Annotated in this window: 92 protein-coding genes and 1 tRNA gene (1 of these 93 running past the window's edge); 55 read left to right on the top strand and 38 right to left on the bottom strand. The window is 70.6% G+C overall.

The genetic code is table 11. The annotated features are described in order from the left end of the window. Nucleotides 1-183 precede the first annotated feature (183 nt). From ABEA24_RS37670 to ABEA24_RS37645, 6 genes are all read left to right on the top strand, one after another. The gene (locus ABEA24_RS37670; protein WP_345437458.1) at nucleotides 184-7,884 is read left to right on the top strand and encodes a hypothetical protein; all 7,701 of its coding nucleotides are present in this window, start codon (nucleotides 184-186) and stop codon (nucleotides 7,882-7,884) included. Nucleotides 7,885-8,155: 271 nt separating this feature from the next. Further along, nucleotides 8,156-9,139 carry a phosphotriesterase family protein gene (locus ABEA24_RS37665; protein ID WP_345437456.1) on the top strand — a complete coding sequence of 328 codons (984 nt, stop codon included), beginning with the start codon at nucleotides 8,156-8,158 and terminating at the stop codon, nucleotides 9,137-9,139. After that, nucleotides 9,139-10,629 carry a class I adenylate-forming enzyme family protein gene (locus ABEA24_RS37660; RefSeq protein ID WP_345437454.1) on the top strand — a complete coding sequence of 497 codons (1,491 nt, stop codon included), beginning with the start codon at nucleotides 9,139-9,141 and terminating at the stop codon, nucleotides 10,627-10,629. Before ABEA24_RS37665 ends, ABEA24_RS37660 begins: the two co-directional genes overlap by 1 nt. Before the next feature lie 169 nt (nucleotides 10,630-10,798). Further along, nucleotides 10,799-13,672 (top strand): ATP-binding protein, encoded by a 2,874-nt coding sequence (locus ABEA24_RS37655; RefSeq protein ID WP_345437452.1) that lies wholly within the window; start codon nucleotides 10,799-10,801, stop codon nucleotides 13,670-13,672. A 145-nt stretch (nucleotides 13,673-13,817) separates the two neighbouring features. Continuing rightward, the gene (locus ABEA24_RS37650) at nucleotides 13,818-15,578 is read left to right on the top strand and encodes a hypothetical protein (RefSeq protein ID WP_345437451.1); all 1,761 of its coding nucleotides are present in this window, start codon (nucleotides 13,818-13,820) and stop codon (nucleotides 15,576-15,578) included. A gap of 11 nt (nucleotides 15,579-15,589) precedes the next feature. After that, on the top strand, nucleotides 15,590-15,934 hold the full coding sequence (locus ABEA24_RS37645; RefSeq protein ID WP_345437450.1) for a DUF5955 family protein: 345 nt from the start codon (nucleotides 15,590-15,592) through the stop codon (nucleotides 15,932-15,934). 7 nt (nucleotides 15,935-15,941) lie between these two features. Here the strand turns inward: ABEA24_RS37645 and ABEA24_RS37640 are convergent, their stop codons facing one another. Further along, nucleotides 15,942-16,943 carry a hypothetical protein gene (locus tag ABEA24_RS37640; RefSeq protein ID WP_345437449.1) on the bottom strand — a complete coding sequence of 334 codons (1,002 nt, stop codon included), beginning with the start codon at nucleotides 16,941-16,943 and terminating at the stop codon, nucleotides 15,942-15,944. A gap of 16 nt (nucleotides 16,944-16,959) precedes the next feature. Next, nucleotides 16,960-17,166: a hypothetical protein gene (locus ABEA24_RS37635; protein ID WP_345437447.1), complete on the bottom strand. Its 207-nt coding sequence runs from the start codon at nucleotides 17,164-17,166 to the stop codon at nucleotides 16,960-16,962. Nucleotides 17,167-17,322: 156 nt separating this feature from the next. Here ABEA24_RS37635 and ABEA24_RS37630 point away from each other — a divergent pair, with 156 nt between their 5' ends. The 3 genes from ABEA24_RS37630 to ABEA24_RS37620 all read left to right on the top strand — a co-directional run bounded on the left by ABEA24_RS37630 (nucleotide 17,323) and on the right by ABEA24_RS37620 (nucleotide 19,966). Then, a complete protein-coding gene (locus tag ABEA24_RS37630) occupies nucleotides 17,323-17,868 on the top strand; it encodes a thermonuclease family protein (protein WP_345437445.1) in 546 nt (181 codons plus the stop codon). Between the two features lie 76 nt (nucleotides 17,869-17,944). After that, on the top strand, nucleotides 17,945-18,349 hold the full coding sequence (locus tag ABEA24_RS37625) for a VOC family protein (protein WP_345437443.1): 405 nt from the start codon (nucleotides 17,945-17,947) through the stop codon (nucleotides 18,347-18,349). A 192-nt stretch (nucleotides 18,350-18,541) separates the two neighbouring features. Beyond that, the gene (locus ABEA24_RS37620; RefSeq protein WP_345437442.1) at nucleotides 18,542-19,966 is read left to right on the top strand and encodes a purple acid phosphatase family protein; all 1,425 of its coding nucleotides are present in this window, start codon (nucleotides 18,542-18,544) and stop codon (nucleotides 19,964-19,966) included. Between the two features lie 10 nt (nucleotides 19,967-19,976). Here the strand turns inward: ABEA24_RS37620 and ABEA24_RS37615 are convergent, their stop codons facing one another. From ABEA24_RS37615 to ABEA24_RS37605, 3 genes are all read right to left on the bottom strand, one after another. Then, complete coding sequence (locus ABEA24_RS37615) at nucleotides 19,977-20,339, bottom strand: DsrE family protein (RefSeq protein WP_345437441.1); 363 nt, start codon at nucleotides 20,337-20,339, stop codon at nucleotides 19,977-19,979. 10 nt (nucleotides 20,340-20,349) lie between these two features. Next, nucleotides 20,350-21,000, bottom strand: coding sequence for a GIDE domain-containing protein (locus ABEA24_RS37610; RefSeq protein WP_345437440.1), 651 nt, complete (start codon nucleotides 20,998-21,000; stop codon nucleotides 20,350-20,352). A 125-nt stretch (nucleotides 21,001-21,125) separates the two neighbouring features. Beyond that, entirely contained in the window at nucleotides 21,126-21,926 is an 801-nt protein-coding gene (locus tag ABEA24_RS37605; protein ID WP_345437438.1) for a GIDE domain-containing protein, read from the bottom strand. A 90-nt stretch (nucleotides 21,927-22,016) separates the two neighbouring features. Here ABEA24_RS37605 and ABEA24_RS37600 point away from each other — a divergent pair, with 90 nt between their 5' ends. From ABEA24_RS37600 to ABEA24_RS37585, 4 genes are all read left to right on the top strand, one after another. Then, nucleotides 22,017-22,502, top strand: coding sequence for a heme-binding beta-barrel domain-containing protein (locus ABEA24_RS37600; RefSeq protein WP_345437437.1), 486 nt, complete (start codon nucleotides 22,017-22,019; stop codon nucleotides 22,500-22,502). Nucleotides 22,503-22,872: 370 nt separating this feature from the next. Further along, entirely contained in the window at nucleotides 22,873-23,289 is a 417-nt protein-coding gene (locus tag ABEA24_RS37595; RefSeq protein ID WP_345437435.1) for a Fur family transcriptional regulator, read from the top strand. A gap of 10 nt (nucleotides 23,290-23,299) precedes the next feature. Beyond that, nucleotides 23,300-24,262, top strand: a complete 963-nt coding sequence (gene ygfZ, locus ABEA24_RS37590) for a CAF17-like 4Fe-4S cluster assembly/insertion protein YgfZ (protein ID WP_345437433.1) — start codon at nucleotides 23,300-23,302, stop codon at nucleotides 24,260-24,262. An 89-nt stretch (nucleotides 24,263-24,351) separates the two neighbouring features. Beyond that, complete coding sequence (locus tag ABEA24_RS37585; protein WP_345437431.1) at nucleotides 24,352-24,804, top strand: hypothetical protein; 453 nt, start codon at nucleotides 24,352-24,354, stop codon at nucleotides 24,802-24,804. Here the strand turns inward: ABEA24_RS37585 and dtd are convergent. Then, the gene (gene dtd, locus ABEA24_RS37580) at nucleotides 24,801-25,244 is read right to left on the bottom strand and encodes a D-aminoacyl-tRNA deacylase (RefSeq protein WP_345437429.1); all 444 of its coding nucleotides are present in this window, start codon (nucleotides 25,242-25,244) and stop codon (nucleotides 24,801-24,803) included. The two genes, ABEA24_RS37585 and dtd, sit on opposite strands and share 4 nt — an antisense overlap. A 100-nt stretch (nucleotides 25,245-25,344) precedes the next feature. Here dtd and ABEA24_RS37575 point away from each other — a divergent pair, with 100 nt between their 5' ends. Then, entirely contained in the window at nucleotides 25,345-26,169 is an 825-nt protein-coding gene (locus ABEA24_RS37575; RefSeq protein ID WP_345437427.1) for a beta-keto acid cleavage family enzyme, read from the top strand. Between the two features lie 13 nt (nucleotides 26,170-26,182). Here ABEA24_RS37575 and ABEA24_RS37570 read toward each other — a convergent pair whose 3' ends face one another. The 3 genes from ABEA24_RS37570 to ABEA24_RS37560 are packed head-to-tail and all read right to left on the bottom strand — an operon-like array spanning nucleotide 26,183 to nucleotide 27,999. Then, nucleotides 26,183-26,725 carry a LysM peptidoglycan-binding domain-containing protein gene (locus tag ABEA24_RS37570; RefSeq protein ID WP_345437425.1) on the bottom strand — a complete coding sequence of 181 codons (543 nt, stop codon included), beginning with the start codon at nucleotides 26,723-26,725 and terminating at the stop codon, nucleotides 26,183-26,185. 25 nt (nucleotides 26,726-26,750) lie between these two features. Then, the gene (locus ABEA24_RS37565; RefSeq protein WP_345437422.1) at nucleotides 26,751-27,653 is read right to left on the bottom strand and encodes a WXG100-like domain-containing protein; all 903 of its coding nucleotides are present in this window, start codon (nucleotides 27,651-27,653) and stop codon (nucleotides 26,751-26,753) included. Nucleotides 27,654-27,672: 19 nt separating this feature from the next. Next, the gene (locus tag ABEA24_RS37560) at nucleotides 27,673-27,999 is read right to left on the bottom strand and encodes a YbaB/EbfC family nucleoid-associated protein (protein ID WP_345437420.1); all 327 of its coding nucleotides are present in this window, start codon (nucleotides 27,997-27,999) and stop codon (nucleotides 27,673-27,675) included. 199 nt (nucleotides 28,000-28,198) lie between these two features. On the opposite strand from ABEA24_RS37560, the gene ABEA24_RS37555 reads away from it, so the two are divergent. Beyond that, a complete protein-coding gene (locus ABEA24_RS37555) occupies nucleotides 28,199-29,128 on the top strand; it encodes an asparaginase (protein WP_345437418.1) in 930 nt (309 codons plus the stop codon). Nucleotides 29,129-29,143: 15 nt separating this feature from the next. Here ABEA24_RS37555 and ABEA24_RS37550 read toward each other — a convergent pair whose 3' ends face one another. Continuing rightward, nucleotides 29,144-30,316 carry a WD40 repeat domain-containing protein gene (locus tag ABEA24_RS37550; protein ID WP_345437416.1) on the bottom strand — a complete coding sequence of 391 codons (1,173 nt, stop codon included), beginning with the start codon at nucleotides 30,314-30,316 and terminating at the stop codon, nucleotides 29,144-29,146. A gap of 94 nt (nucleotides 30,317-30,410) precedes the next feature. After that, entirely contained in the window at nucleotides 30,411-32,069 is a 1,659-nt protein-coding gene (locus ABEA24_RS37545) for a DUF2207 domain-containing protein (RefSeq protein WP_345437414.1), read from the bottom strand. Nucleotides 32,070-32,251: 182 nt separating this feature from the next. Between ABEA24_RS37545 and ABEA24_RS37540 the strand changes: the two genes are divergently transcribed. The 9 genes from ABEA24_RS37540 to ABEA24_RS37500 all read left to right on the top strand — a co-directional run bounded on the left by ABEA24_RS37540 (nucleotide 32,252) and on the right by ABEA24_RS37500 (nucleotide 39,473). Then, nucleotides 32,252-33,238: a neutral zinc metallopeptidase gene (locus tag ABEA24_RS37540; protein WP_345437412.1), complete on the top strand. Its 987-nt coding sequence runs from the start codon at nucleotides 32,252-32,254 to the stop codon at nucleotides 33,236-33,238. A 293-nt stretch (nucleotides 33,239-33,531) separates the two neighbouring features. Beyond that, nucleotides 33,532-34,377 (top strand): neutral zinc metallopeptidase, encoded by an 846-nt coding sequence (locus tag ABEA24_RS37535; protein ID WP_345437410.1) that lies wholly within the window; start codon nucleotides 33,532-33,534, stop codon nucleotides 34,375-34,377. Between the two features lie 127 nt (nucleotides 34,378-34,504). Continuing rightward, nucleotides 34,505-35,017: a hypothetical protein gene (locus ABEA24_RS37530; protein WP_345437408.1), complete on the top strand. Its 513-nt coding sequence runs from the start codon at nucleotides 34,505-34,507 to the stop codon at nucleotides 35,015-35,017. Next, nucleotides 35,004-36,176 carry an efflux RND transporter periplasmic adaptor subunit gene (locus ABEA24_RS37525; protein ID WP_345437406.1) on the top strand — a complete coding sequence of 391 codons (1,173 nt, stop codon included), beginning with the start codon at nucleotides 35,004-35,006 and terminating at the stop codon, nucleotides 36,174-36,176. Before ABEA24_RS37530 ends, ABEA24_RS37525 begins: the two co-directional genes overlap by 14 nt. Beyond that, on the top strand, nucleotides 36,173-36,877 hold the full coding sequence (locus tag ABEA24_RS37520) for an ABC transporter ATP-binding protein (protein WP_345437404.1): 705 nt from the start codon (nucleotides 36,173-36,175) through the stop codon (nucleotides 36,875-36,877). The genes ABEA24_RS37525 and ABEA24_RS37520 overlap by 4 nt, the downstream gene beginning before the upstream one ends. Beyond that, a complete protein-coding gene (locus ABEA24_RS37515) occupies nucleotides 36,874-38,076 on the top strand; it encodes an ABC transporter permease (protein ID WP_345437402.1) in 1,203 nt (400 codons plus the stop codon). The genes ABEA24_RS37520 and ABEA24_RS37515 overlap by 4 nt, the downstream gene beginning before the upstream one ends. A 103-nt stretch (nucleotides 38,077-38,179) precedes the next feature. Continuing rightward, entirely contained in the window at nucleotides 38,180-38,566 is a 387-nt protein-coding gene (locus ABEA24_RS37510) for a helix-turn-helix domain-containing protein (protein ID WP_345437400.1), read from the top strand. 4 nt (nucleotides 38,567-38,570) lie between these two features. Next, nucleotides 38,571-38,954 (top strand): hypothetical protein, encoded by a 384-nt coding sequence (locus ABEA24_RS37505; protein ID WP_345437398.1) that lies wholly within the window; start codon nucleotides 38,571-38,573, stop codon nucleotides 38,952-38,954. 207 nt (nucleotides 38,955-39,161) lie between these two features. Further along, nucleotides 39,162-39,473: a DUF2516 family protein gene (locus ABEA24_RS37500; protein WP_345437396.1), complete on the top strand. Its 312-nt coding sequence runs from the start codon at nucleotides 39,162-39,164 to the stop codon at nucleotides 39,471-39,473. A 12-nt stretch (nucleotides 39,474-39,485) separates the two neighbouring features. Here ABEA24_RS37500 and ABEA24_RS37495 read toward each other — a convergent pair whose 3' ends face one another. Continuing rightward, complete coding sequence (locus tag ABEA24_RS37495) at nucleotides 39,486-40,211, bottom strand: SGNH/GDSL hydrolase family protein (protein WP_345437394.1); 726 nt, start codon at nucleotides 40,209-40,211, stop codon at nucleotides 39,486-39,488. Nucleotides 40,212-40,236: 25 nt separating this feature from the next. Here ABEA24_RS37495 and ABEA24_RS37490 point away from each other — a divergent pair, with 25 nt between their 5' ends. Beyond that, on the top strand, nucleotides 40,237-40,962 hold the full coding sequence (locus tag ABEA24_RS37490) for an alanyl-tRNA editing protein (RefSeq protein WP_345437392.1): 726 nt from the start codon (nucleotides 40,237-40,239) through the stop codon (nucleotides 40,960-40,962). Nucleotides 40,963-41,141: 179 nt separating this feature from the next. On the opposite strand, the gene ABEA24_RS37485 is transcribed toward ABEA24_RS37490, so the two are convergent. The 5 genes from ABEA24_RS37485 to ABEA24_RS37465 all read right to left on the bottom strand — a co-directional run bounded on the left by ABEA24_RS37485 (nucleotide 41,142) and on the right by ABEA24_RS37465 (nucleotide 46,436). Beyond that, entirely contained in the window at nucleotides 41,142-42,479 is a 1,338-nt protein-coding gene (locus ABEA24_RS37485) for a LamG-like jellyroll fold domain-containing protein (RefSeq protein ID WP_345437390.1), read from the bottom strand. 227 nt (nucleotides 42,480-42,706) lie between these two features. Continuing rightward, a complete protein-coding gene (locus tag ABEA24_RS37480) occupies nucleotides 42,707-43,354 on the bottom strand; it encodes an NlpC/P60 family protein (RefSeq protein ID WP_345437388.1) in 648 nt (215 codons plus the stop codon). A gap of 305 nt (nucleotides 43,355-43,659) precedes the next feature. After that, complete coding sequence (locus tag ABEA24_RS37475) at nucleotides 43,660-44,625, bottom strand: ArsR/SmtB family transcription factor (protein ID WP_345437386.1); 966 nt, start codon at nucleotides 44,623-44,625, stop codon at nucleotides 43,660-43,662. A gap of 286 nt (nucleotides 44,626-44,911) precedes the next feature. After that, nucleotides 44,912-45,631 (bottom strand): hypothetical protein, encoded by a 720-nt coding sequence (locus tag ABEA24_RS37470; RefSeq protein WP_345437384.1) that lies wholly within the window; start codon nucleotides 45,629-45,631, stop codon nucleotides 44,912-44,914. A gap of 184 nt (nucleotides 45,632-45,815) precedes the next feature. Next, complete coding sequence (locus ABEA24_RS37465) at nucleotides 45,816-46,436, bottom strand: TetR family transcriptional regulator (RefSeq protein ID WP_345437382.1); 621 nt, start codon at nucleotides 46,434-46,436, stop codon at nucleotides 45,816-45,818. Nucleotides 46,437-46,509: 73 nt separating this feature from the next. Here ABEA24_RS37465 and ABEA24_RS37460 point away from each other — a divergent pair, with 73 nt between their 5' ends. Further along, nucleotides 46,510-48,768, top strand: a complete 2,259-nt coding sequence (locus ABEA24_RS37460; protein ID WP_345437380.1) for an MMPL family transporter — start codon at nucleotides 46,510-46,512, stop codon at nucleotides 48,766-48,768. Between the two features lie 10 nt (nucleotides 48,769-48,778). Here ABEA24_RS37460 and ABEA24_RS37455 read toward each other — a convergent pair whose 3' ends face one another. The 4 genes from ABEA24_RS37455 to ABEA24_RS37440 form a co-directional block, all read right to left on the bottom strand. Next, nucleotides 48,779-50,002: a cytochrome P450 gene (locus ABEA24_RS37455; RefSeq protein ID WP_345437378.1), complete on the bottom strand. Its 1,224-nt coding sequence runs from the start codon at nucleotides 50,000-50,002 to the stop codon at nucleotides 48,779-48,781. Nucleotides 50,003-50,209: 207 nt separating this feature from the next. Beyond that, on the bottom strand, nucleotides 50,210-51,304 hold the full coding sequence (locus ABEA24_RS37450) for a PrsW family intramembrane metalloprotease (protein WP_345437376.1): 1,095 nt from the start codon (nucleotides 51,302-51,304) through the stop codon (nucleotides 50,210-50,212). Further along, the gene (locus ABEA24_RS37445) at nucleotides 51,304-51,885 is read right to left on the bottom strand and encodes a hypothetical protein (RefSeq protein ID WP_345437374.1); all 582 of its coding nucleotides are present in this window, start codon (nucleotides 51,883-51,885) and stop codon (nucleotides 51,304-51,306) included. The genes ABEA24_RS37450 and ABEA24_RS37445 overlap by 1 nt, the downstream gene beginning before the upstream one ends. A 116-nt stretch (nucleotides 51,886-52,001) precedes the next feature. Next, nucleotides 52,002-52,874 (bottom strand): polysaccharide deacetylase family protein, encoded by an 873-nt coding sequence (locus tag ABEA24_RS37440; RefSeq protein WP_345437372.1) that lies wholly within the window; start codon nucleotides 52,872-52,874, stop codon nucleotides 52,002-52,004. A gap of 95 nt (nucleotides 52,875-52,969) precedes the next feature. Here ABEA24_RS37440 and ABEA24_RS37435 point away from each other — a divergent pair, with 95 nt between their 5' ends. Together ABEA24_RS37435 and ABEA24_RS37430 are read left to right on the top strand one after the other, a co-directional pair. Next, nucleotides 52,970-53,854 carry a LysR family transcriptional regulator gene (locus ABEA24_RS37435; protein WP_345437479.1) on the top strand — a complete coding sequence of 295 codons (885 nt, stop codon included), beginning with the start codon at nucleotides 52,970-52,972 and terminating at the stop codon, nucleotides 53,852-53,854. Nucleotides 53,855-54,011: 157 nt separating this feature from the next. Continuing rightward, nucleotides 54,012-54,641, top strand: coding sequence for a hypothetical protein (locus tag ABEA24_RS37430; RefSeq protein WP_345437370.1), 630 nt, complete (start codon nucleotides 54,012-54,014; stop codon nucleotides 54,639-54,641). A gap of 731 nt (nucleotides 54,642-55,372) precedes the next feature. Here ABEA24_RS37430 and ABEA24_RS37425 read toward each other — a convergent pair. Beyond that, nucleotides 55,373-55,873, bottom strand: a complete 501-nt coding sequence (locus tag ABEA24_RS37425; RefSeq protein ID WP_345437368.1) for an ArsI/CadI family heavy metal resistance metalloenzyme — start codon at nucleotides 55,871-55,873, stop codon at nucleotides 55,373-55,375. A gap of 84 nt (nucleotides 55,874-55,957) precedes the next feature. Here ABEA24_RS37425 and ABEA24_RS37420 point away from each other — a divergent pair, with 84 nt between their 5' ends. From ABEA24_RS37420 to ABEA24_RS37390, 7 genes are all read left to right on the top strand, one after another. Further along, nucleotides 55,958-56,344 (top strand): ArsR/SmtB family transcription factor, encoded by a 387-nt coding sequence (locus ABEA24_RS37420; protein WP_345437366.1) that lies wholly within the window; start codon nucleotides 55,958-55,960, stop codon nucleotides 56,342-56,344. Continuing rightward, nucleotides 56,341-57,096, top strand: a complete 756-nt coding sequence (locus ABEA24_RS37415; protein ID WP_345437364.1) for an aquaporin — start codon at nucleotides 56,341-56,343, stop codon at nucleotides 57,094-57,096. Before ABEA24_RS37420 ends, ABEA24_RS37415 begins: the two co-directional genes overlap by 4 nt. A gap of 2 nt (nucleotides 57,097-57,098) precedes the next feature. After that, the gene (locus ABEA24_RS37410) at nucleotides 57,099-57,518 is read left to right on the top strand and encodes an arsenate reductase ArsC (protein ID WP_345437362.1); all 420 of its coding nucleotides are present in this window, start codon (nucleotides 57,099-57,101) and stop codon (nucleotides 57,516-57,518) included. Next, nucleotides 57,515-58,018, top strand: coding sequence for a GNAT family N-acetyltransferase (locus ABEA24_RS37405; RefSeq protein WP_345437360.1), 504 nt, complete (start codon nucleotides 57,515-57,517; stop codon nucleotides 58,016-58,018). Before ABEA24_RS37410 ends, ABEA24_RS37405 begins: the two co-directional genes overlap by 4 nt. 384 nt (nucleotides 58,019-58,402) lie before the next feature. Further along, nucleotides 58,403-59,212: a helix-turn-helix domain-containing protein gene (locus ABEA24_RS37400; protein WP_345437358.1), complete on the top strand. Its 810-nt coding sequence runs from the start codon at nucleotides 58,403-58,405 to the stop codon at nucleotides 59,210-59,212. A 180-nt stretch (nucleotides 59,213-59,392) separates the two neighbouring features. Next, a complete protein-coding gene (locus ABEA24_RS37395; protein ID WP_345437356.1) occupies nucleotides 59,393-60,208 on the top strand; it encodes a sulfotransferase domain-containing protein in 816 nt (271 codons plus the stop codon). 10 nt (nucleotides 60,209-60,218) lie between these two features. Beyond that, entirely contained in the window at nucleotides 60,219-60,686 is a 468-nt protein-coding gene (locus ABEA24_RS37390; protein ID WP_345437354.1) for a MerR family transcriptional regulator, read from the top strand. Between the two features lie 16 nt (nucleotides 60,687-60,702). On the opposite strand, the gene ABEA24_RS37385 is transcribed toward ABEA24_RS37390, so the two are convergent. The 5 genes from ABEA24_RS37385 to ABEA24_RS37365 all read right to left on the bottom strand — a co-directional run bounded on the left by ABEA24_RS37385 (nucleotide 60,703) and on the right by ABEA24_RS37365 (nucleotide 65,678). After that, nucleotides 60,703-63,606: a type 2 lanthipeptide synthetase LanM family protein gene (locus tag ABEA24_RS37385; protein WP_345437352.1), complete on the bottom strand. Its 2,904-nt coding sequence runs from the start codon at nucleotides 63,604-63,606 to the stop codon at nucleotides 60,703-60,705. Between the two features lie 33 nt (nucleotides 63,607-63,639). Then, the gene (locus tag ABEA24_RS37380; protein WP_345437350.1) at nucleotides 63,640-63,831 is read right to left on the bottom strand and encodes a DUF6229 family protein; all 192 of its coding nucleotides are present in this window, start codon (nucleotides 63,829-63,831) and stop codon (nucleotides 63,640-63,642) included. A 131-nt stretch (nucleotides 63,832-63,962) separates the two neighbouring features. Continuing rightward, the gene (locus ABEA24_RS37375; RefSeq protein WP_345437348.1) at nucleotides 63,963-64,154 is read right to left on the bottom strand and encodes a DUF6229 family protein; all 192 of its coding nucleotides are present in this window, start codon (nucleotides 64,152-64,154) and stop codon (nucleotides 63,963-63,965) included. A gap of 241 nt (nucleotides 64,155-64,395) precedes the next feature. Next, nucleotides 64,396-65,313 carry a M56 family metallopeptidase gene (locus tag ABEA24_RS37370; RefSeq protein WP_345437346.1) on the bottom strand — a complete coding sequence of 306 codons (918 nt, stop codon included), beginning with the start codon at nucleotides 65,311-65,313 and terminating at the stop codon, nucleotides 64,396-64,398. Nucleotides 65,314-65,318: 5 nt separating this feature from the next. Further along, nucleotides 65,319-65,678, bottom strand: a complete 360-nt coding sequence (locus ABEA24_RS37365) for a BlaI/MecI/CopY family transcriptional regulator (RefSeq protein WP_345437344.1) — start codon at nucleotides 65,676-65,678, stop codon at nucleotides 65,319-65,321. A gap of 55 nt (nucleotides 65,679-65,733) precedes the next feature. Here ABEA24_RS37365 and ABEA24_RS37360 point away from each other — a divergent pair, with 55 nt between their 5' ends. The 4 genes from ABEA24_RS37360 (at nucleotide 65,734) to alaS (ending at nucleotide 71,171) form a co-directional block, all read left to right on the top strand. Continuing rightward, nucleotides 65,734-67,185, top strand: coding sequence for a cytochrome ubiquinol oxidase subunit I (locus ABEA24_RS37360; protein WP_345437342.1), 1,452 nt, complete (start codon nucleotides 65,734-65,736; stop codon nucleotides 67,183-67,185). Then, on the top strand, nucleotides 67,182-68,069 hold the full coding sequence (locus ABEA24_RS37355) for a cytochrome d ubiquinol oxidase subunit II (RefSeq protein ID WP_345437340.1): 888 nt from the start codon (nucleotides 67,182-67,184) through the stop codon (nucleotides 68,067-68,069). Before ABEA24_RS37360 ends, ABEA24_RS37355 begins: the two co-directional genes overlap by 4 nt. 17 nt (nucleotides 68,070-68,086) lie before the next feature. Next, a complete protein-coding gene (locus ABEA24_RS37350) occupies nucleotides 68,087-68,449 on the top strand; it encodes a nuclear transport factor 2 family protein (protein WP_345437338.1) in 363 nt (120 codons plus the stop codon). 181 nt (nucleotides 68,450-68,630) lie between these two features. Further along, nucleotides 68,631-71,171, top strand: a complete 2,541-nt coding sequence (gene alaS, locus ABEA24_RS37345) for an alanine--tRNA ligase (RefSeq protein WP_345437336.1) — start codon at nucleotides 68,631-68,633, stop codon at nucleotides 71,169-71,171. A gap of 272 nt (nucleotides 71,172-71,443) precedes the next feature. Here alaS and ABEA24_RS37340 read toward each other — a convergent pair whose 3' ends face one another. The 3 genes from ABEA24_RS37340 to ABEA24_RS37330 form a co-directional block, all read right to left on the bottom strand. Further along, entirely contained in the window at nucleotides 71,444-72,151 is a 708-nt protein-coding gene (locus tag ABEA24_RS37340; RefSeq protein WP_345437334.1) for a hypothetical protein, read from the bottom strand. 109 nt (nucleotides 72,152-72,260) lie between these two features. Next, a complete protein-coding gene (locus tag ABEA24_RS37335; protein ID WP_345437332.1) occupies nucleotides 72,261-73,190 on the bottom strand; it encodes a class I SAM-dependent methyltransferase in 930 nt (309 codons plus the stop codon). 110 nt (nucleotides 73,191-73,300) lie between these two features. Further along, a complete protein-coding gene (locus ABEA24_RS37330; RefSeq protein WP_345437330.1) occupies nucleotides 73,301-74,065 on the bottom strand; it encodes an SDR family NAD(P)-dependent oxidoreductase in 765 nt (254 codons plus the stop codon). A gap of 92 nt (nucleotides 74,066-74,157) precedes the next feature. On the opposite strand from ABEA24_RS37330, the gene mshA reads away from it, so the two are divergent. From mshA to ABEA24_RS37310, 4 genes are all read left to right on the top strand, one after another. Continuing rightward, entirely contained in the window at nucleotides 74,158-75,414 is a 1,257-nt protein-coding gene (gene mshA / locus ABEA24_RS37325) for a D-inositol-3-phosphate glycosyltransferase (RefSeq protein WP_345437328.1), read from the top strand. Nucleotides 75,415-75,425: 11 nt separating this feature from the next. Beyond that, a complete protein-coding gene (locus ABEA24_RS37320) occupies nucleotides 75,426-75,971 on the top strand; it encodes a type III secretion system chaperone family protein (protein ID WP_345437326.1) in 546 nt (181 codons plus the stop codon). Nucleotides 75,972-76,072: 101 nt separating this feature from the next. Further along, nucleotides 76,073-76,888, top strand: coding sequence for an SAM-dependent methyltransferase (locus ABEA24_RS37315; protein WP_345437324.1), 816 nt, complete (start codon nucleotides 76,073-76,075; stop codon nucleotides 76,886-76,888). A gap of 19 nt (nucleotides 76,889-76,907) precedes the next feature. After that, complete coding sequence (locus tag ABEA24_RS37310; protein WP_345437322.1) at nucleotides 76,908-77,654, top strand: phosphoglyceromutase; 747 nt, start codon at nucleotides 76,908-76,910, stop codon at nucleotides 77,652-77,654. A 67-nt stretch (nucleotides 77,655-77,721) separates the two neighbouring features. Here the strand turns inward: ABEA24_RS37310 and phoU are convergent, their stop codons facing one another. After that, nucleotides 77,722-78,378 carry a phosphate signaling complex protein PhoU gene (gene phoU / locus ABEA24_RS37305; RefSeq protein WP_345437320.1) on the bottom strand — a complete coding sequence of 219 codons (657 nt, stop codon included), beginning with the start codon at nucleotides 78,376-78,378 and terminating at the stop codon, nucleotides 77,722-77,724. Between the two features lie 153 nt (nucleotides 78,379-78,531). Between phoU and ABEA24_RS37300 the strand changes: the two genes are divergently transcribed. Further along, nucleotides 78,532-79,710, top strand: coding sequence for a sensor histidine kinase (locus ABEA24_RS37300; RefSeq protein WP_345437318.1), 1,179 nt, complete (start codon nucleotides 78,532-78,534; stop codon nucleotides 79,708-79,710). 8 nt (nucleotides 79,711-79,718) lie between these two features. Then, nucleotides 79,719-80,396: a response regulator gene (locus ABEA24_RS37295; protein ID WP_486246809.1), complete on the top strand. Its 678-nt coding sequence runs from the start codon at nucleotides 79,719-79,721 to the stop codon at nucleotides 80,394-80,396. Between the two features lie 217 nt (nucleotides 80,397-80,613). Here the strand turns inward: ABEA24_RS37295 and ABEA24_RS37290 are convergent, their stop codons facing one another. Together ABEA24_RS37290 and ABEA24_RS37285 are read right to left on the bottom strand one after the other, a co-directional pair. Then, nucleotides 80,614-81,516, bottom strand: coding sequence for a copper chaperone PCu(A)C (locus tag ABEA24_RS37290; RefSeq protein ID WP_345437316.1), 903 nt, complete (start codon nucleotides 81,514-81,516; stop codon nucleotides 80,614-80,616). A 180-nt stretch (nucleotides 81,517-81,696) separates the two neighbouring features. Continuing rightward, nucleotides 81,697-82,416: a hypothetical protein gene (locus ABEA24_RS37285; protein WP_345437314.1), complete on the bottom strand. Its 720-nt coding sequence runs from the start codon at nucleotides 82,414-82,416 to the stop codon at nucleotides 81,697-81,699. A 286-nt stretch (nucleotides 82,417-82,702) separates the two neighbouring features. Here ABEA24_RS37285 and ABEA24_RS37280 point away from each other — a divergent pair, with 286 nt between their 5' ends. Further along, entirely contained in the window at nucleotides 82,703-83,185 is a 483-nt protein-coding gene (locus ABEA24_RS37280; RefSeq protein ID WP_345437312.1) for a CarD family transcriptional regulator, read from the top strand. Between the two features lie 21 nt (nucleotides 83,186-83,206). Continuing rightward, nucleotides 83,207-83,668 (top strand): 2-C-methyl-D-erythritol 2,4-cyclodiphosphate synthase, encoded by a 462-nt coding sequence (gene ispF / locus ABEA24_RS37275; protein ID WP_345437310.1) that lies wholly within the window; start codon nucleotides 83,207-83,209, stop codon nucleotides 83,666-83,668. 180 nt (nucleotides 83,669-83,848) lie between these two features. Here ispF and fahA read toward each other — a convergent pair whose 3' ends face one another. Continuing rightward, complete coding sequence (gene fahA, locus ABEA24_RS37270) at nucleotides 83,849-85,054, bottom strand: fumarylacetoacetase (protein WP_425551284.1); 1,206 nt, start codon at nucleotides 85,052-85,054, stop codon at nucleotides 83,849-83,851. A 57-nt stretch (nucleotides 85,055-85,111) separates the two neighbouring features. Continuing rightward, the gene (locus tag ABEA24_RS37265; protein WP_345437308.1) at nucleotides 85,112-86,500 is read right to left on the bottom strand and encodes a DUF2637 domain-containing protein; all 1,389 of its coding nucleotides are present in this window, start codon (nucleotides 86,498-86,500) and stop codon (nucleotides 85,112-85,114) included. Between the two features lie 175 nt (nucleotides 86,501-86,675). On the opposite strand from ABEA24_RS37265, the gene cysS reads away from it, so the two are divergent. The 3 genes from cysS (at nucleotide 86,676) to rlmB (ending at nucleotide 89,812) form a co-directional block, all read left to right on the top strand. Continuing rightward, the gene (gene cysS, locus ABEA24_RS37260; RefSeq protein ID WP_345437306.1) at nucleotides 86,676-88,067 is read left to right on the top strand and encodes a cysteine--tRNA ligase; all 1,392 of its coding nucleotides are present in this window, start codon (nucleotides 86,676-86,678) and stop codon (nucleotides 88,065-88,067) included. A 169-nt stretch (nucleotides 88,068-88,236) separates the two neighbouring features. Beyond that, nucleotides 88,237-88,848: a Clp protease N-terminal domain-containing protein gene (locus ABEA24_RS37255; protein ID WP_345437304.1), complete on the top strand. Its 612-nt coding sequence runs from the start codon at nucleotides 88,237-88,239 to the stop codon at nucleotides 88,846-88,848. 49 nt (nucleotides 88,849-88,897) lie between these two features. Further along, nucleotides 88,898-89,812, top strand: coding sequence for a 23S rRNA (guanosine(2251)-2'-O)-methyltransferase RlmB (rlmB, locus tag ABEA24_RS37250; RefSeq protein ID WP_345437302.1), 915 nt, complete (start codon nucleotides 88,898-88,900; stop codon nucleotides 89,810-89,812). Here the strand turns inward: rlmB and ABEA24_RS37245 are convergent. Next, nucleotides 89,803-90,717: an SDR family oxidoreductase gene (locus ABEA24_RS37245; RefSeq protein ID WP_345437300.1), complete on the bottom strand. Its 915-nt coding sequence runs from the start codon at nucleotides 90,715-90,717 to the stop codon at nucleotides 89,803-89,805. The genes rlmB and ABEA24_RS37245 overlap by 10 nt on opposite strands. Continuing rightward, nucleotides 90,714-91,328 carry a TetR/AcrR family transcriptional regulator gene (locus ABEA24_RS37240; protein WP_345437298.1) on the bottom strand — a complete coding sequence of 205 codons (615 nt, stop codon included), beginning with the start codon at nucleotides 91,326-91,328 and terminating at the stop codon, nucleotides 90,714-90,716. The genes ABEA24_RS37245 and ABEA24_RS37240 overlap by 4 nt, the downstream gene beginning before the upstream one ends. A gap of 135 nt (nucleotides 91,329-91,463) precedes the next feature. Between ABEA24_RS37240 and ABEA24_RS37235 the strand changes: the two genes are divergently transcribed. From ABEA24_RS37235 to ABEA24_RS37220, 4 genes are all read left to right on the top strand, one after another. Next, a tRNA-Thr gene (locus tag ABEA24_RS37235) sits at nucleotides 91,464-91,536 on the top strand. Between the two features lie 316 nt (nucleotides 91,537-91,852). After that, the gene (locus ABEA24_RS37230) at nucleotides 91,853-93,040 is read left to right on the top strand and encodes an alpha/beta hydrolase family protein (RefSeq protein WP_345437296.1); all 1,188 of its coding nucleotides are present in this window, start codon (nucleotides 91,853-91,855) and stop codon (nucleotides 93,038-93,040) included. Nucleotides 93,041-93,381: 341 nt separating this feature from the next. Continuing rightward, nucleotides 93,382-93,756, top strand: coding sequence for a type II toxin-antitoxin system RelE/ParE family toxin (locus ABEA24_RS37225; protein WP_345437294.1), 375 nt, complete (start codon nucleotides 93,382-93,384; stop codon nucleotides 93,754-93,756). Further along, nucleotides 93,753-94,082: a helix-turn-helix domain-containing protein gene (locus tag ABEA24_RS37220; RefSeq protein WP_345437292.1), complete on the top strand. Its 330-nt coding sequence runs from the start codon at nucleotides 93,753-93,755 to the stop codon at nucleotides 94,080-94,082. The genes ABEA24_RS37225 and ABEA24_RS37220 overlap by 4 nt, the downstream gene beginning before the upstream one ends. A 279-nt stretch (nucleotides 94,083-94,361) precedes the next feature. Here the strand turns inward: ABEA24_RS37220 and ABEA24_RS37215 are convergent, their stop codons facing one another. Next, nucleotides 94,362-94,769 carry a hypothetical protein gene (locus tag ABEA24_RS37215; protein ID WP_345437290.1) on the bottom strand — a complete coding sequence of 136 codons (408 nt, stop codon included), beginning with the start codon at nucleotides 94,767-94,769 and terminating at the stop codon, nucleotides 94,362-94,364. A gap of 640 nt (nucleotides 94,770-95,409) precedes the next feature. Here ABEA24_RS37215 and ABEA24_RS37210 point away from each other — a divergent pair. Next, nucleotides 95,410-96,432: the 5' portion of a cytochrome P450 family protein gene (locus tag ABEA24_RS37210; RefSeq protein WP_345437288.1), read on the top strand. The gene runs 303 nt beyond the window's last position; 1,023 of the gene's 1,326 nt are visible here — the first part of the coding sequence; its start codon is at nucleotides 95,410-95,412; the stop codon falls past the right edge of the window.

Here is a 96,432-nt window from a genome sequence, read left to right as displayed (position 1 = left end):
ATGGATGCGGCGGGGCAGTACGCGCGGATTCATGAGGGCGTGCAGAAGGGCTGGAACTGGGGCGAGTTCGGTAAGTCGGTGGGGATGGGTGCGGTCGCCGGTGGGGTGATGGGGGGGTTTGGGCGGGCGGTGCCTGCGTTGGCCGGGCGGGGTAATCCGTTGGCGACGAAGTTGGCTGATTGGATGGCCGCGCCGGGGATGAAGGGCGTCGGTGCGCGGTTCGGGTTCGCCGGGACGACGGGCACGTTGGGGAATCTGGGGGGTCAGGCGATCTTCGACCCGGACCACATGAACTTCGGGCAGGCCGCGGCGTTCGGGTTCGGCATGGCCGGGCTGGGGGGCGCCAAAGAGCTCGGTCAGCATGTGGCGGGCCGGTTCGGCGGTGGCGATGGCGGGTCACCACCGTCCGGTGGCGGGTCGTCGCCGGACCCGCAGAATCCCCAGGGTGGGGGCATCAAACACGACGACGACAATCCGCCTCCTCCTGGCGGCGGTGGTGCGGTGGCGGGTGGGGCCGGTAACTCCGAGGCCGGCGGTGGGGGTGGCGGTCACGCCCCGCCGACCGGTGGCACGACCGGTAGCAGCGGCACGACCGGCACCGGCGGCACCGGTAGCGGCGGCCCGCATGGCACCGCGCTCGCCGGCAGCCATGAAACCCCCACCACCGGCGATGGTACGGGCCAGGTGCCCGACACGCCACTCACGGGCGGGCAGGACAGGCCGATCCCTGGCGGCAACACCGGACACACCGGCGGTGACCTCAGCGGCACCAGTGGCTCCGACCGCGGGCAGGCGACACAAGGCCAACCCGGCCCGGCCGTGATCCCGCCACGACCCGGCGAGACCGCACCAGGCGGCACCGCCCGCCCCAGCGGTTCGACACGCCCCAGCATCGCCGAGGCGCTGAACGGCCGGACCGAGCCCCGGCCCGGCAGCACCTCCGGCCGCCCCGAGGACCCGGCGGGTAACGGCCCCCGCCCCGGTGACACCCGGCCCGGGTCCGGGCAAGGCACCCGGCCGGGCGAAAACGGCAACAGCACCAGACCCGGCGAAGGACCCACCGCCACCAAGCCGGGCGAAAACACCGGCGGCACCAGACCAGGCGAGGGATCTGCCGGCACCCGGCCGGGCGAGAGCGGTAGCGGCACGAAACCCGGTGAGGGACCTGTCGGGATCCTGCCGGGCGAGAGCGGCGGCGGTACGAAACCCGGCGAGGGGCCCACCGGCGGCCAGCCCCGGTCCAGCGACTCGCGCGCCAGCACGCCGGACGCCACTGGAGGCTCCACTGCACCAGGGCGCCCGGCGAAGCCCACCACGCTCGCTGAAGAGGTCGGCCCGGCGCCGGTCGGTGAGCACGGCTCTGAGATCGACAGGTTGCTGAATCCCTCACCTCAGCGGCCGGCAGGCGAATCGGGTGATTCGTCCCGGTCGTCTAGTGGGACGCCGGATGGCGCGAGTGGGCACGGGAGGCCGGATGAGGGCCGGCCCGCGGAGCGGGGCCCGCTGCTGAGTCCGGAATCCTATGGAGAGGCGGCGCGGACGATCGCCCAGCGGGTCGAACGGCTCCGGGCCGATTCATCGCGGCCGGAGTCGTCGGGCTCCCCGGACTCTCGCAGGTCGCAATCCTCGCGTCCGTCCGAAAGGCCGGACGCGGAGGGAGCGCATGTCCCTGCCGAGGAAGCGGTCACACCACATGCGGAGGTGGTCGCACAGGCGCGGGACCTTGCCGATTCGCTGCGGCGGGACGCGGAGGCCCTCGAGAAAAGCGTGGCCGTCCACGAGGCGGAGGCGCGAGAGGCGGGAGACAGGGCCGAAGCCGCCCTGCAGAAGTCGCTGCAGGAACTGGCGGAGGGCGGTCAGGGGGCCCGGGCACGCAGCGACAACGCCCTCGCCGAGAGCAAGGTGGCGCTGCACGACCAGGCACGTCACATGGACATCGCCGCGTCCTACCGGAAGGCGCTGGAGAAGGCCCGTGAGGCGCAGATCGGCTACGACGCGCTGCGGAATTCCGTCGAACACCTCGCCGCGAATGAGCACCCCTCGGAGTTCGAGGCGCAGGTGTCCGCCGACGCGGCCAAAATGCTCGCCGAGGACGCGCAGCAGCGACTTACGGCCTACAACAACGCGCGGTCCGAGACGCCGGCGCCACATCCGTCTCAGAACACCGACCATGGCGCGCATGGAGACGGGACGGCGCTGGAGGGCACCCGCCTGCCGAGCGAGCCCGCGGAGGCCGGCCGAAACGAGCCGTCCGGTACGTCGCCGACCTCGCACGCCGATCCGTCCAAGCCGGTCGAGGAACCGCGAAGCGAGTCGACCGGCGAGCCGGAGACCGGGCCGACCGCGAAGCCGCAGACCGGACCGACCGCGAAGCCGCAGAGCGAGTCGACCGCGAAGTCGGAGGCCGGGCTGACCGCCAAGCCGCCGACCGAGTCGGCTGCGAAGCCGGAGAGTGAGCCGGTCGCGAAGTCGGAGGCCGGGCCGACTGCCAAGCCGCCGACCGAGTCGGCTGCGAAGCCGGAGAGTGAGCCGGTCGCGAAGTCGGAGGCCGGGCCGACTGCCAAGCCGCCGACCGAGTCGGCTGCGAAGCCGGAGAGCGAGCCGGCCGCGAAGCCGCCGACCGAGCCGGCTGCGAAGCCGGAGACCGAGCCGCGTACGGAGGCGGAAGGGCAATCGCCGGTCCCGCACGGCGAGTCTGAGGAGCCGACCGGGCAGTCCCCCGCCACGCACTCCGAAACGTCCGAACCGGCCGGGGAGCCCTCGGAGCACGCGGAGCCGTCCGAGACCACCGCGCCGCGGACCGACGCGGGTGGCGAGGAGCCTTCTGCGGAGCCGCGGCCCGAGATCCACCCGCCTCGGTACACCGACTACGGCGCACTCGGAGACGGGACGGGGGTGGACGGCGCCCGCCTGCCGACCGATCCGAGGGAGGCTGCGCGGCAGTGGGCCGCGGACCTCCCCGACTATCTCCCTGCGAAGGTCCGGGCCGACATCGAGGCACAGGTCCACGATCTGCTGTGCGACCCCAACCCCGACCGCTGGACCGACGTTCTGCAGGACGGCATCGCGTTCGAATCGCACGGACACGTGGTGTGGGTCAAGCCGAGGCTCGACACGTACACGCATGTGGAGACGCCTGAAGGCCCGCGTCGCTACACCGTGTCCTTCGGCGGCTCGGGCGCCGGAGCGAAGGAGGGCGGGCGCGTCCATCGTGACGAGTCCGGTGGCGTCGTCGAGATGCTGGACAACTCCGACGGGCTGGAGAGGGTCAGCTTTCCGGGGCCGACCGTGAGCAAGGTCTCGGGTCACGCGCACGGCTCTTCGACTGAGGTCATGGCCGGTCACAAGCCGGTGGCGTTCAAGCACGACTTCTTCGACTGGACGGTTCACATCGAGGCCCACGTCAATGGGGCCGAGGTGGGGTACGGCGGCGTCGCTCCCGATCTGCGCCTGACCGTTCCCTTCCCGGAGCAGTTCCACCGCGAGGGGCCGTCCGTCAGCGCCGATGACCGGCCTCCGACGCCGCGTCACATGGTGACGTCGGACCGGGCACCTTTGGTGCGCAATCACGACGTGATCGTCACCGCCGTCAAAACCGACGGGCTGGTGACGGAGTTCCAGCGCCAGGCGTTGCAGGCGGGCGTGTCGCCCAAGCGGATCGCGGAGATCGTCAACCGGGATCTCAACGGTCACCTCGGTCAGCAGGTTCTGCTGAACCGGAGCCGGGACCTGTTGAACGGCGAGTTGCCGACCCCGGACGGCACCGTCAGATCGCGCGTCCTGCGTCTCGAGCGGCTGCCCGACAGCGACACGCCGATCCGCCAGGCGGTGCTGCGCGACGACCAGGGTCTGCTGACCACGACCAACGACTCCCACCAGTTCGGGCACAAGTGGGGCGTCAACTTCGGGCTGAAGCTCGGCATGGACAACCCGGCGGCGAAGTTCTTCGCCCGGATCGGCGGCAACTACCAGGGTGGCAAGAACCACGTCGTCTCGTACTCGCACACGAGCCTCCCGAAGATCACGTTGGTGCAGAAGACCGAGGTCGCCCGGTACCACGCGATCGTCCGGATGGAGGTCGAGACCCGGTTCGGCAGCTTCCCGGTCGACGTGCCGATGGAACTGGCCGTGCGCGAGGGCGACGCCCCCCGGTTCGAGACGGACCTTCTCGGCGGCGTCAAGACGGAAGGCCTCCTTCCCCCGGGCTCCGGTGAGCACGCCACCGACCCGTCATCCTCGCCGGGGGAGACGCCCCGTACGGCCGACCCGGCGACGGAAGGCCAGGGCCACCAGGCACCGCCGGGCCACGCCGTGCCCACCCGCCTGGGCGGCGAGGCCGGCAAGGGGACTTCCCCGGTTCCCCACGGGGGCGAGAGCGGCAAGCAGACCCCTTCGGCCCACGGCGGCGAAGGCAGCAAGGGGACATCTCCGGCTCCCCACGGGGGCGAGAGCGGCAAGGAGACATCTCCGGCTTCCCATGAGGGCGAAGGCGGCAAGGAGACCTCCGCAGCCCACGGGCGCTCGGCCGGCGAGCACGAGGCGCCCGTTCACACGGAGGGCGAGGGCCGGACCGCGCCGGCCAACCCGGACGGCGACGGTCCCGGCGCCCCGGGCGAGGCGCCGGGCCACGGGCTCCCCGTGCACGCCGATCCGGAGAAGTCGCTGCCCGTCGCGCCGCACGAGCCGCACCCCGCGGAGCCGGCGCATCTCGCGGCGGGTCGTGGGGCCGGGATGGGCACGCTGACCGGTCTCCGGGGTTCCGAGCGTGTCGTCACGGAACTGCGCAACGCGATCGACGAGGCACTGCCCGACCTCCCGAAGCGTGTACAGCGCCAGCTCGCGCTGGATCTGGAGGCGCGGTTCGGCCGCTCGGCCCTGGAGGGTCGTACGCTCGCCGACCTGCTGCACGGCGACACCCACACGATCAAGATCGGCAAGCACACGATCGAGATCGCCCACCGGGCCCAGCTGGGCGAACGCCGGAACGTCGAAGAGTTCGACATGACGGTGAACGACCGGAAGGTGGCCGGCTCGGGGACGGCCGTCGGGCAGAACAGGCATTCCGGCGGCGGTGCGGAGGTCGCCGGGAACATCCGGGTCCAGGTGGGGGAGGTCGGGATCGACGCTCCCAAGCTCGCCCTGCACGCAGGCGGGAGCAAGTCGAAGTCGGTGACGTTCCTGGGCGGCAGCACGGAGTACCGCCGGACCGAGACCGACGGGCCCGTCACCGAGATCACCAAGGAGATGCGGCACCACGTCAAGCTGAGGGTGCAGGACGGGCGGAAGCAGCTCACCGACCAGTCGTGGGTGGTGAGCGGCGACGACGTCTCCGCCCGCGTCGTGGTCCCGCAGGAGCACACCCCGGCGGCCACGGTCACGCCGGATGAGGTCGCGAAGGTCGGCCAGGTCGACCGGGTGGACACGCTCCCCGACGACCACATCGACTTCGGCGGCCAGACCACCGGCGTCTTCCCGAGCATGGCGGCCTCGCACGACCTGCCGTTCGAGGTGGCGCGGGTCGAGGCGGAGGCGAACGGCCGCCCGGCCCCGACCGATTTCCTGGACGTTCCGCCGGAGATCCTGCAGGCCACCCGGCCATCGGAACTGGAGGCGCATCTTGCCGAGCTGACCTCCCGGGACGGCTGGCGGATCCAGGTGACCCAGCCGGACGGCAGCACGCGCGGCATTACGCTGCGGGCGACCTTCGGCACGCCGGAGCACGCCACCGCACGGACGGGCATCGAGATCGAGCACTACCGGGCCGCCAACTCCCGGTTGAGGGACGCGACGAGCACGGACCTCCGGGCCGAAGGCGAGCTGAAGGTCGGGGGCCGCGGCAAGGTCACCGTGGGCGGCGTCGAGATCAAGGGCATCGGCGAGGTCGGCGGGGTGGGCGAGGTCGACCGCCGGACCGGCAGCAGCGAGTACACCGGCGCGAGCGACGTGATCCGGGGCACCTACAGCAGCAACGGGCTGACGCATTCTTTCAGCGGCTCGGACCTGTACCTGTCGGTCACCCCGGACGCGCCCACCGGGCACCACGCGCCGACCGGACAGCACGCGCCCACCGGACAGCACGCGCTGCCCGGGCAGCACCCGCAGACCGTTCACCTGCGCGTACACGACGGCGCGGACTTCATGATGCCGGACCGGATCGCCCAGGATCACCACCTGGCGACCCCGACGGAGGTCCACGGTCAGGAGGGCGACCCCGTCGTGCCCCAGCCGGTGAGCGAGCCGCGGACGTACCGGCCCGACGTCGCCATCACCTCCGCGCACGTCGAGCGCTTCGACGGCCGGGAGGTGCTGCCGAAGATCGAGAGCATGCTCGAATCCCGCGGGGTCCTGCCCGAGGGCAGCCCGGCGAGGGAACTGCTGCGCAACGCGTTCGGTGATCCGTCTCTGGCCGCGAACATGCCGAACCTGCGCAGGGGCGTCGTCCAGTGGCTCCCGGTCGAGTCGGGCTTCGGCTTCACCCGGCACGTGGGTATCCGCGTCCGGGCGGAGCTGGAAGGCGGAGCGCACACGGCCGAACGCCCGGACATCAGCCACATGGCACGTGTCCAGGGACTCAGCGGATCCGAGACCTCCCAGGGGCACGGCTTCGGCGCGGGCGGGAAGGCCCTTGCACGGGGCATGGTCGAGGGCGCGGGCGGAGGCCACGGTGGGGGCAGGAGCCCCAGCGGCGGAGGCCAGATCGGCGGCGGGCGGATCCACCGGTCCGAGACCGAGCACAGCGACGGCGTCGGCGTGAAGGACATCGACCGGCGTCAGACGCGTGAGGGCTCGCAGGAGTTCACGCACGGACTCCGGTTCGAGATCGAGATCGTCGAGACGAAGGACCCGCCGCACGGCCTCGAACACGGCATCAACGCGATCCGGCGCGGCGCGGACGCGGTCGCCCGGCTGACCGGCAACGACGCCGCCGCGCGGTACTTCGACCGCGCCCGCTCGGCCGGGACCGAGACCGCCACGGTGGGGGGCAGCGCCCGGTTGGTCGTCCCCCACCACCTCACGACGGTCGCCGGCGAGGGCGAACACGTGTCGGGGTGGGCGCCGGTCAGCGGCGAGTTCCCGCGATGGCAGACGCGCACGGAGCCGACGACGGTCAACGGCACCCTCGGCGACATGGTCGGCCGTATCTCCTTCCCCGGGGCGGAGGTCGTGCACGAGTACGCACCGCTGGCGGCGCTGCCACCGGAACGTCGCGGCCCGACGCCCGCGGAGACCGACCGGCCCAGCGGATTCGAGCTGAGCCGGCCGCAGGGCATGAAGCTGTGGAAGCAGACCGAACCGGCGACGCTGATGTCGCAGGTCAAGTCACTGCTCGACCACTCGTACACGGTGGAGGGCCTGCGGCCGGGCGAGAAGATCACCGTCGGCATGAACGTCACCGCGCTGAAGGAGGACGCCCAGGCGCTGCTCAAGCGGCGGGAGTACTCCCAGACCGCCACCAACCAGCGGGACGGCGGTGCGCACGGGACGGACTCCAGTTGGCGCGGCGGGGGGTCGGGCGGCACCTCCGGCGGCCACGGCCTCATGCTCTCCCACGGTCAGGGGAAGGGCTCGTCCGTCGCGCACGAGGCGGACGGCGTCCACATCCGCGAACGCAACATCGAGGTCACCGACCAGAACATCATGTACGGCGCCGACGTCGTCCTGGTGTTCCACCGGGAGGGGGCCCCGGACCTGCTCGTCGACGTCTCGGACGCGCTGCACATCAGGCTCACCGCGGACGACGCCGCCGAGTTGGAGCGCCGCCACCCCGGCCTGATCCACCGGCCCGCGAGCATCGAGAACCCACCGCCCGTCGTACCGGGCATGCCGACGGCGCCCACGCGGGAACCGGAGCCGGTGGAACGCCCCCAGGAGGGCGAGGGGTGAGCACGCCCAAGTGATCGCGGTGGCCGACTATGGCCGCGACGCCGTCGCGCCCGGCGTCTGGAGTCGCCGATCCGTGGCGTCTACAGTTCTCGATCACCGGCCCCACTGAAGCCGGATGTCAGTGGGGCCGGTGACCTCCCACGCATGCCCGGTCCGTCCGACCGCCGGCGCTTCGGTGAACACTCCTCGTGGTTCATTGACGGCGTTCCGGTGGCAGACTTACCTTGATCGATACCGACTGGTCGGTATGTACGCCATGGGAGGCCCCTCCATGCCCTCTGTCGAGACCGTTCGCGGCGCCGTCGACGTCTCCGCGCTCGGCCGGACGCTGATGCACGAGCACGTCTTCGTCCTCGCCACCGAGCACGTGCAGAACTACGGCGCGGGGGCCTGGTGGGACGAGGAGGAGCGCGTCCAGGACGCGGTCGCCAAGCTGCGAGCGGCGGCGGCGAAGGGGATCACCACGATCGTCGACCCGACGGTGTGGGGCCTCGGGCGGTACATCCCGCGCATCCAGCGGATCGCCGAGCAGGTGCCGGAGCTCAACATCATCGTCGCCACCGGCCTGTACTGCTACGACGACGTCCCGTTCCAGTACGAGCACCGGGGACCGGGCCTCCTGGTCGACATGCCGGAGCCGATGGTCGAGGACTTCACACGCGACATCGTCGAGGGCATCGCGGGCACCGGCGTCAAGGCGGCCTTTCTCAAGTGCGTGGTCGAGGCGAAGGGCCTCACCCCCGGCGTCGAGCGCATCGCCCGCGCCGTCGCCCGTACGCACCGCGAGACGGGCGCGCCGATCACCGTGCACACGTCCAGCGCGACGCAGGCCGGGCGGCTCGCCGTGGACCTGTTCGGCAAGGAGGGCGTCGACCTGTCCAAGGTGGTCATCGGGCACGCCGGCGACAGCAACGACCTCGACTACCTGATGGCGCTGGCCGACACCGGCGCGATCCTCGGCATGGACCGGTTCGGGCTCGACATCTACAACCCCACGCCGGACCGCGTCCGGACGATCGCGGCCCTGTGCGAGCGCGGCTACGCCGACCGGATCGTGCTCAGCCACGACGCGAGCTGCTTCATCGACTACTGGGCCGGCGCCCACGACCAGGTGCGGTCCACGATGCCGAACTGGCAGTTCGAGCACATCAGCGACGACGTCCTGCCCGCGCTGCGCGAGCTCGGCGTCTCGGACGCGCAGCTCGACCAGATGCTCGTCATCAACCCGCGGCGCTACTTCACCCGGGGGATCTGATGTTCGACGCCTCGGGAGTGGTCCGCGGCCCCGACGGGATCGCCCGCTACACCGGCCTGCCGGACAGCGTCGTCCACATGCTGCGGGCGACCGCCGAGGCGAACCCCGACCGGGAGGCCGTCGTCGAGACCGGCGGTGGGCCGCGGCTGACGTACCGGGAGCTGTGGGACCGCGCGGCGCGGGTGGCCGGCGGCCTGCGGGCGGCCGGGGTCGGGCGCGGCGACCGTGTCGCGATCCGGTACGGCAACGGCGTCGACTGGGTGCTGGCCTTCTTCGGCACGCAGCTGGCCGGTGCGATCGCCGTCCCGGTCAACACGCGGTTCGCCGAGGAGGAGGCGCGCTACGTCATCGACGACAGCGGCGCCGCGTACGTCGCCGAGGGCCCGCTCCCGGACGGCGCCCCGTACGCGATCGAGGACCTGCGGCCGGACGACCCGGCGGCGATCTTCTACACCAGCGGTACGACGGGCTTTCCGAAGGGCGCGGTCACCACACACGCGAACTTCCTGTCCAACTGCGAGAGCTGCCGCCGCGCGATCGGGATCCCGGTCGGCGACCCGACCCGCAACCTCGTGTCCGTGCCGCTGTTCCACGTGACCGGATGCAACAGCCAGCTGCTCCTCACCTGCCACCAGGGCGGGACGACGGTGATCATGCCGAAGTTCGAGGTGCGCCCGTTCCTGGCGGCGATCGAGGAGGAACGCATCGACGTCCTCACGAGCGTCCCGGCGATCTACTGGCTGGCCGTCAACGACGCGGCGTTCGCCACGACCGACGTCTCGACGGTGCGCTACCTGTCGTACGGCGGGGCGCCGATCGCCCCGGACCTGGTCGGCCGGATCAAGGACGCCTTCCCCGCCGCGCGGGTCGGCAACGGCTTCGGGCTCAGCGAGACCTCCAGCCTGACGACGTACCTGCCGCACGAGTACGCGGCGGCGCACGCGGACTCGGTCGGCTTCGCCGTGCCAGTGTGCGACCTGCGGCTCGACATGCTCGACGGCGAGCAGGAGACCGGCGAACTCCTCGTACGCGGCCCGAACGTCGTCGCCGGGTACTGGAACAAGCCGGAGGCCACCGCGGCGACGTTCGTCGACGGCTGGCTGCACACCGGCGACATCGCCCGCATCGACGCCGAAGGCCTCGTCCACATCGTCGACCGGGCGAAGGACATGATCAACCGGGGCGGCGAGAACGTCTACAGCGTCGAGGTGGAGAACGCCCTGGCCGGGGCGCCCGGCGTGTTCGACGCGGCGGTCGTCGGCGTGCCCGACGAGGTGATGGGCGAGAAGGTCGGCGCGGTCATCGTCCCGATGCCGGGCACCGACCTCGACGTCGACGCGGTCCTGGCCCACCTGCGCGAGCACCTCGCCGACTTCAAAGTGCCGCAGTACATCGCCGTACGGTCCGAGCCGCTCCCGCGCAACCCCGGCGGCAAGCTGCTCAAGCGACGCGTCCGCGACGAGACCGACTGGGGAGGCCCCCTGCGCTGACCGGCGCCCGAGCGGGGAACCCCGCCCGCGCTGACCAGCGCGACGGGTGCGGCCCCGCCCTCACTGAGCGGCGGGATCGGGCGGGGGAGCCCGCCTGGGCCGAGTGGGGTGACCCGACGTCGCGTCGGATCCTCTGGCATGGCGGGCGCGGCCCTGAAATCCTGCTCGGGTGGCAGGTGTGATCGGGGGACTCCAAGGGCCGTGGTACCGCATTCAGGCGATCCTCTCGCCCGCGCACGCGGCGTCGGCGGAGTGGGACTTCGTCACGGTGCTGCCGGCCGTGCTGTCGGCCGCGCAGAGCCGGCGGCCGTTCGTCGTGGGGTGGATGTCGCGGGGCGGCGGTGCGCCGCTCCAGCTCATCACCAACGCCGGGCCGCTGCACCGTACGCACGACCGGCAGCAGGGGCTGCTGTTCCCGCACGGCGCGCGCGGCGTGCCGATCGGTGACGAGTGGCTGGACGACGCGGCCGCGATGACGTGGACGCGCTGCCCGGCGCGGCTGGCGCCGCCGCTGGCCTCCTCGCGGGACGGCAACGGGCCGGGCCTGTTCGAGTCGACGCTGGTGACGCTCATGGAGCGACCGTTCGGCTGGCTTGTCATCGCCGACCAGTGCGGCGAGCAGGTGCTCCGTGACCAGGTCACCGACCTGCAGTACGAGCTGCAGATGCGGCGGCGGGGCGACGACGAGCTCGCCGTCGAGCGCCTGGAGCGCCGGCTGGCCGAGCTCGACGCGTTCCAGGAGGCGGGGCTGTGGAACGTCCGCGTCCTGGCCGGCGCGGAGTCGGTCCAGGCCCTGGAGCAGCTCGCGCCGGTGCTCGTCGGGTCGGTGGAGATGAGCCATCACCCGTACCGGCTGCGCTCCGGCGGGCGCGCCGTGCGCTTCCACGAGGCCCAGCACGTCGACACGCAGGACCAGGATCTGAGGTCGCCGTTCGTCGCGACGGCGGGCGCCCTCTCCGCGCTGGCCGGCCTGCCGCGCCGCGAGGTGCCGGGGCTGCGGGTGCTCGACGCGGGCTACTTCGACGTCACCTCCGAGGTCGGCGGGGAGGAGGACGAGGCCGGGGTGGCGCTCGGCGGGATCCTCGACGGCCAGGACCGCAGGGTCGGGACGTTCACGGTGCCACTGCAGACCGTCAACCGCCATGTCTTCGTCACCGGGTCGACCGGGTCGGGCAAGTCGCAGACCGTTCGCCACCTGCTCGAGCAGCTCACCCGCAGCGGCATCCCCTGGCTGGCCATCGAGCCGGCCAAGTCCGAGTACGCCGCGATGTCCGGCCGGATCGGCGCGCCGGTCACCGTCATCAACCCGTCCGACCCGGCGGCCGTACCCCTCTCGGTCAACCCGCTCGCGCCCGAGCCCGGCTACCCGGTGCAGGCGCACATCGACATGGTGCGGGCGCTGTTCCAGGCGGCCTTCGACGCCGAGGAGCCCTTCCCGCAGATCATGTCGCAGGCGCTCCAGCGGGTGTACGAGGCGAACGGCTGGGACGTCGTCACCGGCCGGGGCCGCCCCGGATCCCCGATCGAGCCCGCCATCCCCACCCTCGAACAGCTGCAGCACGCCGCCCTCGACGTGATCGGCGACGTCGGCTACGGCAAGGAGCTGATGGCCGACGTGAAGGGTTTCGTCGACGTACGACTCCGGTCGCTGCGCATCGGCTCGGCGGGCCGGTTCTTCCAGGGCGGCCACCCCGCCGACATCGAGGGGCTGCTGAGCCGCAACATCGTCCTCGCCGTCGAGGACGTCGCCAACGACGAGGACAAGGCCTTCCTCATGGGAACGCTGATCATCCGGATCGTCGAGCACCTGCGGCTGCGCGCCCGCAGCGGACGGACCCCGCGCGGTCTCGGGCACGTCATCGTCATCGAGGAGGCGCACCGGCTGCTGCGCAACCGCGGCGAGAACAGCGCGGGCGCGCACGCGGTGGAGCTGTTCGCCGGGATGCTCGCCGAGATCCGCGCGTACGGCGAGGGCATCGTCGTGGCCGAGCAGATCCCCACCAAGCTCGTCCCCGACGTCGTCAAGAACACCGCGCTGAAGGTCGTGCACCGGCTGCCCGCGTACGACGACCGGAGCCTCGTCGGGGCCGCCATGAACCTCGACGACCGGCAGTCCCGCGAGGTCGTCTCCCTGCCTCCGGGCGTGGCCGCGGTCTTCGCGGACGGCATGGACCGCCCGGTGCGGGTCCGCGTCCCGCTCGGCCAGGACCGCGAGCGTACGCTGCCCGGCCCCGTCCCGCCGATCGCCGGCCGCCGGTCGGCCGCGTGCGGCTGCGTGTGCCGCGACGGCCGGGCGTGTTCGCTGTACGAGCTGCGCGAGGCCGACCTGCTCGCCTCGGCGGCCGCGTGGGCGTGGCTACGGGTCTGGGCCGACGCGCTGGTCCTCGCGTACGTCGTCGACCGCCCGACACCGGCCGCGCCGGCCGACCTCCGCCGGGAATGGGCGGCGCAGCCCGCGCGCCTGCGCGAGTGCATGCTCGCGACCGTCCTGGACCGCGCGGTCGGCCGCCGCTCGGAGGCGTTGCGCACCGCGTACGCCCCGGAGAGGCTCACCGCGACCGTGGCCGGCGCGGCGGATCGCCTGCTGGGCGGCGAGCCCGGCCTGGCGGGCGTCCGGCCGGGCGCCGAATGGGTGATCCCGCAGCTGCGCTGGCTGCACGAGATGGACCGGCTGTTCCCGCCCGGCCAGGGCGTGCCGGACAAGTACGCGCCCGCCCCGCCGCTGGACTACGAGCTGCCGGGGCTGCGGGAGCCCGCCGAGCCCCTGTTCGGCCACCGCGTCCGCGCCCTGCGCCGCTACCCCCTGTCGATCGCGCTGGAGGCGAACCGGCCCATCGCCCGTACGGCGATCCTGGGCGCCGACGACCACGCCGAGTTCGACCGCGACCTCGCGGTGGTGGCGGTCGGCGTCGACGCCGACGAACGGCTCCGGCACGTCGCCGAGACGATCCGGGCGGCGTGGCTGCCGCACGTGCTCTCCTGGCCCGAGCACCTCATCGACGGCCTCGCCGACCCGGACGGCCCGCCGCCTTTCGCGGGCTGACTCCCGATGTCACGATCGGAGATCAACTCCGGGCTTCGGTCCCTACCGGGAGTCGTCGGACGTTTACCATCCCCGCATGGTTGCGGAGTCGGTGCGGACCGAGAGCCATTTCCAGCATGCGCGACGGGGCGCGATACCCGGGGTGATGAGCAACGCGACCCGGTATCTCTGCGCCGCCGCCTACCTCGACGAGGGCTTCTGCCGGAAGGTCATCGGCGAGTTGGTCGACCCCGAACACCGCGCCGTCGTCCCGTCGTACGGCTTCGACGTCGGAGCGGTCATCACGCACTCCGTCCGCGCCCGCCGACTGCAGCTCATCCGTGATCTGGTGATCTGGGCGGTCCTGATCGGATGCCTGTTCGTCAGCCCGTTCGCGGTGTCGACCTACTTCTCGATGGCGCTGCCGTTCGTCATGGCCCGGCTCGTCCCCTGGCGACGGTTCGGCTGGCGCCGGCGCTTCAAGATCGCCTGGGCCCTCGTGCTGATCTATTTCCTGCTCTGGTTGCTCAGCGGACTGGTGGTCCTGGTCTGGGCCTACGCGGTCACGCGACTGACCTCGGAGTACTCGTCGACGACGGGCGGACCGTCGCCCCTGCCCACGGACCTCTGGGGCAACCCGTCGCTGTATCTCTCGTGCATCGTCCTGCTGGGGATCGCGATGGTGATCATCCCCTTCGGCTGGCAGGTGCTGGTCTTCCGGATGATGCGGAGGGACCTCGCCCCCGGTACCCGGACCCCGTCGCTGGACGTCCTCACCCACCGCGCACGGCGCCGTGCGGAGCGGCTGGTCGACGCGCAGGTCGGCAACGTCACGCTGTACTCCGGGGGCAACCCCTTCATCGGGTCGGGGGCGCCCGACTCGCCCTGGGCCAGAGCGTGGTCGATCGTCGTGGAACTCGACCGGCCCGCCACGCCGGACACGCCGGCGAAGACCGTCGACCCGGTCGCGCTGCACGAGCACGTACGCCGTCGGCTCATGGCCATGAGTGAGGAATGGCCGACCGCCGACAGCGATCAACCGGACCGGTCCGACCCGCGCCGGCGTCTCCCTCCGAACGAACGGATCGCCGGGCTCAACATCGACTACCACGTCGTGGCGCGCGGCGCCTGCACGCAGTACCCGCGCGCGTCCGAGCCCGGCTTCAGCGTGCCGGACTACGCCGGGCACCCCCTGATCGACGGATCGGCGGGCATGCCGTACTCCAAGGCCACGGACGCATGCCGGGAATCGATCATCCGGCACCCGCAGGGCGGCGTCCGCTGCTATCAGCGCGTCACCATCGGAGCGGAGGGCCAGGCGGTCCGGGACACCGCCGACCAGATCATCGCGCCCGCCGAGGACCAGGACATCGTCGTGTCGGTGTTCATCTACCTCGCGGTGGAAGGGCACATGCTCTACGCGCAGTTCGTGGCCGACGTGCTGCCGCCCATTCGTCGTGAGTACCACCTGATCGACCACCTGGCCTCGTGCACCGACGCCTCGCTCATCGCGATGGCGATACGGCGCCGCTGGCTCTCCGCACTGAGCGACGGTGTCATCGGGCCGTTCCGGGCGATCCGCACGCTCGGCCAGATGGCGGCCGTCCGGCTCCAGGACGACCAGCACCCCGAGCGTCTCACCGCGTACGACTACGGCGCCCGGCTGAGCGTGCGGGAGCTGGCCGCCGAGGACACGCTCCCGACGTACCTTCAGGTCCTCGACGCGCACAAGTACTCCCGGCTCGTCGAGCGGCGCCTGAACGAGGCCGTGCTCGACCATCTGCAGAGCCAGGACATCGACGTGTCGGCCTACCGCATGCAGGCCAACCAGATCATCGAGCAGAGCGTGATGATCAGCGGCGGGAACTACGGGCCGATCAACACCGGGTCCGGTTCGCAGGACAACCGCGGCATGACGATCAGCTAGAAGAGGACGGAATGGGCGACTTCTCCATCAGCGGCGGCAACTACGGGCCGATCAACACCGGCTCGGGATCGCAGGACAACCGCGGCATGACCATCGGCGCGGCGGAGTCAGCCGCGTCCGCCGACGCCCTGGCGCGCCTGGAGCGGCTGCTCGACGAGCACGCGCCCCGGCTCGAGGAGGGCGAGGAGGCCCGCGAAGACCTCGCCGACGTACGCACGCAGGCCGACAAGGAGAAGCCGGACAAGCGCCGGCTGACCGACACCCTCAAGCGGCTGTCCGAACGCGTTGCGGCGGTCGGCGCGCTGGCCGCCGCGGTGAAAGAGGTCGCCGACAAGCTCGGCGTGCACCTGCCCTGACGACGTCCTACAACTCGCCCCACGCGTAGACGGGCAGTCCCTGGCTCTGCGCGATCGGGCTCCACAGGGCGACCACCCGGCGTTTGGCGGGACCCGCCTTGTCGTTGGCGGCCATGGCGGCGTCGTGGTTCGCGGACTGCGGGGGACCGCCCCCGTCGCACCCCGCGGACTGCGCCTCCTGGGCCCAGGCGAGATACGCCTTGTCCGCGTCCAGGGAACTCCCGTAGGCGTCGATCATCGCCTGCTTCAGGTCGGCGCCATGGGGCAGCTGGTCCGCCTGGAGCTGCCGGGCCTGTGCCAGTTCGCTCTGCCGCTCCTGGACGACCTGCTGGAACGCCGGGGCCGCCGAGACGAGGTCGTCGCAGGTCGCCATGCTGACGGACAGCTTGTCGTGGGCGTCCTTGCCCGCCTGCAGGATCGCGTTGACCGCGGCGGCCTGGGCCGCGGGACCCGACGGTGAGTCACCGGCCTGCGGCGTGTCGGGCTGCGTCCCGCTCGGCTGGGGCGTGCCGGGCTCGGGGCCGGTACGGTGCTCCGGCGCCGGATGAGAGCCGTTGCCCAGACCGACGGCGAGCGCCAGGCCGACCGCCGTCACGGTGACGAGGCCGGCGGTCACGATGGGGATCACCCAGCGCTTCCGTGCGCTCTTTTCGGGGGCCTTGCGGTGCCCGTGCCGCTCCCACTGCGCGGCCGCGTCGTGGGCGGTCGGGGGAGCCCCCCAGTGCCGGAGACCATCGGCGTCGAAGTAGGCCGTGTCCGAAGTCGGGCCCGGCTCGCCTTCCGTGCGTTCCCCCGGCGACGCGGCGGTGCGCTCCTCGGCGAAGGGGGTTGTTCCGATGGGGGCGGTCGCGGGGTCGGGGGGCGTCTCGACCGGCCCGTATCCGAAGGTCTCGCCGACCCGTGGCTGAAAGGGCCCTCGCTCCGATGGCGGCGTCTCATACGTCGGAGGCGGAACATCGTGTCCTGGCGGTGGGGTCTCCACCCCTGAGAGTGGGTTCTCCAGCCGCATCGGCCGGATCTCCTGCTCAGATGGCGGGCTCACCGGACCCGGCGGTGAGGTCTCCTGCCCAGACGGCGAGCTCGCCGGTCCCGGTGGTGAGGCCTCCGGTTCGGGCGGCGAGGTCTCCTGCTCGGGCGGTGAGGCCTCCGGTTCGGGCGGTGGTGGGATCGCCGGGAGCGACGCCCCGCAGCGGGTACAGGTCGGACGCCCCGAAGGCGTATGGCTGTCGCATGCCGGACACTTCATGCCCTGCCCCCTTCCTCAGGAGATTCTGCCGACTATTGATCACATGTGGGTCGTCATAGGACACGCCTCCGTCACGAAGCGGGGCTCCTCGTCCGGGATCGGCCGGACGTAACCGTCGGTGCCGAATCGGATACTCGTGGCCATGCGGAGATGGACACTGGTCGGGGCGGGGATCCTGACGGCTCTCTGCGGCGCCCACGCGACCGGAGCGGACCGCGTTCTCGGAACGCCCTGGCCGCTCGACCGACCCGAGACCTCGCATGCGAGCGGCCGAATGCCGGGCGACGACGGCGCGACCGCGACGGTCGTGCGCGTGGTCGACGGCGACACTCTGATCCTGCGGATCGGCGGCCGAGCCCGGCGCGTCAGGCTCATCGGCGCGGACGCCCCGGAGATCTGGACGCGCCGGGACTGCTTCGGCGCCGAGGCGTTCCGTGGGCTGCGCCGGCTGGCCCCGATCGGCTCCGAGGTGCGCGTCGCGGGCGATCACGAGCCCTCCGACCGCTTCGGCCGTCGCCTGCTGTACGTGTGGACGAGAGACGGCCGCCTCGTCGCCGCCGAGTTGATCCGGGCGGGACTCGCCCGCCTGCTGGTCATCCCGCCGGACACCCGATACGCCCCGCTTCTGGGCGCAGCCGAGGCCGATGCCCGCCGCACACGCGCCGGTCTCTGGCGTGCGTGCCGCTGATTCGCCGAACGGGGGAACTTTCTCCGTACGCAGTACGTCGTATGCTGTACGGAGTTGTTCGAACGAAGGGATTTCCATGCAGGTCACCTCTTCGGCGGTCTCGCTGACCGTCGACGACGTCGCGGCGTCCGCCGCCTTCCTGGCCACCCACTTCGGCTACAAGGAGGTGATGGCCGCCGAGGGGTTCGCTTCGCTCCAACGCGACGACGCCGCCATGGATGTGATCTTCCTGAGGCGGGGGATCGAGGTCCTCCCCGAGGGATTCCGGGACCGGCATGCGGCCGGCGTCATCATCGCGCTGGTGGTCACCACCGGCCTGGCGGCCGAAGAGGCCCGCCTGCGCGCCGAGGGCGTCGCCATCACGATGCCCCTGCGAGAAGAGCCCTGGGGAGAGCGGTTGTTCCAGGTCACCGACCCGAACGGCGTGATCGTTCAGTTGGTCGAGTGGGTCACTCCGAGCGGACAGGGCGAACCTCACTAGGACACGGCCGTCCGCGACCGGACGTTCGTCCACAGGCTGTGGAAAAACCTGGGGGCATCGCGCGCAGGATGCCGTATGGCGCCCGCGTGCGGAGCCCTTTTCCGGAAAGACGATGGCCGGGTGTGGCCTGACTCTGGTGTTGTGGCTGTGGCGCTATGGACGTGATTGTCGTGGCGGCTTACCGTCCGGCCCATGTTCTGCTGTCGGCCCGGCCGTCGTGATCTGCTGCGCCTGAGCGCCGTCCTCTCCGGTTTCTCCCTCATGTCGATGGTCGGCGAAAGGCGGGCGTCCGCGTCCGACGTCCGGCCGGTCAACCTCGAGCTCGTCACCCTCACCGAGACCAGCGCGATCTTCACCTGGTACACCGGCGTGGCCGACACCGACGACGGGCTCGGGCGGATGCGGCCCGCCCCGGCGGACGGGGAGATCCTCCTGGGCACGCGCCGGGACCGGCTGACCCGCACGGTGGGCGGCGCGGCGCACACGCCGTACCACTACGTCGAGGTCACCGGCCTGGAGCCCGGCCGGACGTACTACTACCAGGCGCGGTCGCGGGGGCGGACGGCGTCGCAGACCTCCGTGGCGGGAGCCGCCGGGACGCCTCTCACCGGCGGCACCTTCTCCTTCACGACACCGCAGCCGCCGCCCGGCCGCTTCCTGTTCTCCATCGCGCTCTGCAACGACCTGCACCTGGGCGAGACCGTCGCGGGGCTGATCGGCGGGCTGCCGATCAAGGGCATCTCCCAGGTTCCCGGCCGGCCGCCGTACCCGGAGATCATGGCGAAGGCGCTCGTGAAGGACGCGCGGCATCGCGGCGCGACCTACCTCTTCGCGGCCGGCGACGTGTCGTCGGAGGCGGTGCCGGGCGACCTCGGCACGGCCAAGGGCATCCTCGACGGCTTCGGCGCCTACCGCCGCGACTACTTCGTCGCACGCGGCAACCACGACCGCGCGCACGACGGGCCCGCGTACGCCTCCTGCCGGGTCGGCCAGTGGCAGGGGCACGACTGCTTCCGCGACGCGTTCTCCGACGGGCCGACGTACTTCACCCACGACCTCGGCGGCCTGAGGATCATCGGGCTGGACACCTACGACAAGCCGGGCAACGGGGGAGACGCGGGCGGCCTGTCGCGTGAGCAGTTCGCCTGGTTCGAGACCGAGCTGAAAGAGCACAAGGACCAGCCGACGATCGTCTTCGGCCACCATCCGCTGATGTCCCTCGACGATCCCCTGGCGGTGAGCGGCGGCACCTCGCTGGAGGTCGGCCAGACCGTGTCGGTCATGGCGGCGTACGAGCGGACGCCGGGGGTGTTCCTGCACCACGCGGGCCACACCCACCGGAACAAGCGCACGGTGCTGCCCGGCAGCCGGCACGTGACGCAGCAGGAGGTTGGCGCGGTCAAGGAGTATCCCGGCGGGTTCAACCTGCTGCGCGTGCACAGCGGCGGGTACGCGCTGAACTTCTACAAGACCCGTGACGACCTTGCCCGGGAGTGGAGCGAGCGCAGCCGGCAGGAGATCAACGGACTGTGGCCGCAGTTCTCGTTCGGCCCGTCGATCGCGGACCGCAACAGCGTCACCGCCCGCGACCTGTCCGGTGTCCGGGCGGCCCGGTGACGGCCGCGGCTCAGTAGACGAGGGCCTGGACGCCTTCGGTGGTGACCTCTTCGACGAAGGACGGGGCGCCGGCGATGCGGATGCCGGGCAGCACCTCATCGTCGGTGATGTCCCGGCGCGCCGCGCACTGCGTACAGACCGTGACCCGGCCGGCCGACAGCACGATGCCGAGCAGGTCCTCCAGCGGCGTCGCGTGCGGCAGCTCGAACTCCTTGGCCCGGCCCGGAAGCGCGAACCAGGAGGATTCGCCGGTCAGCCACAGGGAAACGCTGACGCCGCTGGCCACGGCGGCCGCGGCGACCGTGAACGCCTGATTGCAGCGCTCGGGTGCCTCGGCGCCCGCCGTCACCTTGATGACGAGTGATCGTGCCATATTCGGCACACTAGTCCTCCGGGCTGGAAACCGGCACGGTCCTTGAGATGATCAGTGGCCGCAGCCCGCTCTTGGCAAGGACAAGGTCCCCCAGTTCGGTACGGGCCGCGCCGACGACGCGCAGCGGCTCCCCGTCGGTGATCACGAGCTCCTCGACGACGAAGCCGATCGTCCGCTCCCGGTGCCGCGGGCGGGGAGGGGCGCCCAGCAGGGCCGCCAGGCGCGCGGTCAGCGGGCCGTGCGGCGCGTCCTCGAACTCCGCGAACGCCGGCTCGCCCAGCTCCAGCTCGGCGCCGTGCGCGTCGACGCGGACGGCGGCCGTGTCACCCCCGACGTACAGCGGCCCGCTGATCTGCTCGGCGACCTTGACGTGGCGGACGACCCTGGTCGGCCCCAGGGGGCCGGGCCGCCACGCCCAGTACCGCTCGAGGACGGTCACGGCGTACCAGACGCAGGGCAACCCGGACAGCGGCGCGGTCACCGGACCGCCCGGGCCGGTGACCGCGCGCCCAGCGACCTCGCGCGGTCCTCCAGGGGCGTTGTCGACGAGGGGCTCGGCCTTGTCCAGCGTCCGCCGCCTGCGCGCCTTGCCGACCGTCTTGGCCACCGCGTCGGCGCCCGCCTCGACGCCGGCCGTGATCAGTGCCATCAGCGCGTACAACCGTCCTCCTCGAACTTAGGAAGATCAGACGCGACGCGGGAACGAACGGTTCACCCGTTGCTCGCCGTGATCGCGAATCGGATCAGGCTATCCCCTGACGAAAGCGAGGGCGGGCCGCTCTCCGGCTACCCCAGGGGCGGTTCATCTCCAAAGATCAGGTTCCACAGGTGAGCGCCCGGATGGGCGTGGACCAGCTCGAGCACGAGCCAGATCAGGCTCGCGGCGAGCAGCGCGCCTCCCGCGATGTAGCCGACGTACAGCCCGAGGCGGAGGCTCGCCGACAACTCCTCCTCCGACCGCGTCGAGATGATGAACGGGTCGGCATGGGGCCGGCGCATGACGAGCCCGCCGTCCTCGGCCATCGCCGCCCCGAGGACGTACAGCGACCGGCCCTGGGGAATGATCCACTCCTCGTAGAGGTGGCCCTTGACGTTGCTGAAGTTGACTCGGAAGCTCAGGCCGAACAGGTTGACGTCCCGGCCCGCGCGCTCGTAGTGCGACAGGGACTGCGCGGGCCGGTCGACCGGCTCACCGTCGTGGACGATGAGGACCTCCCCGGCGATGTCGCGCACGGCGAAGGGCGCCCCGTGGGTCTCGTCGTGCACCGTCTCCTCATGCGTCGTGGTCTCGGTCTTGCCGTCACGGGTCTGGGTGCGCTCGTAGCGGACCGTCACCTTCGTCCGGTGCCACACGCACGGCTGCCCCGAGAACGGTGCCTGGGCAGGCCCGCCCGGTCCGGGGACGGCCGTCCCCTTGACCTCGCAGACGACGGGTTCGTCGTACTCGGCGATCTCGGCACAGGTGACGGTCGGCGTCGCATGCATGGCGCGGCGCTTGCCCTGCTGGACGAACGCGCGGAGGACGAGTGGCAGGCCGACCACGGCGAGGAGCAGGGGAACGAGCGCGCTGTCGAGAAAGTCGATCAAGGGAACCTCTGGTTGGGGATCATTTCGGGGGAACCGGTCTCCGGTGACACGGTGTCGCCGACCGGGCGGTGGCCACTACGCTGGCCGAACATGGAACCTGAGCTGCATCCCGACCTCGAGCCGTTGGCGTTCCTCCTCGGAGACTGGGAGGGGGCGGGTGTCGGCGGCTACCCGACCGTCGAGAGCTTCCACTTCGGACAGGAGATCTCCTTCAGCCACATCGGCAAGCCGTACCTGATCTACACGAGCCGTACGTGGCGGTTGGACGATGAAGGCAACCTCGCGGCTCCCCTCGCGCGGGAGAGCGGTTACTGGCGCGCGCATGCCGGCGGAAAGGTCGAGGTCGTGCTCGCGCACCCGACGGGATTCGCCGAGATCTACGTGGGGCAGGCGGGGTTCAACCGGGTCGAGCTGATCACGGACGTCGTGGCGCGCACCGAGACCGCGAAGGAGTACACCGCGGGCAAGCGGCTGTACGGGCTGATCGGCGAGGACCTGGGTTACGCGTACGACATGGCGGCCGAGGGGCAGAGCCTGCAGTCACACCTGTCGGCGCAGCTGAAACGCGTCTCCTGAGCGAGCGGACGCTCCTACGGAAGTGTCCCGGGGGTCGCGGGAGAGAAAAGGAACGACCCCCGGGCTGCTCCTGCGTGTGCAGGGGTCGACAGGACTGAGTCGACCGGCCACGGGGGTCGGGTGTCTGCCTGGTATTCGCCGGCCGCGTCCACGACCGGGTGCCTCACCCGCGTTGGGGCGGGGCTGAGGCGGGACAGCGGCTAACGGACAGCCACCTCACGAGTCCTCGTACTATGCATACTTTCGGACCACCTCCTTTCCCGCTTAGCCCGAACGTTAGATCAGCGGCCACGGATGAGGCAAGGGGATTTTTGGCGGTCCGTCCCGCGAGGCCCCCGCAGGACGCCCGACGGGACATAAACTCGGCCTCGTGGCGGAACCATGGCACGAGGAGCTGAGGGCGCGGGGCTACCGGGTGACCCCGCAGCGCCAGCTCGTGCTGGAGGCGGTCACCGCGCTGCGGCACGCCACCCCGGAGGAGATCTGCACCGAGGTGCAGCGGACCGCGCGCGGCGTCAACATCTCCACGATCTATCGGACGCTGGAGCTCCTCGAGCAGCTCGGTCTGGTCAAGCACACCCATCTGGGGCACAAGCCGCCGACCTACCATCTCGCCAGCGAGGCGGACCACGTCCACCTGGTCTGCCGGGGCTGCGGTGAGGTCTACGACGTGACCCCGACCGTCGCCAAGGGCCTCGTCGACGTCCTGGAGCAGGAGTACGGCTTCGAGACCGACGTCCAGCACCTCACCGTCTACGGCCGCTGCCGCAATTGCCGGACGACGTAGGCTTGCGGTCATGGACAGCCCGCTGCTGAGCACGCCCGGGGCCGTATCGGCCGATCCACCGGACGAAGGGGTCGCCGCGCACTACGGCGAGCCGTTCGCCGAGCAGCGCGCCCTCGCGTCGGGGGCGGCGATCGTCGACCGGAGCAACCGCGGCGTCGTGCGGATCGCCGGAGCCGACCGCCTGCGGTTCCTGCACAGCCTCACCAGCCAGCACCTGCAGGAGCTGCCGCCGCGCACACCGACCGAGGCGCTCCTCCTCAGCCCGCACGGCCACGTCGAGCACCACCTCACCCTCGTCGACGACGGGGACGCGGTGTGGGCGCACGTCGAGCCGGGCACGGCGCCGGAGCTCGCGCGCTTCCTCGACTCGATGCGGTTCATGATGCGCGTCGAGGTCACCGACGAGTCCGACGCGTACGCCGTCGTCACGCTCACCGGCGCCGAGCCGCCCGCGGACGCCCTGGTGACGACGGACGGCCTGATCGTGCCCCGCAAGGAGCTGGACCGCGACTGGCAGGCGCGCCCGGCCGGCCTGTGGGCGTACGAGGCGCTGCGCATCGCCGCGCACCGGCCCCGGTTCGGCCTCGACACCGACCACCGGACCATCCCGCACGAGGTCGGCTGGATCGACGTCGCCGTGCACCTCGACAAGGGCTGCTACCGCGGCCAGGAGACGGTGGCGCGGGTCCAGAACCTCGGCCGTCCGCCCCGGCGGCTGGTGTTCCTGCACCTCGACGGGAGCGTCGACCGGCTGCCGGCGCACGGGGAGCCGATCGAGGCCGGCGGCCGTACGGTCGGGTTCGTCGGCTCGGCGGCCCGCCACTACGAGCTGGGCCCGATCGCCCTCGGCCTGATCAAGCGCAACGTCCCCGTCGACGAGCCGCTGCTGGCCGGCGGGGTGGCTGCCACGCAGGAGGTCATCGTCGACCCGGACACCGGAGCCAACGCCAAAATCGATCTTCGACGCCGATAAGCCGACAAACACCCGAACCTGGATCGCGATGGGCGGCGCTCATGGGAAGGTTTTCTCCGTCGGACGAGACCTCGACGAGGAAAGAGAACATGGGGCGACGGCGCCGGCGGGTGCGGGAGCCCGCCTACGTCTGGTGGATCGGGTTCGGCGTGCTGCTGCTGGCCGCCGTATTCCTGACGTCGTGGCGGCTCGCGCTCATCGCGCTGCTGGGGTGGTGCCTGTATGAGTTCTCGCTGGTGCCGACGGTCTGCCGGGTGATGACCAGGCAGGGGTTCGCCTGCCACGAGCCGATCCGGGGGCGGCTGTTCGCCTGCACCCCGGCACACCAGCAGGTCAAGAACGACGCCCTGTGGAGCGCGGTCCGGCTGCCGAACCCGTTCCGGAAGGAGTCCGTCCCGGACCCGAACCGCGACACCGGGGTCGTCGTCTACTCCCCGAGCGTCCGCGCCCGCCTGGCGGAGAACGACCGCAACGTGCTGGCCCTCGCCGCCGCGGGCACGGTCGTCACGGTCGTCTTCGCCGTGCTCGGCCTCAGCTCTTAGACCTCCAGGATGAGCGTGATCGGGCCGTCGTTGACGAGGGCGACCTTCATGTCGGCGCCGAAGACGCCCGTCTCCACGTGGGCGCCGAGGCGGCGCAGCTCCGCGACGACCTCGTCGACGAGCGGTTCGGCGACGGGGCCGGGCGCGGCCGCGATCCAGGACGGCCGGCGGCCCTTGCGGGTGTCGCCGTAGAGGGTGAACTGGCTGATCACGAGCAGCGGCGCGCCGAGGTCGGAGCAGGACGCCTCGGGCGCCCCGTCCTCGGTGCCGTCGAACACCCGCAGCCCCCACAGCTTGGCCGCGAGCCTCTTCGCCCGCTCCGGGGTGTCGTCGTGCGTCACCCCGACGAGGGCCAGCAGGCCCGGTCCCTCGATCGCGCCCACGACGCGACCCTCGACGGTCACACTGGCCTGACTCACCCGCTGGACGACTGCTCGCACGCCACCGCATTCTGCCGCACGCGGCACCCGCCGGAAGAACGCCTGCCTTTGCGAAAGATTTTCTCGCCAAACCGGCCTCCGGCTTGAAATCATGCTGTCCATGGCCAGAACGCTGATAACAGTTGCGCCGACCGGGGCGGAGGCCGACAAGGCCAAGGTCCCGGCGCTCCCCGTCACGCTCGACGAGCTCGTCCAGACGGCCAAGGAGTGCGAGGCCGCCGGCGCCGCCGTGATCCACGTCCACATCCGCGACGACGAGGCGCGGCCCACGCTCGACCTCGCGCGCCTGCGCGACACCGTCGCCGCCCTGCGCGCGAGCACGAACCTCATCGTGCAGCTGTCCACGGGCGGCGCGGTCACCGACCCGTACGAGCACCGGCTACGGGTCCTCGACGCCGAGCCGGACGCCTGCTCGCTCACCTGCGGCACCGTCAACTTCGGCGACGACGTCTTCATGAACCCCTGGTCGTTCATGGCCGAGCTCTACCAGCTGACGCAGGAGCGGGAGGTCGTGCCGGAGTTCGAGCTGTTCGACCTCGGTCACGTCGCGTCCCTGCACCGGCTGCTGGACACGTACGGTCCGCCGTTCGGCGGGCGGGTGCACTGCGACCTGGTCATGGGCGTGCCGGGCGGGATGCCGGGCGACGCGCGGACGCTGGTCGCCGCGGTGGAGGCGCTGCCCGCCGGGGCCACGTGGTCGGCGACGGGCATCGGCCGGACGACCCTCCCGGTGATGTACGCCGCTCTGGCGGCCGGGGGTCACCTGCGGGTGGGCATGGAGGACACGCTGAGCTACGCCAAGGGGCGGCCGGTGACGGCCAACGCCCAGCTCGTGGAGCGCGGGGCCACCTTGGCGCGGACCGCCCAGCGTGACCCGATGCCGCCCGACGAGGCGCGGACGTTCCTGGGCGTGAAGGGCGGCTGAGACTCGGGATTCGTCACGTCTCGGCGGTCTTCAGGGCCGCGTCGAGGGCCTGGATGGTGTTCTCCCACTCGACGTCGTCGTGGCGGTCCGCCATGTCGCGCAGCCGCCCCGCGACGGTTCGGTAGAAGTCGGCGAACGCCGCGACGCCGTCGAGGGAGCGGGCGGCCGAGGTCTCGTACCCGGGCCGGCCGTCCGCGCCCTTGTAGAACTTGGTCCCCATGTCGTCGCCGCCCCAGAAGTTCCCGATGGCGTCCAGCTGCTTCCGGGCCTCGCTGAGCTTCGCGTTGATGTCGACGCCCTCATCGTTCAGGCTCTTGGCGACGGAGCGGATGTAGGCGGGGTGGATCTCCAGGGGAGGCAGGACGAGTCGCATGCCGACCTTGAGTCGGCTCGGGTCGCCGCCGATGACGTCCCGATTCGCGGAGTAGATGTCCTGCCATCGGGTGCCGTCCTCGAACAGGTCCTCGGCGATGCCCCACAGTGAGTCGTGGGGAGTACCCGGTCCGGTGATCGTGACGTACTTCGGCGGGTCCGGGGGCAGAGTGGGAGGAGTCATGTGGGCGCCATCCTGGATCTCGGGACTAACCGGCGGGCTTGTGGGCCATGGTCGTGTAGAGGATCGTCCTCAGGATCGTGTCCTTGACGGTCGGGGCCAGGTCGTCGCCGCGTTTGCCGTTCAGGTAGCCGTACGTGGGCCCGTATCCGAGGGAGCCTCCCACCATCCGGTTCACGAAGTACTGCACATCCGGGTTGCTGATGATCTTGCTGACGGGCTTGGCAGCGGCGTCGAAGGCGCCGTAGAAGGCGACGGAGGCGACGAATTCCTTCATGACCTCGTCGAAGTTCTGCCCGAACGAGCCGACGTCCTCACCCCGCGCCCACTTGACGCCGTCCATCACGAGCACGTCGCCGACGGCGTAGAACGCGCTGCCGATGGTGTACTCCGCCAGCTTGGCGAGCAGCGTCTGGGCGATGGCGCTCTCGAGCAGCTTCGCCAGGATCCCCGCCTGCGCACGTCTCAGCAGGAACTGGGAGATCTCGTACGCGACGCCCGCCTGCCAGGGGAACGTGGAGATGAAGAGCAGGCTGGCGAAGTTGGCCCAGGCGAGGGTGGTGAAGGCGTACTGGGCCTTCTCGATGAGCGACGCGTACTCGTTGCACGCCTCGCTCATGCGCCGGCACAGCTCGGCGAGCCGCGCGGCCTCGCCCTCCGCCGGCGCGGCGGGCGTGGCGTGGCGCTGCCAGAAGTCCTTGAAGGCCTGGACGTCCTCGCCGGCGTTGTTGGTGACGATCGCCCGTGCGGCGTCGTCGCCGTACTTCCCCCACTCGGTGACGTCGGCCATGAGACCGGCCCACACCGCACCCGCCTCCCGTGCCTTCCCCGGGTTGCCCTCCGGGTACTGGACGGTCAGCATCGAGAAGACGAGGAGTGCGATGTTGCCGCCGGCGAACAGGCCGCCGCGCGCCTCGCTCAGCCCGGCCACGGGCGCCCCCTGGACGCGGTCATTGGAGCGGGCCTCCGAAGGGCGGATCGGCGGTGAAGTCGGGGAACATGGCGCTCGTCTTGGCCGCCGTTTCGTGCTGCAGGAGATCGAGGGCGTCGTTCATCATCCCGACGACCCGCTCCGCGAGCTCCTCCACGGAGAGGCGTTTCACCCGGGGATCGAACGTCAGGGCGTGGAGGCGGCCCTGGCTGCCGACGGTCAGCTGGATCAGGCCGTCTTTGCTCTTGGCCTCGACCACGAGAGCCGCGAGTTCCTCGCGCACCTGCTGGGCGCGTGTTTCAAGCTCTCGAAGCTCTCTTTCGAGCATTTCCCCGTCGAAGTCCATCACTACTCTACTTTTTCGACTATAAATGTCGATATCTTAGCGGCGGTCCGGCTCATGATCAACCTGCCCCCGGCGCAGGGCGTGCGGCGACTCACGTAGTGTTGACACGGCCATCGTCGGCGTCGCGCCGCAGGCCGACGCAGAGGTCCTTCATGACCAGCTGGTAGTAGCCGACCGTCGACCCCCCCGAAGAGAGCAGATGCACCCCGTCCTCGTCGAAGTGGAACGTTCCGGTTTCGTGGAGTCCCGGCACCGCGGCTCGGTGGCCGCCCTGGCCGCCGACGGCTCCCCGGCGCTACGCATCGGCTCCCCGGACGAGCCGGTCTTCCCCCGGTCGGCGAACAAGCCGATGCAGGCGGTGGCGATGGCACGGCGCGGCCTCGCCCTCGAGGGCGAGCTCCTGGCGCTGTCGTCGGCCAGCCATTCCGGTGAGGACTTCCACGTGGAGGGCGCCCGCAAGATCCTCGCCGACGTGGGCCTCACGCCGGACGCACTCCAGTGCCCGCCGCAGTGGCCGCTGGACCCGGAGGTCGCCGTCCGCGCCGAGAAGTCGCGGCTGCGGATGAACTGCTCCGGCAAGCATGCCGCCATGCTCGCCACCTGCGTCGTCAACGGCTGGCCGACGGAGTCGTACCTGGAGCCCGACCACCCGCTGCAGCGCGCCGTACGGGAGACGGTCGAGGAGCTGACCGGTGAGCGGATCGCCGCGACCGGCGTCGACGGGTGTGGCGCGCCGCTGTTCGCCGTCTCGCTGACCGGGGTGGCGCGGGCGCTGCGCGCGCTCGTGACCGCCGAACCCGGCACGCCGGAGCGGCGCCTCGCGGACGCGATGCGCGCCCACCCGGAGTGGACCTCGGGCACCCACCGCGACGAGTACCGGCTCATGACCGCCGTGCCGGGCCTGCTGGTCAAGTGCGGGGCCGAGGGCGTCGACGCGTTCGCGCTCGCGGACGGCCGCGCCGGCGCCATCAAGGTCGATGACGGCGCGATGCGCGCCCGGACCCCGGTGACCGTGGCGACGCTGCGCGCCCTCGGCGCCGAGGTCCCCGACGAGCTCGCCACCGTTCCGCTGCACGGCGGCGACGCGATCGTCGGCGAGATCCGCGCGGTCGGTTTGCCCGACGCCTAGGACAAGTCTGGTGGATCAGGGGCTCAATGCGGCAGACGGCGAACCGAACTCGGTAAGCCGGCACCGGTGCGGGGCGAGTACCAGGACCCGTCCGGTGCACAACCCGATCCCGTCTCCGCCGAGGGCCAGGTTCGCGCCGTCGGGGCTGAACACCACCGAGTACAGCTCGCGGCGACGGTGGGGGAGGGAGACGGTGCCGACGTTCCGGTGGCTCGCCATGTCCCATAGCCGGACGCCTTTTTCATGGTCTCCACTGGCCAGGAGCTTGCCGTCGGGACTGAACGCCACCGGACCGACATAGTCGTCGGGGTCGGTGAGAGTGGCGACGGTCCGGCGACCGGCCACATCCCACAGCCGGATCTCTCCCTCGAGACGCCGGCCACTCTCGCCGCCAGTGGCCAGGGTCCTCCCGTCAGGGCTGAACGCCGCCGAGTAGATGTTGTGACCAGGGGCGAGAGTGGCGATCTTCCGGCGGCGGGCGACGTCCCAGAGCCAGATCTTGCTCCACTCCTCGCTGCGGTCTCCCGTGGTGGCCAGGGTCTTGCCGTCCGGGCTGAACGCCATGACGTCGACACCGCTGACGCTGGTGAGGGCAGCGACGTTTCGGTGGGAGGCGAGGTCCCACAACCAGACGCCTCCTCCGACGTCATTGTGGTATTCGCCGACCTTGCCTCCGCCGACGGCCAAGGTCTTTCCGCCAGGGCTGAACGCCAACTCCCCGACCCAGTCATAAGGAATCGGAAGAGCAGCGATCTTCTGGCGGCCGGCCGCGTCCCACAACCAAACCCATGCCTTGTCCGTTTCGTCGAAGCCTCCGCCGGCGGCCAGGGTCCTGCCGTCGGGACTGAATGCCACCGCGTGGACACGGCCGTGGTCAGGGAGGTCAAGAGTGGCAACCTTCCGGCGGCCGGGCACGTCCCAAAGTGAGAGCTCTGTCCCGCCCGCCCCATCGGTGCCGCCGGCGACGGCCAGGGTCCTGCCGTCGGGACTGAACGCCATCGACGTCACATGATCGCGATCGGAGATGGCCTCTGAGCCGTAATCAGGTATGTCCGTGGGTGCCGGAGTGCCCCCGAACCGCACCATTACCGCGACGAGAGTCGCCGGGATCGCGAGCGCACCCACGATCGCGGTCAGCGCCGTGAGGAAGCGGCTCCGCGGTGTTCGACGACGCTCGGGCTCGCTCATGATCAACGTACGGTAGCGTACGTTACGTTCGTTTCCGAGGTCGCACGGGCATTGAGTGCGGCGATCCGCCGAGCCGAGCCGGTCCGCCCTGGGATCAGGACAGGCTGCGGAACTGGCGCGAGGCGGAGATCGCGCCGGACGTGGCGAGCGTGAAGGTGCGCATCGACTCGGCGAAGTTCGACAGGTCCCACTCGGCCGGCCCCTCGTACCAGTAGAGGTTGTCCGAGGGACCGTCGTTGCCCGCGCCGACGTCGGCGACCGTCTGCGCCCAGCGCTGCACCACGTCGAACACCACCGCGTACGGCAGGTAGTGCGAGAACAGCGCCACCCGGTGACCGGCGGGCGCGTCCGGCAGTTCGCCGCGGAACAGGTGCGCCCGGAAGCCCAGCGTGTGCGCCAGCACGGTCGCGCCCCGCGAGGTCTTGGCGGGCATGTACTGGCCGCCGACGGCCAGCGCCGCGCCGGCGATGATGACCGCCAGGCCGACCAGGGCGAGGTTCGTGTAGACGGCGAGCAGGATGGTCCCGACGACCCCGAGGCCGGCCAGCACCATGCCGATCGTGGTCCAGCGGGTGCGCTCGGAGTCGGGCCGGCGGGCGAACCAGCCCTGCCGGACGACGTCCTCGTACAGGGCCTTGCGCACCGCCGCGAGCTGGTCGGCGAAGGTGCCGCCGAGCTCGGACAGCTGGACGACGTCGCGCCCGGTGAACAGGGCGTCGTAGAGGATCCGCTCGTACGGGAGAAGGTCGCCTGCGGGACGCTCCATGCGGCGCAGCTGCCAGTCGAGGCGGCCGTACGTCTCGCGGGACAGCTCCTCGATCAGGATGTAGCCGCGCACGGCCAGGTCGATGATGGTCGCGGTGACGTCGACGACGTCGGCCTGCTCGTCGATGAGCGTGCCGATCTGGCCGGGCCGTACGCCGTCCGGTGGGGCGAAGCCCGTCGAGTCGAGGGGGGCGTGGTCGCCCTCGGCCGCCTTCTTGTTGACGATGCGCGCGTCCCTGCCCCGGGTGACGTACAGCAGCGCGACCCCGCTGAGCAGCAGGCCGAGCAGGCCGAGCAGGGTGCCCCCGGTGACCCCGTTGACGGTGAAGGCGGTGGCCACCGTGTGCCGCTGCTCGACGATCGGCCTGCCCTTGGTCGTGCCCGGCGGGTACCCGATCATGACCGTCATGTAGTCGCCCGGCTGGAGGTCCTCCTGACGGAAGTCGGCCAGCGTGTGGGTGTGGTTGGTGAAGAACTGCGTGCAGCCGACGGTGCTCTCCGGCTCCCCGGCGAAGCAGTTGAGGTTCTGGACGACGGCGCTGGACTCGACGGTCACCCGGGTCTGCGCGGCCGGGACGTGCCAGCCGCCCGCGGCCGTCCAGGTCAGCTGCTCGCCGTTGCGCAGCGTGGTGATCGCGCCCTTGACCGTGTAGGACAGCTGCGCCGTCCGCCGGCCCGTGCCGCCGCCACCGGCGACCTGGAGCACCGCGTTGTCGCCCTGGTTCTTCAGCGTGCCGCCCTGGACGCCGCCGACGTCGAAACGGCGGTCCTGCCGCTCGTCGAGGTGCTTGCGGCGGATGAGGGTACGCGCGGGCGCGCTTCCCTCGTAGACGACCGTCTCCTTGACCTGGAGCGTCCCGTCCGGCGTGACCGTGATCGCGACGGTGTCCTTGACGACCTGTCCCGATGCCGCCGACGCGGAGGCCGCGCCGATGAGGAGCCCTGCGGCGGCAAGGGGGGCGGTCAGAAGCCGCGTGCGTACCCGCATGGGCGCACAGCGTACCGGTGAACGGCCGACCGAACGTGACCTGCGGATGTGACGATCATGAACCGATCCGTGGTCGTTCCCGTACAAGTGATCGAGTTTTCGACGGTATGCGATGATTCTCGTTCCGGTCGCCCCTCCCGCGTGGAGCCGGCGTGCCGGTCTCAGGGGAGGAACGGACAGCAGTGCAAGGTCCCTATCGGCGACGCCCGCCGGACGGCCCGGAGCCGCAGGGCCCGCCGTCCCGGCTGTGGCGTCGGCCGGCGCGGGACATCGGCTACCTGCCACCGCGCCGCCCGCACCGGCGGCGCAGCACGGCCGGGACCATCGTCGGCGCGCTCGGCGGCGTCGCCGGGCTGTGCACGGTCGCGATCGTCGCCTATTCGCTGGCCGGCCCGGACCGGCCGGCAGCGGGCACCGGCACCGGCGGAGAGCCGTCACGCGCGGGCAGCAGGCAGGCCGCGATCGCCGGCCCGCTCTACCAGAGCGGAGCGCTCGACCCGGTCGGCTGCGCGCTTCCGGCGATCCGGGAGGACGACGAGGACTCGATGCGGGCCTTCTTCGACCGGCTGTCGGACTGCCTGGACGATGCGTGGCGGCGGCAGTTCGCCAAGGTGGGCCTGGCAGGGTTCGCCGCCCCGCACCGGGTCTTCTGGAACGTGTCGGGCAGCAGCCCGTGCGGGTCGTACCCCGCTCCCGGCGCCGCCGCGTTCTACTGCCCGGCCAACGACACGCTGTACGTCGGCCTCGGTGACGTCGTGGAGACCTCGGACGGCGAATCGGTGTCGCACTACGCGGTGTACGCCCGGGTCATCGCGCACGAGTACGGCCACCACGTGCAGGAGGACGCGGGCATCCTCGAGTACGGCCACCGGCTGATGGCCGGCGAGGCCACCGCGGCCCGCGACGAGGTGAGCCGCCGGATCGAGCTGCAGGCGCAGTGCTTCGCGGGCGCGTTCCTGTCGGCCCAGCGCGACAGCCTCCCCATGACGTCCTCGCAGTACCGGGCGGTCCTGGCCGACGCGCGGGCGCGCGGCGACGACGACCAGCAGGCCGACGGGCGTGACCACGGCTCCGGGGCCCATTACGCGGGCTGGGTGGCCCGCGGCTACACGCAGCGCGTCCTGTCGTCCTGCAACACGTGGACGGCCACCCCCGCGGACGTTTCCTGACAGGAGGAAAGTGAATGGCTGGACCGGGCTCATGGGGACCCCCGCCCCAGGGACACGGTCGGGGATACGGCCCGCCGCAGGGCCACGGCCAAGGCTACGGTGCACCGCAGGGCTACGGCCAGGGATACGGCGCGCCCCAGGGATACGGGCCGCCGTCCGGCCGCGGCCCTTCGTACGGCCCGCCGCAGGGGCCACCGCCCCGGCCGCCGTACGGTCCCGGGCACGGCGGGCCTCGCTACGCCGCTCCGGGTTACGGCTACCGGCCACCGCCCCGCCGGCGGAGCGGCGGGGGCGTGCGCGGCATCGGCGTGCTCGGCCTCCTCGCCATCATCGGGGTGGTCGGCGCGGTGGCCTCGAAAGTGGTAACTCGGCCGGGGTACACGCCGACCCGGCCGCCGGTCAGCGCACCCTCCGCGCCGAGCCAGAACGCCGCCACCAGCACGCTGTACAAGGTCGGCCGCCTGCCCTCGGACGGCTGCCAGGGCCGGCAGATCACCCAGGGTGACCCCCGGTCGTTCCGGCTCTTCCTCGACGGGACGACCGACTGCCTGGACCACGCCTGGGGCCAGGGCTTCGCGCACGCCGGCATGCGGTTCACCGCGCCGCACCGGGTGTTCTGGTCCACGGGGGGCCAGAGCCCCTGCGGGACCTACCCGTCGCCGGGCGTCGCCGCGTTCTACTGCCCGTCCAACCAGTCGATGTACATCGGCGTCACCGACGCCCAGAAGGCGGCGGGCGGCCTGCCGGTGCGCTACAACGTGGCGTACGCCCGGGAGATCGCCCACGAGTACGGCCACGCGATCCAGGACCAGTCCGGCATCCTCGGCTACGCCCAGCAGGCCCGGTCCGAGGCGACGAGCACCACGGACCGCAACGCCGTCACCAAGCGCAGCGAACTGCAGGCCCAGTGCCTGTCCGGGCTGTTCCTGGGCTCGGTGCGCTCGACGTTCCCCGTCACGCCCGACCAGTGGGCGATGGCGCTGAAGGACTCGTACGAGCGCGGTGACGACGGGCGCCCCCTCGACCAGCGGGACCACGGCACGGACGCGCACTACCGCGGCTGGGTCCAGATCGGCTACAACCGGGGCACCACGTCGGCCTGCAACACCTGGGCGTCACCGGCCCGATCGGTGAACTGACCGTTCCCCGGTCCGGGCCGGGGAACGGCTGGTTCACCCGCCGTCCAGTACGCGCGAGCGGTGTGTATCGCGGGCATATCGAAAATCGCATACGCCACCGCAACAGTCCTCCGTCTTCAGTGGAGGCATGAACAAGGCCTCTGTGCTGCTGGCCGCCTCGGCCGCCGCCCTCGCCCTGACCGTCGCGGGATGCGGGGGCTCCGGCGACTCGAAATCCAGCTCGTCCAGCTCGAACGCGAACCCCACTTTGGAGAAGGCGGTGAAGTACGCGCAGTGCATGCGCGAGAACGGCGTAACCACCTTTCCTGACCCCGACAAGAACGGCAGGTTCATGATCGCGGCGGGGGGGCCGAACAGAAACTCGCCGCAATTCAAGAAGGCACAGCAGGCGTGCAAATCGCAGGAGCCGCCGGGGATACAGGACGACCCCGCGGAGAGGGCCCAAGACCAGAACGAATGGCTGAAGTGGGCGCAGTGTATGCGCAAGAACGGCATACCGGACATGCCCGACCCGCAGGACGGGCGCCTTCTGGTGCCGAGGGACAGGATCAACACCAACTCACCGCAGTTCAAGAAGGCGATGAACGCATGCCGCGACGTGGCCCACGTGGGAGGAGGCTCCGAGAATGGCAACGGCTGAGATCGGGACTCCGGCGAGCACCGGCCCTCCCCCTGAGGCGCCCGCCCGCCCGCGGCGGCGTAAGCGGCGCAGGCTACTCGGCGGCGGTGTCGCGGTCGTGGTCGCGGGCGGTGGCGTGGTCCTCGCCGTGACGGGCCTGCACGGCGACGACGGTAAGCCCGCTACGAGGGCCGGCGGCGGGACGTCGCTGGCGGCGGTCCAGGAGGGTCCGCTGTCCTCGCAGGTCGGCCAGAGCGGGACGCTGTCGTATTCGGCCGGCGCCGACGGGACCCCGTACCCGGTGGTCAATCAGGCGAAGGGGACGTACACCTGGGTGCCGGGGGCGGGCACCCAGATCGACTGCGGCGAGACGCTGTACAAGGTCGACCAGAAGCCGGTGATCCTGGTCTGCGGGAGCACGCCCGCGTACCGGAGCCTGGCCGAGGGCGGCCACGGCAAGGACGTCCGGGCGCTGAACAAGACCTTGGTGGACGAGGGTTACGCCGACAAGTCCGAGCTCGATCCCGGTTCGGACTATTTCGGCGCGGCGACCGCAGCGGCCCTGGAGAAGCTTCAGGACAAACGCGGCGCCGACGTGACGGGCCGACTGAAGCTCGGCCAGGCGGTGTTCCTGCCCGGCCCATTGCGGATCAGCAAGGTGATGGCCACGAACGGCACGGGCGCAGGCACGGGCCGTCCGATCATGGAGGCGTCGTCGAACCGGCGCGCGGTGACCGTGAAGCTCGACGCCTCCCAGCAGTCCGAGGTCAAGAAGGGCGACCAGGCGCAGATCACGCTGCCGGACAACCGGATCACGTCCGGCGTGGTCAGCCGGATCGGCACGGTCGCGACATCCTCCGGCAAGGACGGCTCCGACTCGGGGTCCGCCACGATCCCGGTCTACATCACGCTCAAGCACCCGAAGGACGCCGGAACCCTTGACCAGGCTCCGGTCCAGGTGCAGATCACCACGGACGGCGTCGAGCACGCGCTGATCGTGCCGGTGACCGCCCTCATCGGCCAGGCCGGCGGGGGATACGCGGTCGAGGTCGCGGCGGGGGACGGAGGCCTGACTCGGATCGTGCCGGTCACGCTGGGATTGTTCGACGATGCCAATGGACGGGTGCAGGTCTCCGGCGCCCTCTCGGCCAATGACCGAGTGGTGGTGCCGTCGACATGAGCGAGACGAATGTCCTCGAACTGGAGCGGGTCACCAAGACGTACGGCACGCAGCCCCCCGTCCACGCGCTGCGCGGTGTGAGCTTCACCGTACGGAGCGGGGAACTGGTCGCGATCGTCGGCCCGTCGGGATCGGGCAAGTCCACGCTGCTGCACATCCTCGGCACGCTCGACCGGCCCAGCGACGGCACGGTACGGATCGACGGGGAAGACGTCGCGACGCTCACCGACCGCCAGCTCGCCGCCCTGCGGGCGCGCAGCATCGGCTTCGTCTTCCAGCAGTTCTTCCTGTCCGAGCACACCACCGTCCTGGAGAACGTCGCCGACGGCCTGCTGTACGGCGGCGCGGGCCTCGCCGAGCGGCGCGAGCGCGCCGCCGAGGCGCTCATCCGGGTCGGGCTGGAGGACCGGGCGGGCTTCCGCCCGGGCAAGCTGTCGGGCGGACAGCGCCAGCGCGTGGCGATCGCCCGCGCTCTGGTGGGCCGCCCGGCCATCGTGCTCGCCGACGAGCCGACCGGAAACCTCGACAGCAAGACGGGCGCGGCCATCATCGAGCTGCTGCACGAGCTCAACGCCGACGGGGCGACGATCGTCATGATCACGCACGACAGCGGACTGGCCGCCCAGGTTCCCCGCCAGTTGCACGTCCTCGACGGGCAGATCGTCGCCGACAGCGCGGCGCGTTCGCTGGAGGGCGCATGAGGCTGTCCGACCAGATGCGCGTGGCCGGCGTCGGAATCCGGGCTCGCCGCCTGCGGGCCGCCTTGTCCGCGCTCGGGATAGCGATCGGCACCGCGGCGATCGTGGCGGTGCTCGGCCTGTCCGCGTCCTCCCAGGCCGGACTTCTGGCCCAGATCGACCAGCTCGGCACGAACCTGCTGACCGCGAACACCGGCCAATCGTTCAGCGGTGGGGCGGCACAGCTCCCGGTCGCCGCCCCGCAACGGATCTCCCACCTGCCCGACGTCGAGCACGTGGCGCACGCCGCTGCCATCGAGAACACGAACGTGTACCGCAGCCCGCTGATCCCGGTGGTCGCCACCAACGCCCTGCGGGTACGGGCCGCCAGCCTCAACCTGCCCGAAGTGATCGGAACCAGCGTGGCTCAGGGCCGCTGGCTGAACCCGGCGACCGAGCGCCAGCCGGTCACAGTGCTCGGCGCGCTCGCCGCACAGCGCCTCGGGATCGATCGCGTCTATCCGGGGCAGCGGATCTGGCTGAAGAACCAGTGGTTCTACGTCGCCGGCATCCTGAAGCCCGCGACGCTGTCGACCGACATCGACACCAGTGCCTTGATCGGCTACCCGGCCGCGGAGCGTTACCTCAGCTACACGACCGTCGACAAGAGCAAGGCGGTGGCCGGACCTCCGACGACGGTGTTCGTGCGGGCCCGTACGGACAAGGTGGACTCGGTGCACGGAGCGCTCGCGCGGACCGCGAACCCCGAGTCGCCCAGCGACGTCGACGTCAGCCGGCCCTCCGACGCGCTCACCGCGCGAGCCGCCGCGAAGGGCGCGTTCAACAGCCTGTTCCTCGGGCTCGGGCTGGTGGCGCTGATCGTGGGCGCGGTCGGGGTCGCGAACATCATGATCATCTCGGTGCTGGAACGGCGATCGGAGATCGGGCTGCGCCGGGCGCTCGGCGCGACCCGGGGACAGATCCGCACTCAGTTCCTGTCCGAAGCGGTCATGCTCGCGTTGCTCGGCGGGGTGGCCGGAGTCGCGGCCGGAGCGCTGACCACCGCGATCTACGCGAACACGAAGGGCTGGGCGGTGGTCATCCCGGTCCAGGCGTGGGCCGGCGGGATCGGCGCCGCGATCGTGATCGGTGCGATCGCCGGCCTGCTGCCGGCCCTTCGAGCCGCCCGCCTCTCCCCTACCGAGGCGCTGCGCACGCTGTAGCGCCTCATGGCGCTTGGACAGCCGGACGCGATGTGACTCGTTTCACCGTGAAGTGCTTGCAGCTGTGCTTGCAATAGCAAGCACGGCGGCGCACAGTGGAGACATGGCGACTTCCAAAGTCGGCTCCATCGGGGAGTACATCAAAGAGCAGCGCAAGCGGGCCAAGGTCTCGCTGCGTCAGCTGGCCGAGGTCACGGGCGTTTCGAACCCGTACCTCAGCCAGATCGAGCGTGGGCTGCGCAAGCCGAGCGCGGAGATCCTGCAGCAGATCGCCAAGGGTCTGCGCATCTCCGCCGAAGCCCTGTACGTGCAAGCAGGGATCCTCGACGAGCGAGAGACCGACACGGACGTCCAGGCCGCGATCCGGGCGGACGCGGCCCTGTCGGAACGTCAGAAGCAGGTGCTGCTCGACATCTATGAGTCGTTCCGCCGGGAGAACGCGTCCAGCGGGGAAGCCGCCACCGAAGCCACCTCATCGAATGAAGGGTGAACCCATGCCGAACATCACCGACAAGCTGCGCGATTCAAAGGCCTTCTACGTCGCCGCGGGCGCCGGCGACCTCGCGGTCGAGAAGATCCGTGAGGTCCCGGAGCGGCTGAACCGCCTGCAGGAGCGGACGGACCCGAAGGACCTGGGCGGCGTCGCGCTCGCCTACGCCACCCGGGTCGGCGGCCGCGCCGCCGAGGTCGTCGACGGGCTCGCCGAGCGCGGGAAGAAGATCGTGAGCCGGGTCGAGCACCAGAAGGCCACGCAGCAGCTGGAGGAGTCCGCCAAGTCCACGGTCCGCAAGGCCAAGGCGGCCGCCGGCTCCGCCAAGGAGACCACCAAGGCGGCGGGCAAGGCCGCGGGCGACGCTTCCAAGAAGGTCGGCGGCTGACCGTCCACAGTGCGTCCGAGAGGCGCGCGGACCGGGAGCCCGGGCGGACGCATCCGCCCGGGCTCCCGCATTTCCGGCCGCGACCATCGGCATGACCGCAGCGGAACGCATACGCTGGGGCCGGAACGTGATGACGGATGACGCGGCGCTCGTACGACGCCGCCCTGGTACAGGGGGTCGACCGTGCTCGGAGGAGCCCAGGGTTTCGTGTTCTATGTGTTCTGGGCCGTGGCCATCGTCGCCTTCGTCGTCGAGATCTGGGCGTTCGTCGACGCCGTGCGCCGGCCGGCGGGGGCCTACACGGCAGCGGGGAAGCTCACGAAGCAACTGTGGATGATCATCCTCGGGGTCGCGCTGTTGTTCGGCCTGGCCGGCGCGGTCGCGTTGGTCTCGATCATCCAGATGCTGCCGGTCATCGGCTTCATCGCGGCCGCCGTCTACCTCGCTGACGTGCGGCCCGCCGTGCGGCAGTACGGCCGTGGCGGCTCGTCCTCTTCGGGCCCGTACGGCCCCTGGTGAGCCGCCGGACGGTCACGGCCGGTCGAGTTTGAGCCGGCGAAGGTCGGCGACGAGCCGGTCGGCGATGTGACGCGCGCCCGCGGCGGTGGGGTGGGTGCCGTCGGGCAGGATGTACTGCGGCGCGTTGCCGGTGCCCTTGTCGCGGTCCCCGGTGATCCACTGTTCGCTCAGCGGGTCGATGTACGGCACCTTCACCTCCGCGGCCACACTGCCGAGGGCGTCCCGGATGGCCGTGATCTCCTTGGGCGGGTCGCCGCCGCCCCACATCGGGCCGATGAGGAGAAGCCGTGCGGTCGCCCAGCGCTGGTGCACGGCGCCCAGCAGCCGCCGGGCCGCCTCGCCGACGTCCTCCGCCGGATGCCGCCGGTCGTTGTGGCCGCCTGAGACGATCACCAGGTCGGGGGCCGGGCGCCAGGCGAGCTGCTCGGTGAACAGCTGCGCGAAGTCCTTGCCGACCTGGCCCTTGGCGATGAACCCGGTCCGCCGGTAGCCGCCGATGATGACCTGCCAGCCCAGGGTCCGGGCGGTCTCGGCGGCGTACGTCTGCTCCGGGATCTGCCCCACCTTGCCGGCGGTGTAGCTGTCGCCCAGGAACATGACGACGGGCGCGTGCGCCGCCTGCCGTCTCGGCGCGTGGGACGGACTCTCCGCGCGCGCCCGGCGCTCCGTACCGCCGCACCCCGCGAGCGCGAGAAGGGCGACGGCCGTGGCGACGCAACGTACGGCGCGTCGTGTCATCCCGCTCCTTACTAGGCTGATCAGCATGACGACGTACCGGACGCGGCGGCTTGAGCTGACCGACCAGACGCTGCGCGAGTGGGAAGCGGTCGTGCTCGACTCGGGACCCGGGGAGATCGTCCTCGACCGCTCGGCATTTTATCCGGGTGGGGGCGGTCAGCCGCCGGATCACGGGGTTTTGCTCTGGCAGGGCGTGCAGACGCGGATCGTCGGCGTCCGCAAGGGCGACGATCTCTACCTCCTGCCCCACGAGGACGACCCGCTTCCGCCGGTCGGCACGGCCGTGCGCGGGGCGGTCGAGGACGAGCGACGGACGAGCCTGATGCGGACCCACTCCGGCCTGCACGTCCTGTGCGGCGTCGTCTTCCGCGACTACGGCTGCCTCGTCACGGGCGGCAACATGGAGCCCGGGGCCGCGAGGATGGACTTCAACCTCCCCGAGGTCCCGCCCGGGTTCAAGGAGGCCGTCGAGGCCGCCTGCAACACCGAGATCGAGGCGGACCGGCGCATCGACGTCAAGTCCCTGCCGCGCGCCGACGCGTTCGCGATCCCCGACATCATCCGGACGGCGACCAACCTGGTGCCGCCGGAGGTGGAGGAGGTCCGCATCGTCGACATCGTCGGGCTGGACACCCAGGCCGACGGCGGTACCCATGTCGCCTCCACGCGGCAGATCGGCCGTCTCCAGGTCGCCAAGATCGAGAACAAGGGCCGGGGCTTCCGGCGCGTCCGCGTCAAGATCCTCGACTGAGCCCGCGAAGCCCGATCCGTGAGGCCGAGGCCGGAGCCACGGCGCCGGGGATTCGACCACGATCTGAAGCATTGCCCGGGTCGTCACCGGTGCGGGAGGGTTCCGTCGTCGGCCTCGGCACGGGAGCGGCCATCTCGTCGGAGTGGTTCGCGGCCGTGGCGGGGCTCGGCCGGTGTGCGTCAGGACCGCTGGGCGGCGACCTGCCGGACCTGTCGTTGCGACAGGGGCACGCTGAACACCCGGACGTCGTCGATGGCGCCCTGCCAGCCGTCGATCGGCGCGCCCTTGAACAGCGCATGGCCGATTTCGAGGGGGCCACTGGCGCGGGTGATTTTCGTCCGGTTCCGGCAGGAGCCGCGTTCGCCGTCGACGTAGAGGCAGAGCTGCCGGTCGGCGGGATCGAACACCGCGGCGAGATGGGTCCACCGCCCGGGGACGGGGCGTTGGCCGCTGAAGGCGGTGTCGTTGCCGTTCGCCCATCCCGAGCCGCGATCGGGGACCATGAACGCCCAGTCGGTGTGCTCCGCGTCGTAGGCGAGCAGGACCACGTCGGGCGCGTCACCCGCATGATGCGCGGCGACCACCGTGCCGGAATCGTGGGTCTCCTCCAGGAAGACCCACGCCGTGATCGTGAAGGGCGCGTCGGTGCGGATGACGGGGCCGTCGGCGACCGCGTGACCGTGCCCGCCGAGGCTGAGCGCGTGGCCGGGCGGGGCCGTCGTACGGGTGGCGTCGCCGCTTGTTCGCAGGTTCATTCGGTGGCCGGAGGCGTCCAGCGCGGTCCGCCCGCCGGTCTCCTCGAATCGCCACCAGCCGACCGGCACCGGCGGCGGTGGCGCCGCCGGCGCGACGGTGCGGGCCGAGGGGCGTTGTGGCTCGTCCGGTATGGCGCGCGACGAGGCACTGATCACGAGGATCAGGAGACTCGACGCGAGCACGCCGACGCGGGCCAGCGGCCCCGTGCGCCGCTTGGCGGGCCGCGAGCGGTCCAGGGCGTCGTCCGTCCGCCCGGTCGGGCCCGGGTCGGGCTCAAGGGCGGCCGCGACCGGACGAGGCCGTGCGGCGCCGACAGAAGCCGCCGACGGCTCTTCGGGGAGCCCGGAGGCGACCGCCGATGCTTCGCCGGACGGCCGGAAGTCGTCGGGAGGGAGTGCCGCCGGCTCGCCGGGGAGCCGGGCGGTGTCCTCGGCGGGAGCGTCGGCCGGGGACGGTCCCACGTCGTCGGCGAGCGGGGACGGCTCCGCCGTGGGGCGGGGGTCGGAATGCGCGCCGACGGCGAGGGCGCGGCGGACCGCCACCCAATCCGCGACCGTCTCGTCGGGGCAGCCGCACGCCCTTACGAGGCCCTTGACCAGCTCTTCCCGGGGGAGTGACTCCCGTTTAAGGGCCGAGGCGATCGTGCTGTGCGGCAGGACGTATCCGTGCTTCGCCGCTTCTTTCTCCAGCTCACGATAGGTCAGACCGGACCATGCCTTGAGCCGTCGCAACTGCGCGACGAAATCGGCCTCCGTCCGCACGTCACGAGGATCCGGGGCGGAACTCTCCAAAGACACAAAGGAAACTTACCCCGTACGACCGCGTAAGGGGCCTCTTGGGCAGCGTACAGACAGTAGTCATCGACGGTGCGGACGAACGACCGAGACCGAAAAACCCCGTCGAGTCTGACCGAAACCGTGGCTCGGAAGGCATGGAAAGAGGATGGGGCCGCCCGGAGTATCCGGGCGGCCCCATCCTCCTGAGGCGCCTACTTGACGTGCGCGTAACGGATGCCGTAGAACCCGTTGTTCTTGAGGTAAGCCCATTTCCTGAACACCTTTTCGGCGTGACCACCGAAGGTGGGTTCCTGTGCGACCTCAACCCCCTTCGTGCCCACCTTGACGACCAGGGCGACGTGCCCGCTGTGGCTCGAAGGGCTGCGGGTGACCGCGTCACCCGGCTCGATCAGCTTCGTCCAGTTCTTGTGCTTCGGGCCGCCGAGCGGCTTGCTGTACCCGGAGCCGATCAGGCTGCCGGTCCACTGCACACTGTGCAGACCCCATGCCATGGAGACGAAACCAGAGCAGTCCCGACGGTAGACGCCGTACTTGTTGCAGTAAGGGCTGGACCCATCCTGAGAGTACGGAACTTTCTTCGTGACCCAGCTCTGCGCGCGCTTCAGGATCTGGGCGCGTGTCTGGTGCAGGTCCTTCTTGGGCTGGTACTTCTTGTACTTACTCGCCAGCGGGCCCTGCTTCCCACCCGGAACCCAGCACCTGGCAACGCGCTGAGCGGTCTGCTCCGCCGACTGCGCGCTACGGTGCGTGGCGGCGTTGGCGGCGCCCACGCCGGTGACGCCGACCAGTGCCACGGCTGCCAACTGGATGGGAATGAGCGTTTTGATGGAGGGCTTCATCGTTCCCCATTTCGTCTCGGGAGGGGCGAACAGTGAAGAGCATTGCGGAGTCCTGAGTCGGCTCACAAGAGTTTCGAACAGTCGTAAAAGCCTGACTAAACCGATGAAGGTCGCAGGTCCTTTGAAGTGCTGGTTTCGGCCATCGTCTAAAGCGTTGCCGCGAGCTGCTGTTGCTTGCCAGGCTCTGTGTCGCACGAAAGATGCATGTGCTCTGTAATAGTGGCTCATCCGTAGGCATAAGAGCGGGGCTGTCCAGACACTCTGGACAGCCCCACTCTCATTGCCATGAATGGCGTTCGGATCGATCACATTGCCGGACGGCTCGACCTTTCGGATTGCACAGGGCGCTGCTGTCTAATCGGCGTGCCGTCGGTCGAGGTGAGCAGGGTGAGTCCCAGGTCCGTGATCTCGTGGCAGACCGCGTAGCCGTCGCGGCGGGTGGTGATGAGGCCGGCCTCCCGTAGCACCTTGGTGTGATGGCTCGCCGAGGCGGGGGAGATGCCGGCGGCCCGGGCGATGTCCGTCGTGCTGCAACCGGCCGTGCTCGTCTTGAGCACCGTGGTCCGCGTTCGGCCGAGCAGCCCTTCCAGGGGCTCCCCCCTGGTCGCCTCGTCGGTGTCCGCCTTCCCCAACCACGTGCGTCGGCTGATGGGAAAGACCAGCAAGGGCGGCAGTTCGGGATCCCGGAGAGTGATCGGGTGGTGCCGGCAGAAGAACGACGGGAGGAGGACGAGGCCGCGTCCGTTCAGGGTGACGTCCTGGTCGACGTAGTCGTCGACCTCCAGCACGGGGTACTTCCAGCGTGCGTACGGGTGGAGCGTGCCCAGGAGGCGTTCCACGCCGTGGTCGGCCAGCGTCTGGACGAGCCGCGCGCGCTCCGCCTCGATGTCGCGGGTGATCTGCCTCCAGTGGGGTGCCAGCGCGAGGCTGAAGAACCTCTCCAGGTCGTGGGCCACCCGCCGTACGGCCGCCCTGGCCTCGAGCGACCGCGCGATGTAGGGCTTCCGGCTGTGCCGGGCGAATTCCGTGAAGTCGCGCGCCAGCTGATCCGGGGTGGTGGCCAGGATCTCCTCTATTCCCTCGCGCAGGGTGACGATTCCGCGAGTGGGAGTGATGAAGTCGGCGGAGTAGCCACGCGGTGGCGCGATCTCGAATAGCGGGGAAAGCGATTGCGGGATCAGGGGACGGGTGCGCCGCCGCCATCCGTCCAACGCGATTTCCTCGTTGCGCTCCTGGAGTGCGTGCAGACCCAGCAGGATTTCCCAGAGCACATCTGCTGATGGAGCAACGGTGATGCGGGCGAGATCTTCAGATTCGAAGTGGATCCGCAGCATGACGGCCCTCCGGTCGACGTTGCGGTTGGCGCTCCTAGATCTATAGAGGCGGCAAGTCTCCGGGCAAGGCTGTGGCTGTTCGACCCTGTTCGAATCCGTTCGACGAGATCCATCACCGCGATGATCTGCGGAAACGTCTCCGCCGCCCGACCGTTTCGGTCGGGCGGCGGAGACGTACTGGACTTCACTGCCAGGGGGTGCGGAACCGGCCCTTCATCGGCCCTCAGCCGCCGGCCACGGGCGAGACGAAGCCGCTCGCCTTGAAACCGCGTCCCGTGAGGTTGCCTATCTTGCGCCACTTCTTGTCGGTGACCTGGTCCCCGACATTGCCTTCGACGGTCCGGACCTGAACTACCTTGCCCTTCTTGTTGTATTTCAGGCCGACGACCACGCCGACGTGCGTGCTGTCGGGGTAGTTGCCGTAGACGATGGCGTCACCGATGTTGGGCGTCTTGTGCCAGCGCTTGACCTTCTTGCCCCACTTCTGCCAGTACGTCGCCCAGTGTCCCTGGTCGACGCCCTTGCCCTTCATCGAGGGGCGCTTGTCCGCCCCGCCTTGCGTCCAGGCCCAGTTGACGAAAACGCCGCACCACTCGGCCGGCCGGGCGATGTTCTTGCTCTTGAGCTTGTAGGCCTTGGGGTAGCAGTTGGCCTTACCGCCGCATTGCGAGGGGTGCTCCCCCTGTCCGATCTGCGTGATCGCCTTCTTTGCGATCGCTACGCGGATCTTGTACTGAGGTGGGTCCAGTTTGGCGGCCGGGTCGATAGCGGCCAATTCACTGTCCGACATCGTCGCCACGTCGACGGTGACGGTCTGGTCGGCCGTCTTGGTGGTCGTATTCGCCGACGTGGCGGAAGCGGTAGCGCTCGCGGTCAGCCCCGTGGTGACCACGGTGGCCAGGGCTAGCGACAGGATAGCCCGCAGCCTCGCTGGTGCCGTCATGAAATTCTCCTCGCCTGGGGGGAATTGAGAATCGCCGGTCCGGGCCTTTATGTCCGGTGGCGATTACTGGCATCGATTACGATCCCTGCAGCACTTTTCAGCCGCAACGGTTTTGATCGATGTCAAATGCGATGGAGTTTTCACGGCGCCGCGAGTGGTGCGGCGTCGTTCATGTCGGCGTGATTCAGGGGACAGGGTGGGTGAGGGCGGGGACGGAGCCGAGGCCGTGTTCGACGATGGCCAGTGCGCGGTCGACCGCGTTGCGGGTCGCCTCCGGGTCGTACCCCTGAGCGCGGCAGTGGGTGATGACGGCCTTCATGCCGCCGACGAGCGCACCGGCGATCACGATCGCGTCGACCTCGTCGATGTCCGGGGAGAGCTCGGTCAGCCGTTCGACGACGTGCTGCTCGGTGTCGTTCATCCGTTTGAGGGCGCGCGCCTGCAGGGAGGGACGCTCGAGGATGAGCTGGACCTGGATCGCGCCGTACTCGCCGTGCGCGGCGGCGATCGCGTCGATCATCTCGAACACGATGCGGCGCATGGACTGCAGGGGGGTCTCGCCGGCGGGCCGGCGCGCGACGCCTTCCCGTACCTCGGCCAGGCGTTCGTCGATCTCGGCGAAGACGACGTCCTCCTTGGACGGGAAGTAGCTGAAGAACGTCCGCGGGGACACGTCGGCCGCCTCGGCGATGTCCGCGATCGTCGTCTCCTCGTAGCCGCGCTCGGTGAAGAGGCGGAGGGCGGCATCCGCGATCGCCCGCCTGGTCTGGCGCTTCTTCCGCTCCCGCAGGCCCATGTGATCCATCTCACCAATATATACATTCGCTGCGACTTTGCAGGCGTTGCAAAGTTTTACTTCTCGTGCTGTTCTGGTGGATATGTCGGGGATTCTGGAGAGGCTTGGGCGGTTCTGCGCCCGCCACGCGCGGTGGGTGATGCTCGTCTGGCTCGCCGCCGCGGTCGGCACCGGAGTCCTCGGAGTGGTCAGGGGCGGCACCTTCGTCCAGCAGGATCGCCTCCCCGGCACCGAGACCCAGCGCTCCATCGACCTGCTCCGCAAGAACTTCTCCGAGGTCACCGGGCCGACGGCCACGATCGTCTTCCACCCGCAGCGGGGCGTCTCGCTGTCCGACTGGCGCGTCGCACTCCAGGTCGGCAAGGCCATCCAGCAGGTCGGCGCGCTGCCCCGCGTCTCCATGGCGGAGAACCCCTACGGCGGCACCGGCGGCGCCAAGGGCGCGAACGCCGTCGTCGCCGTCGCGCACTTCAAGGGCACCGCCCGCGACCTGTCCCTCGACGACCTGCACGCCCTCGAAGAGGCGACGGAACCGGCCCGGCAGGCCGGCGTCGACGTCGAATTCGGCGGCATCGTCACGACGATCCTCAACCAGCCGACGGCGGGCCCCAAGGAGGGCGTCGGCGTCGTCCTCGCCCTCGGGGTTCTGCTGGCCGCGTTCGGATCGTTCCTCGCGGCCGGCGTGCCGATTGTCGTGTCCCTGTGCGCGATGGCGGTGGCGTACTCCCTCATCCACGTCGGCGCGTCGATCTGGCAGGTCCACCCGACCGCGCCCATGGTGGCGGCCATGCTCGGCCTGGGCGCGGGCATCGACTACGCGTTGTTCGTCGTCACACGCCACCGGCAGCAGCTCGCCGAGGGCATGAGCGTGGAGGAGTCGGTCGGCAAGGCGCTGGCGACCTCCGGGCACGCCGTCGTGTTCGCGGGCGGCACGGTCCTGTTCGCGATCTGCGGCCTGTGGTTCTCCGGCATCACGTTCATCGGCATCATCGGACTCGCGACGGCGACCGCCGTGGCCTTGATGGTGACGGCCGCCCTCACCCTGCTCCCCGCCGTCCTCGGCGCCCTCGGCACGAACATCGACCGCTACCGGCTGCCCCGCATCCGGCCCGACCGCTCGACGGACCGCTGGGAACGCTGGGGCCGCCACGTCGACCGGCACGCCTGGCCGTACGCGATCGTGGCGACGCTCCTACTGCTGTTCCTCGCGCTGCCGGTGCTCAGCCTGCGCTTCGGCATCATGGCCGACAGCACCCTGCCCCATTCCAACGGCGCGCGCCGCGCGTACGACGTGACGGCGAAGGAGTTCGGCCCCGGCTGGTACAGCCCGTTCGTCGTGGTCGCCACCGTCCCGAGCCCCGCGCACCCGCCGCAGGCGGACGAGAGCACCAAGACCGCCAAGGGCTGGACGGCTCTGCGCCAGGAGCCGGGCGGACGGCTGGCCGTCAGCCCGAACGACCAGCCGACGCCGAACCCGGAGGCCCGCCGCCTGGGCGATGACCTGCGGCGCGGCTTCCAGAAGGCGCCCGGCGTCGCCTCCGTCGAGGCACCCGTCATCGTCGGCGACAGCGTCACGATCAAGATCGTGCCCACCACGCCGCCCCAGGCCGCCGCGACCGCCGACCTCGTACGGCGGCTGCGGACGTCGGTGATCCCGCCGACCGTGGCCCGCCACCCCGGAGCACGCGCCTACCTGGGCGGCGAGTCACCGGCGATCATCGACATGGCCACGATCGTCAAGCAGCGCATGCCGTACGTCGTGATCACCGTCGTCGTGGTCGCGCTGGTGCTGCTCGTCATCGCGTTCCGCTCGATCATCGTGCCGATCAAGGCCGCCCTGATGAACATGCTGTCCATCGGCGCGGCGTACGGCGTGGTGGTGGCGGTCTTCCAGTGGGGCTGGGGGATCGACCTGATCGGCCTCGACCAGCCGGTGCCGATCGTGTCGTTCGTGCCGCTGTTCATGTTCGCGCTGCTGTTCGGCCTGTCGATGGACTACGAGGTCTTCCTGCTGTCCCGGATCCGCGAGGAGTACCTCCGCACCGACGACCCGCACGGCAGCGTCGTCACCGGCATCGCGTCGACCGCCCGGCTCATCACCTCGGCCGCGCTCATCATGATCTGCGTGTTCCTCAGCTTCCTGCCGCAGCCGGACACGACCGTCAAGATGATGGGCCTCGGCCTGGCCGCCGCGGTCGCCGTGGACGCCACCGTCGTCCGCCTCGTCCTCGTACCGGCGCTGATGAGCCTCCTCGGCCACGCCAACTGGTGGTTCCCCGGCCGCCGCCGCCCGGCCCCGCCGCCGGTACGCCCCGAGGAACGCACCCTCGAACACGTGTGAGCGGCGTGACTCAGGCCGGGGTGAACTTCACCGGGAGTGCCGACAGGCCGCGGAACAGCGGCGACGGCCGCCACGTCAGCGCGTCGGCCGGCACCGTCAGGGTCACGTCCGGGAGCCGGTCGAGCAGGACCTCGATCGCGGCCTCGGCGATGACCTCGGCGATCTGCTGGGCCGCGTACGGGCACCGGTGCGTGCCATGGCTGAAGGACATGTACGCCTGGTTGCCGATCGAGGTCTGCGGGTCCATCCGTACGAGCGGGTCGTGGTTGGCCGCGGCCAGCCCGAGGATGAGCAGGTCGCCCTTGCGGACCTGCCGGCCGCCCAGCCAGACGTCGCAGGCGGCGAACCGGCCCGGGAAGTTCTGGGTCGGCGTGTCCTCCCAGAGCACCTCGTTGAGCGCCTGGCCGACGCTCCGGCGTCCGCCGAACAAGGTCGTCGCGAAGCGGTCGTCGGTGAGCATCAGCCGCAGCGTGTTGCCGATCCAGTACGCGGTGGGCAGTTGCCCGGCGTTCATCAGGTGGAGCAGATCCTCGGCGATCTCCTCGTCGGTGAGCCCGGCGGGGTGGGCCAGCAGCCGTGAGGTGACATCGGAAGCGGGGCTCTCCCGCCTGAACCGCACCAGTCGCTGCACCTTCTCCCGGACGCGCGCGTAGGCCTCGTTCGCGCCCTCGCCCGCGGCATGCGTCGTGTAGACCTCACGGACCAGATCGGCGGTCTCCGACTCCGGTACGCCGATCATCCGGGCCACGACGGGCAGCGGCACCCCATCGGCGTACTGGGCGATCAGGTCCGCTTGACTGGATCCCGCGAACGTGTCGATGAGCCGATCGGCGACCTGCTGGGCCTCCACCCTCAAGGTGAACTGGTCGACATCGGCGAGCGCCTCGTCGAGCGCCCCGGAACGCCGCTCGTGCTCGGCGCCCTCGGTGAACATCATGGTGGGCTGGTAGCCGATGAGCGGGAGCAACGGCCAGTCCGGCGGGACGCGATCCCAGGCGTTCCAGCGCCGTGGGTCGCGCCCGAAGATCTGCGGATTCCCCGTGACGTGCTGCACCTCGCGGTAGCCCAGCACCAGCCACGCGGGCACGTCGCCGTCGAGCAGGACCGGCGCCACCGGGCCGTGCGCCCGCCGCATCTCGGCATACAGATCCGCGGATCTCCGCTGGAACTGCGGCCCGTACAACGGGATCCGGGAACCGGCGAGCGGGTCGTCGGATGGCGGCGGGTTGGTCATCGAGCACTCCTTGCGTCACCGGACCGGTGACACGGATCCACGCGGCGGGTGCTCGGGACAATAACCGCTTTTCGTGACCTTTGAGCCGTGTTGAGCGTTTAGTCCGTTTCCGACTTTCAGTAACGATGCGGGGTCAGCGGCGCGTGTTCCGGTAGTGCTCGGCGATCTCGTCACTGGTGGTCAGCCGCACGTCGGGCTGCGCGGCCTTCATGAACGCGCGGTCTCCAGGCGGGAGCGCAGCCGGCCTATCTCGGATCGCAGGGCCGTGCCGCCATCGGGGCCGTGCAGGTCGCCGTCGATCAGGCTCAGTTCGGCGGTGCGCAACTCGGTCAGGAGATCGCGGGGTGCGCCGTGCGGCGTGCTGCGGCGTTCTCTGCGACGCCGTCGACGGTGGGTCAGGATCTCGGTCTCTACCTCGGTGAGCACGCCGCAGCGCACCTCGGCCTCGGCGGCGTCCCGGAAACGCCTGAGATAGTGCCGCCGGGCGACGCGATAGACGACCACGGCGATGATCAAGATCGTCGGTCCCACGACGATCTTCCAGGGGCCGCCGGCCATCGGGGAGTCCCACCAGGCGTGCATGACCATTGCGAGAAGGAAGGCGCCGATGGCGACAAGTAGCCTCCACGCCAGCGGACGCCCGCGGTTGCCGATCAAGTACCCCAGACCGGCACCGCTGACCGCGGTGAACGCCCAGTGCGTGAACCAGATGGAGAGGCCGACCCGCCCGCCGAGCGAGTCGAGGGCGGCCGGAACGGGCCGCACGGCCCCGGTCTGCTCGATGCCGATGAAGACATAGCTGTAGTCCTCCAGGACCTCGAAGCCGAAGCCCACCAGGGCTCCGTACGCGAACCCGTCGAGCGTGCCGCGAATCGCCCGCGGCGCCATCAGCGCCAGCAGCACGACTCCGAGCAACTTCAGGGTCTCCTCATCGACCGGAGCGACGACCGCATCTCCCCACCGGCCGGCGAGGTCCAGCCCGCCCAGTTTCTTGACGACGTCGCCCAATGCGTCGTTCGGGTAGCCGGCGATGCCCGCGGCGCAGAACGCGCCCCAGCCGACCATCAACAGCGCATAGCGCCGCGGATGGGAGCGGATCGGATGCAGCCGGCGGAAGAACCAGTACCCGGCGAGCAGCACCGGGAGCAGGACCAGCAGCCCTACCAGGGCACTGCCGGGGAATACGACCGACTTCGGGCCCATGTCGCGGCCCGTGAGGATGAGACCTATCAGGAAGACCACGGCCCACAGCCAGAACGCCGGACGTCGCGTCAGCTGCGGCGTCCACGTGGTGCGCGCCATCACGTACCGCCCGCGAATCGGATGTCGCGCATCATCGCGTGGACCTGGTCCGTCTTGTTCCGGAAATCCGCGGGCGGGCCGGTGGCGATCACGTTGACACCGCCGCCCTGGAGGGCGAACACGGTCGCGATGCCGATCCGGTGGCGATCAGCGAGCCCGCCGCTGAGCCCGGCCACCCCCTGGGCGTTCGTGACCGGGACCGGGCCCGTGGACGGCCGAGGGCCGTCGCGCAGGACCTGGAGCCGGCCGAGGCCATCCCAGAGCTGCTGCGGTGTCGTCGCGTGCCGCAGGTTCACGGCGGCCGTGTTCACGCCGGACGCGCTGAACCTGGTCGGCCCGCTCGTCAGGGTGACGTCGGTGGGCGGGTCACTACGCGCGATGTCCACCGACCAGCCGGCCGGAACGGTCACATAGAAGGCCCGTTCGTGGCGTCCCGACACCGTGTCGAGCTTCACCACCGAGCCCGGCCGCAGCGGCGTCTTTCCGCCTGGGGTGCTCCAATCGACCAACTGGGGGCCTACGCCCATCAACACCAGCACCGCGGCGACCCCGGCAGTGATCGGCCATCCGGTCCAGTCCATGCCACCCCCGAGAACGACCGACGGGGGCATTTACTAGCTATCCGCCCGGCCATCTCCCGAAACAGGGGTCCCACGTGGTGGTGGATCGGCTCTTCGCTGACGGCCGAGGGAAGTCGTCAGGTGCGCTGGGGCATCGTGTTCCGGTAGTGCTCGGCGATCTCGTCGCTGGTGGTCAGCCACACGTCGGGCTGCGCGGCCAGGTAGGCCAGCGCCTGGTCGAGGTACTTGGCGCGGAACGCCTGGCCGATCACGAACGGGTGCAGGGCCAGTGCCATCACCCGGCCGCTGTCCCGAGAATCGGCGCGCAGCTGCTCGTACTGGTCCTGGACGATCCGCACGAACTCCGGCCCGGTGGTGCCCTTGCCGAACAGGCCGAGATCGTTGAGTTCGACCGTGTACGGGACACTGATCATCCCGGGAACGTTAAGGGGGTAGGGCTGGTCGTCATTGGTCCAGTCGAGGACGTACGTCAGGCCGAGCTCGGCGAGCAGGGCCGGGGTGTCGAACGTCTCGGTCAGTCCGGGGCCCATCCAGCCACGCGGCCGCCGGCCGGTGGCCTCCGCGATGGTCTCGACGACCTCGGTCAGCACGGCGCGTTCCTCGTCGCGCGTCATGCCGGTGTGCAGGATCGAGTTCGTCCGGCCGTGCGCGAGCCACGCCCAGTCACGCTCCAGGCCGGCCTTTATGATCTGCGGGTAATGGTGGACGACGTCGGAGTTCAGCAGCACACTGGCCCGAACGCCGTGCCGGTCGAGGCTCTCGAGGACACGCCAGACGCCGACACGGGGGCCGTAGTCCCGCCAGCCGTAGTTCAGCGCGTCGGGAACCAGCTCCGCGGTGCCCGGCCAGATGCTGGTCGAGGGGCGGTCGATCAGGAAGTGCTCGATGTTGAGTCCGACGTAGACGGCGACCCTGGCATCGCCGGGCCAGCTGATCGGAGAACGCTCGGTGATGGGGCTGTAGTCGTACAGCTCATTCGCGGATTCCATGGTCCAACGGTCGTGTATGCGGCGGGCCGGAACGAGCCCGGAGTTCTCTCCGATCGGTGCGCGCGGCTCACCGATGGAGAGGGCCGTGCGCGGTGATGGAACGGCACGAGATCGAGGCGTTCCTGACGCTGGCCGAAGAGCTCCACTTCCGTCGCGCCACGGAGCGGCTCGGACTGGCTCACGGCCGGGTCAGCCAGACCATCAAGCAGCTCGAACGGCGCCTGGGTGTGTCGCTGTTCGACCGCACCAGCCGTCGGGTCGCGCTGACCCCGGCCGGGCAGCGGCTCTATGACGATCTCGCCCCGGCCTACCGGCGGATCCAGGAGGCGGTCGCCCGGACGATCGCGTACGGCAAGGGCGTGACCGGGACGCTGCGTGTCGGCTTCTCCTCGCAGTGGGCGGGCGACGCGGTGCTCGAAGCCGCCGACGTGTTCCGGGGCCGCTACCCGGACTGCGCCGTGGAGGTGCAGGAGGTCCAGCTCGCCGACCCGTTCGGACCGATGCGCGCGGGCGAACTGGACCTGCAGCTCACCGAGTTCCCCGTGGACGAACCGGATCTGGTCGCCGGGCCGGTCATCTTCTCGGAACCGCGCGCCCTCATCGTCCCCGCGCGCCACCCCTTCGCCCGTCGCGAGTCGGTCTGTCTGGAGGACCTCGCCCGCACCTCGCTGGTGGCCATGTCAGGCGCCATTCCGGACTACTGGCTCGACTACCACTATCCGCGCGAGACACCCGAGGGGCGCCCCATCACCCACAGTGCCTCCGCCGTCTACTGGGCCGAGGTGCTCTCACTCGTCGCCATGGGCCGTGGGGTATCGCCCGCCGCCTTGCGCGCCGCGCAGTACCACGGACGCCCCGGCATCGTCTTCGTCCCGTTCCGCGACGCGCCACCCATCGAGTACGGACTGATCTGGCCGCGCAGCGGTCACACCGCACGCGTCCGCGCCTTCGCCGAGATACTCCACCAGATCGCGCCCTGACCGTACGAGACCGGCGAGCCCGCAGGACGTCAGGCCGGGTTACCCGCGATCTCCCCCGGACAGGGGATCCGGCTCCCTCTCGTCGGTGACGTGTACGGCCGTACGGCCTGCGATCTTCGGAACCGATGCGCAGCCGTCGCCGAAGGGATCGAGCCGAATGACCACTTTCACCGAAGCGCCTTGGGCGACGCGGCTGCGCGCCGCCTGGACGGCCGCTCACAGCCCCGTCGGGAGGGTGCCTCGCTGGGCGCGGATCGCGGCCTACGCCATCCCGCTCACCGTGTTGCCGTCCAGCCTCTGGCGGGTCGCCGCCGTCACCTTCCACGCGCCGATCGCCCGTGGTGAGCAGGGCAGCGGCGAGTTGCCTTCGTGGCTGCCGATGGAGCTCTACGTCGTCGTACTGTCGATCTTCTCGGAGCTCCTGGCCTTCACCGCCGTCGGGCTGATCTCCACGTGGGGTGAGGTCTTCCCACGCTGGGTCCCGGGCCTGCGCGGCCGGAAGGTCCCGGTACTCGCCGCCGTCATCCCCGCCGCCGTCGGCGCCGGCGTCCTGACGTTTATGTGGACGCTGGCGATGACCGTCATGTCCCTCGGGCGTGACGTGCGCGGCAACCGACTCCCTGCCGACTTCCCGTTGAGTCTCCACGACTGGAAGGGCCTGCTCGCCGTCGCCGCCTACGCCCCGCTGCTGCTCTGGGGGCCATTGCTGGCAGCGGTCACCGTCGCGTACTGGAAACGCCGGCGCCGTACCCGGCCGCTCGAGCCGGCTCGGGCAGGGGGCGTCTAGAAGGTGCGATCAGGGAGATCAGGAGCGCCGTTGCGATGCCATGCCACATCGACCGATACAACGACTCGAAGTGACGGAGCCGGCGGAGCGTTCCCTGGAAGTCCGGCATCGGGTTCAAGGCCCTGGATTCGGAACGAAGCGGAGGGCAGGCCACCAAGACCTCGAAGGCCTCACCGGGGCGGATTACGGGACCTTTTCCGTCCGGGGCGGTTGCCCTCGTTCTGCGCCGTCTCGCCACACGGCAACTTTCCCGCCTGAGGGCACACTGCAGAACAAGGGGCCTCGCCCCTCGGTGACGTTCAGGCGTTATGGCGGGCTTTGGTCCGGTCGCAGTCCGCCCCACCCCGCGGGGAGTCGCTCGCTCGTCCCCACAGCGAGGATGATCAACACGTCGATACACGACCAACGTTGGTTGCTGCGGCACTGTACTCCGGCCGCCCCAGCGACCGGCGTCGTGCAGACGGCACACGTGACGTTGGCCTGGTGCGGCGGATTCCGGAGGTAACCGCCTGCCGCCGATACGAGGGCAGTGCGGAGGCGGGCCTCGCGCCCAAACATATGTTCGGAATTATCAGCCCGGAGGCGAGGTGCCGGTGTGCGGGCGGCATTGTGACTCCCAGCGATAGTTGACGGATCCCAGCGCAAGGTGGCGGGTGGGCGTCGAGCATCCGCCGCGTTCGGCGAGATCCGCCGAACGCGGCGGGCGAGTCGCCAGGACTACTCGCCGCGGGTCAGTTGGTGCAGCCGCATTCGGCGGCGTTGGTTTGAGTCGGGTCGATGGCCTGCTCGGCGGGCGTGCAGCATGCGGTGGTACCGCAGCAAGCGTCACCGTCGGCGGTGGCTTGAGCACTCTTGCCGAGGGTGTCAGCGTCGGCCTTGACCACGTACACCTCCCACGGCTCTTGGCCGGGGCCGTGGACCCACACCTTGTCCTGCAGGGCGTAGCAGCACGAGGTGCCGTTCTCCTCGAAGGTGGCCAGGCCCGCGTCCTTCAGCCGCTCGGTCGCGGCGGTGACCTGGGCGGTGTCCTCGACCTCGACGCCGAGGTGGTCCATCCGGGTCGCCTCGCCGGCCTCGCCTTCGATCAGGACGAGCTTGAGCGGTGGTTCGGTGATGGCGAAGTTGGCATACCCGGAGCGGCGTTTGGCCGGTTCGGTGCCGAACAGCTTGGAGTAGAAGGCGATGGAGCCTTCCAGGTCGGCGACGCGCAGGGCGAGCTGGACACGGGACACGGTTCCTCCTGATTTGATGAGCGTCTAATCAGACCGGATGGCGGCAGCTTGCATCGCTAACTAGATGTCTGTCAAATTAGAGACATGTCGAAACAAGATCTGCCGGTCATCGACGTCACCGCCAACGACGCGAGCGCGTGCTGCGCCCCGCTGGTGTGCGAGCCGCTGAACGCCGCCGAGGCCGAGGAACTCGCGCCGCTGTTCAAAGCGATCGGCGATCCGGTGCGGCTGCGGCTGTTGTCCCTGATCGCCTGCCATGAGGGCGGCGAGGCCTGCGTATGCGACCTCACCGCGGCGTTCGACCTGACCGCCCCGACCATCAGCCACCACCTGAAGGTGCTCAAGCAGGCCGGGCTCATCGACTCCGAGCGGCGCGGCACCTGGGTGTACTACTGGATCAACCCGGGCGTGCTGGCCCGGCTGTCGGCGCTGCTGGGCCCGCGTGCGGTCGCGATGGCGGGCACTCCGTGACGACGGCGCTGTGGCGGCGGGCGCTCGCCGAGGGCGTGGGTACCGCCGTGCTGGTCGCCGTGGTGGTCGGCTCGGGAATCCAGGCCACCGTGTTGTCCCATGACGTCGGTGTGCAGCTGCTGGCCAACTCGCTGGCCACCGTCTTCGGCCTGGGTGTGCTGATCGCGCTGCTGGGGCCGGTCTCCGGCGCCCACTTCAACCCCGTCGTCACGCTCGCGGCCTGGTGGACCGGTCGCCGCGGCCGCGACGGCCTGGCCCCGCGGGACGTCGTGGCCTACCTGCCCGCACAGATCATCGGCGCCATCGGCGGCGCGATCCTGGCAGACGCGATGTTCGCCCGGCCACTGGTGCGCTGGTCCACTCACAACCGGTTCGCCGGCCACCTGTGGCTCGGCGAGATCGTGGCAACCGCCGGCCTGGTCGCGCTGATCTTCGGGCTCTCCCGCACCGGCCGCGCCCACCAGGCGCCGGTAGCGGTCGCCTCCTACATCGGGGCGGCGTACTGGTTCACTTCCTCCACGTCGTTCGCCAACCCCGCGGTGACCATCGGCCGTGCCTTCACCGACACCTTCGCCGGCATCGCCCCAGCCTCGCTGCCGCCATTCATCGCCGCTCAACTTCTCGGCGGCGCACTCGGCCTGATCCTGGTCACCGCCGTGTTCGGCCGCCTCTCGCCTTCGGCCGCTGATGAGGTCGTCCTTCCCCACGGCGAGCAGCAGCTCGCTGAACCGCTCACCACGAAAGCGCCCTGACCATGAGCACTCCCACCGCCCCGTCCGTGCTGTTCGTCTGCGTACACAACGCCGGTCGGTCCCAGATGGCCGCCGCGTTCCTCACCCACCTCGCCCCCGGCAAGGTCGAGGTCCGCTCCGCGGGCTCCGCACCGGCCGACGAGGTCAACCCGGCTGTGGTCACGGCGATGCACGAGGTCGGCATCGACATCTCCGCCGAGACGCCCAAGGTGCTCACCACCGAGGCCGTACGAGCCTCCGATGTGGTCATCACCATGGGCTGCGGTGACACCTGCCCGGTCTTCCCCGGCAAGCGTTACCTGGACTGGATCCTGGACGATCCGGCCGGCCAAGGCGTCGACGCCGTCCGCCCGATCCGCGATGAGATCGAACGGCGCGTGCGTGGTCTTCTCTCCGATCTGCAGATCGAGGTGCCCGCGTGACCGCTGCCGCGGTCCGAGTCACGGCGATGCTGCCCGAGCACGCCGAACAGGTCCTGGCCATCTACCAACTCGGCATCGACGCCGGGGACGCCACCTTCGAGACCACCGCCCCTACCTGGGAAGCCTTCGACGCGTCCAAACTGCCCGAGCACCGCTTGGTCGCCCTCGACAACGACGGCCGGGTGCTGGGATGGGCCGCCGTGGTGCCGGTCTCCGACCGGTGCGCCTACGCCGGCGTGGTCGAGCACTCCGTCTACGTCCACCCCGACGCCCAAGGCCAGGGCGTCGGCCGGGCTCTGCTGGAGGCTCTGCTCGCCTCGACCGACGCCGCCGGCATCTGGACCGTCCAATCGGGGATCTTTCCCGAGAACACCGCCAGCCTGGCCCTGCACGCCAAGGCCGGCTTCCGGGTCATCGGCACCCGTGAGCGCATCGGCCGCCACCACGGCCGATGGCGTGACGTCGTCCTCATCGAACGCCGCAGCCCCAACGTTGTGTGACGCGGTGAACGGCGAGCGGGAACAGCTCCCTGGGTAGTCGCGGCGCGCCGGGCGTTCGTGACGAGTTCGGAGACGACCAGCACGATGTCGTCCGCGTGGCTGGGATCGGTGACGTGGTCCGCGATGACGTCGGCGGCGAATCGCGTGGCCTTGGCCACCGACGTACGGCTGACGTTCAGTGCGATCCAGGACGGCCGGAGGATCGCCGGAGCGGGCATCACGGCGGCCAGCGGGTCGGCGGCCGCCGCGAGCCGAGGTTCGTTGAAGGTCATCATCGTCACCCATCGCTCTTCTCTCGCCACTTTCTGTGTTCGTCGGACAGCATGAGCTTTGCTTGGTTACTTTGACCAGGCGAGCTCACGAAATTCAACGAGAGGAGTCACGATGCGCTATCGCAGTGGGTTCGATCCGGACCGGAACCTGTGGGACTTAATCGCCTTCGACCTCAGGAGACAGCGCGAAGAGCGCGACATATCCCTCGCCGTCGTCGGCGAGATCATCGGACGAGATCGATCTCTGATCTCCTACGTTGAATCCGGCAAGACGAAGCTCCAGGAGAAGCATGCCGTCAAGATCGATGATGCCTGGCGCACCGGCGGTCTCTATAGCCGCCTCGTCAAATTCGCCAAGCTCGGGCACGACGTCTCCTGGTCCGCAACCCACCTCGAACTAGAGGCCAACGCTGACGAGCTCCGCATCTGGGAACTCAGTTGGATGCCGGGTCTCTTCCAGACGGAGAGTTACGCCCGCGCGGTCTTCGATGCTTGCGGGACCGAGGGGTCCGAGGAGGGAGCCAAGGCCCGGGTCGAACGACAGCAATGTCTGCACCGCACGCCTCTGCCTCGCGTCTGGGCGATCATCGACGAGCGCGTGATAATGCAACCGGTCGGCTCTACTCAGATCATGCGGGACCAACTCGCCCACATCATCGAACTGGCCAGGCTCCCGCACATCAGCGTGCGAGTCGTTCCTCATTCCGTCGGCGCTCACGCCGGTCTGGACGGATCGTTCAAAATCATGACCGCAGGTGGGGCGGATTCGGTCTACACGATGGCACCCGGCGGCGGACGGCTCATTCAGGATGGAACCGAGACAAATTCGTACAGGGTGTGGTTCGATCTCATCGGCGACGTCGCGTTGCCCAAGAACGCTTCGTTGGACCTGCTCGTAGAAGCGATGGGGCGATTCTCATGACCCTCTGGCGGAAGTCCAGCCATAGCGGCGGTACCAGCACTCAGTCCGACTGCGTCGAGGTGGCTCAGGTGATCCGTACTGGCGAGCGCGGCTGAGTTGTCGTTGGCGCCCTTTCGTTACCACTCGCTGGATGACGACAGCGGTCGCTGGGACGGGTTTCCGTTTCGGGGCGGCGATATCGTGATCAGCACCCGGACCAGGAGCGGTACCACCTGGACGCAGATGATCTGCGCGCTGCTGATCTTTCAGACTTCCGACCTGCCCGCCCCGCTGGGGCAATTGTCGCCGTGGCTGGACCACCTGACCATGCCTCGCGACGAGGTGTACGCGCTGCTCGCCGCGCAGCGGCACCGCCGGTTCATCAAGACGCACACGCCGCTGGACGGCATCCCCATCGATCCCCGCGTCACGTACATCGTGACGGCCAGGCATCCGCTCGACCTGGCGGTGTCGCTCTACCACCACACCACGAACGTCGACATCGCCCGGATGTCGGAACTGACCGGCAATCAGCTGCCCACCGAGGCGACGGCGCTGCGCAAGACCCTGCGGGACTGGCTGCTCGCCTGGATCGACTACGACACGGACCCCCGGAAGAACCTGGACTCGCTGCCCGGCGTCATGTGGCACCTGGGCGACGCCTGGGCCAGGCGCGACCAACCCAACGTGCTGCTGGTCCACTATGACGACCTGTCCCGCGACCTCGAAGGCCAGATGCGCAGGCTCGCGGGACTGCTGGAAATAGCGGTGCCCGAGCCCGCCTGGCCCGGGCTCGTACGGGCGGCGACCTTCGAGCGGATGCGGGCCGGCGCCGATCGGTTCGTCCCCGGCGATGGGATCATCAAGAACAGCACGTCGTTCTTCCGCCGGGGGCGGCCGGGTGCCGCCGACGAGATCCTCACCGACGAGGAGATGGCCGGCTATCGCGCCCGTGTGACGTCGCTGGCGCCGCCGGACCTTCTCGCCTGGCTCCACTCGCCCGGCGAGGCTGCTTAGGATTCAGAGCGTGCTCGAAGCCAAGCCACAGTCGGAATCCGGGCCCGCCCGCTCCATTCCCCAGGCGGGCGTGACCATCGCCGAAGCCGCTCGCCGTACCGGGGTCAGCGTGCACACGCTCCGCTACTACGAGCGCGCCGGCCTGGTCGTCACCCCCGTCGACCGCACCGTCAGCGGCCGACGGCGCTATCACGAGCTCGACCTCAAGTGGATCCTCATCTGCACGAAGCTGCGGGCCACCGGCATGCCCATCAGGACCATCCGTCGCTACGCCCAGCTCGTATCCGACGGGCCCGGCAACGAGCAGGAACGGCTTGCCCTCCTGGAGGCCCATCGCGCCGACGTGACCGCCAAGCTCGCTGAGATACAGGAGAACCTCAGGCTCATCGACCACAAGATCGACACCTACCGAGGCAGTCTCGCCGCGGGCGACGCCGACCGGCTGTGGGCGCCCACCCGCCCGGCCCGCGCCCGCTGAGCATTCAGAAGCGGTACTAACGCGACTCGCCCGTGGAGCGCCGGCCATCGCACTCGGCCGAGTCCAGGGTCAGGACCGAGGGCAGGCCGCTGTCCGGGTGCAGGCGCAGCAACTGGTAGGCCATGCCGCCCCGGCCGGCGAGCATGCCGGGGGAGTACGCGTCGCGGGCCAGGCCGCTGGCCGGGCCGTTGTCCTCCAAGCTGGTGATGACCCGCGCGTCGAGTCCGTGCCGGTCCAGCCCGGCCGGGGCGCGGCCGAGTGTCAGAGCCTCGTCGAACAGTTCCCAGCACCCCAGGTCACCGTGGCACAGGGTGTGGTTCCAGTCGAACCCGCGCCGGGCGGCCGGGCCGACCGCCCGCCCCACGAGGGCGCCTGCCCCGTCCCAACCGCGTCGTGCCAGGTCGGCGGCGCCGATTCCGATGCCGACGGCGCCGTGGCACCAGGCGGCCGAGACCACCTTCTCCTCGGGTTCGCGCAGGTCGAGCCAGCCGTCGGCGGCCGGGTCGTACAGCGTCTCCTCGAAGGAGAACGCCGCGCGTGCCGCATCGGCGAATCGCGTCTCGCCGGTCGCCAGGGCGAGACGGGCCAGCGCCCATCCGATTCCGCTCGCGCCGTGGGCGAACCCGCCCAGGCCGTCCGGCCAGCGGTGGGAGGGCCAGCACAGGGTTCCCGCCTTCCGCCGAGCGCCGGCGATGAGCCGCTCGCCGATGACGACGGCCTGGCGCGTCCAGCGGTCCTCACCGGTCACGGCGGCGAGCCGCAGCAGCGGCACGATCGTTCCGGCCATCCCGGTCAGCACGTCGAACCTGTCCTCGGCCGCGACCGCCTCGGGCAGCAGCGCGGCGAGCGCGCGGGCGCGGTCCAGGCCGTCCGGGCCGGCCGCGCCCCAGGCGTACAGCGTCAGCCACGCCCAGATCTGTGACCCGAGTCCGATGTACCCGCCGGGCGGCGGCGGGCGCAACCGGGTCTCCTCCCGGCGGAGGGCGGTGTCCTTGTCCTCTGCCGCGCGTACGGTGCGCAGCACGTCATCGAGCAGCGCGGCCACGCCGTCGACGTCGTCCGCCCGGCCGGCGGCGTTCTCCCGGTGGTACGCGGCGAGAAGGACGGCCACTCCGGTCAGGCCGCCGTAGACGTCCGGGCCCAGCGGTTGCACGGCCCAGCCCGCCGGTCCGAGTACCGGCGCGATCCACGTGACGGTGCCGTCCTCGGCGCGGAGCGCGGCGTCGCGGAGCTCGCGGATCAGCGCCGCCACGATCCGGCGTCGCCTGCGGTCCAGGTCGTCGCGGCGCGGTGGTTCCGACCGCATCCCCGGATCGCCCGGTAGCCAGCCGTCGTTGAGGTACGCGCTGACCAGCGTCGCCCGGATGACGTCGCTCTCCAGCCGGAGGTCGGCGGTGCGCCACCGCTGCAGCGCGGCCGCCGTGAGGTCCTGCTCGGGCAGGTACGACGTGCCGCGCGGGCCGTCCAACCGTCCGCGGCGGGGCGTGGTGGCGAAGAACGGCACGTCCCCGTCGAACAGGTCGGCCACCTCCGCGGCGATGACCTCCGGATCGCCCGGCGCACCGGGAACGTGCCTGGCCATCGCGGTCAGCAACTCGGCGGCGCGGTCCGCCGCGGCATCGGGTTCGTGCAGCGACACCGGATGCCACAGCATCCGCGCCAGTTCGGTGTACGCCTCGGTGGAGCGCAGCACCACGCGGATCGGGCAGTCGGCGAAACGGGCGAGCAGTGGTTCCAAGGCGCCCGCCCCGTCGATCGACCGCAACGTCTCCGTCGCCTCGGCGAAGCCGTCGAGGACGCGTTCCCAGTGGTCGGCCAGCACCGGTTCCGGGCTGGGATGGCTCGCGCCGATCGTCGGCTCGACCGGCCGGGTACCGATCCGCGCCTGGTCGCTGCCCGCGTCCACGATGACCGGCAGTTCGGTGAGCGGCTGCTCGCCGGGCAGCGCTCCCGCCGCGGAGGCGTCCACGCCCCGCCAGCCCAGAGCCGTCCCCCGGTTGGGCAGCATTCCGGTCCGCAGCACGGTCGTGCCGACCAGCGCGCGCGCCCGGTCGGGTGCGAGCCCGAGCCCCGACGGGGGGATCGGGTGCACCGGCGTGAACAGCGTCTCGCAGTCCACCACGACCGGCACCGGTCCGCAGGCGATCACGTTCTCGGCGTGCAGGTCGCTGCCGCCGAGCAGCCGCATCATGCCCAGCCAGTGCCCGATGCCGCGGTAGAACGTGGACAGCTCCGCGACGTCCGCACAGTATCGGTGGGTCACGAACTCGGCCCAGCCGTACCCGTCGCACGGCACGACCCGGGGGACCCGGATCCGCGTTCCCTCCGGAACGTCGCGGAACACCTCGGCCAGCATCTCGGCGAGCACCGCGTCCACGCTCACCGGCCGCGGCTTGTACACGACCGTGCCGGCGTCGAACTCCAGGAGGGCGACCGTGTGACCGCCGCGGTGGCTGTCCCCGGCGCCGAAGGCGACCCGGGACAGCGGCCCGGGATCCGCGCCGAGCAGCCGCGTCGTGGCGTCCCGGTCGGCGGCCAGCCGACGGGCCAGCGCCAGCGCGGCGGCGCACCGCCCCGAAAGCACCGTGCGCAGCCGCGCCAAAAGCGGAGGGTAGTGCCCGGACAGGGACTCCCAGTACGGCAGCGACGACGACATCTCCGCGAATTCGGCCCAGCGCGCCGCGGGATCACCGGCCGTGAGGCGGCCGGTGATCCGTGCGGCGTTCAGCTCCAGGATCAGGACGCGGGCGACCTTACGGTGAGCCGTCTCATGCAGCGCCGCCGCGGTGCCGGCCCGGATCGCGGTCCGCTCGGACTCGGCCAGGCCGGGGATCGATCCGAGTCGTTCCCACAGTCCGTCCAGAGCCGGCTCGACCAGGCAGCTCAGCGATCGCGCGAAGTCACCGTCGGCAGGTCTCACGTCAGCGCTCACCGCCCGCGTCCCGAAGCGGGCTCAGCAGCAGGGGTGGGTGTGGGAGGCGCTGCACGCGCTGCAGATGCCCGTGTAGCTCGTCTCGGCCTCGATGAGGTCCGCCTCCGCGAACACGCCGGCCGCGTAGAGCGGCCCGGCGGGGTTGCCGGTCCCCGCGGTGGTCCGCCACTGCTCGACGGTCCGCTCGGCGATCTCGATTTCCTTGATGGTCATTCGTTTCTCCCGCGCGTCCAGTGAATCGTTTTTGGGGTGGCAGTGAATCCGTGAAACGGCTCGTCGCTTAACGATGTCCACCGATATTCGCGCGTCACCATGACGCGATTATCGTATGGCCCGGAATTGGTTCAGCAGCAGAAGATGGTGTGCGAGGCGCTGCACGCGCTGCAGTGGCCCGTGTAACTCGTCTCCGCCTCGACGATGTCCGACTCCGCGAACGTGCCGGACGCGTAGAGCGGTCCGGCCGGGTTGTCGGCTCCGGCGGTGGTCCGCCACTGCTCGGCGGTCTGTTCGGCGATCTCGACTTCCTTGACGGTCATGCCTTACCTCCGGCGCGTCCATTCGGCGATCAATGACTGATCACCAATGCGGCTCATGGTGGCACCGGCGGAATCGAACACGAACTGACCTCGCGGTCGCGCAGCCGTCTCCGGCAGTGATGTTTCAGTGTCGGGGCGGCTATATCAATGGATTTCGGGACGGCGATGAATCACCGTAAAAGCTCGGCACTTTACGGCTTTGCCGAGTATTCTGCGCGTCGAAATGCCGAGAAATGGTCCCTCAGGCCGGGATGGCGTAGAGGATCAGGGGGAGGACGGCGACGAGGGTCGCGCCGACCAGCATGGCGCCGCGCAGGGGGCGCGGGAACGGAGCCGGGGACAGCAGGCGCCGGACCCGTACGAGGATGGGACTGGTCTCGTCGGCCGTGTCGATGCCGGTGACACCGAGCGTGCCCGCCGGGGTCGGGGCCGGGCGGGCGGCGGCGAACCGGAGCAGCGCGGTCGCGAGCTCCTTGGCCGGGCGGTGGCGGCGGGCGCGGTCGTCGGCGGCCATCTCGACCAGCAACTCCACCGCGTCGAGGGTGCGGCCGACGATGCGCGACTGCGGGAAGATCCGGCGCAGCGACGTGAAGGGCAGCAGGACGAGGTCGTGGCGTTCGCGGACATGGGCGCGCTCATGGTCGAGCACGGCGGCCAGCTCGTACGGGCCGAGGATCTCCAGCGTGCCGGCGCTCACCACGACCTTGGACGAGCGTACGCCGGGGACGCAGTAGGCGGCCGCCGCCGGGTGGTCGAGCACGAGCGTGCCGGGCATCTCCGGGTCGCCGTGCGCCACGAGGGCCAGCAGGGCCCGGTGCCGCCGCCGCGCGCGGACGACTCCGGCGACCGCGACGAGCAGCATGGCGATGAGAACGAGCATGAAGGTCAGGCCGGCGGCGACCGAGGCGATCCGGATCGGCGACAGCGCCCGCGGGTCGGCGAAGAAGCGGGTGACGCCGCCGATGACGCCCTCGCCGTACGGCGCGACGCCGAAGCCGAGCAGGGTACCGATGGAGGCCAGGCCCCACGCCAGGCCGAGGGCCTGCCAGAGAACGATCGCGGTGCGCGGCGTCCGCCACGTCCAGCGGGCGCGCGTCAGCCGGTGCGCGCCGAACGCGCTGCCGGCCGCCACCAGGGCGAGTAGGGCCGTGCCGGTCATCCCGGTTATGTCCCTTCCACCTCGTCGAGCACGCGGCGCAGCAGGTCGATCTCATCACCGGAGACGGAGCGCGCGAAGTGCGCCAGCGCGGCGTCGCGGTCACCGGTCATGTTGAGCGCGCCCAGCATGAGCTCGGCGACGTACGCCTCTTTCGTTGCCACCGGACGGTAGCGCCAGGCGCGTCCTTCCCTCTCGCGAACCAGAAAACCTTTTTTGGCCAGCCGGTCCAGGACGGTCATGACCGTGGTGTGCGCGAGGTCGCGCTCGTCGGCCAGCGCCCGGCCGACCTCACGGGCGGTCGCGCCGTTGTCCCGGTCCCACAGGACCTCCATGACCGTGCGTTCGAGCTCTCCTAGACCTTTCACGGGATGCATCCTATCGTTCGTAGTACTACAAGTCGTAGTACTACAGTACGTAGATATGAGCCTTGCCTCTTCCACCTCTGAGATCCTCGCGGCGCGGACTCAGATGGCCATGACCCTCGGCTTCCACATCGTCCTGGCCGCCATCGGCATCGGCCTGCCCGCGTTGACCCTGCTCGCCGAGTGGCGGGGCCACCGTACCGGCGACCCCGTCTACCGGGAGCTGGCCCGCAGGTGGGCGAAGGCGACCGGCGTCCTGTTCGCCGTCGGCGCCGTCTCCGGCACCGTCCTCTCCTTCGAGATGGGCACGCTGTGGCCGCACTTCATGGCCAAGTTCGGCCAGGTGTTCGGCGCCGCCTTCGCCATGGAGGGCATCGCCTTCTTCATCGAGGCGATCTTCATCGGCATCTACCTGTACGGCTGGGACCGCCTGTCGTCCCGCGCGCACCTGCTCACCGGCATCCCGATCGTGGTGGGCGGCATCGCCTCGGCGTTCTTCGTCGTCACCGTGAACTCCTGGATGAACCAGCCGCGCGGCTTCCGCATCGACGCCCACGGCAACGTCACCGACGTACGGCCGCTCGCGGCGATGTTCAACCCCGCGACACCGCCCGAGGCGGTGCACCTGATCCTCGCGTCGTTCATGGTGTGCGGGTTCACGGTCGCCTCGGTGTACGCGGTGGCGCTGCTGCGCGGCAAACGCGACGCCTACCACCGCCGGGCGTTCGCCATCCCGTTCACGTTCGCCGCGGTCACCGCGCCCATCCAGGTCATCGTCGGGGACTGGGCCACCCGGTTCGTCGCGGACAACCAGCCGGTCAAGTTCGCGGCGATGGAGGGCATCGAGCGGACCCAGAACGGCGTGCCGTTCCGGTTCGGCTTCCTGGAGATCCCGAACGGGCTGTCGCTGCTGCTGAAGTTCGACCCGAACGCGCGGCTGCGCGGCCTCGACTCCTGGCCCGCGGACCTCGAACCGCCCAAGAACGTCCCGCACTACGCGTTCGACATCATGGTCACGATCGGCACCGGGCTCGTCCTGCTCGGGGCATGGGCCCTGCTGTCCTGGTGGTGCCGCCGGGACCTGCCGCGCAGCCGCTGGTTCCTGCGCGCGGCCGCCCTCGCCGGGATCGGCGCGGTCATCGCCATGGAGGCCGGATGGACCACCACCGAGGTCGGCCGCCAGCCCTGGATCGTGTACGGCGTGATGCGCGTGGACCAGGCCGTCAACCCCGGCTCCGGCCTCACCGTCGGGCTCTACATCGTCCTGGTCGTGTACGCCCTGCTGGCCGCCGTCACCGTCACCGTGCTGCGCCGCATCGCCCGCGCTCCGGAGACCGCCGTCGGCGTGGCCACCGGAGGCGCGACGGACCCCGACCCCGGCACGGGCTCCGGCATGGATACGGAGACGGACCCTGGCCCAGGCGCGGGCGCGGAGACAGAGACGGACACCGGCCCCGGCGCGGGCGCGGAGGCGGACTCCGCCGACGGGCGTGAGGAGGCGCGCCGATGAGCGTCTGGGCCGACCTCTCCATCGCGTTGATCCTCGCGGGACTCACCGCGTACCTGCTCTTCGGCGGCGCCGACTTCGGCGCCGGCCTGTGGCACCTGTTCGGCCGCGAACGCCGGCTCATCGAGCACGCCATGGGACCGGTCTGGGAGGCCAACCACGTCTGGCTGATCTTCGTCATGGTGCTGACCTGGACGGCGTTCCCGCCGGTCTTCGCCGACATCGCGGGCGCGTACTGGGTGCCGCTGTCGATCGCCTCGCTGGGCATCGTCGCGCGCGGATCGGCGCTGGCGTTCCGGAAGGTGGTGCCGGAGAAGTACGCGGTCACCTTCGCCCTGTCGTCCCTCGCCACGCCCTTCTGCCTCGGCGCGGTCGCCGGCGCGGTCGCGCTCGGACGGCGGAGCTGGCTGAGTCTTCCGGCCCTCTACGTCGGCGTGCTCACGGTCGGCCTGTGCGTCTACCTCGCCGCCGTCTTCCTCACCTGGGACGCCCACCGCGAGGGCGACGCCACCCGCTTCCGGGCGTACGCGCTGCGCGCCGGCTGCGCCGTCGGCCTCCTCGCGCTGCCCGGCGCGGCGCTCACCGGAGTGCACTCCCCGCTGATCGGCGTCTCGGCCCTGGCGGGCGTCGCCTCCCTGGTCCTGCTGTGGCGGCGCAACTACCTCGCCGTCCGCGTGACGGCCGCGCTCGCGACGGCGGCCGTCCTGTGGGGCGCGGCGGCAAAGGCCGACCTGCCCCTCGCGTCCTCCGCCGCACCGGACGCGGTCCTCCGGCTGGTGCTGACCGTCATCGCCATCGGCGGCCTGCTGCTGGTGCCCTCGCTGACGTGGCTGTACGTCCTGTTCCAGCGCCAGGACCCCGGCCGCACCCAGGGAACCGGCGCCTGACCTGCTTCACTACGGGCATGGATCTCGACGAGGCGCAGCGGTTCGCCGACGAGTGGGTCGCCGGCTGGAACTCCCACGACCTGGACCGGATCATGAAGCACTACGCCGACGACGTTGTGTTCCGCTCGCCGTACGCCGCGCGCCTCCTGCCCGGCTCCGACGGGACGATCCGCGGCAAGGAGACGCTGCGCGCGTACTGGGCCGAAGGCCTGCGTCACCTCCCTGACCTGCGGTTCGAGGTCGTGGGCGTCTACGCCGGCATCGACTCGGTCGTCGTCAACTACCGAAACCAGGCCGGGCAGCTGGTCAACGAGGTGCTCATCTTCGACGGCGACCTCATCGCCTCGGGCTGGGGAACGTACGGCCCCCAGCCCGGCTGATCCTCTGCCGGGCTCGAAAACCGTTTGTGCGGCCCGGAGCGGTGTAGGTACGGTCCGGGCCATGGATCTTCACGAGGTGGGGCGGCGAGCTAGCCGCGCCGAGCCGGGGGACGGGTAGTCCCGACTCGGCCCGGCTCGGCGAGTGCGTGCCATCGTCCCGCCGACCTCGTGAGGCTCTTCCATGCGATCCACCGAGATCCGTTCCGTCTTCCTCGATTTCTTCACCGCGCGCGGGCATCGTCCGCTGCCCTCGAGCTCCCTGGTCTCGCCCGACCCCGAGCTGCTGCTGACCAACGCCGGGATGAACCAGTTCAAGCCGTACTACCTCGGCCGGAGCGTCCCGGACTTCCGCCGGGCGACCACGCTGCAGAAGTGCGTGCGCACCGGCGACCTCGACAACGTCGGCCGTACCGCCCGGCACGTCACGTTCTTCGAGATGCTCGGCAACTTCTCCTTCGGCGACTACTTCAAGGAGGAGACGGTCGCGTGGGCGTGGGAGCTGGTCACCGAGGGGTTCGGCCTGCCGCGCGACCGGCTGTGGATCACCGTCTACGAGGACGACGACGAGGCCGAGCGCCTGTGGCGGAGGCTCGGGGTGCCCGGCGAGCGCGTTCAGCGGCTCGGCAAGTCGGACAACTACTGGTCGATGGGCATGGCGGGACCGTGCGGGCCGAGCTCGGAGATCCACTATGACCGCGGCCCGGCGTACGGCCCCGACGGCGGCCCCGCGGCGAGCGGCGAGCGCTACCTGGAGCTGTGGAATCTCGTCTTCATGCAGGACGTTCGCGACGAGGACTTCCGCATCGTGGGGGAGCTTCCGGCGAAGAGCATCGACACCGGACTCGGCGTCGACCGGCTCGCGCTCGTGCTCCAGGACGCGCCCGACATCTTCCACACCGACCTGCTGCTCCCGGTGCTGGAGACGGTGCGGGACCTGGCGGGCGGCGGCGACGACACCTCACTGAAGATCGTCGCGGACCACGCGCGGGCGGCGGCGTTCCTCATCGCGGACGGGGTCCTGCCCTCGGGCGACGGGCGCGGGTACGTCCTGCGGCGGCTGCTGCGCCGGGCGATTCGGCACGCGCGGCTGCTGGGCGTCGAGGACGCGATGCTGCCGGCGGTGACCGGCGCGGTGGTGGACCTGCACGGTACGACCTGGCCGGAGCTCGAGACGGCGCGTCCGCTGATCGAGAAGGTGGTGACCGCCGAGGAGGACGGCTTCGCGCGCACCCTGCGACAGGGGTCGCGGATCCTCGACACCGCGATCCGGGAGCGCCGGCTGTCGCCGAAGGTGGCGTTCGACCTGCACGACACGTACGGCTTCCCGTTCGACCTGACGGTGGACGCGGCGCGGGCGGCGGGGCTCACCGTCGACGAGGACGCGTTCGGCGCGCTGCTGGAGGAACGCCGGCGGCGCAGCCGGTCCGGCCGTACGGAACCGGGCCGTGGGCCGCGGGCGGAGACCGGGACCGAGTTCGTCGGGTACGACGCGACGCGTGCGGAGGCGCGGCTGCGCACGATCCTCCGCGACGGAGCGGAGGTTCCGTCGGCGGTCGAGGGCGAGGAGGTCGAGGTGGTCCTCGACCGGAGCCCGTTCTACGCGGAGGCGGGCGGCCAGGTCGGCGACCGGGGCCGCATCCGTACGGCGTCCGGTGCGGTCCTCGCCGTGACGGACACCCGGCCGGGCCACGTCCACGTCGCGCGGGTCGAGTCCGGCGAGGTCGTGCCGGGGGAGGTCGAGGCGATCGTGGACGCCGAGCGGCGGGCGGCGGTCGCGCGGTCCCACACGGCGACGCACGTGCTGCACGCGATGCTGCGCCGGGTGCTCGGCGAACACGCGACCCAGCGGGGGTCGCTCGTCGACGCGGGACGGCTGCGGTTCGACTTCACGCACTTCGAGCCTCTCGCGCCCGAGCGGCTGCGGGAGGTGCAGACCCGGGTCAACGAGCAGTTGCTCGACGACCCGGAGGTCCGGGTGTGGCACGCGGACCGGGCGCGGGCGGAGGCGGCCGGCGCGATGGCGCTGTTCGGCGAGACGTACGGGGAGCAGGTGCGGGTCGTCGACATCGGTGACTTCTCCCGCGAGCTGTGCGGCGGCACCCACGTCGGCCACGGGTCGCAGGCGGGACCGGTGCACGTGCTCGGCGAGTCCTCGATCGGCTCCGGCGTGCGCCGGATCGAGGCGCTGACCGGCGTGGACGCGTTGCGGCACCAGGACGGCGAGCGGGCGCTGCTCACCGAGCTCGCCGACCTCCTGCGGGCGCGCCCGGAGGAGGCGCCCGGACGGCTGCGGCAGCGGCTGGCCGAGCTCGCGGAGGCGCGCCGCGTGCTGGAACGGCACCGGCGGGAGGAGCTGACGGCCGAGACGGTACGCCTGGCGGGGCTCGCCAAGCGCGTCGGCCAGGGCTGGCTGGTCGTCCAGCGGGTCTCCGGCGTGGACGCGGACGAGCTGCGGCCGCTCGCGGCGGAGGTCCTCGAACGCCGCGGCGGCGTGGTCGTGCTCGGCACCGAGATCGGCGGCCGGGCGGTGATGGTCGCGGCGGTCAGCCCGGACCTCGGCGCGCCGGCGCGTACGGTCCTGGCGTCCGCGGCGACCGCGATCGGCGGCGGCGCGGGCGGCAAGGGCACCGTCGCGAACGCGGGCGGCCGGCGCGCCGGGCGACTGGACGAGGCCCTGCGACTGGCGGCGAGTTCGGCCCGTGACCTGCTCGGCGGCGGCTGACCCGGCATGAGGCGGCGGCTGTCCCGGTGCGAGGCGTCGGCTGTCCCGGCATGAGGCGGCGGTTGTCCCGGCACGAGTCGTCACCGGCGATGGTCGAACGGCGGGCCGCTCCCGGTCCTCTGAGGGGGCCGGGAGCGACCCGGCGGCGGTCAGGGGGCCGAGAGCGGCCCGGGTGGCGGTCAGGCGTGGCCGCCCATGACGTGCGGACCGCTCCCCGGTCCTCGGACGAGGGTCCAGGGAGAGGTCCGGTCGCGTTGACGCCTCGGTGGCGGTCAGGCGTGGCCACCCATGACGTGCGGGGCGCGCATCTGTACGGTCGGCAGGTGTTCGCGGACCAGCAGGCCGCTGGCGGCCAGCACCCAGAGCGCCGCGAGGACGCCGGGGACGTACGTCTCCAGCCACCCGCCGGGCACCAGAGCGCCTCCGGTGATTCCCAGCGTGAAGGCGGCGAGTAGCCGGAGCAGCGCGACGATTCCGGCGAACCACGCCATCCACATGGGGAAGACATGCGTGCGGGCGATGGCCACGGCGGTGGCGGCCAGCGTCAGGGCGACGGCGATCCCGGCCACCGTCCCCACGATGGTCATGGTGGCGTACGGCGCGGGCGCGAACAGCAGCAGCGCCCGGTACTCGGTCATGGCGTAGGTGATCCCGGCGAACACCGAGATGGCCATGAAGGCGATCGCGGAGACGAGGATGAACCCCGCGAGGACGACGGTGGGGGCGTCGCTCTCGTCGTTGGCGCGCCGGAACGCCGTGGACAGCGCCGCGCCGAACCACACGAACAGGGAGATGGCGATGGCGTACAGGACCGTGCCCCACATGATGTGCGCCCGATGCCCGGCCAGGTACATGGAGACCACCCCGGCGGGGTTGTCGACCCGTGGCATGCCGCCCATCACGATCCGGCCGACGACCGCGAAGATCACCGCACCGATTCCGGCCAGACCACCCCATCGCATCTCATGGCCTTCGCCCATCAGAATCATCTCCTCGGTGGAAGCGACCAGTACTCCAACGGTCGTCCGCCCGAAATGCCGTTTCTATGGCGAAAGGTCGTTATTACCGCAAAGAGCGCATCAAGAAGATCTATCGCGGGGCCACGGCCGACCAGGGGAGGGTGACCTCGCCGAGCCTCCACCGGGCCCGGCCGCCGAACGGCGGCGTCGTGACCACCGGATGGTCGCGTGCCAGCAGTTCCACCGCCGTCACCCAGCGCTGCCGCGGCCCGAACACCGACTGCGGCGCGGCGGCCGCCCACGCGCGGTCGAACGCGGTCAGCAGCGCGTGGACCCGCTCGCCTGGGACGTTCCGGTGGATCAGCGTCTTGGGGAGCCGCTCGGCGAGCTGGGACGGCTGCGACAGCGTCGGGAGATGGGCCGCGAACGTGATCGTCCGCGGCACGGACTCGCCGCCGGCCGACCGGGCCCGTACGGGCGGGTCGGCCGCGGACCGGGCCCCTACGGAGTCGGCCGCCGGACGGGTCTGCCTCGGCCCCCCAGCGGGCCGGGCGGCGGGGACCGGCCCGGTGGCCCGCCGCCCCAGCGTCACCCAGGCGGCCCGGCGGCCGATCTCCCCGCATGTGCCCTCGACGAGAACGCCGTCGGGGGACAGCCCGGCGCACAGCCGGTCCCACGCCGCCCAGGCCTCGTCCTCCTCGTACTGGCGCAGCACGTTGAACGCCCGGATCAGCGTCGGCGGCCGGTCGACGGGCAGCTCGAAACCGCCGAGACGGAACGACAGCCCCTCGCGTTCGCGCGGTTTCGCCGCGGCGACCCGGGCCGGATCGATCTCGATGCCGACGACCTCGACCTGGGGATGCACCGCCCGCAGCCGCCCGAACAGCTCGGCCGTCGTGACCGGCGACGCCCCGAACCCGAGGTCCACGACGAGGGGCCGGTCGGCCCGCCGCAGCAGCGGGCCGTGGACGGAGGCGATCCAGCGGTCGGCGCGGCGGAGCCGGTTGGGCGCGGTCGTGCCGCGGGTGATGGCGCCTTCGGGCCGTGGGGGACGGGGCACGCACCAAGTGTGCGGTCCCCGGCGGACCGCCGCGACCAGTGGTTAGGCGAACCGCCGTGCTCACGGGGTCGGCGAACCGCCCCGCTCGCGCGTTCGGCGGACCGCCGCGATCAGACTCGGTGCACCTTGTGGGCGGCCGCCTGGGCGCGCGGCTTGACGTCGATCCGGTCGATGTTGACGTGCGACGGGCGGGTGACGGCCCAGCCGATGCAGTCGGCGACGTCCTCCGCGGTCAGCGGCTCGGGCACGCCCGCGTACGTCTTGTCGGCCTTCTCCGCGTCGCCCTTGAACCGGACGAGGGAGAACTCGTCCGTCTTGACCATCCCCGGGGCCACCTCGGTGACGCGCACCGGCTTGTCGTACAGCTCCAGGCGGAGCGTGTCGTTGACGGCGGCGGCCCCGTGCTTGGCCGCGGTGTACCCGGCGCCGCCCTCGTAGACGACGTGCCCGGCGAGCGAGGTGATGTTCACGATGTGGCCGTCACCGCTGTCGATGAGCTTGGGCAGCAGCGCCTTGGTGACCCGCATCAGCCCGAGGACGTTCGTCTCGAACATCCACTGCCAGTCGGCCGGGTCCGTCTCGGCGACCGGGTCCAGGCCGGCCGCCCCGCCCGCGTTGTTGACGAGCACGTGGCACTGCCGCAGGGACGCCGCGAAGGCGTCGACCGACTCCTGGGACGTCACGTCCAGGGCCACCACCGCGACCGCGTTCCGCCGTCCGGCGGGGTCGGCGCTCTCGATCTCCGCCTTGACCTTCTCCAGGCGGTCGACCCGGCGCGCGGCGAGGACGACGTCGAACCCCTCGGCCGCGAGCCGACGGGCGGTGGCCGCTCCGATTCCGCTGCTTGCTCCGGTGACTACTGCTGTTCTGCGCACGATCGACATCCTCTCAGGCGCACGGCGTACACCCCCGGGCCGGGGGAATGCGGTGATGTGGCCGATAAGTTGTTGTAACGGAGGTGGTGTCCGTGTCGGGTCTTGCCCGGGTCGCGACGATCAGTGTTCACACGTCGCCGTTGGAACAGCCGGGGACCGGGGACGCCGGCGGGATGAACGTCTACATCGTCGAAGTCGCCAAGCGCATGGCGGAGCGCGGTGTCGAGGTCGACGTCTTCACACGGCACACCTCACGGGCGCTCCCGCCGGTCGTCGAACTGGTGCCCGGAGTCTCGGTCCGGCACGTCGCCGCCGGGCCCTTCGAGGACCTCGACAAGTCCGAGCTGCCCGGCCACATGTGCGCGTTCACCTCCGAACTGCTGCGGATCGAGGCGGCGCGCGACCCCGGCCACTACGACATCATCCACTCCCACTACTGGCTGTCCGGCCAGGCGGGGTGGGCCGCGCGACAGCGGTGGGGCGTCCCGCTCGTCCACTCCATGCACACCCTCGCGAAGGTCAAGAACACCTCGCTGGCCACCGGCGACACGCCCGAACCCCTCGGCCGCGTACTCGGCGAACAGCAGGTCGTCGACTGCGCCGACCGGCTCGTGGCCAACACCGCGGAAGAGGCCCGGGAGCTCGCCTCGCTGTACGACGCCGACCCCGGCCAGGTCGCCACCGTCGCCCCCGGAGCCGACCTGTCCCGGTTCACCCCGCAGGACGGGGCACGGCGCCGCCTGGGACTCCCGGAGAACGCCGTCGTCCTCCTGTTCGTCGGCCGTATCCAGCCGCTGAAGGCGCCCGACGTCCTGATCCGCGCCGCCGCCCGCATGCTCGAGGACGACCCGGGCCTCCGTGACCGGCTGGTCGTCGCCGTCGTCGGCGGGCCCAGCGGGTCGGGGCGCTCCCGCCCGGAGGAGCTGCGGAGCCTCGCGGCCCGGCTCTGCGTCCTGGACGTGGTCCGCTTCGAACCGCCCTGTCCCCAGGACGAACTGGCCGACTGGTACCGCGCCGCGGACGTCACCGTCATCCCCTCCCACAGCGAGTCGTTCGGCCTGGTCGCCGTCGAGTCGCAGGCGTGTGGCACCCCGGTGGTCGCCGCGTCGGTCGGCGGACTGCGCATCGCCGTACGGGACGGCCGGTCCGGGGTCCTGATCGACGGCCACGACCCGGCCGACTACGCTCGCGTGCTGCACGGCCTGATCGGCACGCCCGGCCGGCTGCGCGCGATGTCGGACGCGGCCGTCCGCCACGCCGGGGGATTCGGCTGGGACGCCACGGCCGACCGGCTCCTGGAGGTGTACGCCGAGGCCGTCGAGGCACGGACCATGGCCGTCTCCGCGTAAGGGAGGGCACGATGAACGCCGACGAGGCGCTCAAGGCGATCCTGGACGAGCAGGGGCTGGAGTACGAGCGGCCGCGCCCCGGGGCGTACCTCGTGAAGCTCCCGGGCAAGCACAAGCTGGCCACGATGACGTGGCTCATCGCCGGCGACCACAGCCTGCACGTCGAGGCGTTCTTCTGCCGGCAGCCCGACGAGAACCACGAGGAGTTCTACCGCTGGCTGCTGCGCAAGAACGGCGGGATGTACGGCGTGGGGTTCACGCTCGACCCGGTCGGCGACGTCTACCTCGTGGGACGGCTTCCGCTGTCGGCGGTGACGCCCGAGGAGATCGACCGGATCCTCGGCTGCGTACTCACCTACTCTGACGACAATTTCGACCGGGCGTTGGAGCTCGGGTTCGCCGAATCCATCCGGCGCGAGTGGGACTGGCGGGTGAAGCGTGGGGAGAGCGTGGCCAACCTCCGGCCGTTCGCCCGGATCCTGCCCGACGCGGCCGGCGAGGGCGCGGACGCCGGGGACCGCGTCGGCCCTGGTCCAGCCCTTGGGCGAGACTCCTAGCGAGAACCGATTCTAGTTTAATGTGCGTATTGCGCATCATTGGTGGCTTTAAGTAGCTAAACTACCTGGCGTCGCAGCGTTTCGGACGGAGGGGGCGTGGAGTGACGGATCGGGACGACTGGGCTCCAAAGAGTGTCGACCTGAGGACGCCCAACGCCGCCCGGATGTACGACTACTACCTCGGTGGGAAGGACAACCTGGCGCCCGACCGCACCGCCGCCGAGGCCGTCCTGGAGATCGCCCCGCAGATCCGGATCGCCGCCCAGCAGAACCGCGCCTTCCTCGGCCGCGCCGTGCGCCACCTCGCCGAGGCGGGCATCCGGCAGTTCCTCGACGTCGGCACCGGGCTGCCGACCCAGAACAACGTCCACGAGGTCGCGCACCGCGTCGCCCCCGAGTCCCAGGTCGTCTACGTCGACAACGACCCGGTCGTCCTCGCGCACGGCCGCGCGATCCTCGCCGGGTCCAAGAACGTCCACATCGTCCAGGCCGATCTGCGCCGCCCCGACGAGATCCTCGACGACCCGGAGGTACGCGAGCGCCTCGACTTCGACCGGCCCATCGCCATCCTGCTCGTGGCGATCGTGCACTTCCTCCAGGAAGCGGACGACCCGGCGGCGGTCGTGGCGCGGTTCCGCGACGCCCTCCCCTCGGGCGGCTACCTCGTGCTCAGCCACGTCTGCGGAGACGCGCTCCCCGACGCCGTCGCGCCCGTCACCGAGATCTACCGGCGTTCCTCCACCCCGATCATCACCCGCAGCACCGAGCGGATCCGCGGCTTCTTCGGCGACCTGGAACTCGTCGAGCCCGGGCTCGCCAACGTCTCGGCGTGGCGCCCCGACACGGTCGAGGCCAAGCGGATCTCCGAGAAGTACCCGCAGAGCTACTTCCTGGCGGGCGTCGGCCGCAAAAGTTGAGGTACTAGGCTCGCTTGCCATGGCGACATTGGTACTTCTCAGGCACGGCGAGAGCGTGTGGAACGCCGAAGGCCTGTTCACGGGCTGGGTGGACGTCGATCTTTCCGAGAAGGGGGAAGAAGAGGCGGTCACCGGCGGTGAGCTGCTGCTCGACGCCGACATCCGGCTCGACGTGGTCCACACCTCCGTGCTCAAGCGGGCGATCCGTACGTCCAACATCGCGCTGGACGCCGCCGAGCAGCTGTGGATCCCCGTACGACGCTCCTGGCGGCTCAACGAGCGGCACTACGGGGCCCTGCAGGGCAAGAACAAGGCGCAGACGCGCGAGGAGTACGGCGACGAGCAGTTCATGACCTGGCGCCGGTCGTACGACACGCCGCCGCCGCCGATCGCCGACGACGACCCCCTGTCCCAGATCAACGACCCGCGGTACGCCCTCCTGCCCTCGGAGCTGATCCCGCGGACCGAGTGCCTGGCCGACGTGGTGGACCGCCTGCTGCCGTACTGGTACGACGCGATCGTCCCGGACCTCGCTGCCGGCCGTACGGTGCTGGTCGCGGCGCACGGCAACTCGCTGCGCGCCCTGGTCAAGCACCTCGACGACATCTCCGACGAGGACATCGCGGGGCTCAACATCCCCACCGGCATCCCGCTGCTGTACGAGCTGGACGACGACTTCGAGCCGCTCAAGAAGGGCGGCGAGTACCTCGACCCCGAGGCCGCCAAGGAATCCATCCAGGCCGTCGCCAACCAGGGCAAGAAATAGATCTTTCCGCGAAAAGCACAGATCCCGGCAGCAGGACTCGCTGCCGGGATCCGTTCGTCCATGGCGACTATTCGGCGATGTCCGCCGCGTGCTCGCCGGTGACCAGGTAGACGACGTTCTCCGCCACGTGGACGGCGTGGTCGGCGAACCGCTCGAAGTAACGGCCGGCCAGGGAGATGTCCACCGCCGGCTCGACCCCGTGCTTCCACTTCGGCGACAGCATCGTGTCGAACAGCTTCCGGTGCAGCCGGTCCATCTGGTCGTCATCGGTGTCGAGCTCGAGGCCCATCTCGACGTCGTGCGACGCGATGACGCTGCCGGCCTTGGCGATCATGCGCTCGGCGATCTGGCCCATCTCCAGGACGGTGGCCTGCAGCTCCGGCGGGATGGCCGGGTCGGGGTGGCGGCGGCGGGCGGTCTTGGCGAGGTGGACGGCGAGGTCGCCCATGCGCTCGATGTCACCGGCCATCCGCAGTGCGGCGATCAGCATCCGCAGGTCGCGGGCGACCGGCTGCTGCCGCGCCATCAGTTCGAAGACCGTCTCCTCGATCTCGGTCTCGATCTTGTTGACCTGCTCGTCAGTGCTGATGACCTCTTCGGCGAGCCGCAGGTCGGAGTCCAGCAGGGCCTCGGTGGCCCGGGTCATCGCCGATCGCACCAGCCGCGTCATCTCAACGAGCTTGTCGGAGAGCCCGTCGAGCTCCTCGTGGTAGGCGTCTCGCATAAAGATCCTTTATTCGGGCGTGGATATCCAGCTCGCAGCATCGTGGGATGCCATGAACGGTTGTGTAGTCACAGGTTAACTTTTGACGAACGTCCTTGCGGCGTCGCAGGTCCGGGGGCGGACCTAGCCAGAGTGCCGCCTACGATCCAAGATGTGAATGTGGAGGTTGTCGCCGGCCTGGCGGGTGCCGTCGGGCTCGTCACCGGCCTGGTGGCAGGGCTGGCCGTACGCGCGAGTGAACGCGCCCAGCGGCCGGTCGATGCCCCCACCCCGCTCTCCAGCCTGCCGAGCGGTGTGGCGTCCGTACTGAGCGTGCTCCCGTCCTCGGCGGTGGTCATCGACGGGGACGACCGCGTCCTGCGCGCCAGTTCGGCGGCGCGGGCGTTCGGCCTGGTCAGCGGTGATCGGCTGCTCGTCGACGAGCTGATCGCCATGGCGCGGCTCGTCCGCCGCGACGGGGAGATCCGCGAAGAGGAGATCGAGGTCGTCCACGGGCGCCGGGAGGGCCGCTGGTTCTCGGTCCGCGTAGCGCCGATGGGATCGCACGGCCTCGTCCTCGTCCTCGCCGAGGACCTGACCGAGTTCCGTCGCGTCGAGGCGGTCCGGCGCGACTTCGTGGCCAACGTGAGCCACGAGCTGAAGACACCCGTCGGCGCGCTGTCCCTGCTGTCGGAGACGGTCGAGGACGCCGCCGACGACCCCGAGGCCGTACGCCGCTTCGCGAAGCGCATGCAGCACGAGTCCGCGCGCCTCACCAACGTCATCCAGGACCTCATCACACTCACCCGGCTGCAGGGCGGCGAGATCGTCGAGCGACCCCGGACGGTCAACCTCGACGACGTCATCCACGAGGCCGTCGACCGCTGCCGGCTCAAGGCGGAGCCCAAGGAGATCACCCTCGCCATCGGCGGCCGCGACGACCTGCTGGCGTACGGCGACGAGGAGCTCCTCACCACCGCGGTCCGCAACCTGATCGACAACGCCATCGCGTACAGCCCCGAACGCACGAGAGTCGTCGTGTGCACCCGGCTCGCCGACGAGAACCACGTCGAGATCAGCGTCACGGACCAGGGCATCGGGATCCCCGAGGCCGACCTCGAGCGCATCTTCGAGCGCTTCTACCGGGTCGACCCCGCGAGATCCCGGCAGACCGGTGGCACGGGCCTCGGCCTCGCCATCGTCAAGCACGTCACGACCCGGCACCGGGGGGATGTGAACGTCTGGAGCAAGGAGGGATCCGGCTCGACCTTCACCATCCGCCTTCCGCTGCCCTCCACCTCCGCACCCGCGAAGGAAACACCTGAGCAAGACACCGTACGGGAGGCCCCCTAGTGACCCGAGTGCTCGTCGTGGAAGACGAGGAGTCGTTCAGCGACGCGCTGTCGTACATGCTGCGCAAGGAGGGTTTCGAAGTCGCCGTCGCGGCGACCGGGCCGGACGCCCTGGAGTCCTTCGACCGTTCCGGCGCCGACCTCGTGCTGCTCGACCTGATGCTGCCCGGGCTCCCCGGCACCGAGGTGTGCAGAGAACTGCGCACCAAGTCGAACGTCCCCGTGATCATGCTCACGGCCAAGGACAGCGAGGTCGACAAGGTCGTCGGGCTGGAGCTCGGCGCGGACGACTACGTGACCAAGCCCTTCTCCTCCCGTGAACTGGTCGCCCGCATCCGCGCGGTGCTGCGCCGCAGAGGCGACGGCGAGGAGCTGGCCCCCGCGACGCTGGAGGCGGGACCGGTCCGCATGGACGTCGAGCGGCACGTCGTCACCGTCTCCGGCAACGAGGTGCCGCTACCGCTCAAGGAGTTCGAGCTCCTTGAGGTGCTGCTGCGCAACGCCGGGCGCGTGCTGACCCGCATGCAGCTCATCGACCGCGTGTGGGGTGCCGACTACGTCGGTGACACCAAGACGCTGGACGTCCACATCAAGCGGCTCAGGGCGAAGATCGAGCCCGCCCCGTCGACGCCGCGGTTCATCATCACCGTGCGCGGGCTCGGCTACAAGTTCGAGCCCGACGAGTAAGCAGGTACGAGCCGGGCGTCTCCGCGGCGAAGCCGCCGGAGACGTCCGCTCTGGGGACCGTCCGCTCTGGGGACCGTCCGCTCTGGGGACCGTCCGCTCTGGGGACCGTCCGCTCTGGGGACCGTCCGCTGTCGGGGCTGCCGCCCTGAGAGACGTCTGTTGACGCGAAAGAAGCCCGCCACTCCGGTATGGAGCGGCGGGCTTGGTGTTTCGCGTCTCAGGCGGACGGGGCCGTGGAGGGCTTCTTGGCCTTCGTGTGCTTGCCCGACTTGGCGGCCGGGGTGGGGGAGCCCGCCGGGGCGCCCGCGGTCGGGCTCGTGTTCGTGCCCGGGGCGGGGCTGACGCTCGTGCCGGGGCCCGGCGCGCCGGCCGGAGCGCTCGGGGTGCCGCCGCTCGGCGCCGGCGGGTAGGTCGCGTAGTAGCCGGCCCGCGGGACGACGGGCACGTCGAGCGTGAGGGCGCCGGCCTGCTGGAAGTGCAGGGTCAGCCGGATCGACTCCCCGCCAGTGAGCTCCTTGGCGAGCCCCTTGAGGACCACGCTCGGAGTGGCCGCCGCGGCGGTGCCGCCCGTGGCGGGGGAGCCCGCAGCCGGAGAACCCGCGGGCGGCGCGCCGGACGGGGAGCCCACGGTCGGGGCGCCCGGCGTCGTGCCCGGCTTGCTCGGGGCCTTCTTGGCGCCCTTGGTCGGCGTGCCGCTCGGGCTGCCGCTCGGCGAGACGGCCGGAGCCGGCGCCCCGGGCGGCTGCTCGCCGGTGGCCTGGGGGTTCGTGGAGATCAGCTGATTCGGCGGCAGGGTCAGGCCGCCGTTCGCGACCTCGACCGACTGGGCCGTGCCCGACGCCTCGGCGCCGACGAGCTTGTCCGCCGAGGTGCCCTTGACGACGATCCAGGCGTAGAACGGCGCGGAGGCGCCCGCTGGCAGTCGCTGGCCGGGCTCCGGGCCGAGCACGAAGGCGTTGCGGACATCGACCCGGCCCACGGAGGCGTTGACGCCCTCGGTCAGGCGGGTCGGCAGCACCGACTGCGGATGCTGGCCGGCGGCGCAGGCGGACACCGCCGGCGCGACGGCGATGGCGCCGGCGATGGCCATGGCGACGGTCCGGCGGCGGTTGCGGCTCACGGCGTCGTTCTCTCCTTGGACAGGACTTGGGTCTTCCGAGGCGCGCGGAACGCCCGAATGTGAAGCGTAGCGAGGGTACTCCCGCGGATCCGACGGGGGGCCGGTTTCGAGCGGCCGAAGATCGGGAAGTCCGCGCGCGGAGCGTCATCGGCCGTGCGGGGGAGCCCGTCGCGACAGGTCCTAGGGGGTGCGCAGCGTCCGCAGGTCCGGGGTGAGGTCCCGGTCCGGCTGGATGCCGCGGATGACATCGCGGACGATCCTATCCGGGCGGACGAGAATCGCCGTCAGCCCGGCCGCCCGATAGGTCGTCGACAGCAGGCGACCGGGATCCTCCGCGGGAATGGCGTCGCCCCGGGGCACCGTGTCGGCGAGTCGCCGTACGTCGTCCGCGTCCCGGCCCGAACGCCCGTCCGCGATCATCCAGGTCTGGAACCCCTGGCCCACGGCCTGCTGGGCGAGGTGTGTGACGGTGGCGTCGCAGTGGCAGTCGCGCGGCACGATCAGGACGAGGCCGGCCACGTTGATCAGCGTGTCGACCGGCATCCGCTGGCCGTTCACGATCAGATTCCCCGGGGGCAGCGCGCCCCCGGTGTCTCCCGGGCGGTGCCGCACCACGCCGGTCGGGGGGACCTGGATGGCGTGGTCGGTGGGCCGGGGCGAGACGACCGTCATCAGCACTCCGCTGATGAGCGCGACGAGGACGGCGCTGGCGATGAAGGGGGCGGCGATCCCATAGCGGGTGAAGGGGCGGGCGAGCCTGCGCCACCGCTCGCGGCGGCGCCGCTGCCGCTGCTCGCGGTGGTACGCGATCACGTCGCGGTCGAGCTCCCGCGCGTCGTCCGGGACGACGATGTCGACCTTGGGAAGCCCGTAGTCGTCAGGGTCCCCGTCAAGCCCCACGCCACACCTACCTTCTCGGACCGCTGCCGGCCCCACCCCGGGTCCGCGTTCCCCGTGCACGAGGAACCGCGAGCCCGTGTCGGCTCGTCCACCTCCAGTATGAGCCGCTTCCGGCGCTGTGTGAGCGGTGTGGCCCAATCCAATCCTCATGGCCGGGTGTTACACCGAATTCCAGCTTTGTCAATACCCTAATTACCGCGCTGACCTGCGTATATGTCCGGATGGTCGGTTCAGCAGGTCCCTGCAGCGTGCTACCCTTATGGATAGCGGAAGGGGTACTTGTCACATGACTTTCAAGGTCGGCGACACTGTCGTCTACCCCCACCATGGGGCTGCTCGGATCGAAGCCATCGAGACTCGTGCCATCAAAGGTCAGGACAGGACGTACCTCGTCCTGAAGGTCGACAAGGGCGATCTCACTGTTCGCGTTCCCGCGGAGAACGCCGAGCTGGTCGGCGTCCGTGACGTCGTTGGCCAGGAGGGGCTGGAGAAGGTGTTCGAGGTGCTTCGCGCACCCTACACCGAAGAGCCCACGAACTGGTCGAGGCGCTACAAGGCGAACCTCGAGAAGCTCGCGTCCGGCGACGTCAACAAGGTCGCCGAGGTTGTCCGAGACCTGTGGCGGCGTGACAAGGAGCGCGGCCTGTCGGCCGGTGAGAAGCGCATGCTGGCCAAGGCGCGGCAGATACTGGTCAGCGAGCTCGCGCTGGCCGAGAAGACCAACGAGGACAAGGCCGAGGCCCTCCTCGACGAGGTCTTGGCCAACTAGTTGGCGACACGGTTTCCACGGGTGGGCGTCGGAGTCGACGTCCACCCGTTCGGTTCTGGTCGTCCACTGCGGGTGGCCGGTCTCGACTGGCCCGGTCAGGGCGACGGTCTCGAGGGGCATTCGGACGGTGACGTCGCGGCACACGCTGCGTGCGACGCGCTGCTCTCCGCCGCCGGTCTCGGTGATCTCGGTGCGATCTTCGGCACCAGCGACCCGCGGTGGGCGGGAGCCTCCGGAGTGGATCTCCTGCGGGAGGTCGAACGCCTGATCACGGCCGCAGGGCACGCCATCGGCAACGTCTCGATCCAGGTCGTCGGGGTTCGCCCGCGCGTCGGCCCACGGCGCGCCGAGGCGGAGAAGGTCCTGAGCGAGGCGCTGGGAGGCGCCCCGGTCAGCGTGTCCGGCACCACGACGGACGGCCTGGGCCTAACCGGCCGCGGCGAGGGGCTGGCCGCCATCGCGACCGCCCTCGTCCTCGTCTGACCGCCGGCAGATCACCGGCGGCCTCGCGTCGCCGGCCTCGACGAGGTTCGGGACGGAGTCCGTAGATCACGGGCGGCCCGGTGCCGTCGCCCCCGACGGAGTTCAGCAGGCCACCGACGGCACGATGCGGCCGACCTCGACGGGGCTCGGCTCTGGCGCGGTCGCCGACCTCGGCGGAGTTCAGCAGATCACGGGTAGCACGGTGCCCGTCACCTCGCCGAACCCGATCGGGGCGCCGTCGGGTCCGGCGGCGGTCGCCTGGATCCGTACGGTGTCGCCGTCCTCCAGGTAGGCCCGGCGCTGCCCGTCGGGGAGCACGAGCGGGTCCCGGCCGTCCCAGGTGAGCTCGATCAGGCTGCCGCGTTCGTGCCGCGTCGGGCCGGAGACCGTCCCGGAGGCCATCAGGTCGCCGGTGCGCAACGCGGCGCCGTTCACGGTGGCGTGGGCGAGCTGCTGCGGCGCGGTCCAGTACATCCTCGCGAACGGCGGGCGGCTCACGACGTGACCGTTGAGCTCGATCTGGAGCGTCATCTCCAGGCCCCACGGCTCGTCGGTGCGCAGGTACGGCAACGGCTCCGGGTTCTGGGCGGGCGGGCCCGTACGGGCGCTCTCCAGGGCCGCCACGGGCACCACCCAGGGGGAGATCGACGTCGCGAAGGACTTGCCGAGGAACGGCCCGAGCGGCTGGTACTCCCACGCCTGGATGTCCCGGGCGCTCCAGTCGTTGACGAGCACGAAGCCGAACACATGGTCGCGGAACCCGGCCGTCGGCACCGGCCGGCCGAGCGCCGAGGGCACGCCCACGACGAAGCCGACCTCCGCCTCGACGTCCAGTTTGACCGTCGGGCCGAACACCGGGACGTCGTCGCCCCGGCGCTGCCCGCAGGGCCGTACGATCGGCGTCCCCGACAGCACCACAGTGCCGGCCCGGCCGTGGTACCCGATCGGCAGGTGAAGCCAGTTCGGCGGCAGCGGGTCGCCGCCCGGCCGGAAGATCTGGCTGACGTTAGCCGCGTGGTCGCGCGAAGAGTAGAAGTCGACGTAGTCGGCCACATCGAAGGGCAGGCGCGGTTCGGCGTCGCTCAGCGGCACGAGATGCGGCTCGACCTGGTCGCGGTACGCCGCGTCGGTGAGCAGCGTGGTCAGGCGGTCCCTCGTCGCCTGCCAGACCGCGCGCCCGGCGGCCATGAAGGCGTTCAGCGTCCCGGAGGCGAACCACCGCCGGTCGGCGAGCAGCCCCGCCGCCGCGAGCTCGGCCAGGTCCAGCACGTGGTCGCCGATGGCCACACCCACGCGAGGCAGCTCACCGCGCCGGGAGAACACGCCGTACGGGAGGTTGTGCACCCCGAATCCGCTGCCGTTGGGAACGGGAACCCAGGTCTCCATGATCCTTACCTTCCCAGGTCCGCGCGGATTCGATCCCCGAAGGGACCCGGCGCACGGTCAGTCGCGAGGCGGGGTCGGCGAGCTGCGGAACTTGCTGGACGGCGGGGTCATGTCCTCGTCCCGTTCAGGAGCCCCCGGGGCGGCGGACCAGGAGGCCTTGTCCTGCGCGTCCTGCTCCTCCCACGACCGGGCGTCGTCGGGCGCGTCGCCGGCGTCTGGGTCCTCGGCCCGGTCGTCGGCGTACGCGTCCTCCTCTTCATCCGCCTGCGTCGCGTCGGCCACACCGGTGATCGGGATGCCGTCCGGGTCGGTGTCCGCCAGCCTGATGCCGTCGGGCTGGGTGTCGCCGAGCGAACGCCCTCTCTGGGGCGGCCCGACGAGCCGTACATCGGTCGGCAGCGAGGTCCGGGCCACCCAGCGCGGCGGGGGCTCCTCCTGCTCGGGGTCCACGGGCGTCTCGTTCACGGGCACGTTCACCTCCGGGTCGGGATCGGCCACGACGCCATCGGCCGGGTCGGTGTCCGTCCGGGACACGGTCTCGGAGTCCCAGGCGTCCTCCCTCATGGATACCGTCCGGGAGCCCTGGGCGTCGTCCGTCAGAGGTACGGTTCCGGAGCCTCGGGCGTCGTCCGTCAGGGGTACGGCCCCGGAGCGCCGGGCGTCGTCGGTCAGCGATTCGGTCCCTGAGTCCCGGACGTCGCCTTCCGTGGCGGGGGACAGGTCGGGACCGGGTTGCCACGCGCGATCCGCCTGCCGCTCCAGTTCGGTCGGGAGCAGCGGTCCGTCCCGAAGCGTCGCCGGCTCCAGGTCGGGCTCGGAAGCGGGTCCGAGCGCGCGTGGTGCCGCGGGACGCGGCAGCGGGCGGGTGTCGGTGGGCTCGTCGTCGCCGAGGCCCGGAATGAGCCCTCGCCGGGTGTCCGTCGGCTCAGCGTCCGTCGGCTCGGCGTTCGGTGGGGCGGCCGTGGCCGAGGGGGATTCCGGGAGCGGTGGGGCGGCGGTGCCGCGCCGACGGGTCCGTACGGCCTGTTTGATCATGGACAGCCACAGCCATACGGCGATCGCGAGGATCACCCAGGGGGCCGCCGCGACCCCGCCCGACAGCCACGGGCGCGAAAGGTGGCCATAACCGTGGACGGCGCGCTCGACCCCAGCGGCGCCCGCGCCGGCGATGAGCGCCAGGAGGAGCAGCCACCGGACGGCGCGCGCCCACCAGGGGGACCGGCGCGCGGTGAGGATCGACAGGATGACGACGACGATCAGTCCGTCGACGACGCCGGGGTACAGGAACGCCCAGTGGCGCGCCGCACCGCCTCGGAGGGCGAGCGCCCGCAGGTCGTCGTAGGAGAGCACGAACGTCGCACCGGCCAGCGCGGCGACGCCGAGGCCGCCGGCCGCCGTCAGCAGCCGCCGCTGCGCCGTGGAGTACGGGGCGGGGGAGTCAGTCATAGCAGGAAAACCAACCATCGGTTCGGAGGGTTCCCCTATCTTGACCGGATCAACGCGTCCGTGCTCTCATCGCCGTACCGCGTGTCGCCCCGGGGCGGTCACGGAGTCGCATGAGAACGGGCGAGCCTGGCGATTCCGGTGCCGGGAGCGGACACCTATCGAATAGCCTCTACGCGTGAGCCTGCGCCTCTACGACACCGGTACCCGTAGCGTCCGCGAATTCGTCCCGCTCGAGGCGGGCCGGGCGGGGATCTACGTCTGTGGTGCCACGCCGCAGGCCGCTCCGCACATCGGGCACTTGCGCTCCGGCGTCATCTACGACCTCGCGGTCCGCTGGCTGAGCGCCTCCGGCTACGACGTCACCTTCGTCCGGAACATCACCGACATCGACGACAAGATCATCCGGGTCGCCGCCGAGACCGGTGTTCCGTGGTTCGCGGTGGCAGAGGCCAACCAGCGGGTCTTCGGCCGCGGCTACGACACCCTCGGCTGCCTGCCGCCGACCATCGAGCCCCGCGCGACCGGGCACGTCCCCGAGATGATCGTGCTGATGCGCCGCCTCATCGAGGCGGGCCACGCCTACAACGTGGAGGGCGACGTCTACTTCGACGTCGTGTCCTGGGCCGATCGCTACGGCGCGCTGTCCAACCAGCGGCTCGAGAACATGCGGCCGGCCGGCGACACGCCCAACGAGGCGGCCAAGCGCGACCCACGGGACTTCGCGCTGTGGAAGGGCGCCAAACCGGGCGAGCCGAGCTGGGAGACGCCCTGGGGGTCGGGCCGCCCCGGCTGGCACCTCGAGTGCTCCGCGATGGCGACCAAGTACCTCGGGCCGGCCTTCGACATCCACGGCGGCGGAGTCGACCTGATCTTCCCCCACCACGAGAACGAGCTCGCGCAGTCGACGGCCGCCGGTGACGGGTTCGCCCGGTACTGGCTGCACAACGGCCTGCTCACGGTGAACGGCGAGAAGATGAGCAAGTCCGTCGGCAACGTCGTGCTGCTGACGGATCTGCTCGACCGGGCCCGCCCGGTCGAGGTCCGCTACTACCTCGCCGCCGCCCACTACCGCTCGATCATCGACTACTCCGACGAGGCCCTGCACGACGCCGCGCTGGCGTACCAGCGCATCGAGGGGTTCGTGACGCGGGCGGTGGAGCTGGCCGGACGCGTCGAGCCGAGCACGCCGCCCACCCCGTTCGTCGACGCGATGAACGACGACCTCGGCGTTCCGCAGGCCCTGGCGGTCGTCCACGAGGCCGTCCGCGAGGGCAACACCGCGCTCGCCGCCGGCGACAAGGACGCCGTGACCCGCGTCCTCGGCGACGTGCGCGCGATGCTCGACGTCCTCGGCCTCGACCCGCTGTCGGAGCAGTGGGAGGGCGCGGGCGGCGACCTGCGCGAGGTCGTCGACGCCCTCGTGTCGGTGGCCCTCGAACAGCGTCAGGCGGCCCGGGCCCGCAAGGACTACGCCGCGGCCGACGCCATCCGCGACGGCCTGACCGCCGCCGGCATCCTGATCGAGGACACCCCGCGCGGCACCCGCTGGGAGCTCAAGCGCTCCTGAGCCACCCCGGCACACCGCCACGTACGGCCGGTCTCCGGCCGCAGGTTCGGCACGGCGCGGGTCTCCCGATCCGGTTGCGGTACGGCGCTCCGGGGGACGTACGGGTCGAGAGATCCGACGGGTCCGCGCGGCCGCCATGGCCGGGGCCCTGCCTGCCGAGGTGGTGCACGTGTTCGAGCGGTTCGCCGATACCGCACGCCGTGTCGTCGTCCACGCCCAGGAGGAGGCCCTCGCGCTCGAGCACGGCCACATCGGGACCGAGCACCTCCTTCTCGGCCTGCTGCGCGGCGACACCGACGGGGCGGTACGGGCCCTCGCCGCCGCAGGCGTCGACCTCGACACCGCCCGCCGCGACGTGGAGGACATCGTCGGACGGGGCTCACGGGAGCCCGAGCGCGACATCCCGTTCACGCGGCGGGCCAAGAAGGTCCTCGAGCTGTCCCTGCGCGAGGCGCTGCAGTTCGGCGACGACTACATCGGCAGCGAGCACATCCTCCTCGGCCTCATACGTGAGTCCGACGGGGTCGGCGCTCGTGTCCTGCAGCGGCGCGGCGTCGACGCGGCCGAACTGCGGAGCGCCGTCATCCTGGACCTGCGGAGCCGCCGGACGGGCCGCCCCGAGCCGTCCCCCCGGGAAGCGGCGGCCGAGAAGGGCCCGCCCGGCGAACGGCCGATCGAGGCCGCGATCGAGGCCCTCGGAGAACGGCTGACCGCCATCGAACACCGGCTGGAGCGCATCGAGCGGCTCCTGCGGGACGGTTCGGGTCCTGGGGACGCGTAGAGTCTGTGCGGGGGCGACAGATCGCCCGGTGCACCAGCGGAGGGCAAGGATGGCGAAGCGTCGCAAGAAGGGGCCGAGTTACACGCCGAAGGCCGAGGATCGGCACTGGTACGGCAAGCGCCAGACCGCCCGCGTCGCCAAGTCGGCGGCGCGTACCGGCACCGCCACCACCGGCACCCGGCGTACGCCCTCGTCGTCCACCACGGAGCGGCCGGCCCGGCGATACGCGCCGGAGGGCCCGGAGCTGGTCACCGGCCGCAACCCGGTCGTCGAGGCGCTCCGCGCGGGCATCCCGGCCAGCGCCCTGTACGTCATGACCGGGGCGTCGGACGACCGCGTCCGCGAGTCCATCAAGCTGGCCACCGACGCCGGTGTCCCGCTGCTGGAGGCGGGCAAGGCCGAGCTCGACCGGATGACCGACCGAGCCGTGCACCAGGGCATCGTCCTCCAGGTCCCCGAATACCGCTACGCGCACCCGGACGACCTGCTGCGCCGCGGCACCCCTCAGCTCATCGTCGCCCTCGACGGCGTCACCGACCCTCGCAACCTGGGGGCGATCGTCCGGTCGGCGGCGGCGTTCGGCGCGCACGGGGTGCTCGTGCCCGAGCGCCGGGCGGCGGGAGTGACCGCCGGGGCCTGGAAGACCTCCGCGGGCACCCTCGCCTCGGTCCCGGTCGCCCGCGCCACCAACCTCGTACGCGCGCTGAAGAGCTACCAGAGCGCCGGCCTGTTCGTCGCCGGGCTGGACGCCCGCGGCGCGGTCGGCGTCGGTGAGCTGGAGGCCGCGAGCGGCCCGCTCGTGCTGGTCGTCGGCTCAGAGGGCAAGGGCCTGTCGCGGTTGGTCGCCGAGACGTGCGACCTGGTGGTCAACATCCCGATGGGACCGAGCGCCGAGTCCCTCAACGCCGGCGTCGCCGGGGGCATCGCCATGTACGAGATCGCCCGCCGCCGCTCTCAGCGATAGTCCTCGACCGGGGAGTCCTTCTTGTCGCCGAAGTAGACCTCTTCGAAGAACCGGCTCGCCTCCGGCTGCGAGCCGTCGAGGTCGGTGAAGCCGTAGTGCTTCGCCAGTACCCCGGACGACAGCGCCTTGCCGGACCAGCGGGCCACGTCCGGGTCGGCGGCCAGCGCGGCCACCGCCCGCCCGATGTAGCGGGGCGACTCCGCGATCGCGAACCACTTGTCCTTCGCGATCCCGTCCCGCCAGTTCTCCTCGGTCACCCCGAAGTGTTCGAGCATCTCCTCCGAGCGCAGGAACCCGGGCGTCAGCGACAGTGACGTGACACCGCGCGGGGACAGCTCCTCGTGCAGCATCTTGCCGAGCCGCGTGATCGCCACCTTCACCAGGTCGAAGAACATCGACCCGCGATAGCGGTCGTTGAACATGTCATCCCCGTCGGTGATCTCCACGACCAGCCCGCGGCCCCGCCGTACGAGCAGCGGCAGGACCGTGTGCAGCGTGATCAGGTGGGTCTCCAGCCCGTTGCGGACCGCCTGCAGGCCCTTGTCCAGGTCGTGCTCCCAGAGCGGCTTCCACTCGATCCACTGGTCACCGCCCCACGTGTCGTCGACGAGCACGTCCAGGCGTCCGTCCTGTTCCTCCTCGATCCGCCGGACCACCGCCCGTACGTCGGCCGGCACCATGTGGTCGCAGCGCACCGCGATGCCGCGGCCGCCCGCCTCCGTCACCAGCTCGGCGGTCTCCTCGATCGTCTCCGTACGGCCCAGCGGACTGCGCGACTCACGCGTGCTGCGGCCGGTGACGTACACCGTGGCGCCGGCCGCCCCCAACTCGACCGCCATGCCCCGCCCGGCACCCCGGGTGCCCCCGGTGACCAGCGCGACGTGTCCCTTCAGTGGACCGGTCACATGCCCTCCTCGATCGCTCGTTCGTCTGACCTGTGGCACCAGCCGGCCAGGACCGCGCCGAGGTCGGCGCGCATCCGGTCGCACAGACCACCGGCCGGCCGCGCCGACCAGTGCAGCGCGGCCCCGTCGGCGACCGCGGTGAGGATCCGGGCGGCCACCGGTACGGGCGGTGCCCCCGGGAGGCGTCCCTCGCGCACCGCCTGATCGAGCAGCGGGACGAGGCCCTCCTCCAGGACGGCGTACAGCTCCGCCAGCAGTCCGCGCAGCTCCTCATCGGCCAGATCGACGGCCAGTTGCGCCAGGTTGTTGGCGGCCGTCTCGGGATCGTCCAGCGGCGCGAACGTCCCGATCAGTACGTCGATCACCGCGGTGACCGGATCGCCGGCCTCCTTCGCGGCCGCGCGCATTCCCTGCCGCGTGCCCTCAACCGCCGTCCTGCTCATCGCGACCAGCAGCCCGTGCTTGGACGTGAACCGCTGGGCCACCGTCCCGACGGCGACCCCGGCCTCCCGGGCCACGTCCGCCAGCGTGAACCCCGGGCCCAGCCGGCTGATGGCCACCCCGGCGGCGGCCAGCAGACGTTCATCCGTGATCTTCCTCGGTCGTGCCACGCCATTATTGAATCACGGTTCATTAATAAGTCGCCAGCGGCTTGGTGGGCCGACGCGGCCGGAGAGTCCGTCCCGCGGGCGCGTCTGAGTCGCGGCGTATACGCGCTATCGTGGTGACGCTGCAAAAGCAGCGCCGCCTCCGTAGCTCAGCTGGCAGAGCGTCCGCCTTGTAAGCGGCAGGTCGCCGGTTCGATCCCGGCCGGAGGCTCTCGTTTTTCCAGGTGAGAGCGGTTGAGCTGCCCATCGGTCGAGGCTCGCCTGACGGCAACGGTGACGGGCGCCGGCGGACGGTCGGGCGCGATATCCGGCGCTTCATAGCCGAAAAGACGACGCTCGGGCCGTGTCGCTTACCCGCGCCCGTCTCCGACTGGCCTTAGCGAGCAGAATCGCATCCTTGTACCAGTGGGCCATCACCCCGGGAGTACAGCGTCCTCCCCCGGGAGGACGCTGTACTCCTTTTGGCGCGATCAAATCGTTCCCCGTGCGGACGTCAGCCGCGGTGGGCGCAATCTAGCGTCGTGGCCGTGATCAGAATCCGTCGTACTGCCACAGCCGCCGTCCTCGCGCTCGTCCTGCCGCTACCCGTCGTCGCAGCGGGTCAGGCGGTAGCCGCGCCCGTCTCAGCACAGTTCACCGCCGCTCCTGCTGCGGCCTCGGACCCGTACGGCCTCCATGCGGAGCTGCCCCGCCCGACAGGTCCGCACGCGGTCGGCCGGGAAATCCTGCATCTCGTCGACAAGCATCGCCCGGATCCCTGGGTGCCGTCGGCGGGACCACGGCAGCTGATGGTGTCGGTGTACTACCCCGCCCGGCCCGGGACGGGCGGGCCGGCTCCGTACATGACCACCGAGGCAGCTCGGCTCATGCTGCAGATGAAGGTTCCGGGTACCACCATCCCGGCCGAGGCGGTCAGCGAGACCCGCACCTGGGCGCACTCCGGCGCGCGGCCGGAACACGGCAGGTTCCCGCTGGTGTTGCTCTCGCCCGGTTTCACCATGCCACGCACCGAGCTCACGAGCCTCGCCGAGGATCTGGCGAGCCGCGGGTATGTCGTCGCGCTCGTCGACCACACCTACGAGAATTCCGGCACCACCTTTCCTGACGGGAGGACGCTTACCTGCGTGATCTGCGACAAGCCCCCCACGGGCGGTTCCGGCGTCGTGGCGGAGAGCCGGGCGAAGGACGTCTCTTTCGTGATCGACGAGCTGACCGACCACCGCCGTCCAGGCTGGCGCCATTCCCACATGATCGACACTAGGCGGATCGGCATGGCCGGGCATTCCCTCGGTGGTGCCGCCGCGGTCCCGACCATGGTGACCGACAAGCGGGTGCGGGCCGGGGTGAACCTGGACGGCACCATGGACGCGCCGGTCCCCGCCGCCGGTCTCGGCGGTCGTCCTTTCATGATGGTGAACCATGACATGGGTGGCGCGGTGGACCCTACCTGGGCGAGCGCCTGGGCGAACCTGGACGGCTGGAAGCGCTGGCTGACCGTCTCTGGTTCAAATCATGGCAGCTTCACCGACGTGCCGATCCTCGCCGAAAAACTGGGCATCCCCGTGCCCCCCGGTACGACGATCTCTGCCCAGCGTTCGGTGCAGATCACTCGCACCTACGTCAGGGCGTTCTTCGACCTGCACCTGCGTGGCATCCCCGAGCCTGTCCTCGACGGTCCCTCCGCCGCCTACCCGGAGGTCAGCTTCCACCACTGACGGGCCGGCCCTGCGGTCCGGGTCGGCCTGTCCTCGGACAACGCGGGTACGGCTGACGGCAATGGTGACGGCAACGACGGCAACCGGGGACAGCCACAGGCGCACGTCCAACGCCGTCTACCTCGGTGGATGCTGTGTGAGCAGGGGTGTCCGTATTCCTTGTAAGCGGCAGGTCGCCGGTTCGATCCCGGCCGGAGGCTCTCGTTTCCCCCAGGTGAGAGCCGTTGAGAGGTTGATCGGCTGAGGCTCTCCTGACAGCAACGATCAAGGTCGCGAGTGGGCGGTCGTGGCGTGACCGGCATGCCCTAGCCGAAAAATGAGTCAGAGGTTATATTGGTTGGGTGACGTGGGAAGTCATCCTCTTAGAGCCCGTCGAGACGTGGTTCTTGAAGCTCTGCGAATCTGAGCCGGACTCGGCGGCCTTGGTCGAGCAGGCCATCGACCGGCTTGTCGCTGTCGGGCCGACCCTTGGCCGGCCGCTCGTCGACACGCTGGAGCACAGCAAGCTGCGTAACTTGAAGGAGCTGCGGCCGGGCTCTCGTGGTCGATCGGAGATACGCATGTTGTTCGTCTTCGATCCGGATCGCGCAGCGATCTTCCTGGTCGCGGGTGACAAGGCCGGGCGATGGTCCCGCTGGTATGAGGACGCGATTCCGCTCGCCGAGGCCAGGTACGCCGACTATCGGGCGGAGAAGGATGAGGAGGGCGGCCGATGAGCACCGGACGCAACTGGCGGGACGTCAAGGCTGAGGCGCATCGACGGCATCCTGAGCTGGCCGATCCCGAGCGTCAGGCCAGGGCGCGTGCCGAGTTGGACGCGTATGTGGCCGGACACCACCTCAAGGAACTGCGCAAGGCCGTTGGCAAGACTCAGGTCGAGTTGGCTCGGGCCCTCGGTGTGTCTCAATCCCGGATCTCGCAGATCGAGAACGGCAAGATCGAAGCCATGGAACTTGAAACACTGCGCGCCTACGCGACGGCGCTGGGCGGGCATGTGGACATCACTGTCAGTGTCGGTCCCCACTCCGTCAAGGTCGCCTGAGGCCTCCGGTCGCGCCCGCGACAGCGGCAACTCCACCTTCACTCCTGGGGCCTGACCCGCTCCCCGGTGGGTGGGCTGACGGCAGACGGGACGATCCTCGAACGCACGCCGGACACCGTCTACCTCGGTGGGTGCGTCACGAGCAGGGGTGTCCGTATTCCTTGTGGCGGCAGGTCGCCTGTTCGATCCCGGCCGGAGGCTCCACCCCTACCAGGCGAAAGACCCCGGACGAAGATCGCCCGGGGTCCTCTTGACGGCAACGCTGACGGCAACCGGCACTCACCTCGGCAGCCAGCGCCCCAACGGCCGACCGCGCTCGACGAAATCCCTGTACTCGTCGAACAGGATTCCTTGATTCACCCAGCGTTTGGGATCAGCGCCTATCTCCCGCTCTGCGACGGTGATGGCCGCCTCAGCCGAATCGGTCTCCGCGATGGTCCGAGCGCCGTCCGCATCCTCGTCAGCCTCATAGAAGGCCGGGAACTCATCCACCGGGGACCCTGCCGGCTCTTCGATGTCCTCGACGATGTACAGGCTCACGATGAAGCCGTGGAAGCGTGCCGCAGGGGAGACGTAGGCGTAGCGGAGGCCACGACGTCTGTGCTCCTCGAACGCTTCTAGGAACTGCTCGATCCCCCTACCTCGGCGAAGAGCACCCGAAGCAGCCGATTCCGTCAGATGCCGCATGCTTTCCATCCACCCGTACACCAAATAGTCAGGTCCCGGACATTATGTCCGGGGCCTGACGCGGGCAAGGAGATCACCCGAGGGCGGTCCCTAGCTTCCCGCGCTTCCCGGGCGCCTTGCGCTTCTCTCCGAGCGCTGCGTGTGCGTAGATCGTCACGGTGACCTCTATGTCGCTGTGAGACGTCATCCCAGCGCAGCCCGAACAGCTCTCCTCACCGCAGACCTAGCCAGAGCGCCAGGACGTACAGCGCGTAGAGCCGTTGGCCTTTCGCCGCGTGGAGGAGGACGCGCGCCTGGTCGATTTGGTGAGCGGGCTGGCGTTTGTTGGTATTGCTGCTAGTTCGTCCGCTTGAGGGGCTCTGGGAGGACGTCCAAGTCGCTCTTACCGCCCGTCGTTACGGCGGGCACTCTGGCGATTACGTGCCAATTTGCGACGACAAGATCGCTGAGTGTAGCGTTGACAAATTCGGTCACGCGGCCCGGTGATCAATGTGAATTTCTGATTCCGCACGAAGTATCGGGTGCCCACCGCGTTGTTGTTCGGCCCCCCACTCGCCGACACTCGTCAGGAGCGCATATGACCTCGTCCGATTTCAATCCGGAACCATCACGAGACGGCTCAAAGGCCGCCGAGCTCCCTATGCTGTACGGTCCGGAGTTCGCCGCCGACCCCGAAAGCGTGTACCGCAGGCTCCGTGCGTACGGCCCTATCGCCCCGGTCGAACTGGACCCGGGCGTGCCCGGAATGCTCGTCACGGACTACGACGTCGCGCTTGAAATCATGCGCGACCAGGCGAGATTTCCTCGCGACGCCCGCCGCTGGCAAGAGGGGATTCCGCCTGAATGCCCGATTCTGCCGATCATGGCGTACCGGCCGACGTGCAACCTGACCGACGACCCCCTCCGATCACGGCTGCGCAAGGCCGTGACCGATACCTTGGACCGTATCGACCCGAACGCGCTGCGCACCTTCGTCGAGCGCAGCGCGGACCGGCTCATCGACCGGATGAGCCCACAGGGTGAGGCGGACCTCCGCACCGATTACTCCTTCATTCTGCCGCTGCTGGTGTTCAACGAACTGTTCGGCTGCCCGGCCGAGCTCGGCGACCGGATGGTCGATGCCATTCAGGAGGTCCTCAAGTGGGAGAACTCCGAAGAGGCGAACATGACGCTCGCCCTGTGCGTCCTGGAGCTCATGGCGCTCAAGCGCGAGAACCCCGGCCAGGACATGACGACGTGGCTGATGGACCACCCGGCCGAGCTCACGGATGAGGAGGTCGCGCACCAGATCGTGATGCTCGTCGGCGCGGGCAGCGAACTCGCGCAGAACCTGATCATCAACACGACGCGGTTGCTGCTGTCCGACGAGCGGTTCGCGGGTGATCTGTCCAGCGGGAGTCTGCTCGTCGAGGACGCCCTCGAGGAGGTCCTGTGGACGGACCCGCCGCTCGCCAACTTCGGAGCCACCTACCCGGTCGAGTCGTTCGACTTCCACGGCGTGCGGCTCCCGGCCGACCAGCCGGTCATCATCAGCTTCGCGGCGGCCAACAACGACCCGTTGACCCGGGCCGAGGACCGGGTGGGCAACCGCGCCCACCTCGCGTGGGGCATCGGGCCGCATGTCTGCCCGGCTCAGGGGCAGGCACGCATCATCGCGACGGTC

Source organism: Actinoallomurus vinaceus, assembly GCF_039542055.1.
GTDB classification, from domain to species: domain Bacteria; phylum Actinomycetota; class Actinomycetes; order Streptosporangiales; family Streptosporangiaceae; genus Actinoallomurus; species Actinoallomurus vinaceus.
Note: the sequence above shows the minus strand (reverse complement) of the source record. Positions and strands in the feature narration are given on the sequence as shown.

What these genes read in the sequence shown, in the direction of transcription:
- ABEA24_RS37670 (WP_345437458.1), top strand. Translation starts at nt 184, where the DNA reads ATGGCCGCGCCGGGGATGAAGGGCGTCGGTGCGCGGTTCGGGTTCGCC.
- ABEA24_RS37665 (WP_345437456.1), top strand. Translation starts at nt 8,156, where the DNA reads ATGCCCTCTGTCGAGACCGTTCGCGGCGCCGTCGACGTCTCCGCGCTC.
- ABEA24_RS37660 (WP_345437454.1), top strand. Translation starts at nt 9,139, where the DNA reads ATGTTCGACGCCTCGGGAGTGGTCCGCGGCCCCGACGGGATCGCCCGC.
- ABEA24_RS37650 (WP_345437451.1), top strand. Translation starts at nt 13,818, where the DNA reads ATGAGCAACGCGACCCGGTATCTCTGCGCCGCCGCCTACCTCGACGAG.
- ABEA24_RS37645 (WP_345437450.1), top strand. Translation starts at nt 15,590, where the DNA reads ATGGGCGACTTCTCCATCAGCGGCGGCAACTACGGGCCGATCAACACC.
- ABEA24_RS37640 (WP_345437449.1), bottom strand. Translation starts at nt 16,943, where the DNA reads ATGCGGCTGGAGAACCCACTCTCAGGGGTGGAGACCCCACCGCCAGGA.
- ABEA24_RS37635 (WP_345437447.1), bottom strand. Translation starts at nt 17,166, where the DNA reads ATGCGACAGCCATACGCCTTCGGGGCGTCCGACCTGTACCCGCTGCGG.
- ABEA24_RS37630 (WP_345437445.1), top strand. Translation starts at nt 17,323, where the DNA reads ATGCGGAGATGGACACTGGTCGGGGCGGGGATCCTGACGGCTCTCTGC.
- ABEA24_RS37625 (WP_345437443.1), top strand. Translation starts at nt 17,945, where the DNA reads ATGCAGGTCACCTCTTCGGCGGTCTCGCTGACCGTCGACGACGTCGCG.
- ABEA24_RS37620 (WP_345437442.1), top strand. Translation starts at nt 18,542, where the DNA reads ATGTTCTGCTGTCGGCCCGGCCGTCGTGATCTGCTGCGCCTGAGCGCC.
- ABEA24_RS37615 (WP_345437441.1), bottom strand. Translation starts at nt 20,339, where the DNA reads ATGGCACGATCACTCGTCATCAAGGTGACGGCGGGCGCCGAGGCACCC.
- ABEA24_RS37600 (WP_345437437.1), top strand. Translation starts at nt 22,017, where the DNA reads ATGGAACCTGAGCTGCATCCCGACCTCGAGCCGTTGGCGTTCCTCCTC.
- ygfZ (WP_345437433.1), top strand. Translation starts at nt 23,300, where the DNA reads ATGGACAGCCCGCTGCTGAGCACGCCCGGGGCCGTATCGGCCGATCCA.
- ABEA24_RS37585 (WP_345437431.1), top strand. Translation starts at nt 24,352, where the DNA reads ATGGGGCGACGGCGCCGGCGGGTGCGGGAGCCCGCCTACGTCTGGTGG.
- ABEA24_RS37575 (WP_345437427.1), top strand. Translation starts at nt 25,345, where the DNA reads ATGGCCAGAACGCTGATAACAGTTGCGCCGACCGGGGCGGAGGCCGAC.
- ABEA24_RS37570 (WP_345437425.1), bottom strand. Translation starts at nt 26,725, where the DNA reads ATGACTCCTCCCACTCTGCCCCCGGACCCGCCGAAGTACGTCACGATC.
- ABEA24_RS37560 (WP_345437420.1), bottom strand. Translation starts at nt 27,999, where the DNA reads ATGGACTTCGACGGGGAAATGCTCGAAAGAGAGCTTCGAGAGCTTGAA.
- ABEA24_RS37555 (WP_345437418.1), top strand. Translation starts at nt 28,199, where the DNA reads ATGCACCCCGTCCTCGTCGAAGTGGAACGTTCCGGTTTCGTGGAGTCC.
- ABEA24_RS37550 (WP_345437416.1), bottom strand. Translation starts at nt 30,316, where the DNA reads ATGAGCGAGCCCGAGCGTCGTCGAACACCGCGGAGCCGCTTCCTCACG.
- ABEA24_RS37545 (WP_345437414.1), bottom strand. Translation starts at nt 32,069, where the DNA reads ATGCGGGTACGCACGCGGCTTCTGACCGCCCCCCTTGCCGCCGCAGGG.
- ABEA24_RS37530 (WP_345437408.1), top strand. Translation starts at nt 34,505, where the DNA reads ATGAACAAGGCCTCTGTGCTGCTGGCCGCCTCGGCCGCCGCCCTCGCC.
- ABEA24_RS37525 (WP_345437406.1), top strand. Translation starts at nt 35,004, where the DNA reads ATGGCAACGGCTGAGATCGGGACTCCGGCGAGCACCGGCCCTCCCCCT.
- ABEA24_RS37520 (WP_345437404.1), top strand. Translation starts at nt 36,173, where the DNA reads ATGAGCGAGACGAATGTCCTCGAACTGGAGCGGGTCACCAAGACGTAC.
- ABEA24_RS37515 (WP_345437402.1), top strand. Translation starts at nt 36,874, where the DNA reads ATGAGGCTGTCCGACCAGATGCGCGTGGCCGGCGTCGGAATCCGGGCT.
- ABEA24_RS37510 (WP_345437400.1), top strand. Translation starts at nt 38,180, where the DNA reads ATGGCGACTTCCAAAGTCGGCTCCATCGGGGAGTACATCAAAGAGCAG.
- ABEA24_RS37505 (WP_345437398.1), top strand. Translation starts at nt 38,571, where the DNA reads ATGCCGAACATCACCGACAAGCTGCGCGATTCAAAGGCCTTCTACGTC.
- ABEA24_RS37495 (WP_345437394.1), bottom strand. Translation starts at nt 40,211, where the DNA reads ATGACACGACGCGCCGTACGTTGCGTCGCCACGGCCGTCGCCCTTCTC.
- ABEA24_RS37490 (WP_345437392.1), top strand. Translation starts at nt 40,237, where the DNA reads ATGACGACGTACCGGACGCGGCGGCTTGAGCTGACCGACCAGACGCTG.
- ABEA24_RS37480 (WP_345437388.1), bottom strand. Translation starts at nt 43,354, where the DNA reads ATGAAGCCCTCCATCAAAACGCTCATTCCCATCCAGTTGGCAGCCGTG.
- ABEA24_RS37470 (WP_345437384.1), bottom strand. Translation starts at nt 45,631, where the DNA reads ATGACGGCACCAGCGAGGCTGCGGGCTATCCTGTCGCTAGCCCTGGCC.
- ABEA24_RS37465 (WP_345437382.1), bottom strand. Translation starts at nt 46,436, where the DNA reads ATGGATCACATGGGCCTGCGGGAGCGGAAGAAGCGCCAGACCAGGCGG.
- ABEA24_RS37460 (WP_345437380.1), top strand. Translation starts at nt 46,510, where the DNA reads ATGTCGGGGATTCTGGAGAGGCTTGGGCGGTTCTGCGCCCGCCACGCG.
- ABEA24_RS37455 (WP_345437378.1), bottom strand. Translation starts at nt 50,002, where the DNA reads ATGACCAACCCGCCGCCATCCGACGACCCGCTCGCCGGTTCCCGGATC.
- ABEA24_RS37450 (WP_345437376.1), bottom strand. Translation starts at nt 51,304, where the DNA reads ATGGCGCGCACCACGTGGACGCCGCAGCTGACGCGACGTCCGGCGTTC.
- ABEA24_RS37445 (WP_345437374.1), bottom strand. Translation starts at nt 51,885, where the DNA reads ATGGACTGGACCGGATGGCCGATCACTGCCGGGGTCGCCGCGGTGCTG.
- ABEA24_RS37440 (WP_345437372.1), bottom strand. Translation starts at nt 52,874, where the DNA reads ATGGAATCCGCGAATGAGCTGTACGACTACAGCCCCATCACCGAGCGT.
- ABEA24_RS37435 (WP_345437479.1), top strand. Translation starts at nt 52,970, where the DNA reads ATGGAACGGCACGAGATCGAGGCGTTCCTGACGCTGGCCGAAGAGCTC.
- ABEA24_RS37430 (WP_345437370.1), top strand. Translation starts at nt 54,012, where the DNA reads ATGACCACTTTCACCGAAGCGCCTTGGGCGACGCGGCTGCGCGCCGCC.
- ABEA24_RS37420 (WP_345437366.1), top strand. Translation starts at nt 55,958, where the DNA reads ATGTCGAAACAAGATCTGCCGGTCATCGACGTCACCGCCAACGACGCG.
- ABEA24_RS37410 (WP_345437362.1), top strand. Translation starts at nt 57,099, where the DNA reads ATGAGCACTCCCACCGCCCCGTCCGTGCTGTTCGTCTGCGTACACAAC.
- ABEA24_RS37400 (WP_345437358.1), top strand. Translation starts at nt 58,403, where the DNA reads ATGCGCTATCGCAGTGGGTTCGATCCGGACCGGAACCTGTGGGACTTA.
- ABEA24_RS37380 (WP_345437350.1), bottom strand. Translation starts at nt 63,831, where the DNA reads ATGACCATCAAGGAAATCGAGATCGCCGAGCGGACCGTCGAGCAGTGG.
- ABEA24_RS37375 (WP_345437348.1), bottom strand. Translation starts at nt 64,154, where the DNA reads ATGACCGTCAAGGAAGTCGAGATCGCCGAACAGACCGCCGAGCAGTGG.
- ABEA24_RS37370 (WP_345437346.1), bottom strand. Translation starts at nt 65,313, where the DNA reads ATGACCGGCACGGCCCTACTCGCCCTGGTGGCGGCCGGCAGCGCGTTC.
- ABEA24_RS37360 (WP_345437342.1), top strand. Translation starts at nt 65,734, where the DNA reads ATGAGCCTTGCCTCTTCCACCTCTGAGATCCTCGCGGCGCGGACTCAG.
- ABEA24_RS37355 (WP_345437340.1), top strand. Translation starts at nt 67,182, where the DNA reads ATGAGCGTCTGGGCCGACCTCTCCATCGCGTTGATCCTCGCGGGACTC.
- ABEA24_RS37350 (WP_345437338.1), top strand. Translation starts at nt 68,087, where the DNA reads ATGGATCTCGACGAGGCGCAGCGGTTCGCCGACGAGTGGGTCGCCGGC.
- alaS (WP_345437336.1), top strand. Translation starts at nt 68,631, where the DNA reads ATGCGATCCACCGAGATCCGTTCCGTCTTCCTCGATTTCTTCACCGCG.
- ABEA24_RS37340 (WP_345437334.1), bottom strand. Translation starts at nt 72,151, where the DNA reads ATGGGCGAAGGCCATGAGATGCGATGGGGTGGTCTGGCCGGAATCGGT.
- ABEA24_RS37320 (WP_345437326.1), top strand. Translation starts at nt 75,426, where the DNA reads ATGAACGCCGACGAGGCGCTCAAGGCGATCCTGGACGAGCAGGGGCTG.
- ABEA24_RS37310 (WP_345437322.1), top strand. Translation starts at nt 76,908, where the DNA reads ATGGCGACATTGGTACTTCTCAGGCACGGCGAGAGCGTGTGGAACGCC.
- phoU (WP_345437320.1), bottom strand. Translation starts at nt 78,378, where the DNA reads ATGCGAGACGCCTACCACGAGGAGCTCGACGGGCTCTCCGACAAGCTC.
- ABEA24_RS37280 (WP_345437312.1), top strand. Translation starts at nt 82,703, where the DNA reads ATGACTTTCAAGGTCGGCGACACTGTCGTCTACCCCCACCATGGGGCT.
- fahA (WP_425551284.1), bottom strand. Translation starts at nt 85,054, where the DNA reads ATGGAGACCTGGGTTCCCGTTCCCAACGGCAGCGGATTCGGGGTGCAC.
- ABEA24_RS37265 (WP_345437308.1), bottom strand. Translation starts at nt 86,500, where the DNA reads ATGACTGACTCCCCCGCCCCGTACTCCACGGCGCAGCGGCGGCTGCTG.
- rlmB (WP_345437302.1), top strand. Translation starts at nt 88,898, where the DNA reads ATGGCGAAGCGTCGCAAGAAGGGGCCGAGTTACACGCCGAAGGCCGAG.
- ABEA24_RS37220 (WP_345437292.1), top strand. Translation starts at nt 93,753, where the DNA reads ATGAGCACCGGACGCAACTGGCGGGACGTCAAGGCTGAGGCGCATCGA.
- ABEA24_RS37215 (WP_345437290.1), bottom strand. Translation starts at nt 94,769, where the DNA reads ATGCGGCATCTGACGGAATCGGCTGCTTCGGGTGCTCTTCGCCGAGGT.